Here is a 115,343-nt window from a genome sequence, read left to right as displayed (position 1 = left end):
GGGTGCAGGCAACCGTCGAGCCACGCCGGATCGAATCGGGCGGGGACATCGGCCTGTCGGTCGTAGCGGGACGGCTCGTCGTTCATCGCGCTGCCTCGCCCTTCGCGGCCGCGAGGTGCGACTGCGCGGCCTGTTCGAGGTGGACGACGTCGGATGCCACGGTGACGAAGCGGAAGCCCTCGCCGACCCGACGGTGGGCGACGGCGCCCGCGGCCGTGTGGATTCCGGGAATGAGATCGTTCGCCTCGCACGCGGCGAGGACGCGGCGAAGGGCCTCATCGAAGGCGGGCTGTACCGATGCATCGGCGGGGGATGTGCCGCCGAGCGCGATGGTGAGGTCTGACGGGCCGACGTACAGCCCATCGAGACCGGGGGTCGCCGCGATCGCCTCGACATTCGCGAGTCCGTCCGGTGTCTCGATCATCGCGAAGACCAGGATGCGCTCGTTCGCCTCCGCGGGGACCGGGCCCACCCGCAGCGCGGACCGCATCGGACCGTACGACCGGATGCCGAGAGGCGGATAGCGCGTCGCAGCGACAGCGGCCGCGGCGTCCTCCGCCGTGTTGACGAGGGGGACGATGACCGCCACCGCTCCCGCGTCGAGGGCGCGGCCGATGTGCGTCGCGTCGTTCGCGGCGACGCGCACGACGCCGGCGGCGCGCGAGGACGCGTCGATCGCGAGGAGGCCGTTGAGCATGCCCTGGTAGCCGAAGAGCCCGTGCTGTGCGTCGAGGGCGACGTAGTCGTACCCGGCGCGCGCGATGCGCTCGGTGCCGGCGGGATTGTCGAGCACGATCCAGTAGCCGAGGGCGGTCTCGCCCGCTCGCAGCTTCCGTGCCAGGTCGTGGGTGGTCATCGTCGTTCCTCCGGGGTCTGCTCAGCGGTTGTAAGCGGGCATGGGCCCGGCCAGGTGGGCACCGACGCGATCGCACGCGGCGATGACGGCTGCCGGCAGCGGGCCGCGAGCGGCGGCAGCGATGTTCGCGCGAAGGTGCGCGACCTTCGAGCCGCCCAGGAGAACAGTGTCGACGTCGGCGGAGCTCAGCAGCCAGCGCAGAGCGAGTTCGCTGAGCGGGATGCCGGCGTCGTCGGCGACGGCGGTGAGCTGACGCACGGCCTCCAGAAGATCGTCGTTCCAGTACCGCTGCGTGTACATCGCCGCGAGCCGGCTGTCACCGAAACGCCCGCTCTCCGGCTTGTGGTCGAGGGAGTGGGCGCCACTCAGCAGGCCACCGCCGAGCGGGTTGTAGACCATCGTGCGCAGTCCGGTCGAGCGGGCGAAATCGGTGTACTCCGCCTCGATCCGTCGGGCGACGAGATTGTAGAGCTGCTGCGCCACGACCGGACGCTGCATCCCGGTGGTATCCGCGATCTGGTGGATCTGCGCGATCTGCCACGCCGCGAAGTTCGAGACACCGTAGGAGGCGATCTTCCCCTCCGCCATGAGATCGGCGACAGTGCCGAGCGTGTCGTCGAGCGGTGAGAGACGGTCGGGCTGGTGCAGGTAGAACAGGTCCACCGCGTCACGACGCAGTCGGCGGAGACTCCCTTCGACGCTTCGACGCAGCGCCCGCGGGGACAGGGGGGAATCGTCGCCCGCGTCGGGATGCGGCATTCCGGCCTTCGTCGCCACGCGCAGCGTCGGCGCCAGGGAGGGAAGCAGCTCGCCGAGCATCACCTCGGTGGCCCCACCGGCGTAACCGTTGGCGGTGTCGATCATCCGGATGCCGGCGTCGGTCGCGACACGGATCATCTCCGCCGCCGTCGCGGCGTCGACCGTGTCGCCGAATGTCATCGACCCGAGGACGAGGCGTGCGGACTCGGTGGGGGTGGCGGTCATCGACGACCTCATCTCGTGCGGGGCGGACAGCGCGGGGGTGCGGATTCACCCTGACAGAAAAGCGCAGAACACGCAACAAGAGAGTTAAATTGCGTGATTTACGCACTCAAATGAGGGATCTCGCTGCCTGTCGCGTCCACCACGATGACGCGAACACCCCGTCTCTCGAACGAGGCGACCTGCGCGTCGGTCGCAGCCTCATCGGTCACGAGCGTCCAGGACGACGGCATCCGCACCCACGCATTGAACGGCGCCGAGCCGAGTTTTGCCGCGTGGGCGAGCACGTAGGTGACGACGGAGGAGCGCACCATCAGCTCCTTCAGCCGGGTCTGCGCGATACTGGCCTCGCAGATCCCCCGCTCCGCCGTCACGCCGTCGCATCCGAGGAAAACGGCATCGAAACTCAATTGCTCGAGCGCCATCTCCGTGATCGGCCCCTCGAACCCCTGTGAGATGTCGCGCAGATGACCCCCGAGGCACACGACCTCGACACCTGTCGCTCCCGAGATCGCCTCGAGAGGGGTCAGGCCGATCGTGGCGACGCGAAGGGGCGAGGTCTCCCGGAGGGCGTAGGCCAGCTCGGCGGTCGTGGTGCCCGCGTCGAGCAGCACACTCTGCCCCACCCGCACCTGCGCCGCCGCCCACAGCCCGATCGCACGCTTGGCGGAATGGGCGTCAGACCGACGGTCGCTGAGCGGCGCTTCCGCATGCGTGGGCAGTGCGATCGCCCCGCCGTACGTGCGGGCCAGCACGCCGCTCTCGGTCAGATGAGCCAGATCACGACGGATGGTCGAGGGCGTCACGCCGAAGGCCCGCGAGAGCTCCTCGACGCTCGCCAGGCCTCCGGACGAGGCCAAGCGACCGATCTCTTCCCGACGAACTACAGCCTTGGACATCCTCGTCCTTTCTCGAGCCCGGAGCCGACCCGCGCGGACCGGTGTCACCAGCATATCGAGCGCAGGAGCAACTTCACGCGCGAAATGCGCACTTGAGAACAGGTGTTGCGCGTAACACGCAGGAGCGAGTAGGTTGCTCCTGGCACTGAGTCGTGCCGCCACGTTCGAAGGAGAACAGATCTGTGAGTGGTCCGAAGCCCAGCGGTTACGAACCGCCGCCGGTGAAACCTCTGGCGCCCCCTCTCCGCGCCCCGCGCTACGAGGATGTGTTTCTGGCATCCGTCCCCCTCGACGACGGAAGCACGATGAACCTGCGGTTCGACGTGTATCAGAACCCCGCGCAGACCGAACCGGGGCCGTGTGTCGTCTACTTCTTCGGCGGCGGATGGATGGACGGCGACTACAAGCAGCGCACGAGCCAGAAGGCCGTGTACATGCGCGATCTCGCCGAGCTGACCGAGCGCGGGCTGACCGTCGTGTCGGCGTCCTACCGACTCGTGCAGCAGGCGGCCTTCCCCGCGTGCGTGCACGATGCGAAGGCACTCATCCGTCACCTCAAGGCGCACGGGCATGAGTACCTCATCGACCCGGCGCGCGTCGGCGTGCTCGGCAACTCGGCCGGCGCCCACCTGTCGGCGATGGTCGCCCTGACCCACGGCGACCCGGAGATCGACGGTCGGGTCGGCGACGACCTCGATCAGGATCCCTCGGTCGCCGCCGCCGTCCTTTACTACGGCCCCAGCGACCTCGTCTCGATGGCGCGTTCGACCGGTGCCCGAGACACCTCCGGCAGCGAGGTCGACGACATCTTCGCCTCCGACGATGTCGGGATGTTCGAGGTAGTGCTCGGCTACGACCGGTCCCGCCACGACGGACGGTCGCTCGAGCGCCTATGGACCGAGGGGGAGGGGCAGGACTACCTCGAGGTGCTCCGACGCTTCAGCCCGATCACACACGTCTCGGGCGCACACCCGCCGATCCTGATCCTTCACGGCGGGAAGGACGCCCTCGTCCCCCTCGCGCACAGCGAAAACCTCTATGACGCCCTGGTCGACGCCGGCGCGGATGCCACCTACCTCACGTACTCGCGCGGTGCCCACGGCCCCTCGCTCGGCCCCGAAGTCGACGCTTTCGCGTACGAGTTCCTGATCTCCCGCCTTTAGGAAGGCCCCTCATGGACGTCACCATCATCCTCATCGTGCTCGGTCTGATGATCGTCGCGATGATCTCCGGCAAGTTCGACCTGGGCTTCCCACCCATCGCGGCCGTGACAGTGCTCGCCGCGCTCAACATCGTCACGATCCCGCAGGCCTTCTCGGGGTTCACCAATCCCTATCTGATCATCACAGCGGCGTTCCTGGTCATCAGCAACGCCTTCTCGAAGACACCCGTCGTCTCCCATATCCAACGCGGCGTGCTGGCGCTACAGCGACGCACGAGCGGCGTCGTGCTGTTCGGCGCGCTGATCCTGGCTGTCATCGTTCTCGCCAACCTCATGCAGCCCGGGCCCGCGGTCCTCCTGACGATCGTGCTGCTGAGCACCCTGCCACCCGCCGGTCCCGTCACCGCGCGCCAAATGCTCCTCCCCCTCGGCGCCCTCTCGAACCTTGCCCAGGGCAAGCTCCCGATCGGGGTCGCGCTGCTGGGAGTGGTCTTCGTCAACGGCTTCCTCGAGACCGCGGGGCTGGACTCCACCGTCGGCATCGAGCACTTCCTGCTGATCGGCCTGGCGCCCATCATCATCGCCATCGTTTACATGCTGCTCACCTATCGGTTCCTCCCCCGCGGCCCGATCGCCGCCGGCGAGGGCGCGGCCGAGGACGAGACCGAGGGCGCACCCCTGTCGACGTTCCACCAGATCGTGATCTACATCGTCTTCCTCGGTGTCATCGCGGCGGTCTTCTTCGCCAGCGCTCTCGGCGACTATCTCGCGGTCATCCCCGTGATCGGCGTCCTCGTCCTGCTGGTCACCAAGGCCATGAGCTCGCAAGCCGTGCGCTCGACCCTGAGCATGAGCATCGTCTTCCTCCTGGCCGGCGTGTTCGGTCTCGCACAGATCATGTCCGACAAGGGCGTGGGCCAGGCGCTGGGAACCGGGCTTCAGGCGCTGATGGGAGATGCCGCGAACGGGTGGACTGTCGTGTTCGTCTTCGCGTTCGCGACGGTGCTCCTGGCCAACCTGACCGGCTCCAACTACGGAACGATGTTCATCATGGCCCCGATCGCCGTCACCACCGCGGCCGCCGTCGGACTCGACCCGCGCGGCATCGCGATCGCCGTGGTGTTCAGCGCCCTGTCGAGCATCATCCTGCCGCTCGACACGGCGATCGGCATCACCTTCGCCAGCGGTCGCTACAAGATGAGCACACTGCTGCTGTGGACCGTGCCGCTCACGGTCGTCTACATCGCCGCGGTGTGCGTGAGCGCGATGGTGGTGTTCCCCACCTGAACTGATCGCGTTCGACGCTATGAGGGCGCCAGCATGAGCTGGCGCCCTCATAGCGTCCATACGCGCGGTTGCGTGGGTGCGCGCCATGGAGGATGTCACCGCCGTTCTTGCTGAACGGCCATGAAGCGACCCGTCCTTAGTCCACTCACCATCATTCCCCGATCGGATCGTCCCACCGGGTGTCGCAGCTCACCCGTCGTAGCCCACCCGTCGTTGCTCGCCCGTCGTTGCTCAATCGCCACGGCTCACCCGTCTTAGTTCACTCGTCGCGAAAGCGGGGTGCCGGAGCCCCAGGACCCCGCTTTCGCGACGAAAGAACTGCCATCGGGGCACGGCTTCTCAGATCTCGTCGCCTGTGCCCGATCAGCGCCCCGCAGTGTCTGGGCCGAGTACGCCGAGATCGAAAGGGCATTCCGCTGGTCGGCGAGCGACAGCATCCGCTCGCTCAGTAGTAGTAGTACGCGCCGGACGTCAGAATCACTACGTAGACGATGGTGATGATCACGCCGAAGGCGAGCGACACGTAGGCGACCACGAGGCCGGCGATCGCGAGCCCGCGGCCGCTCTCGCCGGTGCGGCGGATCTGCCCCAGCGCCATGTGGCCGAACACCACGCCCAGCACGGCGAATACGAACGCGAAGACGAGCGCCAGGATCGCCATCACGTTCGTCGCGCCGGGGGCGACGAATGCGGGGTGCTCGGGCGTGGCCCGATGCGCCGCCGCCCGGTGGCGCTCAGAGATGCGCGACCATGCCAGTGCCAGCGCCACCACTCCGAGCCGGATGGCCACGGTGTCGATCAGCAGCACGACGATGCCGACGAGCGGCGCATCGTTCGTGTACACCCAGTACGCGACCCACCGGGTGCCCAGCGCGAAGATCGCCTGCGCCACGAAGAGAACACCGACGGCGGCGTACCCCGCGCCACGCAGAGGGCGTGCGACCGCCCACGCGAGGAACATCAGCACCACCATCACCACGTGGGGAAGCCCCAAGAGGAACAGCGGGAGCGCGAAGACGCTCGTGAGCAACGCAAGCACCGTCGCCCCGAGCCCTATGAAGATGCCGCCGACCCTGCGCCCCACCGTCGGCGCAGCGACACCCGCAGCGACCGTCACCGCCAGCGGTGGCACGAGAGCCGCCCACGCCCACCATCCGAAGCCCGAGTAGAAGCCGTACGGCACGAACGTCGTGATGACACCCGCCACCGTCGGCACGACCACGACGATGGCGAGCACGGTGAGCCACAGGGCGCGGAACCGCCCTGCCGACTCCGGAGCCTGCATCGGAATGCCGGGCGGGATGGGGCCGGGCGGGATGGGGCCGGGCCCCACCGGCGCGGGCTGCCGGGCCGCGGCGTACGCAGCCGGAAGCCGAGGCACGGGCGGGATCACCGGCGGCGCGGCGGCCACGGGTGCACTCTGCTGCGCCGCCCACGCGGCGAGCGCGGGATACACATTCGGATGCCGGGCGATCTGCGGCGCGAAGTCGGGCTGCGCTCGGGCGATCTGGGCGAGCGCCAGCGGCGGCGTCGACGGATCGTGCAGGTCACGCCACGCCGCTTCGCGACGCTGGTCGGCCGATGTCGGGTCGGTCATGAGAGCTTCCTTCGCTCGATCGTCCAGCCACCGAACGACCGGCGGCTTCGGTCGCGACGATGTGCGCTCCCCCCAAGGACGAGTCACACTATGCCGCACCGCGGCATCCGAGGGCCAGCGCGTCATGGGCGCGGCAACGCCCGGGCCGACGCGGTCACGCCTCTCTTCCGGCGGGCCGACAGGCTCCGCCACTCTGCCCTCCGCCCTACGTGGCGCTCCGGGCGCTCCGGGCGCGAGCGACCGCCGCTTCTTCGCTCACGTCCCTCGTGAGCGTGCCCACCCCCCGCTCACCCCCCCCGCTCACTCGTCACAAAAGCAGGGTTCTCACCCTGAACGACCCGGCGTTTGCGACGAGTGAGCGGGCATGGCGGACACCGCCTCCAGGAGCTGCGTCAGAATTCCGTCCCTGGTCGAAGACGCGCACGGCACGAGCGCGTCGAGAAGCGCCCGGTGTTCATTAGACCGGCCCGGCAACGCCCGGGGCCGACTCTGTCGCGCCTCTCTTCCGGCGGGCCGACAGCCAGGGGATGACGAAAGCCAGAACCAGGGCGACGAGGATGACCCGACACATCCACAGAAACACGGGCGATTGCACCTCGTATGTGCCGGGCAGACCGAGCAGCGCGAGAACGATCTGCGGGGCGGCGAAGCGGCCCGGTAGCGCACCGCTGAGATCGAGGGCGCCCGCGCCGAAGAGGATGAAGGCCGCGAGAGAGAGCAGCACCAACGGCATCATGAGGCGCACATGGGCGCCCTTCTCGCCGCGGATGAGACCGACGATGGCGCCGATGAGGGCCGACACGGGCCACACGATGAAGAACCACAGCAGCGGACCGAACAACACCCCCACCAGGATGAGCAGAGCGTGGATCCCCAGGGTCCCGAGCAGGTTCTCAACAGTGGCGGGGCCGAAGTAGCCCGGGTTCGACGTGATAGGCGGGATGGCGAGAACGAGGATGCCGACGGGAAGGGCGGCGAGGGGCCACCACAGCGATGCGAACCGCACGCGGCGGCCCGTGAGCGACGTGTGCGCGATGAGCTGGATGGTGAGGGCGACGACCACCATGGGAACACCGAACGCCGACACGAACGACGCCGCCCCGTCGTTCGCTGCGGGATCCAAGGCGAGCGACGACACCGCCGAGACGGTCAACCCCGCGACGACGAGCCCGATGACCGGACGCACGATGCTCACGATCGGACGTTCGACACGGGGCACCTCGCCCAGTCCACCGTTCTTCAGCCCACCCACTGTCACTCCTCGCTGAGCCTGTCGACGCGCCGGCTCGATCATCACGCCGGCGTCATCCCGCTTTCGGATGGCACCGACCGCATCCATATCTGTCACCGCGCCCGTTCGCGGCGCAGGCCGTCGAAGACTATCGCGGGCTCGGAGCCCCCGCATGCGCGCCGACCCGCTCCGCGCCCGCGGGGATCCGTGACGGATTCCCGTTCGGCCGGCGTCACCGTTTGCACACCCACCGGAAGAATCGGCTGATGGGACCGCGAGGCGCGTCCTCGCGCCGGTGCCTGTCGATGCGCACGTCGAGCTCCGTGATCTGCGCGTCCCACCTGTCGATGGCGTCGCAATCGCTGCGCTCGAGAATCGAGACCGCCGCGGCGGCGACCGACCCGCGCCACCGCCGCGGCGTGCTGAGCGCAAGGGCGACGAAGAGAACCCCGACCAGCAGAAACGCCAGTCCCCACCAGACCCATCCGGCATCCTGCGTGCGAGCCCAGCCCACGATCTGCACCGCCGTCATCGCGAGCCAGCCGGCCCCGGCGAACACGACGCCCGCCACGCGCACCAGCCAGCCGACCACGCCGCGCCCGAAGTAGCGCGCGCCCTGCACCAGGAAGACGCCGTACCAGCTGCTCGCCACCAGGACGACGACGAGCCAGACGGTCGTCCAGATCGAGTCGGCATCCGAGTTCAGCACGATCATGGCGACGGCAGCGCTTGCGGGCAGGCCCACGATGAGGGCCACCACCCAGGCGGCGAGCGCCCACCACGCCCTGCCGATCGTGACGGCGCGCGCACCGGATGCCGCGCCCACCCGCGCCGACGCTCGCTCCCGGGACGCCAGGATGCGCTCCCTCTGCACCGGCGCGTTGGGAGCCCACGACGCGCCCACCCAGAACGCGAAGTAGCACGTGAGCCCGACGACCGCCACGACGCCCACCGCCTCGCCCACCCGATCCACGCGCACCACCATGGCCGGCACGGCGATGGCCCCGAACGGCACCGCGATCAGCACGCAGAAGACCGCGCCCATCTCGAATCGCCTCTCGGCCGCGGCGTGCTCTATGACGTTCAGCTCACGCCGATCGACGACCGCGTAGGTGATCCGCAGCACCAGCACACTGCTCGCGACCACCGCGAGCAGTGTCGCGGACGCGGTGCGGAACCCGGCACTCACCTCCACGACGACCTGCCACGCCGACGTCGCACCCGCGATCTCGAGCACCACGACGAAGACGACGGCCAACGGCGCGACCGCGAACATCAGGCCGGCGCCCACCGTCGTGACGGCCTGCCTTCCTCGCGTCACGGGGATACCGGGGATGTGCGTGGCAGCGGGCTGAGGCGACATGCCGGCACGCTACCCGGCCTCGCACTCGAGCTGCGTGACATCCGGATGTAGCGCGGGGCGTGCTGGGCGTTGCATCGGGCGCGCGAACCGCGCTGGGCGGGCGCCGCGTCAGGCGTCGCGTCAGGCGTCGCGGCGTCAGGCGTCGCGGGCGGGCGTCGCGTGAAGCGTCGCGCCGCGTCAGGCGGGCGCCGCGTCAGGCGTCGCGGGCGGTGCTGCGGGTCGTTCGAGGCGTTCCGATCGGGAACAGCGGGAGCACAAGTCCCGCGATGCAGATCAACGGCCAGAAGCTGCTCGACGCGATCGCCACCACGATCCCGAGCAGGGCGATCCCGATGGCGAACGACCACACGACCCGCGTGAGCCACAGCGGAACAGCGGTCGCCGACGAGTCACTCATATGAAAAATCCTAACGATCGCCATCCGGAATCGGGCAGACGCACACCTCCTTGACAGGCGTGACGTGGGGCCGCGGAACACCCTGTGGCTTCGCGAGGCCGTGGCCAGCTCAGCCGCCGGAGGGATCCCTCCGATCCGACCCGCGAGGCGCGTGCTCGCGTCGGCGCATACTCCGGCGCACGTCGCGCGACGGGAGACGCCATCCGAGCCGACGATGTCGGAGGTCGATGCGAGACTTATGGCAGGTCGAAAGCAACCGCTCTCGATCCGTTCCATCGCCGAGTGCCCCGGCGAGCAGCGACAACGCACCCGCGTTGCCGCCGACTCAGTGAGGGTGCCATGCGCAGCGACGGGATCATCGGTTTCAGCGACGCCGACCAGGCCACGCTGAGCGAGATCGCGCACGCCGTCGAGCAGGCGGATGCGGCCGTCGCCGCCGCCAAGGCGCAGCTGACGCGTGCGCTCGCCCGCGCCGAGAAGCTCGCCCGCGAGCAGAGCGCGGGGTCACCGCGCCGGGTGCGCGATCACGACATGGCCCAGCGCGCGATCGCCCTCGAACTGGCCGCCCGCCTTCGCGTCTCCGACCGCACCATGCAGCGGCGCATGAACGCCGCCGCCGAACTGGCCGACGACTACCCGCTCACCCTCGATGCGCTCACCGAGGGCCGCATCCACGAGGGGCACGTGCGTCTCATCACCGACACCGGCGCGGTGCTCCCGCCCGAGGCGCGCGCGGCGTTCGAGGCCGAAGCGGTGCGGCGGTGCGAGGCCGACACCCCCGGCCGCGTGCGCGCCGGGCTCGAGATCCTCGCCCAGCGCCTGCATCCGCGCAGCCTCACCGAGCGTCATGCCGAGGCGCGGGAGGGTCGCCGGGTTTTCCTCACTCCTCTCGCCGACGGCATGAGCCAGCTCGGGCTGATCGTGCCCACCATCATCGGCGAGGGCATCTACGACCGCGCCACCCGCATGGCCCGCGCCCTGGCCGACCTCCGCACCCAGGCGGCCGAGCGACTGCGCGAGACCCGCGCCGCCGGCCTGCCCGACAACCCCGACGACATCGCCTACGCCACCGACACCCGCACGATCGACCAGGTGCGCGCCGACGTGCTCGCCGACATGGCCCTCACCGCCCAACCCGGCGCCGATCCCACCCGCAGCGACGACGGGCCCGGCACACTCGGTGCCATCCGCGCGCACGTGCAGGTGGTCGTTCCCGCCCTCACCCTGCTCGGCACCGACGACTCCCCCGCCGACCTCGCCGGCCGCGCACCCATCGACGCCGACACCGCCCGCCGCCTGGCCGGCGGCTCGGCCACCGGCTGGGATCGCCTGCTCACCGACCCCATCACCGGCCAGGTGCTCGCCACCGACCGCCGCGACATCCCTCCGGTCCTGCGCCGCCAGATCACCGCCCGCGACGGGCGGTGTCGCGCACCCGGGTGCCCGGCCCCCGCCATCCGGTGCGAGATCGACCACGTGCGCGACTGGGCCCACGGCGGCCCCACCCACGTCGACAACCTGCAGTGCCTCTGCCAACGGCACCACTCGATGAAGCAGTTCACCGCCTGGAGGGTGCGGATGCTCGAGGGCGGCCTCGTCGAATGGACCTCTCCCCTCGGCGCCACCTACACCGACCAACCCCCACCACCCGCGGTGCATTTCGTCCCCGACGACGAGCAGTCCCCTTACCGCGACGCGATGACCGACGCCCGGGGCGACCCCGACGGTCCGCCACCGTGGGAGAGCTCTGCCCGCACCCCGCTTCTCGCCCGGTAGCTCGCCCTCACCGCCGCGCTTCTTCCCTCGCTCACTCGTCGCCCCGTGCGCACTCGTCGCCCCCGTCGCACTCGTCGCCCCCGTGCTCGCTCGTCGCCCCCGTGCTCGCTCGTCGCCTTGGTCCTCACACGTCGCCTTCGTGCTCACTCATCGCCTTCGTGCTCACTCATCGCTCTCCTTTGCGCACTCATCGCCTTCTGACGCACTCGCCACCGCCCTTGCTCACTCGTGGCCTCCTTGCTCACTCGTCGCAAAAGCGGGGTGCGGAGCCAGAACACCCCGCCATTGCGACGAGCGAACAGAACATCGCGCCATGCATCGCCCCCTCGCGCAGCCATCCCCTGCCCGCTCGCGCCCCTCTGCCCTGCCCGCCTCCGTGCTCACTCGTCGCAAAAGCGGGGTGCGGAACCAGAACACCCCGCCATCGCGACGAATGAACAGAACATCGCGCCACGCAACGCCCCCTCGCGCAACCTGGCCTGCCTGCTCGCGCCCCTCGCGCAACTCTCCCCTGCGCGCTCGTCGCAAAGGCGGGATGCGGGACTGGAACACTCCGCCTTTGCGACGAGCGAACGGGATGACCCCCTGCACGCACCGCACCTGCACGGCACCGCATCCACCACGCGCGCCCACGTCACGCCGGTGCGCGAGGATGGGCGGGTGAGTTCCTATCGGCGTCCGGCGATTGATGCGCCGGTGTTCCGCGACGAGCACGGCGAGGTCATCGACTACGGACGCCGCTGGACCGGGTCGCCGCCGGAGCACACGTACTCGGTCGAGACCCATCCGCAGCGGTTCGCGCCTCTTCACACCGTTGCCGACGCGCTCATCGCGCACCTCCGCGACACCTACGATGTCCACATCGACGAGGGCGTCGAGGTCGCGACGGATCTGCTCCGCCCGCCCTTCAACGCCGTCCTTCGCGCCGTGCGAGTGCGACCGAACGACCCGGCGTGCGCACCGCTCACGTTCATCTTCACGGACTACCCGGGCCTCCATCTGCACGCCGGGCTCCTGACCGATTTCCTGTACCCCGTGTGCGGATGCGACGCGTGCGACTCGACGTGGGAAGCCGAGGCCGACGGCCTCGAGCGGCACGTGCTCGCCATCGTCGCGGGCGACTACCGCGAGAGCATCGAGCGCACGCCGGAGCCTTGGGTGACCTTCAGCCTCACCTACCCCGACGACATCGGGACCTCCCCCGCCGGCACCGGACACGGCGGACGATCTCGCGCGGACGACATTCCGGCGGCGCGGGTGAGCGAGGCGGAACCACGCCTCCGCAGCATCCCCGCCGGGTGGGCCCCATGGCCTCGCGCCGCATGCCCCGGCGCCGCGTCGCCCTCTGCCCCGCGCGACTGAGACCCTCGCCCGCCGCACACACGACCCAGCTCACTCGTCGCAAACGTGCGGTGCCGCGCGCGCCCACCGCGCCTTCGCGACGAATGAACAGCGCCCGCGCACAGCGCCGCGTACGGCGCCCGCGCGCCCACCGCCACCGCCCACTCGTCGCAAAAGCTGCAAGCCGGGAGCGGGGACCCTGCATAAGCGACGAGTGAACAGGGTGGGAGCCGCGGCCCGCTCGCGATGCCGTGTCCGGAGTTGTCCGGATGCGGCGGATGCGGCCCCGAACGGCGATGTCGCCGTGGCGCCGACTCCTAGCGTCGGATGTGTGAGCCATCTCGACCCGACCCCCGCCGCACCCGCCCGACGCGGCCGCCGCACCCTCATCCTGAGCATCGTCGCCGCGACCATCGTCGCCGCCGTCATCGTCGTCCTCGCGGTGGTGTGGATCGGCGGGCAACGCCCGGGGAACTCGTCCATTCCCGTCGGAGTATCTATCGACGGCGACGCCGTGGCGGTGAACACCGCACCCCTCGACGAGGCCCAGCTGGAGGCGCTCACCGACCTCTCCCCCGCCGGCTACGTGGCGATGCAGCCCTTCGTGGTCGCCAACCACGAGGTGCGCGACGGCGCCGTCAGCTTCGATCTGCTGCTGCCTCTCGACCTTCCCGACGGCGCCTTCGCGACGTTCGCGTACCTCGACACAACGATCGGGCAGTGGACCCCGGTCGCGACCCGCGTCGAGGCCGACCAGCGCACCCTGGTCGCCGCGCCGCCCGCATCGGCGAGCGCGGCGTTCTACCCCGCCGACCAGGTGTGGACCGTCGTCATCGGGGGCGTCGGCGACGCCGTCGACGCCGTGGTGGACGGCATCGACGAGGCCGGAGCTGCGATCACCGACATCGCGGATGCCGCCGGCGAGCACTGGGACCGCGTCATCGCCGACTGGGGCGAGGACTTCGCGCTCGGCTCGCAGTGGTTCATGCGCGTGCAGCGCGACCTGCTGGGCACCGGCGCCGACACCCCCGCCTGCGAGCCCGACGCCGACGGCGCCGTGCCGTGGGTCGCCGACACCTTCACCTCCGACAACGCCATGATCGAGGGCCTCGGTATCGAGGGCGGAAACGCCGCCGTCCTCATCTGCGTCGGCCCCGACCCGGTCGACCCCTCGCTCCTGCAGGTGCGGGCATCCGCCAACCGTTCCTACGGCTTCCCGGTGCGCGTCGCGGACGGCATCGTCCCCGCATCCGCCGGCATGGATGCCCTCGAGCCCTCCACCTCGACGCTCATCGGCGCCGCCTACAGCGCGATCGCCAGCGGCGTCGACCTGCTCCTGAACCCCGGTGCGTTCATCCTGCCCGGGCAGACCTACTCGCTGAGCGTCGACGAGGCCACCGTGCGCGCGTCGCACCAGCAGACCTCGACCGACCGCATCGTCGAGTATCCGCTGCCCGCCTTCCCCCAGGTGCTGCTCTCCGGCTTCCTCGGCGCGGCGCTCGAGGAGCTCGACCCCGAGGACTTCTTCGCTGGCGCGATGGGGGTCTTCTTCCTCGCACGCGACTGCGATGTCACGCAGTGGTCCGCCGGCACCGCGTGGTCCGAGCTCGCGGGCAGCATCTCGACCTGCCTCGAAGCGCTCGACTCCGACGCGTTGCAGAACGCCGCATCGGATGTGGCGCGCTCCGTCGCGGAAGACGCCGACGATGCCGCATCCGCCGACGCCGCAGCGGCCTTCGTCTCGGGCGGTGCCGAGAAGGCCCGCCGGCTGATCGGGAAGCTCACGTGGCTGGCGCTGTTCTCGGCCGCGCAGACCGTCTCCGACCACATCAACGACGTCGGCATCGAAGAGCTCACCGAGCGGCCCGCCTGGTTCGTCGACGCCACCGTCACCGCCGCGCCCGACGATCGCTGGGAGGATGCGGCCGGCACCTGGTGCGGTATCGTCGCCCCCTGCTTCGAGCTCGTGCTCGGCACCACGCAGACGGAGTGGGGCACCAGCACCGTCGCGTACGACCGCATGATGGGCGACTGCTTCGCCGGATCCTCGACCGAGGACCCCGGCTCGGGCGCCAGCATCGTGTACTGCCCGGCCGGAGCGGCGACGCCCAGCGACGTCCCCGGACTCGAGCCCGGCCTCCCGCCCGGCGACGACGACCCGGCGTTCGATCGCCTCTTCATCTACCAGGGCTACGGCGCGATCGCCTGGTTCCGCAGCACCGACCTCGACGCAGTGAAGGCCTCCTGATGCTCTCGTCCCCCGCCACCGCCCGCACCGCCCTGATCAGCGCCGCCCTGATCGCGACGCTCGCACTCGCCTCCTGCGCCGCGGGCCCCGCCGGCCCCGCCGCCGACACAGGTGCCGAAGCGCCCCACGCCATCGCCGCGACGCCCGCGCCGAGTTCCTCGCCGTCGCCGACCGCGGCCGCCGCGACGTGGCCGCTGCCCGCCAGCTGGACCACCGACATCCCGCCGCTCACCGGCCTCACGGTGCTCTGGACCTCGGTCGCGATCGGCGTCGACGGCATGCTGCGGGAGGTGACGTTCGTCGTCGAGGGCGTGCACGACGCCGAGGTCGATGGGTGGATCGCGACTCTGCCCGATGTCCCCGCCACGACCCACGCGGACTACTCGACGATCACCGGCGATACAGAGATCCGCCTCAGCTCCGGCTCCCCCGTGAGCCAGACAGCCGGCGATCTGCCGGCAGGATGGCGCGAGACGCTGCCGCTGGGTCCGGCCGACATGGTCTACGCGTTCGCCGGCGTCGAGTACGAGGTGCTGACCGACGGTTCCACGCCGAACCCTCCGAGCATCAATCTCACGCTGGATTCCCGCAACCGGGTGACGGCGTACCGCGCGTGGCTCGAGGCGCAGCCCTCGTGGACGGTGACGTTCGCCGACGACAACTGGTTCAACGCCGAGAACGCCGACTTCGCCGTGAGCGGCATGACCTCCACCGATGGCACCGACGAGCTGACCATCACCCCGCTCCGGTGGGATCTGCCCGGTCTCGACGCGCTGCGCCCGTAGCGTCAGACGTGCGCGGGATGCGGCGGGGCATCCCGCGGCACCTCGCGCGGCGGGCGACGGAAGAGCACGGGTCGCGACCGGCCGAGCGGCGCCCGGCGGTCGAGCCACGCGACGAGCGCGGGCGCGGCGGCCAGGGCGATGAACCCCGTGATGAGCTTGTCGAGCACGGAGGTGACGATGTTCGACGAGAACAGGGCCACCCCCAGTCCCCCGCCGACGGTGAGCAGCCGCTCGATCATCGACTCGCTGGCCGGATGCGTCGTGAGGCCGTGGTGGAAGATGAGCGTCATCGGCACCGAGACGGCCGTGCAGCTGACCGCGACGATCATGTTGAGCGCGAGGAAGCGCACCGGCGAGCGCCCGAGGCCCCACCGGCGCACGCCGTAGGCCCAGATGAGCGCTCCCACGACGTTAACGAGGGCGTACGGCATCCCCACGAAGGACTGCTCGATCAGCGCTCCGGCCGCGTGGGTGCCGACCGCGACGGCGACGCCGAACCACGGTCCGAGGGCGATCGCCGCAACAGCCGTGCCGATCATGTCGAGGTAGAGCGGCAGGCCGAGAAGCAGGATGGTGCGCCCGCCCACGAGGTTCACCGCGACGCACAGCAGCACGATCAGTGCGGCGAGCCCCATCCGCGCCGTCAGGGGGAGCGACGGTGCCGGCGCAGGCAGGATCAACGGCACGGGCTGTTCGGATGCGGGGGCCGCGACCGTCCGCGCCCGAAGGCAGCGCTGCCGCCACCGCTCGGTCTCGGCCTCATCCGCGCCGAGCGCGCGCACGATCTCGGCCACCAGCGCGGGATTGAGGCGCGTGCGCCCCGGCCGGAACGCGTCGTAGACGGTGGAGCGTGCGATGCGGGATGCGGCAGCCGTCGCCCCGCGGGCCTCGCGGTCACGCGCGATGCGGGCAGCGATCTCGCCGTACGACACGTCTCCCGCGTCGAGCCGCAGTCGCTGCAGGTCGCCGACGATGCTCTCGTCCCCCACCATCGCTTCGCCTCCTCAGATGCCCGCTCACATCATGCCGCACAATGCGCCCCGGTCGTCGGGGCCGACCGGGGCGCACGGCACGAGCCTTCGCGGGGATCTGTGCAGCCCCATCCTGAGCGGGCGCGGCAGCCGTCGAACGGCGAAGGGGCCGGATTTCACTCGCTATCTCACCCGCGCTCAGCGCAGGACGCGAGCGCGCGGGCTACCGCGTCAGCAACGCCGCGGCGACCACCGCGACGACGCCGAGCGCGAGCAACGAGACGCCCACATAGAGCGACCAGTGGGGACGCTGCGAGAGCTGGCGACGGATCTTCCGACGGTGACGTTCGCGGGCGCGCGCCTTGGCCCGATCCTCGGATGTGGTCGACTTTCGCGATTCGACGCTCGATCGGTACTGCGAACGGGTGGGACTCGTATCCATGGTGTCCCCCAAGGACAAAACGGGTGATTGGCGCAACGTAACGAGCCGGATGCCGAGCAGACTACCGACCCTTGATTGCGCGCCGGTTGCAGGCACGTAATGTTTCGCCGACGCGCAGGTCGACCGCACCATCGGGGCCAGGAGGAGCGTCCCACACACCGCGAGGACGCGAGGGGCATCGTAACCACTCAAATCAACGGTTGTCTGTCCCCACAACGGCGGACATCTGTGCTTACATTCATGAGGACGCCTGCTCCCCGCGAAGGCTCGGGCGTCTACCCGAGCGAGACGAGGCCCAGCCTCCACCGCTTCTGCCCCCTTCCTGCTGTGCTGCAGGAAGGGGGCACATCTCTGTCGCGACGCGACGCGATCGATTACGGCGTGCGGTAGTTCTGCAGTGCGTCGTCGCGCACCCAGGCGCCGTCCTCCACCCGCTCGGCCGAGCCGGTGAACTCGGCGTCGCTGATCAGCAGATAGCGGTTGCCCTCAGGGGTGTCGTTCCACGTCGTGTCGACCGCCCACCACGACCCGTCGATCAGCACCTTGTTCCACGCGTGGCGCCCGGCCGAGAACACGTCACCCGTCACGTAGACGGTCTCGACACCCGCCGCGTTCATCAGGGTCGCGTAGGCGAAGGAGTAGCCGGCGCACACCGCGGTGCCCTGCTCGAGGGCACCGTCGGCACGCCAGGCGTGCTCGAAGCCGTCGATCGAGCCGGTGGCGTCACGACTGGCGAGAGCCGTGTAGTCGTACTCCACGTTCGCCGTCACCCAGTCGTTGATCGCGACCGCCTTGTCGCGGGCGGACATGCCCTCGGTGACCACCGACGCGAGGATTCCGTCGACGGACGCCTTGATCGATTGCTGGATGCGGGTGCGTTCCGCCTCATCCATGTCGTACTCGAGCCAGAGCACCGTGCTGTCGGCCGACTCGCGCGTGCCGTAGGAGCCCACACCCACGACGTAGGCGTTCTGCGACTGCGCCTCCTCGAGCGCGTCGTAGAGCGACTGGGCGCCCGCCGCCCGCGCGAACGCGGTCACGTCGACGAAGCGGGTACCGGCGATCATGTGACCGGCGAGGAAGCGCACGTAGTCGTCCGACCCGTACACGGAGTAGGCGACATCCGCCGGCTCGGTCGCGGGGGTGCTGTCGATCGTCACCTCTTCGAGCGACTTGCTGATGACGGTCGAGCCGCCGGTGGTCGGCACAGCGGCCGCGGCCCGCGCGTTGTAGTCCGCCCGGAACGCCTCGGTGTCGAAGGCGGGATCGGCGCCGGACCACTCCACACGATGGGTCAGTTGCGTGCCGACACCCTGGAACGACACCGTCAGCAGACGGTTGCCGGTCCACTCGATCCCGCCCTCGGGGATGACCGCCTGCGTCTGGCGCGTCAGGCCGTCGAGGCTCGTGAAGGCGAATCGCGGGGGCACCGCGCGCAACTCCTGCTCGTCGAACACGAGCGTCTCACCGCCCATGGCGTACTCCGCGACCTCGTACGGCAGCGCCTGGGTGACCTCGTCGGCGTCGGCGGTCGCGACCCGTGAATACCGGTCGCCGTCGTTGGCGATGACGCCCCAGCGGTACGCGCTGGTCTCGTAGGACCAGCTGTCCTCCTGCGCACCCAGCGCGCTGATCTCATCCGCGCTCTCCCCGCTGAACGACACGAGGTTCACGTTCTGCTTGTCGCCGAGCGCGCTGGTCTCGAAATCGTCCTCGCTCGACCACGTGGTCTCGGAGGTCGTACCGAGCACGGAGTACAGCCGCCCCGACGAGTTGTCGCTCACCTGCGCGAAGCTGCCCACCACGATGTACTCGGTCGCGCCCTCCACCGGCGCCCAGCTGAGCTCCAGCGCCCCGGACTCGGCGTCCGCCGACACCTGGACGGAGGGCTCGGTGAACCCGGTGCCCTCGGTCGTGACCTTGGTCACGACCGGCGTCTCGAGCGGCTCGCCGTGCTCGTCGACGTGCCGCACGAAGTAGTACTCGGGCTCGAGGCCCCAGCTCTGCCAGTCGGCGCTCGGCGACATGAGGGCCACGGGCTCCGAGCGCCCCGGCACCGTCTCCTCGCGCGACTCGTTCGGGCGGATGCTGAGGTCGGCGCCGGGATCCGACTGGAACACCGACACACTGGCCCGCTCCGTCAGCGCCGGGTCGAGGAACAGCTCGAACGCCCAGTCGCTGCGCAGGCTCTTGCCGCTGCGGGCGTCGAAGTCGTACTTCGCCGGGAACGTGAGCGACGATCGCGTCGACACGTTCAGCAGCGGCTCGGTCATCGCGTAGCCCCGGTCCGCCACCGGCTCGGCGTCGGTGGGCAGCGCGAACTGCCGGTCGAGGCCGAGGAAGCCGCGGATCGCGACGACCGAGAACGTGAGCACCAGCGCCACGACCAGCGCGACCGCCACCCCGACGATGATGCCGATCTTCTTGCCGCGGCCCTTCTTCGGGGTCGCGATCTCCGGCTCCGCCGCCGGCGCCGTCGCCGGCTCCGCGGCCGGAACGGGCGCCGCAGCCGGCGAAGCCGCGTGCACGTGCTCGGTCCACTGCGCGCCATCCCACCAGCGCTGCCCCGGCGCTCCGGACGGATCGGGGTACCAGCCGGCTTCTGCCATGGGATCGCTCGCCTTCACTCACGGTGCAGGCAGATCGTCCACCGCCCCCACACGGATCGAACTTCGACCGTAACAGCGGGCTCCGGCTGCGAATCGGTTATGCACAGCTCGCCGGGCACGTAGAACTACCCATCCGACACCGCGACATCTCAGCAGATCCCTAGCCTTCCCTCGTGACCTCTCGCATGATCGCGGCCGTGACCGCCGCCTCCCTCATGGCTCTGGGCGCCGTCGCCCTGCCGACCGCCGCCCACGCCGCTCCGGCCGACACGAGCTGCCGCACCATCCCGGTCGACGCCGACCCCTTCCTGAAGTCCGATGCGGCGCGCGACGAGTTCGGCGTCGACGGCACGGGCGTGAAGGTCGGCATCATCTCCGACTCGTACAACGTCAACACCCCGGCCACCCCGAACAACCCCAAGAGTCTGGCCCTCACGAGCGCCGACGAGAACGTCGCCGACGGACTGCTGCCCGGTGCCGGGAACCCGTGCGGCTACACCCAGGAGGTCACCGTCCTGCGCGAGTTGGTCGCCGCGAAGGACGAGAAGGTGGCGATCGGCACCGACGAGGGCCGCGCCATGGCGCAGATGGTGCACGGCATCGCCCCGGGCGCCGAGCTGTACTTCGCCTCGGCGGGCGTCGGTGTGCTCGACACGTCGGGCGCCATCCAGCTGCTCATCGACGCCGGCGTCGACATCATCGTCGACGACGTGATCGGCTTCGACGAGCCGTGGTTCCAGCAGTCCGCCGCGGGCACCATGATCGAGCACGCCACCGCGCTCGGCATCACCTACTTCACCGCCGCCGGCAACAACAACGCGTACGCGCTACGCCCGACTGCCGGCCAGTCGTACTCCCCCGTGTCGGGATGGCGTACCTCGGCGTACCGCCCCACGGCGTGCGAGCCGACGGTCGAGGCCAGCATCCTGGCGGCCTACCCCGGACGCACGGTCGACTGCATGGACTTCGATCGCGACCCGTCCACCACCGACGCCGTCTCGACCTACGAGACCCTGCCGATCGAGATGGAAGCGATTCCCGGCACGGCCGACACGGTGCTGCCGCTGGCATTCCAGTGGGGTGAGCCGTGGGGCGGCGCCAAGGCCTCGTTCGGCATCACCACGACGACCAACCTGGGGACGACGGTGTTCACCTCCGAGAACAGCCCGACGGTTCCCGAGCCGGCTTCCGGCGTGCCGTACTTCGATGCATACGCCGAGTTCGACACGACCGGTCACGACACGTCGAACCTCGACACCGACCTCGTCGAGCTCGAGGTCAGCATCTTCCGCTTCACCGACGGCGCCCCCGAGACCCTCATCGAGCCGCCCATCGGCTTCATCTCGACCATCGACGGATTGCAGTGGGCCGTCTCGGCCGAGTACTGGCGCTCCGAGGGCCCGGATGTGGTCGGCGCCACGGTCTCGGGGCACAACGGCGCCCCGGCAGCCCTCACGGTCGCCGCCGCCGGCGTCGAACTCGACGGAGCGATCGAGGCCTTCAGCTCGGTCGGCCCGGTGACCTACTTCTTCACGCCGCAGAACGACACCTTCACGGCGGAACGCCTCGCCGAGCCCATCACGCACGCCAAGCCCAACATCCTCTCGATCGACGGCGCCCGCCAGAACGCGCTGGCGAGTGACGCCGAGACCGCCGTGGGGATCTACCGGTTCGAGGGCACCTCGGCGGCATCGCCCAACGCCGCCGGCGTCGCGGCGCTCGCGCTGCAGATGAACCCCGCGCTCACGCCGGCCGACGTGCGCCGGCTGATCACCGAGACCGCCACACCCGTCGCGTCGCCGTACCCGGTGATCCCGGCGGCGGATGTGGTCGGCGCCGGCCTCATCGACGCACGGGCCCTCGTCGCCGCGGTCGAAGCCGCCCTGCCCGTGCCGCCCACGCCCAGCGACCGCCCGGTGCTGGCCGCCACGGGTGGCACCGAGCCCACCGGTGTGCTCGCCCTCGGTGCGCTCACGCTGCTGCTGGGCGCCGGAGCCGTGGCGCTGCGCCGCCGCACCGTGCGACAGAGCTGAGGGAGCCCGCTCGGGCATCCCTCAGCCGCTCGCCGTACGCTGGGCGCACGCGCCACCGCGCGACACCCACTCGGAGGGCGAACGGATGCACGCACGCACCTCCGCGCGCCGGCGCCGGCCCCGCAGCCGGTCCCGGCGTCGGCCGCGCCGGGGGCCGCGCCGCTCGCTGCTCGCCGCGGTGATCATCGCGCCGATCCTGACGATCGTGGCCCTGGTGCTTCTCGGCGGCTACGCCCTCGCCGCCTTCAGCGACGCGTTCGACGAGGCCCTCACCCCGGCGCTCGTGCCGGATGCGGCGCACCCGCCCGCCGAGGCGGCGCCGAACATCGCCGGGTACGGCGCCGAGCAGTTGGGCAACGCCTGCACGATCCTCGCCGCCGGGCGCGACCTCGGCTTCGACGAGCGCGATCAGACGATCGCCGTCATGACGGCGATGGGCGAGTCTTCGCTGCGCAACATCGACTACGGCGACTGGGAGACGAGTGGCGTGACGAACCCGGACGGGTCGCGCACCACCTCGATCGGCCTCTTCCAGCAGCAGGACAGCTGGGGGTCGCGCGAAGCGCGCCTCGACCCGTACACCGCCGCATCCATCTTCTACGGGGCGATGGCGGACCGCGTGCCCGACCGGGCGTCGATGGAACCGACGATCGTCGCGCACGACACCCAGATCAACGCCGACCCGTACCACTACGCCCGGTACTGGGACCGGGCCGTGCGCGTCGTCGCCGCGCTCGCGGGCACTCCGATCGGCACCGACCGCACCGACGGCATCACGCTCTGCCCCGCGTCCTGATCCTCCGCCCGCGGGAGACGAGCGTCTGGACGATCAGCACCACGAGGAGCAGCACCGAGAACAGCGGCAGCGTGACCGCGCCGAGCGCCAGCAGCGTGCCGACCGGGTAGTCGACGTTGCCGCCCCGACCGAGTCCCACGGAGCCGGCGCCGAAGCTGTCGCCCGCCAGGAGGAACTGCCCCTCATAGGCGTCCATCGCCGACACGCACACGATCTCGACCTCACCCGGCGCCGCGGGGACCGCGCGCAGCACCTGCCGGAATCCGTCGCGCGGCGTCATCCACCAGAGCACGTCGTCCCAGTCGGGGGTCGCGCCCGCGAACAGGGGCACGTCGTGACCTGCCGCGTCCGTGCCGGTGCACTCGGCGAGGCCGAGGAGGGCTGCCGGCCCCGACGCCCACACGCCGACGCTCTCGCCCGCCGCGGCATCGACCACCGAGATCTCGCCGAGCGGCACCGGCGCGGCATCCGCCACCGAGGACGCCACGGGCAGCACCCACAGCATCCAGATCAGCGCTGCGCCTCCGACGCAGGCCCCGAGCAGCACCCACAGCATGATCCGACGGTCGCGCAGCGTCGGGCCCGTCGATGCGGCGGAAGGACGAGCGGCATCGGGCACGCGTCGAGCTTACGAGCCGGTCGGGCACCCTCGTACACTTCACGGGTGACGAGCCGCACCACCCGACGCCCGCCCTCCGACGGCCCGCGCGCCCCGCGTCTGCACCCGATCGCCGAGGTGACCCGCGAAGCGCTCGACCCCGCCGATGTGCTCACGCACACCAACCTCGAACTCGTCGAGCTGACGGGAGATCTGACCGGCGTCGACCTGACCGGCGTCGGGCTCGGCGAGTCGCGGCTCGTCGACATCACGGCGCGCGAGCTCACCCTCGGCGCGACGTCCTTCGTCGACACCGTGATCGAACGCCTGGACGTGCCCGCGCTGACCGGCCCCTCGGGCGCGCTTCGCGACGTCACCCTCACCGACTCGCGCATCGGCTCGGCCGACCTCTCCAACGCCACGTGGCGATCGGTGCATCTCGTGGGCTGCCGGCTCGGCTACGTCAACCTCCACGGGTCGCGCCTGACCGACGTGCTGTTCACCGACTGCACGATCGACGAGCTCGACCTCACCGCCGCCGTCGCCGAGCGCGTCGCCTTCGCCGGCACGAGCCTGCGGGCCCTCACCGTGCAGCAGGCGCGACTGACCGACGTCGATCTGCGCTCCCTCGACCCCGGCCGCATCGACGGCATCGAGGGCCTCCGCGGGGCGACGCTGAACAGCCGTCAGCTGGATGCCGTCGCCCCGGCCCTCGCGCGGGCCCTCGGCATCCACATCGTCGACGCGTGAACGATTCGTTCGCATGGATGTGACGTCCATGTGCTATCAATGACATCTGAGCGCGCGCTCCCCGCGAAGGCCCGTGCGCTCATCACCCGAGCTGGGGGGCGCTTCGCCTCGATCAGCCGCGAAGGCCCCTCCCCGGAGGGGCCTTCGTCATTCCTGCGGCGGGCCGGCGGCGACGAAGAAGCCCGAGGCTTCCAAACGGTCGAGCGCGTCCTGCTTGCCGGCCACGCCGATCTTCGCGTAGAGCCGACGCAGCTGCGTCTTCACGGTGTTCGTCGACACCGTGAAGGCTGTCGCGATCCCGGCGACCGTCGCGTGATCACGGAGCGCCCACGCCACCGCATGCTCGCGTCGGGTCAGCGGCGGCATGGCGGGCGCTGCCTCCGGCAGCTGCGGCAGACGCCTCCACCGGGAAGCGAGTGTACGCGCGGTGTCGGCGAGATGCGGCCGATCGTCGGCGCACCTCTCGAGCAGGTCGCAGAGCTCCTCCGAGGCGACGCCCACCGGCGCCAGCACCGTGCCCTCGCCGACCTGCTGGGCGATCGCCACCGCCTCGTCGACGGCGAGGGACGCGGCCTGCGCGTCGCCGAGGCGGGTGTGCGCCACGGCACGCACCAGGAGCATCCCGGGGAACGTCCTGCGGCTGTGCCGTGGCCCCGACCGCAGGCAGGCCTCGGTGGCGCGCAGCGCAGCGCGAGGTTCGCCGAGGCCCAGATGCGCCACCGCCCGCGCGCCCTCCACGCACACCACGTGGTGCGCCGTCGAGGACTCCCCCTGCCACAGCGCCAGCGCCCGCCACGACTCTCCGCGCACGATGTGCGCGGCCGAGACCCATTCGCCGGCCAGCTGTCGCAGCAGCACCGGGAGCGAGTCGGACTCGATGCCGTTCATAAGTGCGCCGTCACCGAGTGCCTGCTCCGGGGCACCGGACAGCACTCCCGCCGCGGACGCCGCGATCCCCGCCATGACCCGCGCCCACGGGATCGGAGTGCGAGCGAGCGTCGCCGTGTTCGCCCGCAGTCGCAGGACATCCGACCTGGCCACCGCCACCACCATCTCGGCGCACAACGCGGCGGGCGTCGGCAGCCCCGGTGCGTCGGCCACCGCCTGCCGCGCGATCCGGCCCGCCTCGCCATACCGGCCCTCCAGGGCCAGAACGACCGCCCGGAGGCCGGCCGCGCGCTCCTGCGCGCCGAGGTGCCCGGCTGCCGCATCCGAGGCGCGTCGAGACGCATCGACGGCGACTCCCAGATCGCCCCCGAGCACCGCCACCTCGGCGATCGCGGCCCAGAACGCCGACGCGTCCGCGGGTGTCACCCCGAACAGACCGTCGGCCACGCGCGACGTCTCGGCCGCCGCGAGCTCCGCCGCCGCACCGAAGGCACCCGCCCGCACCCGGGCCAGCACCATGCCCGTGGCGAGCACGGTCCGCGCACCGACATCGAGCCCGGTGAGCACCGACGCACCCGCCCCCGCCAGCGCGGCCAGCTGCGCGCCCACGTCGTGCCCCCGCGGCGATGCCACCTCCGCCACGACGACGAGCGCGGCCTCGATCAGTCGTTCTGTGGGCGCCCCCGCGCGCCCCGCACCCGCACCCGCACCCGCATCCTGCATCGCGTACACCCGTCCCCCGTTCCGCCGGGGTCGGACGACCTCGACACCACTGAGACGGGGCACGGCCCGAATCGTGACGCGGATCCCGGAGATTTCTTCCGCGCGCCGCGTCACGAAACCGCGCGGCGCTCATCTCCCAGGTATGCGTGTCACTCCTGCTCCCCGCGTCCCGCTCGCTTCCAGAGGCGTCGAACTCGACTTCCGATCGCGCCGCCGGGTCGTGCTGCGCCGACTGCGCCGCGGCCCTCACCGCGCGCTGCCGGCCACCCGCATCCTGATCCGGGGTGCGGACGTGACGATCCACGGCTCCACCGCTGCGACATCGTGGCGCCGCGGTGAGGTGCGATTCGCGGCGCCGCCGACCGCCGACTGGCCGTGGTGGGAGGGGCCGCGGCAGTGCCTCTTCGTGACCGTCGGCGACGACGCGACGCTCATCGTCGACTGCGACCGGTTCGCGCCCGACGTCTTCCGCGCCCTCGTGCGGCACCTCCGCAACTTCGAGGCCATCGGAGACGCTGCGCCCGCCGAGATGGCCGGCGCGACAGCCCGTCTCGTACACTGATGGCGCACGTCGATCCACCGCTCAGACCCGAACCGAGCACCCGCATGACCCTCACCACGTCCTCCGACGACGCCCTCGTGGAGCGCGTCCGCGAGACCGACGCGGCCGCCTACGGCGAGCTCTGGCTCCGCCACTCCGCTGCCGCGCACGCGGTGGCGCGCGCGTACTCGTCGCTCGACTCCGACGACCTCGTCGCGGAGGCGTTCGCACGCATCCTCGCCGCCATCGCCCGCGGCGCAGGTCCGCAGATGGGGTTCCGCCCCTACCTGCTCACATCCGTGCGCAATGTCGCCGCCGAATGGGGCGCGCGCGAGCAGCGCGCCGATGCCGCCGACCTCGAAGACGCCGAACACGCATCCGCCCCCGCCGCCGAACACGAGGCTCTGTCGGCGCTCGAGAACTCGGCGGCAGCAGTCGCGTTCCGCTCCCTGCCCACGCGCTGGCAGGAAGCCCTGTGGTTCAGCGAGGTCGATGGACTCAAGCCGCGCCAGTTCGCGCCTCTTCTCGGTCTCGCCCCCAACGCAGCCTCCGCTCTCGTCGTGCGCGCCCGACGGGGATTCCGCGACGCATGGATCGGCACCCAACTGCGCACCGCGGGCTCGGACGAGTGCCGCACGACGATCGGTCTCCTCGGCTCGCACACGCGCGGCGCCCTCTCACGACGCGACGCGCGCACCGTCGACGCGCATCTCGACACCTGCGACGGATGCGCGATCGCCTGGGCCGAGGCCCGCGATGTGGCATCGCGGCTCGCACTCGTCCTGCTGCCGATCGTGGTGGGCGTCCCCGCCACGGCGGCGTACGCGGCCTGGACGCAGTCGGCGGGCAGCCAGGCGGTGTCTGTGGCGATCGCCGCGGGTACGGAAGCGGCCCCCGCATCCTCGGCATCCCGGTTCACGCGTCTGCGATCCCGCCGCGTGACGACGGCCGCGGCCGTCGCCGCTGTGGTCGCCGTCGCCGGGATCATCGGCGTCGCGGCGGCGCAATCCGGCTCGGGCCCGCAGGAGGCGGCGGTCGAGTCGGTTCTCGCCGCCCCGCCGACGCTCGACGATCCGGCACCCTCCGCCGCCGAACCCGAGCTCGTGCCCGACATCACGATCGTCGCGGAGCCCGCGCCGACGCCCACTCCGAGACCGACGCCGACGCCGACGCAGACACCGACGCCGCCCGAGGCCGCCCCCGCGCTGGCGCCAGACCCCGCGCCGACCTCCTCGCCCCTGCCGACGTCCGCACCCTCGCCGACGCCAACACCCGAACCCACACCCGCTCCCGCGCGCCCGGCGGCGCCGACCATGACGGCCGACCTCAGCGCCGGCCCGACGGTGTACCCACTGCTCGCGGGGTCGGACGCCGTCCCCGCAGCCGCCATCGAGGTGCTCGACGGCGACGGCACCGTGTGGGGCCGCACCGCGGCCGACGACGCCGGCGCATGGCAGGTGTCCGACCTGTCGGGCGGGGCCTGCACGACGGATGCGGCCGCGTACCTGCCCGCCGGCGACCACACGCTCGCCGTGCGTCAGATCGTCGAGGGCGTCGCGTCGGAACTCGGAACACCCACGGCGGTCACGGTCGCCGCTCCCCCCTCGATCACCGCTCCCGCGGACGGCGCCGAGGTGGCCGGCACCGGCTTCATCCTCACCATCACGGGCGAGCCCGGCGCATCCGTGCAGCGCATCAAGCTGCCCGATGCGGCGCCGTGTCGACCGACTCCGATGCTGCTCGACGCGACCGGCGTCTTCTCGCAGGAGTTCACCGTCCCCGACCGGGGCGTGTTCGTTCTCGGTGCGCGCTACATCGACGCCGTCTCCGGCCGCCACGGGCCCGCGGTGTTCACGCGACTGACCGCGTACTGACCCGCGGCTTCCGCCGCCGCCGTCGCCGGCTCTCCCCCGCGCGGGGGATCCGCCGGCGGGAGCGGGGTGGTTACGGTCGAAGTATGGCCCTTCGAATCCGAGCCCTGCTCGCCGCCGCCGCGATCGGCGCCGCGACGCTGCTGACCGCGGCCGTCGTGCCCGCCGATGTCGACGACTTCACGTTCGACGAGTTCCACGCCGACATGGCGCTCAGCCGCGCCGACGATGGACACGCCGAACTGACGGTCACCGAGACGATCGTCGCCCGGTTCCCCGACGAGGACCAGAACCGCGGCATCGTGCGGGCGATCCCCGACGACTACGACCGCGTGCCGCTGCACACCGAGGTGACGAGCGTGACCGGGGCCGATGGCGCCGAGATCCCGCACGAGATCACCCGCGACGGCGATGTGATCGTCGTCGCCACCGGCGACGACTCGTACGTCCGCGGCCAGCAGACGTACGTCATCACGTACACGCAGCGCGACACGATCCGCGCGTTCGCCGACACCGGCGCCGACGAGTTCTACCGCGACATCAACGGCACCGAGTGGGAGCAGCCGTTCGGATCGGTGAGCGCGACCATCACCGTCGACCCCGCGCTGACGGACGCACTCACCGGCGACGCCGCCTGCTACCTGGGCGCGTACGGCTCGAGCGACACCTGCGAGATCCCGTCGCGCACCGACGCCCAGGGCGCCACGCAGTTCTTCCCCGAGGCCTACAACCTGGAGGCCGGCGAGAACGTCACCGCCGCGTTCGCGTTCGCGCCCGGCACCTTCGTGCCCGGCGAGGTCGTGCTCACCAGTGGCGAGACGTTCGCCATCGACGCGGCACCGCTGTTCCGGGCCGGGTCGATCGGCGCGCTCGTGCTCGCCGCCCTCGCCGGAGCCGGCGTGCTCCTCGGCCGCCGACAGGGCAGGGATGCCGCCGGGCGCGGCGTCATCGTCGCCCAGTACGACGCCCCCGCCGACCTCACCGTCATGGAGGCCGCGCACCTCGTGGGACGCGGGACGACCGCCGTGCCCGCCGCGATCATCGACCTCGCCGTCGCCGGGCACCTCCGCATCCTCGTCGGAGACGACGAGACCGATCTGACCCTCGAGTACGCCGCCCCCAGCGACGTCGCCGCCCGCCAGGAGGTGCTCGACGCGCTGTTCGGCGGCGCCGCCCGCACCGGGCGCCGCGTGGCGCTGAAGAAGCCCGATGCCGAGGTCGCCAAGCGCCTGGCCGCCGTGTCGGCGTCGGCGCGAGACGCCCTCGTCCGACGCGGCCTCACCGGCGCGCCCCGCCGGGGCCTGTCGGGCATCGCGATCGCCCTCGCCGTGGTCGCTTTCGTCGGCGCGCTCGTGAGCCTCGTCTTCACCGCCACAGCCAGCAATGCCGGCCGGCTGGTCGGGCTCGACATCCCGTTCGGACCGCTGGCCATCGTCGCGCTCGTCGTGTCGATCACCGTCGCCATCCTCTCGTTCGTGTTCTTCCGCTGGGGACACCGCGTGACGGATGCGGGAGCCGATGCCCGCGATCACCTCGAGGGGCTGAAGGTGTACCTGGATCTCGCCGAGACCGACCGCATCCGCATGCTGCAGAGCCCCGAGGGGGCCGAGCGGCGCGCCGGGGTCGATCCGAGCGACCCGCACCAGGTCATGCACCTCTACGAGAAGCTCCTGCCGTACGCCGTGATCTGGGGCGTGGAGAAGGACTGGGCGGATGTGCTCAGCACCAAGGTCGACGAGCTGGGCGTGCAGCCCGGCTGGTACGCCGGCGACCGCGGGTTCTCGGCCGTGTACCTGGGCGTCGCGCTGTCGACCCTGCGCACCAACACCAACCCGGTCACCGCGAGCTGGGCCGCCGCCGGCGCCGGCAGCAGCTCGACCGGCGGATCGTTCGGCGGCGGGTTCTCGGGCGGCGGCATGGGCGGTGGAGGAGGCGGCGGGCGCTGATCCCGCCCCGCGCATGGTGCGCGCACAGCCGCATCCGTAAGACTGGGGGCACCGCCCCTTTTCTCCGGAAGGCATCTTCATGACTGATCCGCGCTCCGACTCCCCCTTCGACGAACTGATCCAGTCCTCCTCCTCATCCGAGGGCGGTGCGTTCTCGGTGGCCTTCCGCGGGTACGACCGCGGCGAGGTCGACTCCGCGATCTCCGACCTGTCGAGCCGCCTGCAGCGCGCCGTCGACGACCTGGCCGCCGCCGAGCAGCGACAGCGCGAGACCTACGACCGGCTGCGCGCCGACCAGCAGGTCGAGCTCGAGCGCATCGTCGAGGGCAACAGCGAGACCATCGACCGCGAGCGCGCCGAGCACCGCGAGGCCACCGAGCGTCTCGAGACGGACCTCGCCGCGGCGACCGCCCGCATCAACGACGCCGAGCAGCGCATCGCCGCGCTCACCGCCGAGCTGGTGGACGCACCGGAGCGCCCCGAATCGGCCGCGGAGCCCTCCGACGACCCGTCCACGCGCGAGCAGTTCGAGGCGGTGCTGCGGGTGGCCGAGGAGCAGGCGAGCCTGATCATCCAGAACGCCGCAGCGCAGGCCGAGCGACTGCTCGAGGCGTCCCGCGAGGAGGCCGGCACGCAACGCGCCGAGCTGCAGGCGGACGTCGCCCGCATCACCGCGCAGGCCCAGCACGATGCCGACCAGGTGCGGCTGAAGATCGACACCGAGTACACGGCGCACGAGGCCCGCATCCAGCGCGAGGGCGCGCACGCCGCCGAGAAGCTCGCCCAGGCCGAGCGCGAGGCCGAGACCATCCGCTCCGAGGCCGAGAAGGGCGCCGCCGCGCTCCGCGCCATGGTCACGCGCGAGACGGCGCAGCTGCGCTCCGACACCGAGCGCGACGTGCGCGAGATGAACGCGCGCCTGCTCGAGTTCGAAGAGACCCTCACCCGGCGCCAGGATGACGCGCAGCAGGAGTTCCTCGTGCTGCACAACCAGGCCGTGGCGCACGCCGAGCGCATCACCTCGGACGCCAACGACCAGGTCACGTCGTCGCTCGAGCACGCGCAGCGGATCTCGGCGAAGGCCGACGACTACGAGAAGCTCATGCGCGCCCAGGCGCAGCAGATCGAGGCCGAGGCGCACCTGCGCGCCCAGGAGAACCTCGACCGCGCGCGCGCCAAGGCCCAGAAGATCGTGTCGACCGTCATCGAGCACTCCACGGGCGTGCTGCGGGACGCCGAGGACCGCACCCGTCAGCTGCGCTGGCAGCAGCAGCAGCTCACGAGCTTCATGAGCGAGGTGCGCGAGCTCATCCGCCCCGAGGGCGTCCGCAACCCCGCCTCCGACGGTTCCGAGGGTTCCGGTTCCGGTTCCGGGGCTGAGGGTTCCGAGGCTGAGGGTTCCGAGGGTTCCGGTTCCGCAGTGAGCGAGGCCGAAGGTTCCGCAGTGAGCGAGGCCAAGGGCTCCGACGGCCACGGCTCCGACGGCGAGCGCTCCGAGGGCTGACGCGCCCCATCCACCCCGCCGAGCGCACATCCCGTACGCGAGCGCACATCCCGGACCATGTCCGCTCGACGACAGGATGTGCGCTCGCGGGCTGAACGGCTCGCCCGACCTGTCTCGGCACCGTCCACGGGATCACGTCCCGGATGCGGCAGCAGACAACGCGTGCGCACCAACATGGCGCAGCTTCCGGGGGGGCGGCGGCCAACGGATGCGGCCACCACCCGCCGAGCGCACATCCCGCATACGAGCGCACATCCCGGACCATATGCGCTCGACGACAGGATGTGCGCTCGGCAAAGAACACGCGCCGCACCCCGATGCGGCGGCAACCGGCGCTGGCAGACAACGCGGGCGCACCAGATGTCCCGGCCACCGAGTCCGGCGGCCAACGGATGCGGCCACCCACCCGCCGAGCGCACATCCCGTACGCGAGCGCACATCTCGGACCATATGCGCTCGACGACCGGATGTGCGCTCGGCAAAGAACGCGAGCGCGCAGCGCTCAGCGCCAGCGCGCGCGAGCGCCCAGCGCGCGGGGGCTAGTGGCGGGGCTTGCGGTCGCGGTCGGCGCGACCGCCGGGGGCGCCCTGGTCGACGCGCATCTCGATGAGCTTGCCGCCGATGCGGGTGCCGCTCAGCTTGTTGAGCACGTCGCTCGGCATGTTCACCGGCAGCTCGACGAGCGAGAAGTCCGGGCGGATGTCGATCTGACCGAAGTCCTCGCGGCGCAGGCCCCCCTCGTTGGCGAGAGCGCCGACGATCTGGCGCGGCTCGACGCGGTGCCGGCGTCCGACGGCCAGGCGGTACTTGACGAACGACCCGTTGCTCGGCCGCGAACGCCGCTCGGGGCGGTCGCCGCCGCGGCGGTCGTCGCCCTGACCGCGGTCGCTGCGCTCGGGGCGATCGCGGTCGAAGCGCTGCTGAGCCCGCTCGTCCTCGGCCGACAGCAGCAGGGGCGTCTCGCCCTGCGCGACGACGGCGAGGGCGGCGGCCACATCCGTCTCGGGAACATCGTGGTGCTCGACGTAGTGCGCGATGATGTCGCGGAAACGGTCGACGCGCGCGGTCTGCTCGAGCGCCGCGGTGATCGCGTCGTCGAAGCGGGTGAGGCGCGTGGCGTTGACATCGTCGACGCTCGGCAGGTTCATCTGCGTGAGCGGCTGCCGCGTGGCGCGCTCGATCGAGGTCAGCATGCGGCGCTCGCGCGGCGTGACAAAGCTGATCGCGTCGCCGGTGCGGCCGGCACGGCCGGTGCGGCCGATGCGGTGCACGTACGACTCGGTGTCGATCGGCAGGTCGAAGTTCACGACGTGGCTGATGCGGTCGACATCCAGACCGCGCGCGGCCACATCCGTCGCCACGAGGATGTCGAGCTTGCCCGACTTCAGCTGGTTGACGGTGCGCTCGCGCTGCGCCTGCGCGACGTCACCGCTGATCGCGGCGGCCGTGTAGCCGCGGGCCCGCAGCTTCTCGGCGAGCGTCTCGGTCTCGTTCTTCGTGCGGACGAAGACGATCATGCCCTCGAAGTTCTCGACCTCGAGGATGCGGGTGAGCGCATCGACCTTCTGCGGGTACGACACGACGAGGTAGCGCTGCGTGATGTTGCTCGAGGTCGCGGTCTTGTTCTTGACCGTGATCTCTTCGGGCTCGCGCAGGTACTGCTGCGAGATGCGGCGGATCTGCGCGGGCATCGTCGCCGAGAAGAGGGCGACCTGCTTCTCGGCCGGGGTCGAGGCGAGGATCGTCTCGACATCCTCGGCGAAGCCCATCTTGAGCATCTCGTCGGCCTCGTCGAGCACGAGGAACTTCAGCTGCGACAGGTCGAGCGTGCCCTTGTCGAGGTGGTCCATGATGCGGCCGGGGGTGCCGACGACGACGTGCACGCCGCGGCGCAGCGCCGAGAGCTGCGTGCCGTAGCCCTGGCCGCCGTAGATCGGCAGCACGCGGACGCCCCGCAGGTGCGCCGCGTAGCGCTCGAAGGCCTCGCACACCTGCAGTGCCAGCTCGCGCGTGGGCGCCAGCACGAGCGCCTGCGGCGTGGTCGCGGCGACGTCGAGCTGCGACAGCACGGGCAGGGCGAAGGCCGCCGTCTTGCCGGTGCCGGTCTGGGCCATGCCGATCACGTCGCGGCCGGCGAGCAGCGGCGGGATGGTGGCGGCCTGGATCGCGGACGGCGTCTCGTAGCCGACGTCCTTCAGCGCTTTCAGGACGGCGGCATCGAGCCCCAGGTCGGCGAATGTCTGCGTCTCGACGGCCGATTCGGTCGTCGCCTCCGCGTCAGTGGGCTCAGCGGTCGCGTCGGACGCAGAAGTACTCATCTGACAACGGTAACGCCCCGGGGCGCTTCCCCGCGGGGGCTCGCGCAGACCCGGGGCGTTATCCGTCCCGTTCGGGGGCTAATTCTGGCGTCGGATGAAGCGCATCAGGGCCGCGATGAGCCCGATGACCAGGATGGCGATGCCGATGTAGAGCAGGAACTTCACCGCTTCCACGAACACTCCGAGCAGCAGCAGCACGATTCCGACGATGACGAGCACAACAGCGATTCCGACCATGCATCGATTCTCGTCGTCGGCCCGGTCCGCACCCCGACCCTTGACGCCGCTCCGATCGCGACGTACGGGGCGCACTCAGCTCCCGGCCCGGCTCAGCCCTCGCGGGATTCGGAGGTCGCGCGGGCGTGCTCGGACTTGCCCCGGGCGATCATCCGGTCGTCGCGGCGCAGCACGCCGACGAACTCGCGGATGCGGCCGACGACGCCGCGCACGGCCGTGGCCGGATCGCCGTAATGCGGCTCGCGGGTCTCTGCCACCTCATCCGGCATCAGGTTGAGGTCGCCGTCGGTGTCGCGGGGCGCGCGGGCGAACGCGACGCACAGGCGGGCGACGCCCTCGGCGTGCCCGTGCATGACCGAGTGCCCGGCGCCGCCGATCTCCCACGTCGAGCCGAACGGCACGGTGGCCGCCACCCGCTCGACCCACGCACGCGGCACGACGGCATCGTGCTCGCCGCGGATGACGAGCGTGTGCGCCCGGATGCGGGGCAGCCGATCCTCGATGCGGAACCGCACCATCTCGGGCAGCACCCGGAAGAACCATCGCGGACCGCACAGCAGGTACGCCCCGACCGCGAGCACCTTGATCTTCAACGGCTCGTGCCAGCTGGAGCGCAGGAACTTGGCCGCGAGCAGCGGGAGCCGCCGCGCGGCCGGGTCGACGACCGGGCCGATGAGCACCGCCGTGCTGATGTCGGGCCGGCGGGCGGCCACCTCGGCGACCATCTGCGTGCCCATCGAATGCCCGACGAGGATCGGATCCACGAGCCCCAGATCGTCGAGCACGGCCTCGACCAGGTCGGCGTACTCGTCGATCGTCATCGCGGTGCCCGGATGCGGCACGCCACCGAACCCCGGCAGGTCGAGGGCGTGCACGGGCCCGAACTCGTTCAGCTGCGGCGCGAGACGTTCGAAGTACGTCGCCGCCACCCCGATCCCCGCGACGAGGACGAAGGCGCGGTCGCCCTCGGATCCGATCGTCGAGACCCGGGCGTACACGTCGCCGCGGCGCACGCGCGAGACGCGGACGGTGACATCGGGGTCGGCGGCTGCGGGCATCTCCCCATCCTCCCCCGAACGACTACAGCCGCGACAACACGTCGGCAACGATCTCGTCGACCCGCCGGTGCGCGTCGACGCTGACCCCGGGTTCGTCGGCGCCGAGCGGCTCCCAGGTCGCGAACTGCGAGGCGACGAGCGCCGGCGGCATGAAATGCCCCTCGCGCGCGGTCGCACGCGCCATCACGACGTCGGGGTCGGCGGCGAGTTCCACGAACCGCGCGGTCGGAGCGCCGTCGCGCAGCAGAGCCCGATACCGGCGCGCGAGGGCGGAGCAGGCCAGCACCGCTCCCCCCGGAACCGCGGCGAGCGCGACGCCGCAGGCAGTGAGCCAGGGCAGGCGGTCGGCGTCGGTCAGGGCATCGCCGGCGGCCATCTTCTGCACGGCCTCGGCCGTGTGCAGGTCGTCGGCGTCGAGGAACCCCACCCCGAGCGCCGCCGCGAGCGCGCTCGCCACCGTCGACTTGCCGACGCCGGAGACCCCCATGACGATCAGGCGCGGCGCGGCCGGACGTGTCGCAGTCATGCCTCGATCGTACGGATGCCGGGCGCCCCGCCGGGTGTCAGCCGGCCATCGCGATCTGCAGGGCGGAGTACGCGGTCCACGCCACGAGCGCGAGGCCGGCGACGGCCACGAACACCATCGCTCCGATGCATCCGAGGATCGACAGCACCGCCGCACGGGCACGGTCGCGGGTGTCGGTGAGGCTCTGCGTGGTCATGCATCCAGCCTCTTCGCAGGCCCTCTTCGACACATCGGCCCGGGGGATGACGGAGCGTCCACCGGATGGATGATCTCGACGCCTGACCCGAGCGAGCCCGCCGTTAAGTTCTCGTTACCGCTCTGTTAAACGGCATAGGTGAGTCATCGGTGATTCATAGCCTCTCCATGGGACCGGTCTCAGGTCCCACCACCCCATCCCTGCGTCGCACCGGCGAGAGTCCCGCGCGCCCGCACGCTCTTCCACATCGGAGAACCGTGAGAAAACCCCTGTCCCCGCGCACTCGATGGCTCGCGCTCACCGCAGCCGTCGTCGCACCCGTGCTCGCTCTGAGCTGCGCTCCTGCCGCCGTCGCCGCCCCCGGCGACGGCACCGTCGCCTCCGGTGACGACTGGTCGGTCGTCAGCGCCCCCGGCGGCTACATCGTCACCTTCGAGCTCTCGGAGCCGCTGCCAATCGTGGCCGATGCGCCCACGCTCGTCGTCGACGGCGTGACCCTCGGCCTCGCCACCGAATCGGCCGACGGCCGGTCGCTGTCGGTGGTCACCGCCGACCCGAAGGTCGCCTCGGCCCGCGACGTCGAGAAGGGCTGGGCATCCGGCGACGAGGAGAAGGCCCCCGAGTCCTCGGGCGCCGAGATCGTCGACGACCCGGCCAACGACGAGCTGATGCGCCAGCTCAGCCGACTGGCCCCCGCCGCGGCGGTGGACGAGCCGAGCACGCCCGGCGCCTTCGCCGTGACCGAGGCGGAGTACGACTTCGGCGACCGCGCCGTCGAGCTCGCCGGCATCGGCGGCATCCGCGGTGAGATGACCGGGAAGATGTACCTCACCGACGCACCCGGGGAGCGCCCCACGGTGATCCTCCTCCACGGCCGCCACGGATCCTGCGCCACCGGCACCAGCAACCCGCTGCGCTGGCCCTGCGGCCCCAACCAGGTCAACGTCCGCTCCTACCAGGGGTATGAAGGCACCGGCCGCGCGCTCGCCTCGCACGGCTACAACGTGCTCTCGATCGCCGCGAACGCCGTCAACTCGAACGACAACCAGCTCGCGCTCGACTACGGCGCGAAGGCGCGCGGCCAGCTCGTGCTCGACACCCTCGCCATGCTCGAGAGCGCGAACGCGGGAGAGGCCGTCGCGTTCGACGACATCTCGTGGGCCGACGCCGAGGGGGCGACAACCACCGTCACCCGCTCGCTCGACGACGCCCTCCGCTACGCCACCACGCGCACCGACATGCCCGCCCCCGGCGCCGGCGTGACGGCCGCGTCGCTGCAGGGGCGGTTCGACCTCGACACCGTCGGCCTCATGGGCCACTCGCGCGGCGGCGAGGGCGTGGTCTCGGCCGCGACCCTCAACCAGGGCCTGGCCGATCCGTACGGGATCGTGTCGGTCCTGCCCCTCGCGCCGGTGGACTTCGGGCGCATGACGCTCCCGGACGTCCCGCTCGGCGTGTTCCTTCCCTACTGCGACGGCGACGTCTCGAACCAGCAGGGTCAGCACATGGTCGACGACTCGCGTCACGCGTTCGGCGACGACGTGCTGCGCTCCGCCGTCTGGGTCATGGGTGCCAACCACAACTTCTTCAACACGGTGTGGACCCCGGGCCTGTACCCGTACTCGACGGGCGACGACTGGAACCGCAACGACACCACGTCGAGCTGCTCGACCCGCGACTCCTCGCGTCTCACGGCGGCCCAGCAGTACCAGGTCGGCGTGTCGTACATGACCGGGTTCTTCCGCCTCACGATGGGCGGCGAGACGCAGTTCCAGCCGCTGTTCGACGGCTCGGCGACCCCGTCCACGGCCGCGACGACGTTCGCCGACGTGCGCATCATGGCGTCGCAGCCGCAGTCCGCGACCACGCTCGTCACCGACTTCGCGAGCGCCGGACCGCTGGTGCGCACCGCCGGCAGCGCCTCCGTCGCCGTCTGCGCGAACGCCGAGACCGCATCGTCGATCTCGCCCTCGGTCCCGTACTGCACCCCGCGCGAGGTCGGCACCTCCCGCGTCCCGCACTGGACCCCCGTGCGCTTCGGCCTCAACGTCCCCGCGTACCCGGTGTCGCAGTTCGTCTGGAACGGCTCGGCCTCGTCGCCGGCCGCACCCAGCACCGGTGAGCTGCGCGTCAGCATCCCCGCCGCTCAGCGCGACGTCTCGCAGCGTGCGCAGCTGACCGTCAAGGCCGCTCCGGTCCTGTCGGTGGCGACGGGAACCGACTTCACGATCACGGTCGTGGATGGGGCGGGCGCGACGTTCAGCGTTCCGGCGTCGAGCGTCAACCCGCTCGCGGTCAACCGGCTCCCGGGCGGCACGCACGCGACCTTGAACAAGATCGTGCTGCAGCAGCTGACCATCCCGACCTCGGAGATGACCGGCATCGACCTGACCGACGTCCGTGAGGTGCGCTTCACGGCCGGCGTCGGGGCCGACGGCACCGGGGCGGGCGGCGTGTTCCTCTCGGATCTCGCCTTCGACACCCCGTCGCTGGGCACCACGGTGGTCCAGACCCGGACCACCGTCAACATCGCGACCACGCGCATCGAGGAGGGCGACGCTCCGGGAACGGCGGCGATCGCCGCCTACCTGGACGCCCCCGCGGCCGAGGCGGTCACCGGGTACGTCAGCCTCGTCGCGGCCGGCGCCGTCTCGGCCGCGGTCCAGGCGGTCACCTTCGCGCCGGGCGAGACGTGCCGCGTGGTCAGCGTGCCCACGGTCGGCGACGACGCGCCCTCCGCGGTCGGCGCCACCGGCTACACGGTGAGCGTCACCAACACGCAGAACGCGGTCATGGGCGCGGCGGCGTTCGGGCAGCTCGTCGTCCGCGAGGACGACGGCGTGACGAGCCCGGGCGTGGAGCTTCCTCCCGTCGGCGTGCAGGGCGACGCGTGCGCCGAACTGGCGGCATCCTTCGAGCCGACGGAGCTGGCGGCATCCACCCTCGAGGCCGCTCCCGGCGACGAGGTCACCTTCACCGGCTCGGGCTTCCGGGCGGGCGAGGCGGTCGACTTCGCGCTCGGCGACGCGACGCTCGACACGGTGATCGCCGATCGCGACGGTGTCGCGATCTTCACGCTGGCCGTGGCAGACGACGCCGCCCTCGGCGCGCAGGTGGTGAGCGCGACGGGTGCGGGTTCGGCTCGCGTCCAGACGACGACGCTCGCGATCCTCGCGCCGACCTCGACCACGCTCGCCCTCGCATCGGGCAGCGCGCTGGTCGCGGGCGGTCCGCTCACCTTCGTGGCGACGGTGAGCGGCGCCGAGACCGATGGCACCGTCACCTTCACCGACGGCACCGTGCTGGGCACGGCGGACGTGGTGGACGGGGTCGCGACGCTGACGCTGCGTGAGGGCCTCGCGGCCGGCACGTACGCGGTGGCCGCCGAGTTCGCTCGGACGGATGTGGCCTCGGCCTCGCGTTCGGACGAGCTCGAGGTGACCATCGCCGCGGCACCCGTCGCCGGCGGCCCCGGTGCCGAGGGGACGGGCTCCGGAGCCACCGGCGGCACCACGCCGGACTGGCTGGCCGTCACCGGCGCCGAGGGCTTCGGCTGGATGCTGCTGGCCGCGGCCGGCCTGCTCGGAACGGGTGGAGCGCTGCTCTACGTCCGTCGACGTCGCGCCCGCGCCGACGCCTGACCCGCGCACACGGAGCGCCGTCCTCTTCGGGGGGCGGCGCTCCGTCGTCGGGCGGCTGAACTGGTCAGTACAAGATTCACACGGCGGAAACACGGGGCTGCCGGGACCGGTAACACGACACCGCCAAGCTGCGAGGGCACCACCACCCCCGAACCCGATGCGCACCATCCCACCCGGAAGGACCCTGCTCCCGCATGCCTGAACGCACTCTCCGCCGTGCCCGCGGCAGCCGACGCTGGACGGCGCTGCTCGCCGTCACCGGCGCGCTGCTCGGCGCCGCGCTCGTCGCGGCGCCCGCCGCGTACGCCGCCCCCGCGACGACCGGCGCACTCACGATCGGCACCGACGCGACGGCGACGGCCGGCGACACCCTCACGGTCACGATCGCCGCCGAGACGACCGCCGACCTGTTCGCCTACGACCTCGTCGTCTCGTTCGACCCGGCCCTGCTCGCGTTCGACGCCGGCAGCCTGATCACCCCCGACGGCGGCTTCGCCGCGGCGAGCACGGAGGCCGGCACGGTGTCGCTTACCCACACCCGCCTGGGCACCTCGCCCGGGCTGGCCGGACAGCAGGTGCTCGCCAGCGTCACGTTCACGACGCTCGCCGCGGGCGACGCCCGCATCGCGGTGACCGGCGGAACCCTCATCGGCACCGAGGGAGAGTCGACGCCGATCGACACGACCGGCCTCGAGGCGATCACCACGATCGCCGCCGCCCCCGTCGTCCCCGGCCCCACCGAGCCCTCGCCCGGCACCGGCACCGACCCGGGAGCCGCCCTGCCGGTCACCGACACCACCCCCACCGATCCCCTCGCCGTCACCGGCGCCGACGCGACCGGATGGCTCGTCACCGGCGCCGTCGCCGCCGCGCTCGTCGCCCTCGGCGTCGTCCTGGTGATCCGTCGACGGGCGGCCACGCGATGACCTGGAACGCCCGCTCCCCCTTCCCCGCCCTCGGCAGCAGCGCTGCCCCGTCCGTCAGGAGGGCCGTCATGGCCACCCCCGCACGCCGCACGATCGCGGTGGCTGCGATCGCCGGAACCGCGCTGGCGGTGACGGCCGTCGCCCCCGCGTTCGCCGCCCCCGCGCCCGCCGCACCGGCGGCAGCGATACTCGCGCCGTACTACACCGAGCTCGACGTCACCGGCGACGACCAGGTCACCGAGGCCGACCTCGCGGTCGCCGCAGCCGCCCTGGGCACCACCAGCGCCGATGCCGGCTGGGCCGAGATCGCGGTGCTCGACACCGACGACGACGGCGCACTCACGGTCGCCGACCTCGCCGCGTTGTCGCAGCGCATGATCTACGACGACGGCCCGTTCACCCTCGTCGAGGCGAGCGTGATCGACATGCAGGCCGCGATGAACGCCGGTGTCACCACATCCGTCGAGATCACGCAGGACTACATCGACCGCATCGCCGCCTACGACCGCACCGTGGTGCCCGGCGCCACGCGCGCGTTGAACTCGATCATCACGGTCAGCTCCGTCGCCCTCGCGGCTGCGGCGGACGCCGACGCGACGCGGGCCGAGAGCGGCATGACCAGCATGCTGCTCGGTGTTCCGATCGCGCTGAAGGACAACTACAACACCGTCGACATGGTCACCACGGCCGGATGCGGCTGCTGGAACGACAACCAGACCTCGACCGACGCGCACATGGTCGAGGGCCTCCGGGCGGACGGCGCGGTGATCCTCGCCAAGGCCAGCCTCGACGAGTTCGCCTACGGCTTCGCATCCGAGTTCACCTCCTTCCAGCAGCCCGGGGCGAGCACGCTCGTCGCGAGCGCCTACGACACCTCGAAGACGGCCGGCGGCTCGAGCGGCGGAACGGGTGCGGCGATCGCCGCGAACCTCGCCGGCATCGGCTTCGGCTCCGACACGGGCGGATCGATCCGCGTGCCGTCCTCGTACAACCAGCTCGTCGGCATCCGCCCGACGGTCGGTCTCGCGAGCCGCGACGGCATCGTGCCGCTCGCCCTGTCGCAGGACACCGGCGGCCCCATGGCCCGCTCGGTGCTCGACGCCGCGGTCGCCCTCGACGCGGTCGTCGGCGTGGATGAGGCGGACGCGGTCACCGCGCGCCAGACCGGGCTCGTGCCGGCCTCATACACATCGTCGCTCGATGGAGAATCCCTGAACGGCGCCCGCATCGGCTACATCCCCAGCATGCTCGGCAACGCCGCGATGGTGGAGCGGTTCGCCGCGACGCGCGCCGTGCTCGAGTCCCGCGGAGCGACCGTCGTCGAGGTCACCCCTCCCGCCGGCTTCGCCGCGGTCCTCGCAGAGCCCTCCGGATCGACGAACGAGTTCAAGAAGGACCTGGACGACTACATCAGGGTGCACCTCGACCCGGACGTGCAGACGCGGAGCATCGACGCGATCCTCGCGGGCGGCAACTACGTCACGTCCCGTAAGGGCGTGTACGAGCAGCGCAACGCCGTCACCCCGGAGAAGTACCTGGAGTGGGCGGGGCCGACCGGCACCCACACCACCCAGCTGGCCGCGGGCAAGACGCTCGTCACGCAGCTGATGGACGACCTCGACCTGGACGCCATCGTCTACCCGTCGACGGCCGCCTACGGCACGATCGGCACCAACATGCGCCTCAGCCCCAACACGGGGATGCCGGCGGTCACCGTGCCGATGAGCGCAGCGGGTGCGGGCCAGGCCGGCTCCGTCGTGGCGACCAACCTCGAGTTCCTCGGCCGCGACTTCGCCGAGGGGACGCTCCTCGGCCTCGCGTACGACTTCGAGCAGACGACGAAGGCGCGCACGTCGCCGCCGTTGTTCCCCGCCCTGCCGTAATCCGGCATGTGCGACACGACGCCCCCGCTCGCCCCCGCAGCGGGGGCGTCGTGCACGTCAGGCGTGAGCCACCGCATCCAGCTCGGCGGTCGTCGTCACGACGACGGCATCGATCTCAACCTCGGGCACGTACAGCTCGCGCAGCAGATCCGATGCGCGGGCGAAGCGGGTGCGCACCTCCTCGACCACGAGATCGCGCGACCAGGGGACGTCGACGATCACGATGCGCGCGGGGGCGATGACCCCGACGATCGCATCCGGCGCACTGTCGCGGCAGGCCGTCAGCAGCGCCAGCTCCGCCTCATCCACATAGTCCTGCCCGAAGGACTCGCGCATGAGCGACACCTCGGCCACCGACACCGCCCGCCAGGCGACCGCGCCGTGCTCGGCGAGCATCTGCGCGGCGTGGGCGACGAGGTTCTCGCGCACGGAGCGGCGCTGCACGTCGCGGGTGACCCGGTCGTCCTGTGCGGCGCGGAGCACTCCGAACGCGAGCAGGATGATCGTGACCACACCGCCGACCGTCGTCGGGCCGGTGGAGAAGTACGCCGAGTAGACCTCGCCGTCGAGCCCGCCCGCGGTGAGCGACACGATGCGCCCGATGCAGAACACGGCGTAGGCGACGAGGGTGACCGTGACCACCGGCATGCCGCGGCGGGTGCGCGCCGCCCCGATCCGCGCCTCGAGGGCGCCGAGCAGGCACCCGATGAGCAGCAGCGCGATCTTGGTCGCCGAGGAGACGACCTCGTTCGTCGTGAGCGACACGACGAACATGCCGACGCCCGCCAGCAGCACGACCCACAACCGCCACCGTCGACGCCCGTTCATGGACCCGATCGCCACCCACAGCAGCGCCGGCGCGAGCACCATCGCTGTGTCGCCGACGGCGAGCGTCAGCGGGGCGGCGGTGGCCGCGAAGTAGACCACGTAGAACAGACTCGAGAACGTCGCGGCGACCGCCGCCAGCATCGCGAACACGAGGAACGCACCCGGGGACCGCGCCGCACCGCGCACCCACGCGAAGGCGGCGAGCACCACGAACATCGCGATGACGCTCACCACGACCAACGCGACGCCGCTCGCCGTCGTCTCCACGTTCCTCCTGCACTCCGTCGTCATGGTACGTGAGAGCCACCGCACATAGAATCGTCGCGATGGTGTCTGTGGTCACGATCACAGAGCACTCGCCGAGGGAAGGCAAGGGCAGACCATGGGCGTGCTCGAGCGCACACGTTTCACCGCTCTCTCCGGGATGCAGGTGACGCTGCTCATCGCCACGCTCGCCGTCTACGCCGCGCTCGGCGCGCTCGACGTCGCCGTCACGCACGCCGTGTGGCTCACCGCTGCGATCGTCCTGCTCCTGGCCGGCCTCGTCGCCTCCTTCACACGGCCGTCCGACGGGCGTCGGGCCGCGTGGACCCTCGGTGTCCTCCTCGCCGACATCGCCGCGATCACGATGATGCGCACGGGGATGCTGGATTCCATCTCCACCATCTCGCTCTTCGCCGTGCTGCCCATCGTGTGGCTCGCCGGTGGCTTCCCCCGCTGGGGCGCGCTTCTCGGCATCGGCTCGGCGGTGCTGCTGGGCGTCGTGCCGCGCGCGATCACCGGCGAGTGGGTCACGGGCCGGGTCGAGCTCCTGCAGGAGTCCCTTCCGACGGTGGCCCTCGTGATCCTCGCGATCGCCACCAACGTGGGGGCGCAGGCGTTCCAGCGTCAGCGCGACCTGCTCGATGCCACCCTGGCCGCGAAGGCGACCGCCGCCGACGACGCCGCCGACCGGTCGGCGCTGTCGCGCAGCATCATCGACAGCCTGGATCTGGGGATCGCGGTCTTCGCGCCCGACGGCACGCTGCGCACCGCGAACGCCGCCGCGCACCGCTTCGCCGAGCTCGAGGGCATCCGCCTGGCCACCCCGCGCATCCGCGCCGAGACCGTGCCCGTGTTCCAGAGCGATCGCCACACACTCCTGCCCGACGACGAGCGCGTGATCCTGGCGGCGGCCGCGGGTGTGGAGCGCACGACGCGCACCGTCTGGGTCGGCGGCCCGGGCAACCAGGTCGCCCTGTCCAAGTCCTCCCGCCACGTCGTGCGTTCCGACGGAGAGATGATGGGCACGATGCTCGTCACGCGCGAGGTGACCGAGGAGGAACGCAGTCGCCAGATGCGCCACGACTTCCTCGCCGCCGTCTCGCACGAGCTGCGCACCCCGCTCACCCCGCTCCTCGGGCACCTCGACCTGCTGGCCGACGATCTCGCGGGCGACCCGCGGTCGCGCCGGCTCGACGTCCTGCACCGCAACCTGGAGCGCCTGTCGGATCGGATGGACGAGATCGCCGCCGCGAGCGAGGTCGAGCCGCAGCCCGTGCTGCAGCCCGCCGACCTCGCCGCGCTCGTGACGGTCGCGGTCGCGAGGCGCAGCGCGGCGGCCTCCCGGCGCCGCATCGCGATCGCGGTGGACGGCCCGACCTCGCTCACCCTGCGCGCCGACGGCGCCCGCCTCACCCGCGCCGTGGACGCGCTGATCGGCAACGCGATCAAGTTCTCCCCGGACGGATCGACCGTCGTCGTCACGCTCCGCGGCGACGCGGATGCGGTGGAGTTGCGCGTCTCCGACACCGGCCCCGGCATCCCCGCCGACGAGGAGCACCTGCTCTTCGAACCGTTCATGCGCGGGCGCTACGCGCACGAGAACGCGATCGGCGGTTTCGGACTCGGCCTCACGCAGGCCATGGGCACGGTGCGCAGCCACCACGGCGAGCTGCGCGTGCACAGCCCCGACGACACCGGCACCGTCGCCGTCCTCCGCCTCCCCCGCTAGCGGGACCGGGTCAGCCCTCCTGACGGCGGCGGAGGACGCCCGCCACACCGAAGGCGATGGCGCCGACGCCCGCCATCACGAGGAGGAGCAGGACCCCGACCGACAGGCCGGTGACCGCGAGCGCGCCCTCGGCGGGCGATGCGGAGTCGACCGGTGCGGCGCCGCCGTCCGTGCCGCCGCCGACCGGGTCGCCGCCCGTGCCGCCGTCGACCGGCGCGGTGATGGTCACCGCATCCCAGCCGATCAGGTCGCCGTCGGCCGTGTACAGCGCCAGGCGGTGCGCGCCGGTCGGGAGGCTCGTCGGCGTCACCAGGCGTGCCGTGCCCGCCTCGGCGGTGGCCGCCCCGAGCGCGGTCGGCTCCGAGAACAGGAACGCGTGCACGCGCTCGCCGTCGTGCCCGGCCGGCAGCGAGATCGTGATGGCTTGCCCGGCGACGAACGTCTCGGGCGTCACCTGGATGAGGCCGTCCGTCTCGGGCGTGAGGTCGGTGTCGACCGGTGACCAGGGGCCGCGTGCACCGATGGTCAGCACCGCCTGGAACGCGCGGCCGTCGCGCTCACCGAGCGACTGCACCACCTCGAACGCGTGCGAACCGGTGCCGGCGAACGGCTCGTCCAGCGGCACGGTCCACGATCCGTCGGCGGCGACCGTCGCCGTGCCGACCACGCGGTCCGCGCGCTCGACGCGCACCTGGGCGCCCGCGAAGCCGGTGCCGGAGAGCTCGGCCACGACGGCGTCGTGATCGCGCGCGGTGGCCGTGTCGGTCGTGAGCGAGAAGTTCTCGCCGTCGGCGTCGATGTCGGCGCGCGCGGTGAGGAACTCGCCACTGGTGAGCGCCCGATCGACGATGCGGGTCTCGCCGATGCAGCCGTGCCACCCGTGGTCGGGCTCGGTGTTCCACGTGGACGCACCCAGCACCCACGGCATGTAGTCGGCCGCCTTCATGCCGGCGACGCCCGAGGCGTTGCGCAGCACCGGCACGCCGTCGACGTACATGATCGCCGTGCGCGCGGCCGGGTCGTTCACGATGGCGACGTGGTGCCAGGCGCTGGGCATGATCTCGCCCGACCACAGCGTGTACGAGGCGCCGGTGCGCGCGTCGCCCGCCGAGTACTGGTACTCGCGGAGGTTCGAGATGCCGATCCACGCCGCGCCCGCGCCCGGGTCCGACGCGTCGGGGATGCCGATCCACTGGCGCGCACCGCCCCGGGTGAGGGCGCTGCTCCAGCGGTTCGCCCCCTCCGTCCAGTCGGCGTCGAGCTGCAGGAACGTCTCGATCGTGTAGCCGGATTCGGCGTCGAGGTCGGCGAAGGTCGCCGGGGCGCCGTACTCGGTCTGCAGGAACGACATGCGGTCGGGTCCGGTGGCGTTGCGCCCCACATCCGAGAAGCAGACGGCGCCGAAGTCCGACGAGTAGAAGGGTCGGTTGGTGTGCGACACCGTGACGTCCTCGGGCTCTTCGGGGGCATCGGTCTGGTCGATCGCGTTGCGGTGCATCGGGCTCGCGCCCGCCACATCCGGGATCACGGTGTTCTCATCGACCACGCCCTCGGCCAGGTCGCCGAACCGCCAGTGCGCCACCGTGCCGTCGACCTCGACGTAGTCCGCGGCGTTGCCGGCCGGTGCCTGCGCGCCGCCGTTGCCGCTGTCGTCCCAGCCCTCGGAGACGATCTCCTTGGCGCGCTCCGACAGATCGGGCTTCGTCTCGTCCGCCGGGTCCACGGTCCACCCGAAGCGGGCGCCGAAGTCGAAGTCGATGCTGAACGACTGCCAGGTGCCGTCGAGCACGGGGGTGTCGGACGACCCGATCGAGTCGGCGTGCTTGCGCGTGACCCAGGGCGAGACGGTCTCCACGTCGATGCGGTCGTTCGAGAGGTCGAACTCGAGCAGCGTCATGATGCCGTTGCCGCCGTCGGCGGCCATCTGGTAGTCCGTCAGCAGCTGGTACACCGGGTGGCCCGCGTCGTTCGTGCGGGTCTGCATGGTCGAGCCGTGGAAGTGGCCGTTCACCGTCGCGATGATCTGGTCGTTGCCGCGGATGAGGCGGTCCCACAGCAGGTCGCCGAACCACCACGGGGCGGGCGACTGCTGGTCCTCCGCGATGTTGATGATCGCGTGGGAGGACAGCACCACCGGCACTCCGGGGTGCGCATCGAGGATGCCCTGCGCCCACGCGAACGTGTCGTCCGACGCGTTCCAGGCGACGGCGAGCGACATCCACTGGTGCCCCTCCGCCTCGAACAGGTACGCCGTCGACAGGCCGTTCTGGAACGAACCGATGAGGGCGTCGCCGGCCTGCGCGCGCATCGCGTTCGTGTTGAAGCGCGACAGGTAGTTGCCCGAGATGCCCTCGGAGGAGCGGGCGCCCTGGTTCGACACGTCGTGGTTGCCCGGCAGGATCGAGTAGTCGACCCCGCCGTCCGACAGGATCTTCATCGCCTTCTGAGCGGCATCCCACTCACCGGTGACCCATTCCTGGTCGACGACGTCGCCCACGTGCACCGCGAACGGGATGTTGAGCTCGTCCTGGTTGTCGACGATCCACTGCGTCTGCACCTCGAACGGGTTCGTGCCGTACTGCGGCATGAACTGCGAGGCGCTGTAGCGCGAGTAGAACTGCGTGTCGGGGATGATCGGCAGCACGAAGCTCGACCGGTCGCCCTCGGGCGCGTCGGGCACGGCGGCGGTCGCTGCGGGAGCGGCGGCCAGGGTGAGGGTAGATCCCGCGACTGCGGCGAGCGCGAGCATCGCGACGGCACGGAAGGCGGGGCGGCGACGGGAGGTCGATCGCATGACAGGACTCGCTTCTTCGGATGAAGGGACGTTCTCTTCTGTGGGGGCCGGGGCGGGTTCTGCGCCCCGGGATGCACGGCGGATCATCGCGCGACCGCCGGCCCGTAGACCTCGACCTCGGACAGCGACATCCAGGTGGCGTCCGACTTGTGCGTGATGATCACGCGCACGCCGGTCGCGACGACGGCCTCGCCGGTGACCTCGAGGCGCAGCTGCGGGGTCGTGTTGACGTACGGCCAGGCCTGGGAGCCCGCGGGGAGGTCCACCCATCCGCCGGTGAGCGTGCGGTACTGCACCGTCACGCCGCCGACGTTGTCGCGCCCGCCGATGTCGAACACCGAGGCGCCGGTCACCTGACGGGGCTCGTCGAAGAAGAACGACACCGTGTTGGGGTTGACGCGGTTGACCGCTCCGCCGGCACGCCAGTCGTCGAAGCCCTGGACGTTGCGGTTGCCGTCGATGAGGCCGAACGAGCCGCCGTTCATGTGCGTGTAGTCGTAGTGCACGCCGCCCTGCCGCAGCAGGTTGACCGTGGTCGCGGGCTGCACGGTGATCGTGAGGGTGGCCGAGAAGCCGAGACCGGCGATGCCGGGCACGATGACGGTGCCGGCCGCGGCGAAGTCGGCATCCGACACCCGCGCCCAGTCCCAGGTCACGGGGGCGGTGACGCTCTGGTCGCTGCCCGACACGGCGCGCGAGACGGTGCGCGGCGCACGCATCTGCAGTTCCTTGATCGTGACACCCGCCGGTGCCGAGAGGGCGGCGGCCACCTCCGACTGCAGGGAGCCCACGGTGTAGACGGCCTCGACGGCGACGGTCTCGCCGAAGTAGCCGGCAGCGCTGCCCGGCACGGTGACGGTGCCCTCGGCATCCCACGCGGATGCGGCGGGCACCTCCCACACGATCGGCGACAGCGTCGCGCGGCGACCCCACGGGTAGGTCGCGGTGAGGGTGCGCGGGAGGCTCGGCGCCAGGCCCCGCTCGGTCACCCCGGTGACGGGGGGCACCGCGGCGGTGAGCGGGTGGACGCGCCACTGCTGCACCGCGGCCGTGCCGGCGTCGTACGTCTGCACCTCGGAGCCGTCCGCGGTCTTCCAGTTGTAGAGGTCGAGACCGGCGACGCGTCCTCCGCTGTCGCGCTGCACGTTGTGGAAGTAGCTGACACCGTTGGCGCCGGCGACGACGGTCCACTGCGCGTAGGGGTCGACGGCGGCCTGGTCGATCGTGACGTCACGGAGGGCCAGGTAACGCTCGTTCGGGTCGCCGTTGGTACGGCGGGCGAGCACGCGGCCGTCGGGAGCGACGATCACGAAGGTGTTCGCGGCGCCCGTGACCGGGTAGAACGTCACGGCCTGCGCCTGCAGCGGCCCGGGGGTCGTGGCCAGCGTGAAGACGGCGGCTTCGGCGGTCCAGGTGGCACCGGCGGGCCCGGTCTGCTGCGCCGCCTCGTTGCCGAGCTCGATGACCTTGCCCGGCGCGTGGACGCTCTCGATGAGCGTGAGCTGCGGCTCGCCGACCAGATCGGATGCGGCGGCCTCGGCCACCCGCGCGGCGGGGGCGGCGCTCGCGCGCTCGGTGAGGCCTGTGGTCACCGCGGTGATCACGCCGTGCGCGGGAACGCTCAGCGAGACGACCCCCGCCGCGCCGACGGCGACCGGCGCGGCGGCGACCAGGGCACCCGCCGCGTCCGCGGCGTGGACGGTCGTCACGGCGCCGGCCGGCTCGGCGAAGGAGCGCAGGTCGATGTCGACGGAGGCCGGGCTCGTGGTGGGGTTGGCGTACACGACGCTCGCCGTGCCGGCGCTGTACGCGACGAGGGCGCGGTCGGTGCTGCCGGCCGCGGCGAGCACCGTCGATCCGGCGGGCACCAGGTCGGCGAAGTGGGAGCGCACGAGCGCTGCCGAGGCGGGCAGGCTGTCGGCCGCGAAGGCCGCGGAGCCGCCGGTGCGCGCCTCGGCGATGACCTGCTGGGCGAGGGCGGCTGTGAGCGCCGGGTCGGTGGCGGCCGCATCCACGGCTGCGGGGGCGAACTCCGCCCAGGACGGGATCGTGCCGACCGCGGCGGACGGGTCGACGATCGCGACGTCCGTCTCGGGGGTGGCGAGGGAGGGGGCGGCGACGGCCACCGTGATCGCGAGGGCGGCCGCGGTCGCGACGGCGCCTCTGATCACACGACGGGAGGGGAGCTTCATGGCGGGGCGGGGTCCTTTCGAGCGGGCCTCGGACGGCCTCGGGCAGGCCGCCGAGAAAGCTAACGCGGTCGGATGTCGCCCGGGGACGCCGCGGTGAACGCCCGGAGAACGATTGCCCACGCGGCGGTGTTCACGTCAACACGCGCGAGGTGTGCGACGCTGTTCCCATGCGGATCGCACTGACGGGATCATCGGGAAAGCTCGGACGAGTGGTGGCGCGCGAACTGCGCGACGCCGGACACCGGGTCATCGGGCTGGACGTCGTGGGCGAACGGGGCCCCGACTTCGTCCAGGTCGACCTCACCGACTACGGGCAGGTGGTCGACGCGCTCGGCAGCGTCGGCGATCGGCACGACGGTGTCGACGCCGTGGTGCACCTGGGCGCGATCCCGGCCCCCGGCATCCGCGCGGATGTGGCCGTGTTCCACAACAACATGGCGGCGACGTTCAACGTGTTCCACGCGGCGACGCGGCTCGGCATCGACCGGATCGTCGCCGCATCCAGCGAGACCGTGCAGGGTCTGCCGTTCGACGTCCCGCCGCCCTACCTGCCGGTCGACGAGGAGTACCCCGCGCGACCCGAATCGGTCTACTCGCTCGTGAAGACCCTCGAGGAGCAGCTGGCGATCGAGCTCGTGCGGTGGCACCCGCAGCTCTCGATCACGGCGCTGCGCTTCTCGAACGTCATGGTCCCCGAGGACTACGCCGAGTTCCCCTCGTTCGACGCGGATGTCCGCGCGCGCAAGTGGAACCTCTGGAGCTACATCGACGCGCGCGACGGCGCGCACGCCGTGCTGCGCGCCCTCGAGGTGGCCCCGGCCGGCTTCGACCGCTTCCTCATCGCCTCCCCCGACACGGTCATGAGCCGCCCCAACGCCGAGCTGGTGGCCGAGGTCTTCCCGGGCGTCGAGATCCGCGGGGAGCTGGGCGTGAACGACAGCCTGTTCTCGACGGCGAAGGCGCAGCGCCTGCTCGGCTACCGCCCGCAGCACTCCTGGCGCGACGAGGTCTGACAGAGCGACTGACAGGGCCCCGCGCCCGGCATCCGCTCGTTTCTCGGAGAATCGCGCGTTTCTCGGAGGATCCCGCCCGAATCCTCCGAGAACGGCGGCATTCTCCGAGAGATCCGCGGCGCGCAGGCGCCCGCACGGGGGCACCGGAAGCCCGTAAAGGGTTTCGCGGCTTTCGTGAGCCGCCGCTCAGCGGCGGGCGATGGTGGAACCGCGGATGATGAGGCGCACCAGGGTGTGATGGGTGCCCGCGCCGATGTCGACGCCGTCGATGGCGTCGAAGACGCGCTGCGCCGCGTGGCGGCCCAGCTGCTGCAGGTTGGCGTCGATGCTCGTGATCTCGGGGCGCGACCCCGTCGCGAGCAGCTCCCAGTTGTCGTAGCCGATGACGGCGAGGTCGTCGGGCACCCGCCGCCCCAGGTCCCGCGCCGTGTCGAGCACGCCGCGGGCGATCTGGTCGGATCCGCAGAAGATCGCGTCGACGTCCGGATGCTGCGCCAACAGCATGGCGGCGGCGTCGCGCCCCCAGTGCTCGCTCCATCCCGAGAACATCGGTTCGCCGACCAGCGCGAGCCCCGCCGCCTCCAGCGCCGCCCTGGCCCCGGCGAGGCGGTCCTGCGCCGCCGCGTACAGCGGGTCGCCCGTGATGTGGGCGATCCGGCGGCGTCCGGTGGCGAGCAGGTGCTCGATCGCCAGCCGTCCGCCCGCGTAGTTGTCGGGCGTCAGTGAGAGATCGCGCGGGTCGTCGGAGGGCGAGTAGGCGTAGACGACGGGGACGGGGATGTCGGGACCCAGCGACGGCCGCGGATCGGTCTGCCGCCCGACGACGATGATCCCGTCGACCCGTCGGCTCAGCAGCGCCCGCAGGTGGTGCTGCTCGCGGATCGCGTCGCCGCGCGCGTCGCACAGGAAGACGTTGACCTGACCCGCACCGAAGGCGTCCTCGGCACCCGACAGGATCGGGATCATGAAGCGGCCCTCGAGGTCGCTCGTGAGCAGCCCGACGGTGCCGGTGCGCCCCGCCAGCAGCCCGCGCGCCATCGCGTTGGGCGTGAAGGTGAGCTCCTCCGCCGCCTCGGTGACCCGCTTGCGGGTGGCGGGGGCCACATCCCCCCGGCCGTTGAGCGCCTTGGACGCGGTGGCGATCGACACGCCCGCACGCCGCGCGACGTCGCTCAGCGTGGACGCGCGTGCGCCGCCTTCGCTCGGTGCCATCGAAATCTCCGTTATCCAACTGTGACCGACGATGCATCTTGACCACCGCCTCGAGTCAGGATAGCTTCCCGAAAGGGATTTCGCTCGTTTCGATAATCCCGACCCGAACCACAGCGGTACGAGTCCGGCTACGCCGCCGGACCCGCTCGACGAAGAGCAAGAGGAGAACGCAATGACTCAACCCCGACGCCGCACTGTGCTGCGGACGATGACGTCGATCGTCGCCGCCGGAGTGCTGGTGGGCAGCCTCGCCGGATGCGCCGCCGGAAGCGGCGGCACCACCGCGCCCGAGGACATCCCCGCCGAGGGCATCGACGACGGCTCGACGCTCACGCTCTGGACCCGCGCCCCGATGGAGCGCCAGGCGAAGCTCCTCGTCGAGGCCTACAACGCCAGCCACGAGAACCAGGTCGAGCTCACGGTCGTCCCCAACGACGACTACGTCGCCAAGGTGGGCGCCGCCGCCGGCTCGGGCGGCCTGCCCGACCTGTTCGCCGCCGACATCGTGTACGTGCCCAACTGGGTGGAGCAGGGCCTGTTCCAGGACATCACCGCGCAGATCGACCAGCTCGACTACAAGGCCGACATCAACCAGGGCCACCTCTCGGCCGGCACCTACGAGGGCGGCGAGTACGTCCTGCCCTTCGTCCTCGACCTGTCGATGCTGATGTGGAACAAGGAGCTGTTCACCGAGGCGGGCCTCGACCCCGAGAAGGCACCGGCCACGCTCGAGGAGTTCGCCGAGGCGGCCAAGGCCGTCCAGGCGCTCGGCAAGGACGGCGTCTCGGGCACCTCCACCGGACTCAACTGCGGCGGCTGCCTGCTGTTCACCTGGTTCCCGACGATCTGGGCCTCGGGCGCCGAGGTGCTGAACCCCGAGGGCACCGAGTCGCTGCTGGCCAGCGACACCGCCAAGGACGTCTACAGCATCTGGCAGGACCTCTACGAGGCCGGCGCGATCGCGCCCGGCTCGGAGGAGGAGACCGGCGCGACGTGGGTCGCCCAGTTCCAGGAGGGCAACGTCGGCATCATGCCGTACCCCGCGACCCTCCTCTCGGGTCTCGAGTTCGACGCGGGCGTCGCGGGCCTGCCCGGCCTCGAGGGCGGCGCGTCGACCTTCGCGGGCGGCGACGGCATCGGCATCTCGAAGGACTCGAAGCTCTCGGCGCAGGCCTGGAACTTCCTGCAGTGGATGATGTCCGAGGACGCCCAGGTCGAGGTTCTCGCCAAGGACGGCAACGCCGTGTCCCGCGTCGATCTCGCGAACAACGAGTACGCCGCCGCCGACCCGCGTCTGGTCACGATCAACGAGGTCGCCGGCGAGGGCTCGACCCCCGTCGCGATCAACTTCCAGCAGGCGTTCAACGCTCCCGGCAGCCCCTGGCTCGCGCTCGTGCGCGGCGCCGTGATGGGTGACGGCGCGGAGATCGACAGCGACAACGACGAGATCACCGCGATCCTCGGCCAGTAATCCCTCTCCCGGCGGGGCGCGTCGTCCGGCGCGCCCCGCCGGCCCTTCTCCCTAGGAGCGACGTGGCCCTCTCCCCTCCCCTCCGGCGTCTGCGGGTACGCCCCGCGCGCTCCGCGCTCGGCGGCCCTCTGCAGGGCTGGCTGTACGCGGCCCCCACCGCCCTGTTCGTCATCGCCCTCTTCCTCATCCCGCTCGTGCTCGTGCTGCAGATGTCGGGGTCGGACTGGCCGCTGCTGCGCGGCAACATGGGTCCGAACTTCCCCGAGAACTACGTGGATGCGGTCAACCTCCGCCTGTTCTGGGACGCCATCGGCTTCACGCTGCTGTACACCGCGATCACGACCGTGCTGCTGCTGGGCCTCGGGCTCGGCCTCGCGCTGCTCGTGCAGGAGTCCACGGCGTGGAAGGGGTTCCTCCGCACCGCGTTCCTGCTACCGAGCGCGCTCGGTCTCGCCTCGGCATCCCTGCTGTTCTACGTGCTGTACTCGCCCTTCGCGGGTCCGTTCGCCGACCTGATGGCGTCGTGGGGCATCACGTTCCTCGGCACCCCCGAGGGGGCGCTGTGGTCCACGGTCTTCCTCGTGGTGTGGCGCTACGCCGGCTTCTACATGCTGCTCATGCTCGTGGGCCTGCAGGGCATCCCCGACGACGTCTTCGAGGCCGCGCGCATCGACGGCGCCTCCCGCTGGCAGACCTTCCGGCACATCACCATGCCGCTGCTGCGCCCGACGTTCGCGCTCACCACCGTCATGTGCGTCACCGGCTCGCTGCTGGCGTTCGACCAGTTCTACATCCTCACCAAGGGCGGGCCCGACAACAGCACGATGACGATCGTGCAGCTCATCTACAACGTCGCCTTCCAGGGGCAGAACAGCCTCGGGATCGCCGGCGCCCTGTCGGTCATCGTCCTGGCGGCCCTCATCGTCATCAACGTCGTCCAGCTGCGGGCGTTCCGCAAGCCCGAGGAGGCCTGAGCCATGGTCACGACCGAATCGACGTCGACCCGCGTCATCACCGCACCGCATCTGCGGGGCACCCCGCCCAGGCGCAGCCCGCAGGCGCAGCGCCTGCTCTGGGGCATCCCGTCGGTGGTGTTCACGGGTGCGCTGGCGATCATCTTCCTCTACCCGCTCGTGTGGACGACCGTCGCGTCGTTCAGCCCGCAGGCGGGCACCAGCCAGACCGACGGATGGGGCCTGGGCAACTACGCGTCGTTGGCGAACTTCCAGGCCGGCATCTGGACGTACCTCGGCAACTCGCTGTTCGTGTCGCTGCTGACGGTGACGCTGACGCTGCTGACCTCCTTCCTGGGCGGCTACGCGTTCGCGCGCTTCCAGTTCCCGGGCAAGAACCTGCTGTTCCTGCTCGTGCTGGCGATCCTGATGGTCCCGTACGCGACGCTCCTCATCCCGCTCTACGTGATCCTCAACGCGATCGGGCTGCAGAACTCGCTCGTCGGCGTCGCCCTGGTGCTGACCATGTTCCAGCTCCCGTTCTCGATGTTCATGATGCGCATCTCGTTCGAGTCGATCCCGCGCGAGATGGATGAGGCCGCCCTCGTGGACGGCTGCAACAGCCTCAGCGCCCTGTGGCGCGTGCTGCTTCCCGCCGTCAAGCCTGGACTCATCACCGTCGGCCTCTTCGCGTTCCTGACCGCGTGGAACGACTTCATCGCCCCGCTCATCCTCATCAACGACACCAACCGGATGACGCTGCCCCTGGCGGTCGCCAACCTCCGCGGTCAGGTGATGGGCGTCGTCGACTACGGAGCCACAGAGGCGGGGGTCGTCGTGCTGGCGCTGCCCTGCGTCCTGCTCTTCCTGATCCTCCAGCGTCACTACGTCCGCGGCTTCATGTCCGGCGCTTTCAAGGGATGACCATGACCCTCACCACATCCGCACCCGCCACCACCCCCGCCCCGGTCGCCGCCCCCGCCGTGCCTTCGCGCGGGCGGCTGCGCCCGCTCGGGCTCGGCGAGGCGCGCATCATCGGCGGCTTCTGGGGCGAGCGCCAGCGCGTGAACGCCGCGAACACCCTGGCCCACATCCGCGGCCGGCTCGAGTCGGAGGGCTGGCTCGGGAACTTCGACCTCGCCGCGGCGGGCACCCTGCCCGACGGGCGCCGCGGTCGGGAGTTCGCCGACTCCGAGGTCTACAAGTACCTCGAGGCGCTCTCGTGGGAGATCGGCCGTTCGGGCAGCGCCGCGCTCGAGGAGGACCTCCGCGCGGTGACCGCCCGGATCGCCGCCGCGCAAGAGCCGGACGGCTACCTCAACACCCGCTTCGGCCGCCCGGGCCAGGAGCCCCGCTGGTCGGATCTCGAATGGGGCCACGAGCTGTACTGCCTGGGCCACCTGTTCCAGGCGGCCGTCGCGCGGGTGCGCACGCACCCCGAGGCGACCGACGGGCTCGTCGACGTCGCCCGCCGGGCGGCGGATCTGGTCTGCACGGTGTTCGGCGCCGACGGCAACCAGGGCGTCTGCGGCCACCCCGAGATCGAGGTGGGGCTCGCCGAGCTCGGCCGTGCCCTCGGCGAGCAGCGGTATCTGACCCAGGCGCAGCTCTTCGTCGATCGCCGCGGCCGGGCCACGCTGGCCGACATCGAGTGGGGACGCGTGTACTTCCAGGACGACGTGCCGGTGCGCGACGCCGAGGCGCTACGCGGCCACGCGGTGCGCGCCAACTACCTCGCGGCCGGAGCGGTCGACGTGGCCGTCGAGAACGACGACGACGCCCTCCTCGATGCCCTCCGCGAGCAGTGGGCGCGCACGCGCGGACGCCGGACCTACATCACCGGCGGCCAGGGCTCGCATCACCAGGACGAGGCCTTCGGCGACGACTGGGAGCTGCCGCCGGACCGGGCCTACTCCGAGACGTGCGCCGGCATCGGCTCGATCATGTTCTCGTGGCGGATGCTGCTCGCCGAGGGCGACGCCGGCTACGCCGACCTGATCGAGCGCACGCTGTTCAACGTCGTGGCGACCTCGCCGAGCGCGGACGGACGGGCGTTCTTCTACGCCAACACGCTGCATCAGCGGGTGCCCGGGCTGCCCGCCGACCCGGAGGGCACGTCGCCCCGGGCGTCGTCATCGCTGCGCGCACCCTGGTTCGACGTCTCGTGCTGCCCGCCCAACGTGGCGCGCACGCTCGCCAGCCTCGATGCGTACGTCGCCACCCGCGACACCGATGGCGTGCAGGTGCATCAGTTCGCGCCCGCCGAGATCCGCACGACGCTCGACGACGGCCGGAGGATCGCGGTCGACATCGAGACGGACTACCCGTCCTCCGGGACGGTGCGGTTCGTCGTGCGCGAGAGCGCAGACGACCCGTGGACGTTGACGCTGCGCGTGCCGGCGTGGGCGGCGGGCGCGACCGTGCGGATCGGCGACGGTCCGAGCGAGGAGTCGCAGCCCGGCGCGGTCTCCGTCCGCCGGGCGTTCGCGGCGGGGGACGTCGTGGAGCTGACCCTCCCCCTCGCCCCGCGATTCAGCCACCCCGCGGCCGAGATCGACGCCGTGCGGGGGACCGTGGCCGTGGAACGCGGGCCGGAGGTGCTCGCCGTGGAGTCGGTGGACCTCCCCGCCGAGGGCGATGTGGCCGGCGTCGTGATCGACGCCCGGACGGCCCCCGTCGAGCGTGACGGCCGCGTCTGGGTGCGGGCCGGGGTGCGCCCCGAGCCCACCCCGCGCTGGCCCTACGGAGAGCACCGCAGCGAGCCGGCCGCGATGGTCGAGGTGCCCCTCGTGGCGTACCACGACTGGGCGAACCGCGGACCGTCGACGATGCGGGTGTGGCTCCCGACGGCCTAGATCCCCCGCACGGACATCGGAGAATCGCGCCGTTCTCGGAGGATCTCGCCGGATTCCTCCGAGAACGGGCGATATCTCCGAGAAGAGTGCGCGCGTCCCGCCTCCCGCGTCAGGGGGTGGGACGACCTCCGCGCCAGGGGCGGAAGCTCGGGATGGGGATGGGTTTGCTGATCGGATGCGTGGCGCCCGCCTCGATGTGGGGCGCGTTGCCGGGCGCGGAGCCCGACCGGCCGAAGCGACGCTCGAACTCGATCCGCGACTCGTCCTCGAAGTAGTCCGCGTCGTCGCGCAGATCGAAGGCGTCTGCGTCTCCTCGCGGGACGTCGCCGTCGGCGCTGGGCCTCGGGCCGTCCATCGTGTTGCTGCCGTTCACGGCTCGTCCTTTCCCGAGCACGCGCCGGGGGGACGCACGCTCTACCGAATGAGGCGTCGTGCGCCGGCGTGCTGCGAGTACCGCTGATGCCGGACGACCGCCTGCGGTGTCCTCACGGTAGGTCGGCCCGCCCCATCCGCAAGGGGGCTTGCCATCTCGCGACGGGTGGTCTACTCGCGCCCGGGCGCCCGTCAGCGCCGGCGCACCATCGAGACGATCACGGCGGCGAGCATGCCGAGCGCCGTTCCGATGGTGTTGGCCACCACATCCATGATGCTCGCCGTGCGCTCGGCGAGCAGCTCGCCCTGGATGAGCTCGATCGTGAGGGTGACGGCGATGCCGATCGGCAGCACGAGCAGCCGGGCGCGGTCGAGCACGACCGTCAGCAGCCAACCGAACGGCACGAAGTACACGATGTTGGCACTGAACTCGATGCGCCCGTACGTCGCCCAGGGGAACATCGTCTCGATGCGGTGCAGCAGGCCGACGGCGCCGCGGTCGACCGGCTCGGGCCAGAAGGCGATGAGCGCGGCGACGACCAGGTAGAGCGCCAGCAGCACCATGGCGATGCGGCGCTCGCGCCCCGAGACCGCGGGACGCGCCGCGGGCACCGTGGGCGACGAGGTCATCCTCCGACCGTAACCGCCCCGTGTGTCAGCGCTGTGACGCGGCGGCGAGCGCCGCGGCCTCCTCCCACGTGCTCGCGCCGGTCGCGAAGGCGCCGCGGTACCGCGCGGCCGGATGACGCTCGTTCAACCGCGGGGCGCCGAACAGCTTCTGCCGCAGCGGACCCGGTGCGTACTCCGACTGCGCGAGGCCGCGCTCGCGCAGCACGGGCAGGACCTTCTCGGCGAACTCCTCGAACGAGCCGGGCAGCACCCAGTTGATGACGTTGATGCCGTCGACCCCCGCGGCCTGCCACTCCTGGAGGCGGTCGGCGATCTGCTCGGGGGTGCCGACCACGCGGGCGCGGCCCCGCCCGATCGTGGCGATGTCGCGGACGGTCGGCTCGCGATCGGTGACCGCCTGCGAGACCCAGCTGAGGAAGCCGCGCGCCGTGTTGGTGTCGATGTCCTTCACGGGCGTGTCGGGCGGGTAGACCCGGCCGGTCTTGTCGACCAGAGCCGAGTGCGCGAGGTAGCCCTCGTCGCTCGTGTACCGCGCGTACTCGTCGGCCTTGCGGTGCGCCTCCTCCTCGGTGTCGCCGATGATGAAGCTCAGCCCCTGGAAGAACTTGATGTCGTCGGCCCGGCGCCCCGCGGCCACGGCCAGCGCCCGCGTCTCCTCGATCTGCCGGCGCGCGATCTCGGGGGTCGGGGCGATGATGAACGTCGCCTCGGCGTGGGCGGCGGCGAAGGCCCGGCCCGATGCCGACGAGCCGGCCTGGAAGAGCAGGGGCGTGCGCTGCGGCGACGGGGCGGGGAGGTGCGGGCCCTCCACGCGGTAGCGCTCGCCCTCGTGGTAGATCTTGTGGATCTTCGTCGGGTCGGCGTACACGCCGCGCTCGCGGTCCTTGGGCAGGGCGTCCTCATCCCACGAGCCCTCCCAGAGCTTGTACGCCACGTCCACGTACTCCTCGGCCCACCGGTAGCGCTCGGCGTGATCGGTGAGCTGGGGCAGCCCGAAGTTGCGGGCGCCGTTGTCCTGCGTGCCGGTGACGATGTTCCAGGCGATCCGGCCCCGCGAGATGTGGTCGAGGGTCGAGACCTGGCGGGCGAAGTTGAACGGATGGTTCTGGGCCACGTTCGAGGTGAGCGCCAGACCGATCTCGCGCGTCGAGACGGCGAGCGCCCCCAGCAGCACGGTCGGGTCGTTGCTCGGGATCTGCAGGCCGTGCCGCGCGTAGACGTCGAAGTCCGCGTCGGCGTCGCCGTAGAGGCCGGTGACGTCGGCGAAGAACATGGCGTCGAACCGCGCCTCCTCGAGCAGCTGCGCGAGCGAGATCCACAGATCGACGTTCTCGAAGTCGACCTGCCCGGCATCCGGACGACGCCAGTGCCCGTGCTGGATGTGGGAGTTCGTGTTCATCACGAACGCGTTGAAGTGCAGGGGGCGGACGGGTTCGGTCATCGGTTCTCTCCGGGGGCGTCGGGGGCGGGCGTGTCGAGTGCGGGCAGCGCTCGCACCAGTTCCTGCGTGTAGGGCTCGGCGGGACGCGTGAAGATCTGCTCCGACGTGCCCTGTTCCACGACCACGCCGTCCTTCATCACCAGCACGTGATCGCTCATGTGGTGGATGACGCCGAGGTCGTGCGAGATGAAGAGGTAGCTGAGGCCGTAGTCGTCCTGCAGGCTCACCAACAGGTCGAGGATCTGCGCCTGCACCGACACATCCAACGCCGACACCGCCTCGTCGAGCACGATGATCTCCGGCGACGACGCGAGGGCGCGCGCGATCGCGATGCGCTGACGCTGCCCGCCCGACAGCCGCAGCGGCGAGCGCCGGCGCACCTCGGGCGGCAGCGCCACCTGGGCCAGCAGGTCGCCCACGCGGGCCCGGCGCTCGGGGGCGGTGAGCCCCGCATCCGCCGGGATCGCATCGAGCAGGATCCGCTCCGTGCTCCACCGCGGGTCGAAGGAGCTCAGCGGGTCCTGGTAGACCACCGCGATCCGCGACCGGGCGGGGCGACGGCGGCGTTCGGGCAGCGCGGACCAGGGCCGCCCGAGCAGTCGCACCTCGCCCGCATCCGCCTCGTCGAGCGCGAGGGCGAGGCGTGCCGTGGTGCTCTTGCCCGAGCCCGACTCCCCCACGATGCCGAGGGTCTCGCCGCGTCGCAGCACGAAGGACACGTCGTCGACGGCGCGGGTGCGCGACCCGTCGGGCGCGGTGAAGTGCTTGACGAGGTGCGTCGCCTCGAGCACGGGCGCGGCGCCGTCCTCGTGCGGCGCCTGGTCCGGCGTCTCCTCCGCGCGCTCGCGCGGCAGATGCAGGTTCGGCGGGGCGGGCACCTGCGGCGCCAGCCGCTCCCCCCGGGTGTGACCGCCGGGGACGGCGGCGATGAGGCTGCGCGTGTACGGGTGCGCCGGATGCGTCAGCACCTGCGCTGCGGGACCCTGCTCGACGACCTCGCCGCCGCTCATGACCAGGATCTGGTCGGCGAGCTGAGCGACCACCGACAGGTCGTGGCTGATGAGAACGAGCGCCGACCCGCGGGCCTTCATGTCGGCCAGGAGCGACAGCACCTGCGCCTGCACCGTGACATCGAGCGCCGTGGTGGGCTCGTCCGCGATGACCAGCTCGGGATCGAGTGCGATCGCCGAGGCGATGAGGGCGCGCTGGCGGAGACCGCCCGACAACGCACCGGGACGCTGCCGGGCGCGACGCTCGGGCGCGGGCACGTCGACGCTCGCGAGCAGATCCACGGCCTTCCGTCGCCGGGCCGAGCGGTCGCGCCAGCCGTGCAGCCGCAGGGCCTCCTCGATCTCGCGCCCGACGGGGCGGAGCGGATCGAGCGAGACGAGGGCGTCCTGCTGGATGAAGCCGATCCGCCGTCCGCGGATGCGGCGCCATCCCGCCGCGCTCTGCCGACGCAGGTCGACGTCGCCGAGGCGGATGTCGCCGCGCTCGACCACGGCACCGGCACCGGTGAGGCCGACGAGGGTCCGGGCGGTCACGCTCTTGCCCGAGCCCGATTCGCCGACGATCGCCACGCACTCGCCGGCCCGGAGGTCGAACGACACGTCCTGCACGACCGTCCGCACCTCGCCCTGACGGCCGAAGCCGACCCGCAGGCCCGAGACGGCGAGGCGGACCTCGCGCTCGGCGGCGGCCACGGCATCCACACGTTCCTGGGTCAACGACATGTCACTCCCCGTTCTCGAGGCGGTTCTGCACGTGCTGCCCGACCGTGGTGGCGGTGAGGGCGAGCACGAGGATGACCAGTCCCGGGATGAAGGTCAGCCACGGCGCCTGCAGCAGGTACGCGCGCCCGGCGTCGAGCAGGGCGCCCCACTCGGACGAGGGCGGGGCGACGCCGAGCCCGAGGAACGACAGCCCCGACGCCCAGACGATCGACTGCCCGACCGACATCGTGAAGATGGCGATGAGCGGGCGCATGGCGTTAGGCAGGATGTGCTGGCGGACGATCCGCCCCCGCCCGTGTCCGAGTGCTCGCGCGGCCTCGACGTAGCCGGCGTTCTTGGCCGAGAGGATCTGCCCGCGCACCATGCGGGCGTAGCCGGGCGCGGTGCTGAGGCCGACGGCCAGGATCGCGGTGCCCGCCGACGGGCCGAGGATCGCCACGAGCAACAGCGCGAACAACAGGATGGGGAAGGCGAACGCCACCTCGATGATGCGTCCGACCACGGCCGACACCACGCGTCCGCCGAGCGCCGCGGCCGCGCCGAAGACGATCGCGAGGACGAGCGCGAGCCCGGCCGCTCCCACACCGATCGACAGCGACTCCCGGGTGCCGTACACGACCCGGCTGTAGAGGTCGCGGCCGGCCTCGTCGGTGCCGAACCAGAACTGCCACGACGGCGGCCGGAGGGCGTTCGCAAAATCCTGCCCGGTCGGCGAGTGCGTCGCGAGGGCGGCGGGCGCGAACGCCGCCACCAGGAACAGCGCGAGCACCACGAGCGAGAGCACGAGCCCCCACGGGAGGGTGCGCAGGCGCCGCCGACCGGCGGCCCCTCGCGCACCGACGACGGTCTCGGCGGTCATGTCGTGATCCTCGGGTCGATGAGCGAGTAGGCGATGTCGACGAGCACGTTGGCGACGACGTAGATGAGCGCCACGAGCACCACGATCCCCGTGACGACGGGCAGGTCCTGCGTGCTCACGGCGGTCACGAGCGTGTCGCCGATGCCGGGGCGGGAGAAGATCGACTCCACGATCACCGCGCCCGAGATCGTGGCGCCCAGCGCCCATCCGGTGAGCGTGATCGCCGGGATGGAGGCGTGCCGCAGCACGTGGCGCAGCCGGATCGCGAGGTCGCCCATCCCCCTCATCCGCGCGCTCAGGACGAAGGGCTGCTCGAGGGCCCGCTCGAACTCGGTGCGGGTGGCCTGCCCCATGAACCCCGCGAGCGGGATCGCCAGGGTCAGCGCCGGCAGGACGAGGCCCGCGATGCCGGTGCCGCCCATCACCGGGAACCACCGCAGCTGCAGCGCGAACACGAGCAGCAGCAGGATCCCCAGCCAGTAGGGAGGCATTCCCGCCACCGCGGTGTCGACGGCGGAGCCCAGGGCCCGGATGCGGGGCGCCCGCCCCGCGGTCAGCACCACCCAGACCGTCATGAGCACCCAGGCGAGCGCGATGCCGCTGAGGGTGAGCACGAGGGTGGCGCCCAGCTGCTCCGAGATGATGTTCCACACCGGCCGGAACTGCTGGTACGAGGTGCCGAGGTCTCCCCGCAGCAGCCCGCCGAGGTACCCCAGGTACTGCACGATCACGGGATCGTGCAGACCGTACTGCTGGATGATCGGGGCGAGCTCCTCGGCCGTGCGCTGCTGCGCCTGGCCGGTGCGGATGTTGAGGATGGCGGTCGCCCGGTCTCCCGGCAGCGCGAGCTGCGCGAGGAACGCGGCGGTCGCCGCACCCCACAGCACCACGACGGCGCTGACGAGACTTCCGAGGATGCGGGTGGCCCGCCGACGGGTGCGGGTGCCGCGGGCGCGGGACTCGTCCGCGCGCGCGTCGTCCGCGATCGTCTCACTGAACGAGGTAAGCGTCATAGAACGTCGGTCCCCCCTGTGCGTTCTCCTGCCAGAGGTCCTTGAGCGACGGGCTGACCGCCAGCGTGCTCAGCCGGTCGTAGAGACCGACCGACGTCGCGTGCTCGGCGATGTAGTCCTGCGCCTCGCGGTACAGCGCGTCCTGCGCCGCCGGGTCGGCCTCGCCGTTGGCCGCGAGGATGAGACGTTCCAGCTCGGGGTCGTTGTAGAAGGCGCTGTTGGAGAAGTTGGGGCTCTCCTCGGTGCTCGGACGCCAGTTGATGTACAGGATGCCGGCGTTGATCGCGGTCCAGTACCCGACCGAGAGGTCGTAGCTGTCGGGGGTGCTGTACCCGCCGCCCCAGAGCTCGGCCTGGCTGAGCGGCAGCAGGTCGACCTTGAACCCGGCGGCCTTGGCCTGCTCCTGCACGCCCTGGAGGATCGATGCCCCGTCGGTGTTGATGATGGATCCGGCGCCGTACGGCAGCAGCACCTCGAGGATCTCGCCGTCCTTGCGGCGGTACCCGTCGTCACCGACCTCGTCCCAACCGGCGGCGTCCAGCAGCTCCGCCGACTGGTCGGGGTCGTAGTCGTACCGGTTCGCCGCGTCCTCGCTGTAGGCGGGGGTCGTGCGGCTGACCGCGCCGTTGCCCTCGTAGGGGATGACGCCCTGCCCGATCGTGTCGACGATGCTCTCGCGATCGAGCGCGTACACGAACGCCTTCCGCACGTTCTCGTCCACGAACGGACCCTCGACCGTGTTGAACGAGATCTGCTGCGGCCGGCCGGCCGTGACGTACTTCTCGAGCGTGTAGCCCTCGTCATCCAGCGTCTGCCAGGAGGTCGCGGGCACGTCGTAGATCGCGTTCGCCTCGCCCGACTGCAGGGCGGCGACCCGGGTCGTCGGATCGGAGACGAAGCGCCAGTCGACCTTCTCGACATAGGCGGGGCCGGTGTGCCGGGCGTTGGCGGGCCACGAGGTGTAGTCGTCGTTGCGGGCGAGGATGACGTTCTGGCCGCGGTTCCACTCCTCGACGGTGAACGCACCCGATCCGATCGGCGCCTCGCAGTTCTCCTCGTCGGTGCGGGTGGCGAGGGCCTCGGCGGATTGGATGCCGAAGTAGCCCTGCGTGAGGTTCTCGACGAACCGCGCGTAGGGGCGCGACAGGTGCACCGCGAGGGTGACGTCGTCGACCGCCTCGGCGGACTCGTAGTACCCGCCGAGCCAGACCGCCGCGGTGCTGTTGCCGCCGTTCACCCAGTACTCGAAGTTGTCGGCCACCGCCTGCGCGTCGACCGGCGTCCCGTCGGTGAAGCTCACCCCGCTCTTGAGGGTGATCGTGTAGGTGAGGCCGTCGTCCGACACCGCCCAGTCCTCGGCGAGCCACGGCACGACCTCGCCGTTCTCGTCGAGCGAGAAGAGGCTGTCGAGCACCTGGTACGAGATGTAGGCCTGCTCGATCCAGCCGCCGAAGATGCACGACGGCTCCTGCTGGTGGGCGTACACGATCGTGCCGCCGTCGACCCGTTCGGCGTCGGCGGCGGGCTGCGCGGCGCCGGAGGCGCACCCGGTGAGGGCGACGAGCAGCGCCGCCGTGGCGGCGGTGGCCGGCAGCAGGGCGCGGCGGACGGAGGTGGGCCGGAGCCGAGTGGGGGACGTCATGCCAGCGAGCGTCGCAGCGTGCGGCCGGGCGCGCGCGGGCCCGCGTCGCCTGCCGTCACCCGGTGTCGCGTGCCGTCACCCGAGGTCACGCGCGGACACACGCGGGCGCGCCAGCGCGGGCGCCCGCTACCGTCAGCGCCCGCGGACCGCCCGCGCGATCGCGTCGACCGCCTCGACCAGCAGCGGCCGAGGGAGCGCCAGCACCATGCGCACGTGGCCCGCCGCGCCTGCGCCGCAGAGCGCGCCGTCGGTCAGGACGACGCCCGCCCGCTCGCGCAGGAACGCGGCCGGCGACGGATCGAGATCGAGCGCGGTGAGATCGATCCAGCCGAGGTACGTGCCCTCGGGCGGGGTGTACCCCGCCTCGGGCAGCCGATCGGCGAGCAGCTCGGCGAGCAGCCGCCGGTTGCCGTCGATGTAGTCGAGCGTGTCGTCCAGCCAGCCGGCGCCGTCGTCGTAGGCCGCCGTCGAGGCCACGACGCCCAGCGTCGACGCCCCGTGCACGACCGAGAAGCCGAACCGGCGGTAGAGGTCCTCGTCGGCGTCGTTCGAGGTGATGAGCTGCGCGGCTTTCAACCCGGGGATGTTCCAAGCCTTCGACGCGCTCGTGCCCGTGATCGTGTGCGCCGCCGTCGCGGCCGAGATCGACGCGTAGGGGATGTGGGCGCGCCCGTCGAACCGCACCGGCGCGTGGATCTCGTCGGCGAACACGCGCCCGCCGTGCCGTTCGACGACCGCGGCGATCGCCTCGAGCTCGGCGCGGTCGAGGACGGCGCCGGTGGGGTTCTGCGGGTTGCAGAGCACGAGGGTCCGCGCGCCCGCCGCGAACGCCCGGTCGATGCCCTCGAGGTCGTGCTGCCACCGCCCCTCCACGATGACGCCGGGCACCTCGATGACGGGATGACCGATCGCCGGCAGGTAGGTGAGGAACGGCATGTACGCCGGCGTCGGGACGATCACGGCGGACCCCTCGGGCGCGTAGTGGTCGACGGCCACGCCGAGCGCCGCGATCACATCGGCTACCGGGTGCACGCGCGCCGGGTCGACGTCCCATCCGTAGGAGCGCTGCATCCAGCCGGCGGTGGCACGTCCGAGCCGGTCGGCCAGGGCCGGCGACAGGTAGCCCAGGGTCTCCTCCGCCACCGCCCGCTGCAGGGCGGCGGTCACCGCGGGCGCGGTGCCGAAGTCCATCTCGGCGACCCACGCGCCGATGCTTCCCGGGTGCAGGCTCCACTTGCGGCTCTCGGGGCGATCGAGCTGGGCCCGGGTGCGCAGATCGTAGGGATGCGACATACGAAGAACGTAACCGCGATGCGGTCCTCGGCGCCTTCCAGATGCCGTAGTCTGTCATCCAGCAAGGGGAGTACTCCCGTCTGCGGTCGGCTCGTCAGTACGGATTCAACGTCGGATCCCGGGCCGCCGGTCCCGACCTCGTGTCGGGGCGGAGGAGACCTTGGCGTCATCTGCTGTACGCCGACACCCTTTGGAGCACTCCTATGCAGGTCACACCCCTGGTCTGGATCATCACGATCGCCGTGACGGTCATCTTCTTCGTGTTCGAGTTCTTCGTGCACGTACGAAAGCCACACGCGCCCACGATCCGCGAATCCGCCCTCTGGTCGGCGTTCTACATCGGCCTCGCGCTGGTGTTCGGCGTCGTGATCGGCCTCATCCCCGGCTGGGGCTGGGTCTTCAGCGGCGAGTACTTCGCCGGATACCTCACCGAGAAGGCGTTGTCGATCGACAACCTCTTCGTCTTCCTGATCGTCATGACCGGCTTCGCGGTGCCCAAGGTGTACCAGCAGAAGGTGCTGATGATCGGCATCGTCATCGCGCTCATCATGCGCGGTATCTTCATCGCCGTCGGCGCGACGCTCATCGAGAACTTCTCGTGGGTCTTCTACATCTTCGGCGCCCTGCTCTTCTTCCTCGCCTGGCAGCAGGTGCGCGGCGATCACGGCAGCGACCCGGCCAACAACGCCTTCATGCGGTTCGTGCGCCGCATCCTGCCCGTCAGCGACGAGTACAACGGCGACAAGCTCACCGTGAAGAAGAGCGGCAAGCGCTTCGTGACCCCGATGCTGCTGTGCATCGTGGCCATCGGCTTCATCGACCTGGTCTTCGCGCTCGACTCGATCCCCGCGATCTACGGCCTCACGAGCGAGCCGTACATCGTGCTGACGGCGAACGTGTTCGCCCTCATGGGTCTGCGCCAGCTGTTCTTCCTCATCGGCGGGCTCCTCGAGCGCCTGGTCTACCTCGCGCAGGGTCTGGCCGTCATCCTCGCCTTCATCGGTGTGAAGCTCGTCTTCCACGCCCTGCACGTCAACGAGCTGCCGTTCATCAACGGCGGTGAGCACGTCGAGTGGGTGCCCGAGATCCCGATCTGGTTCTCGCTGCTCTTCATCGGCGCGACGATCGCGGTCGCCACGATCGCGAGCCTCGTGAAGACGCGCGGCGACGCCGCCAAGAAGGACCGCGAGACGGTTCAGGGCGAGCCCATCGCCGCCGCCGAGAACGACGCCGACACCCACTGACCCGAGGAGGAGAGGACATGAGCGCGCTCAACCGACTCCTGGGACTCGCCGCCAAGGCACTGGGAGACAAGACCGCAGACCGTCCGCATCCGGGCGCCGGCGTCCCCGCGACGCCGCCTCCCGCGCGGCCCGCGAACGATCGGTACGTCCCCGGTCAGGGAGCATACGAACGGGGGCGCGGCGGCTCGTCCGTCACGCCGCCCGCCAGCGCTGCGAACGCCGCCGACCGGCAGGCCATCGCCCGCTACGACTATCTGCTGCAGACGGCCGACCCGCACCAGGTCGAGCTCGTCCACCGCGAGGCGTTCGCCCGCCTGACGCCCGCGCAGCGGGCGCAGGTGCAGGCGCGGATGCAGAGCGAGCTGCCCGCGCACGAGCAGCCGAGGTCGGCCGACCCGGCTGACCTCGCCCGTGCCGGAGCCCGCGCCGAGGCGCAGCGCCCCGGCGTGCTCCGCGGGCTCCTCGCCCGGGCGGGCGGGGGCCGCGGCGGACGCGGCGCCCTGGCCGGAGCGGGCATCGGAGCCGCGGGTGCGGTGGGCGGCGTCCTCGCCGCCGTCGCGGGCGGCGCCGTCATGAGCGCCGTCGCCGCGCCTCTGCTCGAGCAGGCGATGGGCATGGGCATCGACTTCGATCAGATCGCGTCGGGCATCGACCTGGATCAGATCGCGGGCGGGGTCGAGGGCTTCGCCGGCGGCGTCGAGGGGCTCGCCGGCGGTGCGGGCGAATACGCATCGGGGCTGGGCGAGCAGGTGTCGGGCATCGGCGAGCAGCTGTCGAACGGGTTCGAGCTGCCCGGGCTCGGCGACCTGTTCGGGCGCTGACCCGCGCGGGTCAGCAGAGCTCGAACGCGTACGCCGGGTCGCCGGGCGTGGTGAGGTCGCGGTCGCGCAGCACGAGCGACGCCGGCGAGGCCTCGTCCGCGCAGAGGTCGGCGAACGGTCGCGGCAGCGCATCCGTGTACTCGATCGAGATCACGTTCTTTCCGTAGACGTCGGCGTACGCACCGCACTCGTCGAACACGGCGCACTCCTCGACCACCGCGAAGTCGAAGCCGGCCTCGGCCCGCAGGCGCGCGGCATCCTCGGCCGCGTTCTTCTGCGCGGCGGCGAGCCCGACGGCGTGGGCGGCGTCGACGAGCGTGGCGGCCAGCGCCAGGTTGTCGTCGGCGTCGAGCATGCCGCTCGATCGCGTGTCGGTGTCGAGGTTGTCGAACTCGACGGCGTCGAACCCGGCCGCGGCGCAGTCCTCGATGAAGCCGGTGATCCGCTCGGCGATGGCGGCGCGGTTCTGTGCGCCGCGCGTGTCGAGCAGCGCCTCGTCGGGCCAGTCCGGGTCGATCACGTCCTCGCCGTCGACGCGCAGCACGAGGTCGTCGGGCCAGTCCCCGCGCTCGCCCGGCTGGGTCTGGAAGCCGTTGAGGTAGCAGATGGAGTAGACGTCCGGCGCGGGCTCGGCGGTGCGATCCCGGGCGACGATCCCCACGCGGGGGTCCGGGTCGTACGCCCCGCCGAGCTGGTAGTCGGGCGCCGCCCCCGCGGGCGGCAACGAGATCGACGCGGTCGCCTGGTCGCCGGGCGCGCTGCATCCGGTCAGCAGGATCGCCGCCGCGACGAGCATGGCGGCCGCGGCGGGCAGGAGGCGACGCGTCATGGCTCCATGATGCCGGGGATGAACCGACGCCGCGTCACGCCGTCGCGAGCACCGTGTCGGCGAGCGGCACCCGGGCCTCGAGCACGACGTCGCCGCCGCGCTGGACGACGCGCGCGTCACGCCCCAGGTGCGCGATCCCGCGACCGGCGTCGAGCGTCAGCGTGCGGGCGAGCACACCCCGCGAGCACACCTCGACCCGCAGGTCGTCGCCGCCGGGGTCGCGGCTGACATCCAACGTCGCCTGGCGCGCGCCCGAGTGCTTGACGGCGTTCACGAACCCCTCGGCGGCGACATCCGCCACCCGACGCGCCACGTCGCCGCAGGTGAGGGCGTCGCGCGCATCCCGCGTGATCCGCGTCGAGATCTCGAGGACGTGCGCCCAGGTAGCGAGCAGTTCGTCGAGCTCCGCCGCGCGGGCGAGCGCCGGCGGCGGAGCGAGCTCGATGTCATCGAGGGCCTGGCCCACCGCATCCGCGAACGCGTGCGCCTGGTCGGATGTCGCGGGTGCGTCCTCGATCGAGGCGGCGAACACGACGCACCGCCCCTGGACAGCGCCGTGCAGGCCGTCCGCCGCCGCGCGCAGGGCGCTCCGCGACCGCGCCGCACGGCGGGCGACGGCGTCGGTCTGCTCGGCGAGCGCGTGGGTGAGCTTTCGCGCCTGCACGATCGAGCGTCGGATCGCATCGGTCGACATCGCGGCGATGACGGCCGCACCCGGAATGGCGACGAGCGGGACGAGCGACACCGGCCAGGACGCGGGCAGGAGTGCCGTCGCCGCCGCCGAGAACAGGGCACCCGCGATGATCCAGGTCACCACGAGCACGGCTCCGCGCACCTCGGGCCGACGGCGGGCGGCGATGCGGCGGGTCGCCAGGTCGCCGGCCAGCCCCAGCGCAAGCATGAGCAGCACCGCGACGACCACCAGATACAGGGGAGCGGATTGCAGGGTGTAGGGCAGGCTCCCGACGATGTAGATGAACGCCACGGTGAACGGCGGCGGCGGGCGCAGCCGCGAGAGGAACGGCCGGGCGGCGCCGCCGGTGGGCACCGGATCGGTTCCGGCGCCGATCTCCGCCAACGGCACGGCGGCGGCATCCTCGAGCTCGTGGCTGGCGGTGCGCACGGCCGCCGAGAACCGGCGGACGTCGTCGAAGGTCGGCGCGCCGGTCGTCGTCTCGACCAGGAGCACCCGCAGGCGCGCGACGGCGAGCGCGATCGCGGAGCGCGAGCGGCGGGCGAAGTTCTCGGCCCGCCGGTCGGCCTCGCCGAGATTGGCCAGGGCGACGCGCAGGTGCCCGGCCGCATCCTGCGTCGCGGAGTAGCCGACGGTCGCCATGGCGACCAGCGAGAGCACGAGCACCCAGGTGAAGACGTTCGTCAGGATGCGGGAGAGCCAGCCCCCGACCGTCGGGTCGGGCAGGAGCAGCACGCTCAGGCCGTCGTTGATGAGGGGCCGCGCGATGCCCGCCACCACCAGGGCGGTGAGCACGAGCGCACCCCGCGCTGCCGGACGCCGCAACCGCCGCTCGCCCCAGGCGACGGGGAGGATCGCGAGGAGGAGCACGACCCATCCGAGCGCCGAGACCGCGATGGCCGGAAGGTACTCCCGCGGTGCGTCGATGCCGACGTACGCGCCCAGCAGCGTGGTGGCGATGACGAACGAGATGAGCGCCGTCCAGCCGGTGAAGAACCGGCCGCTCGACAGCGTGCTCCACCACACCCGCCGCACCATCCGCAGCACCTGTCGCGGCCGGCTGCCGCGCAGCTCCGCATAGGCCCTCGCCGGCGTCACGAGACCACCCCGCCGCGCACACCGAGCAGCGCCCGCGCGGTCAGCGACGCGGGCCGTTCGCGTGCACTGCACAGCATCGGCTCCCCAGCCGGTCGTTTCGGGACGACCAATCAGCGCACCAACTGTACCGATTCCGTACGAGTTCGTCTCCCCCGATCCAGCCGATTCACGCGGAACTGCTCACCTTCGCTCATCCCGCGCGGTGCTCCTGCTCCTGCTCCACGCCCCGCTCCCTTCCGCGCCGTGCTCCTGCTTCACGCCCCGCTCCTTTCCACGCCGCCGAGCGGAGGAGATCCAGCCAGCGGAGGACCGGATCACGGGTTCGGGTCCTCCGCCCGGCAGATCTCCTCCGCTCGATCGCGGATGAGGCGTGCGGGATGCGGGCGCGCGGCGCAGGGCGCGGGGCGCGCGGGTGCGGGGCGCGCGGCGGCGTGCGGATGCGGGGCGCGCGGCGGCGTGCGGATGCGGGGCGCGCGGCGGCGTGCGGATGCGGGGGGCGGGGCGGGTGCACGACATACGCCGAACGAGCGGAGGAGATCGAGCGAGCGAAGGACCGGATCAGGGAATCGGGTCCTCCGCCCGGCAGATCTCCTCCGCTCGATCGCGGATGAGGCGGACGCGCGTGTCAGATGGCGGCGAGCGCGGCGTCGAGGTCGGCGATCAGGTCGGCGCTGTCCTCGATGCCGACGGAGAGCCGCACGAGCTCGACCGGAACGGCGAGTTCGGTGCCGCGCACCGAGGCATGGGTCATCGCGTCCGGGTAGTTGACGAGCGACTCGACCCCGCCGAGCGACTCGGCGAGCGTGAACAGGCGCGTCGACTCGGCGAAGCGGCGGGCCGCGGCGCCGTCGGCGAGGTCGAGCGAGACGATGCCGCCGAACCCGCGCATCTGCGACGCCGCGAGCGCGTGACCGGGGTGGGATTCGAGGCCCGGGTAGTAGACGCGGGCCACCTTCTCGTGGCCGTCGAGGAAGCGGGCGACCGCCTCGCCGTTCTCGCTGTGACGCTGCATCCGGATGCCGAGGGTCTTGATGCCGCGCGTCGTCAGCCACGCGTCGAGCGGCCCCGAGACCGCTCCCCCGGCGAACTGCAGGAAGCGCACCTGCTCGGCCAGCGCGTCGTCGCTCGTGACGATCGCTCCGCCCACGACGTCCGAGTGGCCGCCGAGGTACTTGGTCGTGGAGTGGACGACCACATCCGCGCCGAGCGCGAGCGGCTGCTGCAGAGCGGGCGAGGCGAACGTGTTGTCGACCACGACGAGCGCGCCGGACTCGTGTCCGAGCCGCGCGAGGCCCGCGATGTCGCTGATCTTGAGCTGCGGGTTGGACGGCGTCTCGACCCAGAGGATCCGTGCCGGGCGCTCGGCGAGAGCGGCGGCGACGGCATCCAGATCGCTCATGTCGACGACCCGCAGGGTGACGCCCCAGGGTCCGAGGAGGCGGGCGATGAGCCGGTACGTGCCGCCGTAGACGTCGCTGCCGAGCAGCACCTCGTCGCCCGGCACCAGCACCGCGCGCAGCAGCGCGTCCTCGGCGGCCAGGCCCGAGGCGAACGAGATGCCGTGGGCGGCCCCCTCGAGCGCGGCGAGCTGCGTCTCGAGCGCGGTGCGCGTGGGGTTGCCGCTGCGGCCGTACTCGTACCCGCCGCGCAGGTTGCCGATGCCGTCCTGCGCGTAGGTCGACGAGAGGTGGATCGGGGGGATGACGGCACCGGTGGTGGGGTCGAACTCCTGCCCCGCGTGGATGGCGAGGGTGTCGAAGCCGCGGCTGGAATCGGTCATCGGTCTGCTCCTGCGGTGTCGGTGAGGTCTGCGGTGTCGTTCGGGTGGGCGGATGCGGGGGCGTCGAGGTCGTAGCCGCGCTCGCGCATCCAGTCGTCGTCGAAGATCTTGGCGAGGTAGCCGCGACCGGAGTCGGGGAGGACGACCACGACGGTCGCGTCCGCGGGGAGGTCTTTGGCCACCCGGAGGGCGGCGACCACGGCCATGCCGCTCGATCCGCCGACCAGCAGGCCCTCCTCGCGGGCGAGGCGCCGCGTCATCGCGAACGACTCGGCGTCGGAGACCCGCTCGTAGGCGTCGACCACGCTCGCGTCGAAGGTGTCGGGGTAGAAGTCCTCGCCCACGCCCTCGACGTCGTAGCCGTGCAGCGGACCGCCGGCGTAGATCGAGCCGATCGGGTCGGCGCCGGTGATGCGCACGGCGCCCTCCGAGACCTGCTTGAGGTAGCGGCCGGTTCCGCTGATGGTGCCGCCCGTGCCGATCCCGGCGACGAAGTGGGTGACGGTGCCGTCGGTGTCGCGCCAGATCTCGGGGCCCGTGGTCTCGAAGTGTCCGCGCGGGCCGTTCAGGTTGGCGAACTGGTTCGGCTTGAACGCGCCGGGGATCTCGCGGGCGAGGCGGTCGGACACGCTGTAGTAGGAGTCCGGGTGCTCGGGCGGGACCGAGGTCGGGGTCACGACGACCTCGGCGCCGTAGGCCTTCAGCACCGCCACCTTCTCGCCGGCGAACTTGTCGGGCACGACGAACACCATGCGGTAGCCGCGCTGCAGGGCGACCAGGGCGAGGCCGACGCCCGTGTTGCCGCTCGTGGGCTCCACGATCGTGCCGCCGGGACCGATCAGGCCGTCGCGCTCGGCGGCGTCGATGATGTTGCGGGCGATGCGGTCCTTGGCGGAGCCGCCGGGGTTGAGGTATTCGACCTTCGCCAGCACGGTGGCGGCGATCCCCTCCGTGACGGAGTGGAGGCGGACGAGGGGGGTGTTGCCGACGAGGTCGGCGACGCTCTGGGCGTAACGCATGGATGTGTCCTGTGTCAGGTGCCGCGCGGTCTACCCGTCGCAGCGATCGTCGGTCGGTCGGTGAGGGTGCGCGAGAGGGCGCACGGAATCACTCAGCGACAACAACGACAGGTCAGCACGCGACGAGAGTATCAGACCCCCGCGCCGCACACATCCGAGGCACATGACCCCGCGTGACGGACGACGACGTCTCATGACGGATGCGGTCGCCGCCGACTGCGGCGCCGTGGCGCAATGGGGCACCGCGGTCGTCCCGGCCTCCGCCGGCACATCCCGCACCACCCTGCATCCCGCATCCCGCACACGAGAAAGCGAGTCACGCCATGTCCGAGAAGGACCCCGCCGCCCCGAGCGACCTGCGCTCATCGGTCGACGCCTCCCGCAAGCGCAAGCGCAACATCTTCATCGGGGTCGGCGCCGTCGTCGCCGCAGCCCTCGTGGTGGGCGTCGTCGCGATCGTCGGCACCCTCACCCAGAGCGCGCCCAGCGAGGCCGCGGCCGGCGACGAGCGCCTGGCCCTACGGATCGCCACGAGCGAGGACAGCGACTTCCAGACCGCGGTCGGCGAGATCGCCGCCGACAAGGGCCTCGACGTGACCTGGGTCAACGTCGACGACTGGGTGCTGCCGAACACCGAGCTCGTCGCGGGCACCGTCGACGGCAACGCGTTCCAGCACATCCTGTACCTCTCGAACTTCAACGCGCAGAACGGCGAAGACCTGACGCCGGTGTTCTCCACCGTCATCACGCAGTGGGGCATCTTCTCGGCGACCCTCGGTGACGCCGCCGACATCCCCGACGGCGGGCGCATCGCCATCCCGGACGACCCCTCCAACGGCGGACGCGCGCTGTTCATCCTCGAGGCCGCGGGCCTGATCGAGATCGCGGATGACGCGGGCGACTTCCCGACGGTCGACGACGTCACCGACAACCCGCAGAACCTCGAGTTCGTGCCGATCGCGGCGACCACGATCCCGCAGCAGTTCGACGACCCGAGCCTCTCGGCCGTCGTGGTGGGCCTGTCGTACTTCGACCCGTCGCAGGGCATCACGGCCGACGACGCGCTGTACCTCGACGACTCGCTCGATGCGAAGAACCTGCCCTACGTCAACGTCGTCGCCAGCCGCGCCGACAACGCGGACGACCCGGCCTGGGCGATCCTCGAATCCGCCTACGCCGACGCGCGGGCGGCCGAGGCCCTCGAGAAGGAGGACAAGGGCGCGACGGTGCTCGTACAGGTCCCGGTGGAGGAGCTCCGCTCAAAGCTGGCCGACCTCGAGAAGGCCGCCGCCGCCAACGGCTGACCTCCGTCCGTCTCGCACCCGCTCGACGACCGGCACCCCGCGTGCCGGTCGTCGAGCCGCGCACGTGGATCCCGAGGAGGACCATGAGCACCGCCATCCGCTTCGAGAACGTCTCGAAGACCTTCGCCACCACCCGCGGCCGCACCCTCACCGCGCTCGACGATGTGTCGCTCACCGTCGACGCCGGCGACATCTACGGCATCGTCGGCTACTCGGGAGCAGGCAAGTCGACCCTGCTGCGCACCGTCAACGCGTTGGAGCGTCCCACGAGCGGACGCGTCTTCGTGGGAGACCAGGAGGTCTCGACCCTGGGCGGGGCGGCGCTCAGCCGGGCCCGCCAGCGCATCGGCATGATCTTCCAGCAGTTCAACCTGCTGCGCTCGCGCACCGTCTACAAGAACATCGCCTACCCGCTGCGCCTCGCCGGCCTGTCGGAGTCGGCGACCCTCGACCGCGTCGAGGAGCTGCTGGCCTTCGTGGGGCTGAGCGAGAAGGCACTGCACTACCCGTCGCAGCTCTCGGGCGGGCAGAAGCAGCGCGTCGGCATCGCCCGCGCGCTCGCCAACCGCCCGGACGTGCTCATCAGCGACGAGGCCACCAGCGCGCTCGACCCGCAGACGACGGCCGAGGTGCTGGAGCTCCTCGGCCGCATCCACGCCGAGTACGGCATCACGATCCTCGTCGTCACGCACGAGATGGATGTGATCCGCGAGGTGTGCAACAAGGTCGCCGTCATGCAGGACGGCCGGGTGGTCGAGCACGGGACGGTGTACGACCTGTTCGCGCACCCGCAGCATCCGACATCCCAGCGCTTCGTCGCCTCGGTGCTGCACCACCTGCCCTCGGCCGACACGATCCGCCGCATCCGCGCCGTGCACACGGGCCGGCTGGTGCAGCTGCACGTGGAGAACCGGGAGTCGAACGACCCGTTCCTCTCGCGGATCTCCCGCGCGCACGACGTGGACGTCAACGTCGTCTACGGCGGCGTCGACGAGCTGCAGGCACGTCTCTTCGGGAGCCTCACGGTGGAGCTGCTGGGGACGGACGAGAACGTCGACCGTGCGATCGCCGACCTCCGCGCCGCCGCGGTCGTGGCCGAATGGGAAGGGGCACGCTGATGGACGCCGACTACCTCGACGCCCTGCTGCCCCGCATCGGGCGGGCGCTGTTCGAGACGCTGCTCATGGTGAGCGTGTCGTTCGTGCTGGCGACCATCCTCGGTCTGGGACTCGGACTGCTCCTGTACGCGACCCGGCCCGGCAACCTGCTGGCCAATCGTGCCGTGTTCGGCGTGCTCAACATCGTGATCAACATCGTCCGGCCCGTGCCGTTCATCATCCTGGCGGTGTCGATCATCCCGCTCACGCGCCTGCTCATCGGCACGAGCATCGGTCCCCTCGCCGCCACCGTTCCCATCACGATCGTCGCGTCGATGGCGATCGCGCGCATCGTCGAATCGAACCTCGTGGCGGTGGACCCGGGCGCGATCGAGGCCGCCGTCGCCATGGGCGCACGGCCCGCCCGCGTGCTCTTCACGGTCGTGATCCCGGAGTCGCTGGGTCCCCTGGTGCTCGGGCTCACCTACATCGTCGTCGCGCTCGTCGACACGACGGCGGTCGCGGGGGCCATCGGCGGCGGCGGCCTGGGCGACCTGGCCATGAAGTACGGCTACCAGCGCTTCGACTGGTTCGTGATCCTCGTGATCGTCGTGATCCTCATCCTCCTGGTGCAGGCGGCGCAGCTGCTGGGCAACTGGGTCTCGCGAAAGGTGATGCACTGATGTCGGACGACTGGAACGACCTGCTGACGACCTGGGGCGCGCAGGCGGTGTCGCGCGAACGCGACCGCGACCTGCTCTTCGACGCCGTCGACGTCCTGCGCGGACGGCGCTTCGGCGCGCTGCGGCTGCCCGTCGAGTCCGGGGGCGCGGGCGCCGACCTCGCGACCGTGTTCGCCCGCCTGATCGAGCTCGCCGCGGCGGACGCCAGCCTGGCGCACCTCTGGCGCGGGCACCTCGCCTTCGTCGAGGGGCTTCGCTGGGACGGACTCGGCACGGACACCGCCCGCCGGTGGATCCCCCGGATCGCCGCCGGGGATGTCGTGGGCAACGCCTTCTCGGAGCGGCACGAGACCGCGGAGCTCACGACGCGCGTCGTGGCGCGCGGCGGTGCCCTGCGCGTCAGCGGCGTCAAGCACTACACGACAGGCTCGCTCTACGCCGACTGGGTGCACGTCGCCGCTCTCGACGACACCGACACCCGGGTGGCACTGACCGTGCCCGCCACCGCCCGCGGCGTGCGGATCGTCGACGACTGGGACGGCTTCGGGCAGCAGCTCACCGGCTCCGGCACGACGATCCTCGACGAGGTGGAGGTCGACCCCGCCGACATCCGAGCGCTCGGCCCGGACGACGAGGACCGGCACCGCTACATCGGCGGCCTCTACCAGCTGACGCTGCTGGCCGTCGTCGCCGGCATCGCCCGCCGGGCGGTCGAGGACACCGCCGCCTTCGTGCGCCCGCGCCGGCGCACGTTCGGCTTCTCGGGCGAGCATCGCCCGGCCGACGACCCGCTCGTGCAGCTCGTGCTCGGCGAGGTGAGCGCCGCCGCCGCGGCGGCACGCCGGCTCGTCCTCAGCCTCGCGGCCGACCTGGATGCCGCGGGCGCAGGCCACGACGCCGACGCCCTGGCGGCGCTCGAGCTCGAGGTATACCGCGCACAGCATACGATCACCGACTCGGTGCTGGCGGCGACCACCCGCCTGTTCGAGGTGGGAGGCGCGAGCGCGACCGGGCGCTCCCTCGCGCTCGACCGTCACTGGCGCAACGTCCGCACCATCGCCTCGCACAACCCGACCCTGCAGCGCGTCCGGGCGGTCGGACGCTTCGAGCTCGACGGCACCCCGCCCGAGTGGTCGGCGCCCGCCGCGTCGCCCGCGGACGAGGTGCGCGCATGACCGCGCCGGCGACGGTCGCCGCGTTCGCCGACGTGTTCGATGAGATCGGCGCCGGCACGGTCGAGCGCGAGCGCGAGCGTCGGCTGCCCTATGCCGAGGTCGAGCTGCTGCGCCGCGCGGGCTTCACCCGCGTCACGCTGCCCGTCTCGCACGGCGGGCGGGCCGCATCCCCGTCCGAGCTGTTCGAGCTGCTCGCCGAGCTCGCGCGGCGCGACCCGAACCTCGCCCAGCTGCTGCGCTCGCACTTCTCGTTCGTCGACCGGGCGCTGCACGCCGCCCCGGGCGCCCGCCGGGACCGGCAGCTCGCGCTCGTCGCCGACGGCTCCATCCACGGCAACGCGACCTTCGAGCGCGGACCCGCGGCGGTCGGCAGCGTCTCGACCGCGGTCACCCGGGATGCCGCGGGGCTCCGCCTCGACGGACGCAAGTTCTACTCCACCGGCACGCTCTTCGCCGACCTCGTCTCGGTGCTCGCCGAGCACGACGGCGCGCAGGTCGGCGTGATGCTCCGCACGGATGCCGAGGGCGTCGAGCGGATCGACGACTGGCGCGGGTTCGGCCAGCGTCTGACCGGGAGCGGATCGACGGTGTTCCGCAACGTCCGCGTCGACCCCGACGACATCCTGCCGCGGGATCCCGCCCGGGTCAGCCACGCGGGGGCGTTCGTGCAGCTCGTGCTGCTGGCAGCCGCCGCGGGCATCGGGCGCGCGGTGCTCGACGACGCCACGGCGTTCGTCCGCTCGCGCACGCGCGGCTTCAGCCACGGGTCGGCCCGCGCACCGCAGGACGACCCGATCGTGCAGGAGGTGGTGGGGGATGTCGCGGCGGCCTCCTTCGCCGCCGATGCCGCGTTGGCCGCCGCATCCCACGCCCTCGACCGGCACTGGCGCAACGCCCGCACCCTCGCCTCGCACAACCCCGCGCGCTACAAGGCGCGGGCGCTCGGCGAGCATCTGCTCGCGGGCACACCGCTCGCCGCCTGGTGGAGCGTCGGCGAGGTCTGAGCCGCGGGCGCGCAGCGTGAACAATGAACACAGACGCTCCGCATCCCCCGAACACGACGGATACCCATGACCGAACCGAAGAAGCTGATCCTCAACCTGTTCGAGATGAACACGGTGAGCCACATCACGCACGGCCTGTGGCGCCTGCCCGAGAACAACCGCCATCGCTACGGCGAGATCCGATACTGGCAGGAGCTCGCGCAGATCGTCGAGGACGGCGGGTTCGACGGGGTGTTCCTGGCCGACGTGGTGGGGGCGTACGACGTGTTCCGGGGCGGCCCCGAGACGGCCGTCCGCGAGGGCCTGCAGATCCCCTCGAACGACCCGCTGCTGGTCATCCCGGCGATGGCGGCCGTCACCGACCGCATCGGGTTCGGCGTCACGTTCTCCACGAGCTACGAGCCGCCGTTCGCGTTCGCGCGGCGCATGTCGACCCTCGACCAGCTCACCGCGGGTCGTGTCGGCTGGAACATCGTCACGTCGTACCTGCCGAACGCCGCGCGCAACTTCGGCCTGGCCGACCAGATCCCGCACGACACCCGGTACGAGATCGCCGACGAGTTCCTCGACGTCGTCTACAAGCTGTGGGAGGGCTCGTGGGACGACGACGCGCTCGTCTACGACCGCGACGGCGGCGTCGTGACCGACCCTGCCGGGGTGCGGTACATCGACCACGTGGGCGAGCACTTCCGAGTGGCCGGTCCGCACCTCAGCGCCCCGAGCCCGCAGCGCACCCCGGTGCTGTTCCAGGCCACCGGCTCCCCCGCCGGCATCGCGTTCGCCGGCCGCCACGCCGAGGTGGTCTTCACGGGCGGCACCTCGGCCGCGGACTTCCGCCGCAACGCGCAGGGGATGCGGGATGCCGCGACCCGCAACGGGCGCGACGGGCGCGACGGGCGCGACCTCCGCTTCCTCGTGCAGGCGGGCATCGTCGTGGGCCGCACCCAGGCCGAGGCCGACGCCAAATGGGAGCTGTACCGCGCGCGCACGAGCCTCGACGGCATCCTCGCGCACGCCAGCATGCCGCTCGATCTCACCGCCTTCCCCGGACACCTGAGCGTCGCCGAGGCGGCACGGCTCGCGGGCATGGATGCGGTGCCGCCCGGCCTCGTCGCCGAGCGCACCGTCGCCGAGACGCTCGAGGGCTTCCGGCGCGGCCGCGAGGACCGGTACTTCGTCGTGGGGACGCCCTCGGTCGTGGCCGACGAGATCGAGCGCTGGCTCGACGAGGACGGCATCGACGGCATCAATCTGCGCCAGTACCACTCGTTCGACACGGCTCGGGATGTGGCTGAACTGGTGGTGCCCGAACTGCGGCGGCGCGGCCGCATCCGCGACGGCGAGCCGGCGACCCTGCGCGAGCGCCTGTTCGGCGCCGGCCCGCACCTGCCCGATACGCACATCGCCCGGCGCTACCGCGGCGGCGCGAACCTCGACGTCCCGATCCCGCCGCTCCGCTTCGGCTGAGCCCGCGGGGGGGGCGGGGCGGGGCGGGGTGCGGCGTTGCGGGGGCGGCGGGGCGGGTTCGGCGTTCTCGGAGAATCGGCCCGTTCTCGGAGGATTCTCGCGCTCGTCTCCGAGAAACGCAGGAATCCCCGAGAACCGCGGTGACGCTGCCGGGCTGCGGCCAGTCGGCGGCGGCGCGGGCAGCGGCGCGGTCAGCGGGCGAAGACCTCGCCCCACGGCGTCGGCCCGACCGCGACCGGGCGCCCGCGACTGCGCGACCAGCGGCTCCACGAGCCCGGGAACACCCGCGCGTCGATGTCCGCGCGGCTGAGCGCGAGGGCGGTGTGGGCGGCGGCGATGCCCGAGCTGCAGTAGACGACGACCGAGCCGGATGCCGGGGCTCCTGCATCCGCCAGCGTCCGCCGCACGTCGTCCGCGGCGCGCAGTCGGCCGTCGGGGGCCACGTGGGCGAGCGTCGGCACGTTGAGGGCTCCGGGGATGTGGCCGGCCGAGGGATCGGGCGTGGGCGCGGTCCCTCGGTAGTGCTGGGGGGCGCGGGCGTCGATGAGCACACCGTCGCGCGGGGCGCGGGCGACGTCGTCGATGCTGGCCTCGCCCGGGTCGGCGTCCTCCAGCTCGACGTCACCGGGCGCGGGCTGCACGTCGCCGCCGTCGAGCAGCTGACCCGCCTCGATCCAGGCGCGCAGGCCGCCGTCGAGCACGCGGATGTCGACGCCGCGGCGGCGCAGCAACCACCACGCGCGTGCGGCGGCCACGCCGTCGTTGTCGTCGTAGGCGATCACCGTGTCACCCTGGCGGATCCCCCAGCGTCGCGCGGACTGCTCGAGGTCGGCGATGGTCGGAAGCGGATGGCGCCCCTCTTCGGGGTGACCAGGGCGGGTGAGCTCGCGCTCCAGATCGACGTAGACCGCACCGGGCAAGTGGCCCGCGAGGTACGCCGGGCGCCCCTCCGGCAGGTCGAGCCGCCACCGCACATCGAGCAGGCGGATGGGCAGCGCTCCCTCCGCCAGCGCGGCGGCGAGGGCCGCGGCGCTGACGACGGGACCGCCCGAACCTGCGTGCGTCATTCTGCGAGGATGCCCGTCCCGGCCGCCGACCGCGACGGCGGCCCGCAACATCCCGTCACCCGACGTCACGGGCGGTCACAGTCCGTACCGGCTCGGGCTCACACCCCCCATCCGCCCCTATCCGCCCGCACAACGGCGGACCGACCACCCCGACACGCCGCACGGATGCCGCCGCCACCGGAGTGTCGCCCGCCACATCCGCCGTTGTGCACGGCGACGCGAGCGCGACGCGCGCCGGGCCCGACTCACACACCCCGGGCCCGCCACCCCATCCCCGCCTCATCTCCCCGCACAACGGCGGACCGACCACCCCGACACCCCGCACGGATGCCGCCGCCACCGGGGCGTCGCCCGCCACATCCGCCGTTGTGCTCGGCGAGGCGGGCGCGACGCGCGACGCACGCCGAGCCCGACTCACCCGCCCCGGGGCCCGCCACCCCGTCCACCCCCATCCCCGCCCCCATCCGCCCCGTCCGCCTGCACAACGGCGGACCGACCACCCCGACACCCCGCACGGATGCCGCCGCCACCGGGGTGTCGCCCGCCACATCCGCCGTTGTGCACGGCACACGGGCAGGCGAGCGCGACGGGCGGGCGAGCGAGACGGGCGAGCGATGGGTTGTGCACAATTAGATTGCGTGCAATGCTTTTGGCATGACCGCGGACGACAGCAGCGAGCGCCGGGTGCTCGACGAGATGTTGTGCTTCTCGATGTATGCGGCGAGCAGGGCGACCACGCAGGCGTATCGCCGGCTGCTGCAGCCGTGGGGCCTGACGTACCCGCAGTACCTCGTGCTCGTGGAGCTGTGGTCGCGCGGCCCGCTCTCGGTGCGCGAGCTCGGTGACGACCTGGCCCTCGACTCCGGCACGCTGTCTCCGCTGCTTCGCCGCATGGATGCCGCCGGCATCCTCACCCGCCGGCGCGAGCAGAACGACGGTCGGGTGGTGACGGTTGCGCTCACCGCGCGCGGCCTCGCGCTGCGCAACGAGATGTCATCGGTTCCCGCCGAGCTCGGCCGCTGCATGGGCGTCGACCTGCCCGCCGCGCGGGCGATGGTCGAGGACCTCCGCCGGCTCACCGACACCGTGAACCGCGCGAACCTCGCCGCCGCATCCTGACCGCGCCCGCAGACCGCGCACCCGCGGACCGCGGAGCCCCGCGATCCCCAGATCCCCCACGAAAGGTGAATCCCATGGAAGCTCTCTACACCGCTGAGGCTCTCGCGACCGGCGACGGCCGCAACGGACACGTCGCCACGACCGACGGCATCCTGAACGCCGACGTCCGCGTGCCGAAGGAGATGGGCGGTGCCGGCAACGCGCTGAACCCGGAGCTCCTCTTCGCCGCCGGCTACTCGGCCTGTTTCCACAGCGCGCTGCAGTCGGTCGCGCGTGCGCAGAAGGTGGCCATCGCCGACACGAGCGTCGGTGCACGGGTACAGATCGGCCCGAACGGCGAGGGCGGGTTCCAGCTGGCCGTCGAGCTCGAGGTCGTCATCCCCGAGCTGCCGCACGACCAGGCGCAGGCCCTCGCCGACGCCGCCCACCAGGTGTGCCCGTACTCGAACGCCACCCGCGGCAACATCGAGGTCACCATCCGCGTCACCGAGGACTGACCCCTCGGCCGGGTGGGCGGCGCCCCGTCCGCCCGGCCAGCTCCGTCCGCCCGGCCAGCCCCGTCACCCCAGGACCAGCCGATACCCCATCCCGGGCTCGGTGAGCAGGTGCACGGGGTGCGCCGGATCCCGCTCGAGCTTCTTGCGCAGCTGCGACATGTAGAGCCGCAGGTATCCCGAGTCCGACACCTGCTCGCTCGCCCAGATCTCCTTCAGCAGACTCTGCCGCGTGACCAGGGCCCCCGGATGCCGGGCGAGGAACTCCAGCATGCGCCACTCGGTGGGCGTGAGGTGCACGCGCTCGCCGTCGCGGCGCACCGTCTTGGCCGCGAGGTCGAGCTCCACATCGGCGAAGCGCACGACGGGCGCATCGGGCGTGCTGGCCGTCCGCCGGCCGAGCGCGCGCAACCGCGCCAGCAGCTCGTCGATCTGGAAGGGCTTCGTGACGTAGTCGTCGGCGCCGGCATCCAGGGCGTCCACCTTGTCGGCCGACCCGGTGCGGCCCGACACGACGATGATCGGCGCTGTGGTCCAGCCGCGGAGCGCCTCGATCACCTGCACCCCGTCGAGGTGCGGCATCCCGAGATCGAGCAGGACGAGATCCGGATGGGTCTGCGCCGCGAGCGTGACCGCCGCCGCGCCGTCGGCCGCGGCCACCACGTCGTAGCCGTGCGCGGCCAGCGTGATGCGCAGCGCCCGCACCAGCTGCGGATCGTCATCGGCCACGAGGATCTTCACTCCCCCATCCTCCCGCCCGCCAGCGGCAACGCGACGACCATCGTCAGCCCGCCGCCCGGGGTGTCCTCGGCGGCGATCGAGCCGCCCATCCCCTCGGCGAACCCGCGCGACAGCGCCAGCCCCAGCCCGAGACCCGCGGTGTTGTCGGTGTCGCCCATGCGCTGGAACGGCGCGAACATGTCGCCGCGCCGCTCGGCCGGAACACCCTCGCCGCGATCCACGATCCGGATCTCGGCCAGCGCGCCCAGACTGCTCGTCGACACGAGCACCCGCCGTCCCGACGGGCTGTGGCGCACCGCGTTGGCGAGCACGTTCACCACGACGCGCTGCAGCAGCACCGGGTCGGCGGCGAGCGCGGGGAGCTCGGGATCCAGCGACAGCTCGACGGAGGCTGGCCCCAGTCCGAGCTCGTCGATCGCGGCCAGGATGACGTCGGCCGCGTCGACCGGCGCGAGCGACACCGCCAGCACGCCCGCCTGCACCCGGCTGACATCGAGCAGGTCGGTGACGAGGGCCGTGAGGGTGGCGAGGCTCTCGTCGGCCGTCGCCAGGAGCTCCGCGCGGTCGTCGGCGCTCAGCTGGCCCCCGGCCGCCCGCAGCCCGCCGAGCGCGGCGACCGCAGCCGCGAGCGGGCGTCGCAGATCGTGGCTGACCGCCGAGAGGAGGGCGGTGCGCACCTGGTCGGTCTCGGCCAGCGCGTCCGCCTCCCGCGCGGTGGCCGACAGGTCGGTGTGCTCGATGGCGGCCGCCAGCTGGGCGACGATGACATCGAGCAGTCGCCGCGCGGCCGCGTCCGGGATGCTGCCGTGCAGCTCGAGCGTGGCGCGGGGCGGTTCGCCGACGGGCAGCGACGTGAACCGGCCGCCGCGCAGCGGCTCGCCGTCCGACCACAGCACGTCGCCGTCGACGCCCACCAGACGCACCCCCGACAGCCCGAACGCCTCGCGGGTGCGACCCACGAGCGCCGGCACCGCCCCTTCTCCGCGCAGCACCGATCCCGCGATCGTCGCGAGCAGCTCGGACTCCGCCGCCGCGCGTTCGGCCCGGCGGGTGCGCCGCGCCGCCTGGTCGACGATGTAGCTCACGAGGATCGCGATGACGACGTACAGCGCGAGGGCCAGGGCGTGCAGCGGATGCGCGATCGACAGCGTGAACTCGGGCGCGACGAACAGCACGTTCAGCGTGAGCCCCGACAGCACGGCCGCGAACAGCGCCGGCCAGATGCCGCCCACGAGCGCCACGACGACCACCAGCAGCTGATAGGCGAGCACGTCGGAGGTGATCGAGTCGTCGCTGCGGAACGTGAACAGCAGCACCGACAGGAGCGGGCCGAACACGAGCGCGACGGCGAAGCCCAGGATGCGGCGCTTGAGGCTCAGTGCGCCGCGCTGCAGCCGCGGCAGCCGCAGCCGCCCGCCCGCCGCGGCGTGCGTGACCATGTGGACGTCGATGTCACCCGACTCGCGGATGACGGTGGCCCCGATCCCCGGACCCGTCAGCGCCGCGGTGAGGCGCCCGCGCCTGCTCACCCCGATGACGAGCTGCGTGGCGTTGACCGAGCGGGCGAACTCGACCAGCGCCCGCGGCACGTCGTCGCCCACCACCTGGTGGTAGGTGCCGCCGAGCGACTCGACGAGCGCGCGCTGGCGCACGAGGGCGTCGGGGCTGCCCTGGCGCAGCCCGTCCTGCGCCGACACGTGCACGGCGAGCAGTTCACCGCCCGCCGACCGCGCCGCGATGCGCGCGCCCCGCCGCAGCAGGGTCTCGCCCTCGGGGCCGCCGGTGAGCGCGACCACCACGCGCTCGCGCGCCTGCCAGGTGCCGCTGATGCCCTGTTCCGCACGGTAGGTCTGGAGCGCGCTGTCGACCTCGTCGGCGAGCCAGAGCAGGGCGAGCTCGCGGAGCGCGGTGAGGTTGCCGAGCCGGAAGTAGTTGGACAGCGCCGCATCCACCCGCTCGGCCGGGTAGACCAGACCCGCCGAGAGCCGGTCGCGCAGCGACTGCGGGGCGAGGTCGACGACCTCGATCTGCTCGGCGCGACGGATGACCGCGTCGGGGACGGTCTCGCGCTGCACGGCGCCGGTGATCCGCTCGACGACGTCGCCGAGGGACTCGATGTGCTGCACGTTGACGGTCGTGATGACGTCGATGCCGGCCGCCAGCAGCTCGTCGACGTCCTGCCAGCGCTTGGCGTTGCGCGCACCGGGCGCGTTGGTGTGGGCGAGCTCGTCGACCAGGGCGAGATCGGGATGCCGGGCGAGCACCGCATCCAGGTCCATCTCCTCGAGCACGACGCCGCGGTGCCGGTATGCGCGCCGCGGCACCTCCGCGAGCCCCGCGGTCTGGGCCGCGGTGGCCGCCCGACCGTGGGTCTCGACGACCGCGATCACGACGTCGCGCCCGTCGGCGGCCAGCCGCGCCCCCTCCTGCAGCATCTCGTAGGTCTTGCCGACCCCCGGCGCCGCCCCCAGCAGCACCCGCAGCATGCCCCGCTTCACGCGTCGCCTCGGCGATCGCGGGGCGTGCGCATCCGGCCTGCGTAGGTCACCTCAGCAGTATGCTCCCCCGCGCGGTTCACGGCGCGAGCGCGTCGAGCGCGAGGTTCAGCGCGAGCACGTTCACCCGCTCCTCACCGAGGTAGCCGAGCTCTCGCGGCGCCGTGTTCTCGGCGACGAGGGCGCGCACCTCGGATGCCGCCAGCCCCCGCTCCGCGGCGATTCGCGGCACCTGCAGCGCGGCGTAGGCGGGACTGATGTGCGGATCGAGCCCGGACGCGGATGCGGTGACCGCGTCGACGGGGACCTCGTCCGCGTCGACGCCCTCGAGAGCGGCGACGGCGGCCCGGCGCTCCTCGATGGCCGCGACCAGGTCGACGTTCTCCGGGCCGAGGTTCGAGCCGGACGACGCGCCGCCGTCGTAGCCGTCGCCCGCGGCGGAGGGGCGGGACTGGAAGTACTGCCGCAGCGGTGCGCCGTCGGCATCCGTGAAGGACTGCCCGATCAACGCGCTGCCCACGACGGCGCCCGACGACGACCGGACGAGCGAGCCGCCGGCCTGCGCGGGGGCGATGAGCTGACCGAGCCCGGTCAGCAGGGCTGTGTAGCCGATCCCCAGCACGAGGGTCGCGACGAGCATCGCGCGGACGGCGACGCCGGCCTGACGGAGGGTGGTGCGAGCGGTGGACATGTTCTCTCCTGAGTCCCGGTCAGAATCCGGGGATGAGGCTGACGACGAGGTCGATGAGCTTGATGCCGATGAAGGGCAGCGCCACACCGCCCAGGCCGTAGACGAGCAGGTTGCGGCCGAGGATCTGCGACGCGCTCGCGGCGCGGTAGCGCACCCCGCGCAGCGCCAGCGGGATCAGCACGACGATGATGACCGCGTTGAAGATGATCGCGCTCATGACCGCCGAGGCGGGCGAGCTCAGCTGCATGACGTTGAGCACGGCGAGGCCGGGGAAGACGCCCATGAACATCGCGGGGATGATCGCGAAGTACTTGGCGATGTCGTTGGCCAGCGAGAACGTCGTGAGGGCGCCGCGGGTGATCAGCAGCTGCTTGCCGATGCGCACGATGTCGATGAGCTTGGTCGGGTCGGAGTCGAGATCGACCATGTTGCCGGCCTCTTTCGCGGCCGACGTGCCCGTGTTCATCGCGACGCCCACGTCGGCCTGCGCGAGGGCGGGTGCGTCGTTGGTGCCGTCGCCCGTCATCGCGACCAGGTTGCCGCCGGCCTGCTCGCGGGTGATGAGGGCGAGCTTGTCCTCCGGCGTCGCCTCGGCCAGGTAGTCGTCGACGCCCGCCTCGGCGGCGATGGCCCGCGCGGTGAGCGGGTTGTCGCCGGTGATCATGACGGTGCGGATGCCCATCGACCGCAGCTCCTCGAATCGCTCGCGCAGCCCCTCCTTCACGATGTCCTTGAGGTGGATGACGCCGAGCACGGCGGCGGTGCCGGCGGCATCCATCGTCGCGACGACGAGCGGCGTGCCGCCGCCCTGCGAGATCAGATCGGTCTCGCTCAGCAGGGCCGCGCGGGTGACGCCCGCCAGGGGCGCCCCCGACTCCTCCGCCCAGGCGATGACCGCGCCGCTCGCGCCCTTGCGGATGCGGGTGCCGTCGGCGAGGTCCAGCCCGCTCATGCGCGTCTGCGCGGTGAAGGGCACGACGACGGCGCCGCCCGGCTCGGTGACGGCGATGTCGCGCGCGGCGGCGAGGTCGACGACCGACATGCCCTCGGGGGTCGGGTCGGCGAGCGAGGAGAGCGCCGCGGCGCGCGCGAGCTCGTCCTCCCCGACGCCGGGGAGCGCCACGAACGCCGCGGCGCGGCGGTTGCCGTAGGTGATGGTGCCGGTCTTGTCGAGCAGGAGCGTCGTGACGTCCCCCGCCGCCTCGACCGCGCGCCCCGACATCGCCAGGACGTTGCGCTGCACCAGACGATCCATGCCGGCGATGCCGATGGCCGACAGCAGCGCGCCGATCGTCGTCGGGATGAGGCACACGAGCAGCGCGATGAGCACCGGGATGCCGACGGGGGCGGCAGCGTAGGAGGCGAGGGGGTTGAGCACGAGCACGACGACCACGAAGACGATCGACAGGCTCGCCAGCAGGATGTTGAGGGCGATCTCGTTCGGGGTCTTCTGACGGCTCGCCCCCTCGACGAGCGCGATCATGCGGTCGACGAAGGTCTCCCCCGGCCGCGAGGTGATGCGCACCACGATCCGGTCGCTGAGAACGCGCGTGCCCCCGGTCACAGCGCTGCGATCGCCGCCGGACTCCCGGACGACCGGGGCGGATTCGCCCGTGATCGCGGACTCGTCGACCGTCGCGATGCCCGCCACGATGTCGCCGTCGCCCGGGATCAGCTCGCCCGCCGCGACGACGACCACATCGCCCAGCACGAGGTCGCTCGAGGGCACGGCCGTCCCGGCGGTGCGCTCGCCCGTCGGGTCGCCGACCGGGTCGTAGGCGAGCAGTCGCCGGGCCGTCGTGCTGGTGCGGGTGCTGCGCAGCGACGCCGCCTGCGCCTTGCCGCGGCCCTCCGCCACCGACTCGGCGAGGTTCGCGAACAGCACGGTCGCCCACAGCCACACGGCGATCCCCCATGTGAAGCCGGACGGCACCGCGGCGCCGCCGGAGTCCTCGGCGCCGCCCAGGAACGGCTCGACGAGCGCGATGAGCGTCGTGAGCACGGCACCCACCCACACGAGGAACATGACGGGGTTGCGCCACAGAGCCGCGGGATTGAGCTTGCGGAGCGCGCCCGGCAGAGCGGCGACGAGCGCCGCCCAGCCGAAGGGACGGGGGCGCCCCGCCGGTGAGGCGACGGGCGCCGCATCGGGGACGGGGTGCACGGTGCGAGATGACACGTCGGACATGGTCAGATCAGCCCTTCCGCCAGGGGACCCAGCGTGAGAACGGGAAAGTAGGTGAGAGCGGTGATGACCACCGCGACGACCGTGAGCAGCCCGATGAAGGACGCTCCGGTGGTCGGCAGGGTGCCGCCGGTCGACGGCACGCGCTCCTGCGCGGCGAGCGCGCCGGCCAGCGCCAGCACGAACACGATCGGCAGGAAGCGGCCGAGCAGCATCGCGATGCCGAGGGTCGTGTTGAACCAGGGCGTGTTCGCCGTGAGCCCGGCGAACGCGGAGCCGTTGTTGTTGGCCGCCGAGGTGAAGGCGTACAGCACCTCGCTGAAACCGTGCACGCCGGGATTCCAGATGGAGGTGGCCTCCACATCCGCGCGGACGACGGGGATGCCGAAGCTCAGCGCCGTGAAGCCCAGCACGAGCGTCGGTGTCACGAGGATGTAGAGGCTCGCGAGGGTGATCTCGCGCGGACCGATCTTCTTGCCGAGGTACTCGGGCGTGCGTCCCACGAGCAGGCCGCCGATGAACACGGCGATCACCGCGAGCACCAGCATCCCGTACAGCCCCGAGCCCACCCCGCCGGGTGCGACCTCGCCGAGCATCATGTTGACCATCGGGATCATGCCGCCGAGGGCGGTGTACGAGTCGTGCATCGAGTTGACGGCGCCGGTGGAGGTGAGAGTCGAGACGCCGCCGAACAGGGTGGATCCGAGGATGCCGAAGCGCTGCTCCTTGCCCTCCATCGCGCCGCCGGCCAGCCCGGGCGCGGCGCCGAGCCCCAGGGATTCGACCCAGGACAGCAGCGCGATCGAGGCGACGAAGAGGGCGCCCATGACGGCGAGGATCGCGTAGCCCTGCCGGTGGTCGCCGACCATCCGCCCGAAGGTGCGCGGCAGCGCGAAGGGGATCAGGAGCATCAGCAGCACTTCGAGGACGTTGGTGCCCGGGGTGGGGTTCTCGAAGGGGTGCGCGGAGTTGGCATTGAAGAACCCGCCGCCGTTCGTGCCGAGCAGCTTGATGGCCTCCTGCGAGGCGACGGGACCGCCGGGGATCGTCTGGGGCGCGCCGCCGAGGGTGGCGACCTCGGTGAACCCCTGGACGTTCTGCACGACGCCGGCAACGACGAGCGCGATCGCCGCGACGATCGACAACGGCAGGAGGATCCGCACGGTCGCGCGGACGAGGTCGACCCACACGTTGCCGATCGTGCGCGCGCCGCGACGGGCGAACCCCCGCACGAGGGCGATCGCGACGACCAGGCCCACGGCGGCCGAGACGAAGTTCTGCACCACGAGCCCCGCCGCCTGGACGGTGTATCCGAGCGTGACCTCGGGCGAGTACGACTGCCAGTTCGTGTTGGACACGAACGAGATCGCGGTGTTGAAGGCGAGGTGCTCGCTGGGGGCCGGCAGACCGAGCGCGAACGGGAGGAACTCCTGCCCCCGCTGCAGGAGGTAGACGAAGACCACCCCGACGAACGAGATCAGCAGGACGCCCCGCAGGTACACCTGCCAGGTCTGCTCCGCGTCGGGGTCGACGCCGATCACGCGGTACACGCCGCGCTCGACACGGCCGTTCCGGGGGGTGGTGAACACGTGCGCCATGGCATCGCCGAGCGGTCGATAGGCCAGCACGAGGATGAGGACGACGGTCGCGATCTGGAGCGCGCCGAAGAGGACGGCGAGATCCATCAGAACTTCTCCGGCTTCACGAGGGCCACGACGAGGTAGACGATGGCGGCGACGCCGACGACCGCGCAGACGAGCGAGACGATGATCATCGGTGCTCGCCCCCGCTCACCGCGTCGCGCCGCGCGGAGCCGTCCTCCGCGGGTCCGAGCTTCTCGACCCCCCGGGCGACGAGGGCGACCAGGGCGAAGAGCGCCGCTGTCGCGAGGATGTAGATCAGATCGAGCACGGAGGACTCCCTGGGACCGAGCCGCGTGTGCTGCCACGCGGGCGCCCACGTCGGGCGCACTTCTCGATCGAAGCCCTCGCGCGGGCTCCGTCTGCGCGTCCTTACGGAATCCCTACGCCCCCGGTCCGGATCCTCACGACCTCCCGACGCGCCGCGTAGATATGCACTATCGCATTGTTAGTGCAATACTGCACTTTGTGATTGATAGTGCAGATACTCCGCGGGAGCGACGTCGCCTCGAGACCGAGCGTCTGCTCGTCGCCGAGGCCCGCACCCTCGCCGCCGCGCACGGGCTCCCCGGCTTCACCGTCGAGCAGCTGTGCGAGCGCGGCGAGATCTCGCGTCGCACCTTCTTCAACTACTTCGCCTCCAAGGAGGACGCCGTCCTCGGCTTCCCCCTGCACCGGCGCGACGTCGACGCCGAACGCGCCTTCGTCGCGGGGGGGACCACCCCGCCGGGCCGCCTGTCCCCCGACCTGCTCGACGCCCTCGCGGTCCTGGTGTCGACCCGCTGGGCGACGATGGACATCGATCCGGCCAGCGCCGCCGCACTCTTCGCCGCCGTCGAACGCGAGCCCCGCCTCATCCCGCGCATGCTCGAGCACGCCGCGCACATGGAGCGCACCGACGCCCGGCTGATCGAGGAACGCGAGGGACTCGACGAGGGCGATCTGCGCGCCCGGGTCACCGCCCACATGATGGGCGCCATCGCGCGCGACACGGCCGGCGCCTTCCTCGGCCCCGACCGCGAGCACGGCCGCTCGTACGCCGACCTCTACGCCGAGCGGCTCGCCGCCGCCCGCAGCCTCTTCTCCACCCAGGACATCTCTTTGGAAGGCCCGCCCGCATGACCACCGCGCCCACCCGCGTCGCTCGCGCCGACGCTCCCCTGCTGCTCACCAAGCGGCGGATCTGGATCATCTTCTCCGCGCTCATCGCCGGGATGCTCCTGTCGAGTCTCGACCAGACGATCGTGTCGACCGCGATGCCCACCATCGTCGGGCAGCTCGGCGGTGTCGAGCACCAGGTGTGGATCACGACCGCGTACATCCTGGCCACCACGATCGTCATGCCCATCTACGGCAAATTCGGCGACGTGCTGGGCCGGCGGCGGCTGTTCCTCGTGGCGATCGCCATCTTCACGCTCGCCTCCATCGGCTGCGCCTTCGCGACCGACTTCTGGATGTTCGTGATCTTCCGCGCGATCCAGGGCCTGGGCGGCGGCGGTCTGATGATCCTGTCGCAGGCGATCATCGCCGACATCGTGCCCGCCAACGAGCGCGGCAAGTACCTCGGCCCGCTCGGCGCCGTGTTCGGCCTCTCCGCGGTCGCCGGCCCCCTGCTGGGCGGCTTCTTCGTCGATCACATGACCTGGCAGTGGGCGTTCTACATCAACATCCCGGTGGGCATCGCCGCGTTCCTCATCGCCCTGCTAGCGCTGCGCCTGCCCAACAAGCGCCGCACCAAGCCGATCGACTGGCTGGGCGTCGTCTTCCTGTCGGCGGCGACGACCTGCCTCATCATGTTCACCGACTTCGGCGGCGACCGCGAGGTCGGCTGGGGTTCGTGGATCACCTGGACGTGGGGGCTCGGCACGGCCGCCGCCGCGGGCCTGTTCATCCTCACCGAGTCGCGCGCCGCCGACCCGATCATGCCGCTGCACCTGTTCCGCAACCGCATCTTCGTCAACGCCACCGCGATCGGGCTGGCGCTCGGCATCGGCATGTTCGCCGCCATCGGCTTCGTGCCCACGTTCCTGCAGATGTCGTCGGGCACCTCCGCCGCCGCCTCGGGTCTGCTCATGCTGCCGATGATGGTCGGACTCATGGGCACCTCGATCGGCTCCGGCATCGCCATCAGCAAGACGGGCAAGTACAAGGCCTATCCGATCCTCGGCACGCTCATCACCGGGATCGCGATGGTCGCCATGACCACTCTCGCCGCCGCCACCCCGATCTGGCTCATCTGCGTCTACCTGTTCGTGTTCGGCGCCGGCCTCGGCCTGATCATGCAGGTCGTCGTCCTGGTGGTGCAGAACGCCGTGCCGCCGGCCGAGATCGGCACCGCCACCAGCGCCAACAACTACTTCCGCGAGGTGGGTGCCGCCCTCGGCACCGCCGTGTTCGGCGCGCTCTTCACCAGCCGGTTGACCGAGAACCTCACCGGTGTCTTCACGGGGGCGGGCGCGTCGGCATCCGATGCGGCCAACGCCACCTCGACGATCGATCCGGCCACCCTCAGCCAGCTGCCCGACGAGGTGCGCGAGGGCGTCGTCACCGCCTACGCCGATGCCCTCGCACCGGTGTTCTGGTACCTCGTGCCGTTCATCGCGATCGCCTTCGTCCTCGCGCTGTTCCTCAAGCAGATCCCGCTGTCGGATGTCGCCGGGCTCGTGGCCCGGGGCGAGGCCGTCGGCGGCGCGGAGGCCGAGCGCCTCGAGGCGGAACAGCTGGCCGGTGCGCGCGCGAGCGCATCCGAGTCCGCGGCCCCGACCGCGTCGGACCCCGTGCGGCAGGATGAGGGAGATGAGCGCACGCACTGACCCGGATCCCGCCGAACGCGAGGTACGCGCCGAGCGCCTCAAGGAGCGCATCTACCTGACGTTCGCGGCGCTGGCCGTCGTACTCGCCCTCGCCGCGCACGGACCGGTGGATGCGGTCTCGGCCCTGCAGACGCTGGCGGTGACCGTGTTCGGCACCCTGCTGGCGATCTTCACGGCCGACATCGTGTCGCACCTCGTCGTGCACGAGCGGATGGTGACGCGCACCGAGCTGGGGCACGCGTTCCAGACGAGCTTCGGCGCGCTGGGCGCCGTGGTCCTGCCGTTCGCGTTCCTGGCCCTCGCGGCGTTCGACGTCTGGGATCCGACGGCCGCCCTGCGCGCGTCCACGATCGCGCTGGTGCTCGCACTCGTGGTCATCGGGTTCGCGGCCGTGCGCCGGGTGCGCCTCCACTGGTGGCAGCGCCTCATCGCGCTCGGCGCGGAAGCGGTGCTGGGTCTCGCGGTCATCGGACTGCAGGTGCTCGCGCACGGCTGACGGACGCGGCGCGGGGCCGGAAGGGCGTCAGAGAGCGGGCGCGGCAGCGATCGCCGTCGGGACGGCCACGCCGCCAGCCACCTCTTCGAGAGCCGTCTTGGCGTCGGTGAGGCTCACGAACGTGCCGCGGCGGGCTCCGACGCCGTCCATCGCCTCGTACCCGTAGGGTGTCGCGGTGACGGTGCCGACGAAGCCGGCGCCCGTGTTCGCCACGTGCAGTCCCGCCTCGACCTGCACCCACAACGGGCGGCCGACCGACGGTGCGGCGACGGGGTCGAGCTGCGGGTTCACATCCTGGATTCTGCCCGCAACCGCCGACATCGGCCCGCCCTGGTCACACGCGAGCGAATCTGCTAGGCAGAATGATCTTTCGGAGGCGATTTAGTTAACCCGGTTAAGTAGCATAGTTCACCTGATCCGCCGGATACCCTGTTCTCATGGGTCAATTACTTTACGACGGCGGATCTCAGACGTTCGACGTCGATGACCGCACGTTGGCTCATCTGCGCGTGGTTTTCATGAACAAGCTGCGGCGATCCGAGCCGTTCCTGTTCCACCTGCCCGACCCCAGCAGCGTGGGCACCCGGAGCCTCTGGATCCACCCCGGCATCTCGATGGTCTTCTCGTTCTACGGCAGCCGTCAGCCCGCCATGAACCGGCAGTGGATCGACGCGATGATGACCGAGGCCAACGGCCCGCACGGTCTCTCACTGGGGCCAGAGCCCGAGGCACGCACGGAGCAGCCGGTCAGCGGCACTCTTCGTCGACCGACCGGGTGATCCGCTCGACGAAGTCGGCGACGGCCGCCGCGACGTCCGGGTCGAGCTCCTTCGAGGCTTCGCGGATGCGGGCGGTCAGCGGATCGATGTCCTCGAGGTCGGTCGACCTGTCGAAGGCGCGCACGAGCTTGCTCCGCCGATCGTCGGGATTCTCCCGCAGGGTGATCATCCCGCCGGAGTGAAGGCGATCGAGGATGCCCGTCACGGCCGCCGCGGAGATCCCGAGGTGCGACGCGATGGCGCGCGGCGTGACGGACTCCCCCTCATCGGATCGCTCGAGGATGTAGCGCATGGCGGCGCGGGCGTTCTCGCTCGGGCCGCAGTCGGTCTGACGTCGCCTCGCGAGGCTCGCCTCCGCGAGCCGCAATCGCTCGACGGCGGATGCCGCACGCTCGTGCGACTCGGTCGTGATGTCCTGCGTGTCGGTCATGACCTGCTCCCTTCGAGCGTCCGGTGTTCGGGTCCGGTCGCCACGGGCGAGACCACCCTAGAGGCTCGGGCCATGGGCGACGCTCAGGCGGCCACCACGTCCGCGCGGCGCACGTGCTCGAGAGTGAGCGCCATGCCACCCGACGAGCTCGCGGCGTGGGCGAGTTCCGTCAGGAGCTCCGGGTCGAGGGTCTCGGACTCCGCGGACTCGAAGACGAAGCGCAGCGGGATGGCCGGCTGCAGCCAGATCGTGGTGCGCCCGGGCTGTTCGTCGCCGTGCCGCCAGGACAGAGTGAAGCTCTCGTTGCGACGGAGCTTGGTCGCCGTGACGACCTTGACGTGGGCCAGAAGACGATCCGGCAGCGAGATGGGAGTTCCGCCATCGCCGTAGAACAGTGCTCCCACAAAGACCCCCCGATGTCGTCGGTTTATTACTAGCTTGTCTAGCAAGAAGTCTGTCGGCTCTTTCCTTCGCGCGCAAGTGGAGGCTGGCTGCGAGGCGACCAGGGACGCGAGGGGAAGAAGTCGTCGACGCGCAACCCCTTCGGGGCAGATTCCGTGCGGGCGTTACGATCGCCGGATGTATGTGCTCGAGGGTGGCCCGCGTTCGGGCCAGTGGGTCGATGACCTGCCCGACGGCTACACCCTGGCATCCGACGCCGCGGCGAACGGCGAACCGCTCGGGCTCGCCGACATCCCGGCCACGCTGGCCGTGTGGCGCGAGCGCCGCCCGCGACTTCGCGCACTCGGTCCGCCCTCGGGCTGACCGCCGCCCGCCCCGCGTCATCCGACGTCGATGACGATCTCGTCGCCGTGCCACCGCACGCGCCGCAGGTCGTCGACGTGGGCGTCCACGACCTCTCCCTCGAGGTGGTCGCCGACGCCGACAACGAACGCCGCGCCCGCGGCCCGCGCGGCCCGCACACCGGCCGGGGCGTCCTCGAAGACGACGCAGCGGCCCGGTGCCACACCCAGCGCCTCGGCGCCGCGGAGGTAGGGGTCGGGGTGAGGCTTGCCGCGGACGACGTCCTCCGCCGCGACGAAGGCCGGCGGCCGTCGATGGCCCGCCGCGGCGAGGCGACGCCGCGCGAGCTCGCCGATCGCAGAGGTGACCACGGCCCATCGCTCGGGCGGGATCGTGGCGGTGAGGGCCACGGCTCCGGGGATGGCGTCGGTCGCCTCGGCGCTGTCGAGCTCCGCGGCGTTGAGGGCGGTCACGGCTTCGGCCAGGCGCTCGGGCGGCACGAGCGCGGCCACGGTATCCGCGGCGCGCACTCCGTGGCTCACCTGACGCCGGAAGTCGTATCCGGGGGCGAAGTCCGCCGCCCACGCATCCCAGGCCACGGCCGCCGTCTCGAGGGAGTCGACGAGCACGCCGTCGCAATCGAACAGCACGGCATCGACGGCGAATCTGATCTCGGTCATACGTTGCTCCTCTGCAGCGCGGGGCCGGCCTTCTCGACGAGAAGACCGGCCCCGCGGGATGGTGGACGTCAGTCGGCTCGGCGGCCCTCTTCGACGGCGAGGTCGGCCTTGGCCTCGGCCTCGCGTGCCTCGGGGGTCGCCGCCTTGGCGGCCGCGGCCTTGTCACGCGAGCGCAGCACGATGGTGAGTCCGTAGAGCACCACGAGCGACAGCACGATCGTGACGATCACGGCCACCTGCGCACCGGCCAGCGAGACGCCGCCGAGGATCAGGCCGAACACGCCGTAATCCGCATCCGAGAACGTCGAGTTCGCGAACCCGATGTCACCCAGGACCGGCAGCAGCAGGAGCGGGAGGAACGTGATGGCGATACCGTTCGCGAACGCTCCCAGCACGGCGCCGCGTCGTCCGCCGACCGCGTTGCCGATCACGCCGGACGCCGCTCCGGTCATGAAGTGCGCCACGACGCCCGGGATGATGACGGTCGTTCCCATGGCGATCATCGCGAGCATGCCGACGATGCCGCCGACGAAGCTCGAGAGGAAGCCGATGAGCACGGCGTTCGGGGCGAACGGGAAGACGATCGGCACGTCGAGGGCGGGCTTGGCGTTCTTGACGAGCTTCTCCGAGATGCCCTTGAACGCCGGCACGATCTCGGCCAGCACCACGCGCACACCGGCCAGGATGATGAAGACACCCGCCGAGAAGGTGGCCGCCTGCAGCACGAGGAACACGATGAAGTTCTGGCCGCCCGACAGCTCGGACTCGATGTACGGCGCACCGGCGAACAGACCGACGATGACGTAGATCACCGCCATCGACAGCGCGACGATGACCGTCGTGTCGCGGAGGAATCCGAGCCCCTTGGGGAAGTTGATCTTCTCGGTGGATGCCGACGAGCCCTTGCCGCGCGTGGCGAGGGCGACGACACCGCTCAACGCGATGCCCAGGCCGCCGGTGTGCCCCAGGGCGACGTCGTCGGTGCCGGTGACCTTGCGCATGAACGGCTGGACGAGCGCCGGCGACACCACCATGTAGACGCCCTGCGCGATCGAGCCCCAGAGCACGACGGCCCACGGCTCGAAGCCCGCGACGGCGAGGATGACCGCGAACATCGCGGCGATGTAGAACGCCACGTGACCGGAGAGGTAGATGTACTTGAACCGCGTGGTGGCGGCCAGCACGATGTTGACGATCATGCCGAAGAAGAAGATGAGCGCCGCGGCCGAGCCGTAGTCGAGCAGCACCTGCGCGACGATGGCCTCGTTGTTGGGCACCACGCCCTGCACGTTGAACGCGTGCTGGAACATGTCGCCGAACGGGTTCAGCGCCCCGACGACGACGCCGGCACCGGCGGCCAGCACGAGGAATCCGACGAGCGTCTTGACCGTGCCCTTGAGCACGTCGCTGAAGCCCTTGCCCTGCACGGCGAGGCCGATGAGAGCGATCAGCGCGACGATGACCGCCGGCTGGGTGAAGATGTCCAGCAGGACATCGAGTACAGCATCCATCGTGGATACCGTCCTTCCCTATGACTGTGTCGGGCCGCTCAGCCGGCCGACGGAACGTTGTGACGGCGGGCGGCTTCGCCCACCTTCGTGCGGAGCTCGTTGAGGTCGATGATGCTGTCGAGGACGACCACGTCACCGAGACCCTCGGCGGCCTCGGCGATGTCGCGGCCCACGAAGATCGCGTCGGCGTCGCCGTTGGCGACCGACCCGAGGTCGGTGTGGTCCACGGTCACTCCCGTGATCTGGAGCTCCTTGAGGACCTTCTCGATGTTCATGTGGACCATGAAGCTGCTTCCGAGGCCGGTGCTGCACACGGCGAGGAACTTCGTCATTCGTCATCTCCTGTGGTGAGGACGGCCAGGGCGGCCGCGGGGGTGGTGGCCGCGAGCAGTCGCTCACGGGCGTCGTCGTCGGTGAGGAGCCCGGCCAGCGTCGACATGGTCGCGAGGTGACTCGTGTCGTCGGCGGCGGCGAGGCAGAAGAAGAGCGAGATCGGGTGCGCCTCTTCGTCGTTGAGGAGCACGGAGGGGCGCACCCAGAGGGCGGAGAGCCCGGTGCGCACGACGCCGCTCTCGGGCCGGGCATGGGCGAGCGCGATCCCGTAGCCGAGATCGATGTAGGTGCCGCCGGCGGCGATCGAGTCGAGCATCGCGTCGACGTAGGAGCGGGTGATCGCGCCGTCGGTCAGCAGCGGCTCCGACACCAGCTCGATGGCGTCACGCCATCCGGAGAGGTCGTTCGCGAAGCGCACGGTGTCGGCGGTGAGGTACGAGGTGAGCACGGGGTCTCCGTTCAGGCGTGGCGCTCGGAGCGCAGGTTGAGCGAGATCTCGCCGTTCTCGGGCGCGTGGCGCGCCGTGCCGAAGGCGATCGGGATGTCGGCGGTGTCGGCGACGGTCGAGTCGATGGTGAGGAGCCTCAGACCGGGCTCGACGGCGAGGTTCAGCGCCACTTCGGGGCTGGCCTCCTCGACGCGCACCATGAGGTCGTTGCGCGCGAACTCGACGCCGTACCGGTCGTGCAGGAACCCGAACAGCGACCCGCCCGACAGGTCGGCGGTGTAGACGTCGGGGAAGCGCGCGTGGGGCAGGTAGGTGACGACGTGCTGGTGCAGCTGGCCGTTCACGAACCGCAGTCGGATCAGCTCGACGACGCCCTCGCCCGCGCCGATGCCGAGCTGTGCGGCGATCGCGTCGGTGGCCGGCACGAGCTCTTGGCGCAGCACCCGCGTCGTGACGTCGCGCCCCATCGCGGTCTGCTGGCGGTGGAAGCCCGTGACGATGTCGGTGAAGTGCTCGGGATAGTGCACGCCCGAGCGGGGCTCGGTGACGAAGGTGCCGCGGCCGTGCTCGCGTGCCAGGCGCCCGTCCTGCACGAGGCCGTCGACCGCGTGACGCAGGGTGATGCGGCTGACCTCGAACTCGCGGCACAGTTCCGCCTCGGACGGCAGTCGTTCGCCGACGGTCATCGCCGTCACGCGCTCGAGCAGCTTGGCCCGCACGGCACGGTACTTGCTCGTCCCGTTACTCGCGTCCACTGTCGCCTCCTTGCTCGCCCTCGGCCGTCGAGGAGTGGTTATGACGTCATGATTACACGACACCCCGCAGCGGCGCAACCGAGAGATCCGTCACACAGCTGAGCTGTATTTCCGCGGATCGGTCTCGTATATTCATCATGACGTCATAACGAGTTGGAGCATTCCCCATGACTATTGCCGCATCCGAGACCACGCCCGTCGCCCCTGGTTCGCCCCTCGGCGACGACCTCGTCACGACCGCGCGCCTGCTCGCCGCCGACGCGGTGGAGCGCGCGAAGTCGGGGCACCCCGGAGCGGCGATCGCGCTCGCCCCCGTCGCGACGCTGCTGTTCCAGCGGCACCTCCGCCACGACCCGTCGCAGCCCGAGTGGGCCGGACGCGACCGCTTCGTCCTCTCGTGCGGACACGCGAGCATCCTGCTCTACACGCAGCTGTTCCTCTCCGGGTACGACGTCACGCTCGACGACCTCAAGGCCTTCCGCACGCTCGACTCCCGCACGCCCGGGCACCCGGAGTTCGGTCACACCGCGGGCGTCGAGACGACCACCGGCCCGCTGGGCCAGGGATTGGCCACCGCCGTCGGCATGGCGATGGGCTTCGCCCACGAGCGCGCCGTCTTCGACCCCGACGCCGCCCCGGGCACCTCGGTCTTCGACCGGCGCGTATGGGTCCTCGCCTCCGACGGCGACCTTCAGGAGGGCATCTCGTACGAGGCCGGAGCCCTCGCGGGACGACTGGGCCTGGACAACCTCACGGTGGTCTACGACGACAACGACATCCAGATCGAGGGCGGCACCGCGCTCACGAGCGCCGAAGACACCGCCGCCCGCTTCCGCGCCCAGGGTTGGCATGTCGAGCGGGTCGCGCTCGGCGCCGACGGCGACGTGGATGTGGCGGCGCTCGACGCCGCTCTCGCCGCCGATGCTCCGGCCGGCCGGCCGCGGCTCGTGATCCTCAAGACGCAGATCGCCTTCCCCTCGCCCGGCGCGGTCGGCACGGCCGGCTCGCACGGCGCACCCCTGGGCGCCGCCGAGGTGGCGGCGCTGCGCGGGGTGCTCGGCGTCGACTCGGCGCCGTTCGACATCGACCCCGACGTCCTCACCGTCGCCCGCGGCGTCACCACGCGGGGCCGGGCCGCACGCACAGCCTGGGAGGAGCGCTTCGCCACGTGGCAGGGCGCCGACGCCGACCGCGCCGAGGCGCATCGCCGCTTCCTCGCCCGCGACCTGCCCTCGGGCTGGGCCACGGCGCTGCCCGCCTACGAGGCCGGCACGTCCGTCTCGACGCGCGACGCCTCGGGCGCCGCCATCCAGGCCATCGCCGCCGCCGTCCCCGGGCTCTGGGGCGGCTCCGCCGACCTCGCCGAGCCCAACCGCACCGCGATCACCGGCGGCGGCTCGTTCCTGCCCGCCCACACCGGGCACGGCGATCACGCCGGCCGCAACATCCACTGGGGCGTGCGCGAACACGCCATGGCCGCCGCGATGAACGGCATCGCGTTGGCGGGCGGGTGGCGGATCTTCGCCGGGACCTTCCTCGTCTTCAGCGACTACCAGCGTCCGTCGATCCGGCTCGCGGCGCTGATGCAGCTCCCCGTCACCTACGTCTGGTCGCACGACTCGGTGGCGCTGGGTCAGGACGGCCCCACCCACCAGCCCATCGAGCACCTGGCGAGCCTGCGGGCGATCCCGGGCTTCAGCGTCGTGCGTCCCGCCGACGCCAACGAGACGGTCGCCGCCTGGGAGGCGGTGCTCGAGGCGCAGCGACCCGCGGGGCTCGTCCTCGGCCGCCAGGGCGTGCCGGTGCTCGACATTCCCGCCGAGGTCCTGCGCGAGGGCGTCCGCCGCGGCGCCTACGTCGTCTCAGACACCGAGGACGCACGCGCGGTGATCATCGCGACCGGGAGCGAGGTCGCGCTGGCGCTCGAGACGGCGCGCGTCGCCGCATCCGAGGGAATCGCCGTGCGGGTCGTCTCGATGCCCAGCCGCGAGTGGTTCCTGCGACAGGACGCCGCCTACCGCGAGAGCGTGCTGCCCGCGGCGCTGCGCGCCCGGGTGGCGGTGGAAGCGGCGTCCTCGTTCGGCTGGCACGAACTGATCGGCGACGGCGGCGCGGTCGTCGGCATCGACGAGTTCGGTCTCTCGGCCCCCGCCGATGAAGCCCTCGCCGCCCGTGGCATGACGGTCGACCGCGTGCTGGACGCCCTCCGCCGGGTGACCGCCGGCGCCTGAGCGCTAGGGCGCCTCCGGGCGCCCGGCGCCGGGCGCCGCGAGATCGTCGAGCACGCGCCCCATCAGCGCGGGCATGTCGATCGACCGGTCGTACAGCCACAGCACGCGGAGACCTTCGACGAGCGCCCAGATGAGGGTCGCCGTCTCCTGGGCGGGCAGATCGGCGCGCACCTGGCCGTCGCGCTGAGCCGCCTCGACCGCCCGGGCGGTCGCGTCGACCGATCCGCGCAGGCGGTCGCGCACGATCTCGTGCGCGAGGTGGTCGGGGTCGGCGGCCTCCGCGCCCACGCGGGTGGAGAGGTGGATGAAACCCGGTCGCGAGGCATCCGACCGGATGCCGGCGAGGACGGCCGTCCGGAGGTCGGTGTCGGGAGGCGTCGTGTCGAACTCCTCCTGCAGCTCCGCGTCGCGACGCTCGAGGACCGCGGCGAACAGGGCGTCCTTCGAGCCGAAGTAGTGGAGCAGCGCCGTCTGGCTCATGCCCACGGCATCCGCGATCTCCTTCACCGTGGTCCGGCGATACCCCTGCGTCGCCACGAGATCGAGCGCGGCCCGCAGGACCTCTTCGCGCTTGGCGCGACCTTTCGCGTACGGACCCCGGGTTGCCATGCTCCGATGCTATGCACCCGAACGGCCCCGCAGCACACACTGCGGGGCCGTTCGTTGCCGCGACCGGAGCTCCGGTGGCGGCGGTGCATCGGCGGGTGCCGAGCCCGGCCGATGATTCTCCGGCGTCTACGACGACACGGTGACGACGCTCCTGCGCTGCACGATGAGCCGGCGGGTGACCAGGAAGAGCGTTCCCGCCACGAGGAGGCCGAGGACGACATCCACCGCGATCAGACCCCACTGCCACAGCGGGACCACGCTCTGGATCTCGGCGCCCGCGGACAGTCCGTTCATCGCGTTGCTGTGCGCCACCGCGTAGGCGACGTTGTGCGCCGCCCGGACGATGTTCTGCTGCACGGTCGGCGTCAGCTCGTCGGCCGACAACGCCCACAGCTCGGCGTCGGTGTTGAGCCACAGGTCGGTTCCCGCCTCGAGCCCCTCGCGCAGGTCCTCGTAGGCGAAGACGCTGAACGAGGCCTGGTCGGTGACCACCACTCCGTTGAAGCCCCACTCGTCGCGGAGCGTGTCGGTCATGAGACCGGCGTGGCCGCCGCTCCAGCGGGCGCCGACGCGGTTCATGCTCGCCATGACACCTCGCGCATCCGCCTCGCGCACACTCGTCTCGAACGGGGCGAGGTACAGCTCGCGCGTCGACTGCTCGTCGGCGAAGACGGCGCCGCCCACGCGGTTCGCCTCCTGGTCGTTGAGCGCGAAGTGCTTGATGAACACCAGCGTGCCCTTGGCCTGGGCACCGGCGACGACCTCGGCCGACATCTGCCCCGACAGCACCGGGTCCTCCGAGAAGTACTCGAAGTTGCGACCGCTGTACGGCGAGCGGTGGATGTTCATCGACGGCGCGTACCAGCCGGCGTAACCGAGCGCCAGGCTGTCCTCGCCGATCGCATCGCCCATCTCGCGCGCCAGCTCGTCGTTCCACGAGGACGCCAGCACGATCGCGGGCGGGTAGCCCATGCCGTTCTCGCCGCCGGTGAGGGTGGCGGAGAATCCGGCGGGGCCGTCCTTGTCGACCGTGCCGGGCAGCTGGATCGACTCGACCGTGCGCGTGGCGTAGCCACCGATGCGCACGAGCTGCTCGAGCTCCTCGAGGCTGGCCTGGCCGAGCAGGGCGTCCCACAGCTCGTTGTCGTACTCCTGCCCCACGAGCATCGCGGTCGACAGCTCGCCGTACTGGTCGTCGACCGTGTCGAACGTCGGCGCCTCCGCATCCGGGTCCTCGGTGTACGAGATCTCGAGATCAGCGAGCAGCTGCTCGGGTGCCGTCCACTCGCCGTCGGCGTAGGTGGTCGGCCAGGTGCCCGACCAGTCGCTGCGGCTCAGGTAGGTGAACTCGGGGTCGTAGTGACGGATGTCGACGTCGTCGAACCGGTTCTCGATCGGGTTCCCGGTCGCCGCCGACACCGCGTAGGTCGTGGCATCGAGCGTGTCGACCGTGATCGTCTCGACGAAGGCCGCGTCGCCGTCGGCGGTCATCCCGTCGGTCGTGTCGTAGCCCTTCGCGGTGAGGATGTTGTTGAGTGCCGCATGGGCGTCCTCGCCGGCCGCGAGGCGGTACTCGCCGGCATCCACGATGTAGGTGCCGTAGCCGTCGGCGTCGTACACCTTCATGAGCTCCTTCGGCACCGTGACGGTGACGGTCTCGGAGGCGCCCGCCTCGAGCAGGCCGGTCTTGGCGTACCCGGCGAGCTCGACGGCCGGCTTCTCGATGCCGTTCTCGCGGTCGTAGTCGGTGTAGGGCGACTGCAGGTAGACCTGCACGATGTCCTTGCCGGCGGTCTCGCCGGTGTTCGCGACGGTGACCGAGACCTCGTAGGCCGCGTCCTGCTCGGTGACCGTGTAGTCCGACCACGCGAAGTCCGTGTAGGTCTCGCCGTGCCCGAAGGGGTACTGCACCTCGGCGGCGTAGTCGAACGCGTCGGCCGGCTCGGTGCCGAGCACCACGTCCTCGTAACGGGTCTCGTAGTAGGCGTAGCCGACGTAGATGCCCTCGGCGTACACGACGTACTTGTCGCCGCGGTCGACCGTGCTGTTGGTGATCGTGTAGTCGCCGAAGTTGGCGATGCTCGGCGCCGACAGCGAGTCGTAGGCGTAGGTGTCGACGAGCGCACCCGACGGCGCGACGGCGCCGGTGAGGATCTCGCCCACCGCGGTGGCGCCGGTCTGACCGAAGGTGCCGACCCAGACGGTGGCGCTGACGTCGAACTCGTCGAGGGCACCGAGCTCGACCGGGTTCTGCGTGTTGAGCAGGACGACGACCTCGTCGAAGTTCTCGTCGGCGAGCGAGAGCATGTCGCGTTCGTCGGCGTTCAGCTGGAGGTAGGTGTATCCGTCGGCGCCCGGCGTGTGCGCCAGGTCGGAGCTCTCGCCGCCGGAGCGGCCGATCACGACGACGGCGGCGTCGGCGTAGTCGCCGAAGCTCGCGATGACGTCGTCGGTGTACACCGCACGCGGCACCTCGTTGACGGCGAAGGATCCCTCGCCGTAGACGTCCGGCGTGGTCTTGCGGTAGGTCGATCCGGCACCGTCGGCGTAGAAGTCCCAGAGCACGGGGTTGACCTCGAGGCCGGCCGCGGCGAACGACTCGCCGAGGGTCGTGGCCTGCGAGGTGTCGATCGAGCCGGCGCCGCCGCCGCTGTACACGGGGTCGACCGCATCCTGCCCAAAGACGCTCACGCGGGCGTCGGCGGCCAGCGGGAGCCCGCCGTCGTTCTGCAGCAGGGTGATGCCCTCGCGCGAGATGTCGGTGGCGACGCGCGTCAGGTACTCCTGGCGGTCGGCCTCGGAGTCGAAGTCGCTCGTGAAGTAGTCGGCGTCCTCACCGTCGCCCGCGACCACGCGCTGGGTCTCCTGTCCGAGGTACACCGAGACGAGGTCGGCGTATCGGAACGCGAACAGGTTGCCGATCACGAGCGCGACGATCACGGCCGCGCTGAGGACGTAGGCGACGATCGCCCACACGAGAGGGAGACGACGAGGATTCTTCCCCGACCGGCTCGGTGGTTCCGACACGACTGTCGACATACCGGGTGCTCCTTTGCAGAGGGGCCTGCGCGCACATCGCGCCGACCGGTGCCATTCGGCTCCGCATCGAGCAAACCTGAACGTCAGTCTAATTTCAGATGTCCCGCACAAGCTGTCGTTTCGGACGGACGATTTGTCGTCCGCCGCAAGAGTCTTGTGCCCGACCTCGGCCCCGCCCTATGGTCGGGCGGCATGAAACGCTTCCGAATCACCGTCGCCAGCGCTCTCGCCGCGATCGCCCTCGTCGTCGTCCCCGCCATGTCCGCGTCCGCGGCCACTCCCCGTCACACGTGGGAGTTCCCGGAGCAGCGGGCGTGCCTCACGAAGCAGAACCAGCTGCGCAGCCTGGGATACGTGATCTTCTCGCCCTGCGAGCAGGTGTGGCGCGTTCCCTCGAACACCTACTACTACAAGATGGTCGCGTCGCTGCGTCCGGTCTGACCCTCCCCCATCCCCCCGAACGGAACGACGCCGGGAGCCCCTGTCGGGCACCCGGCGTCGTCGTCTGCGGCGTCTGCGGCGTCTGCCCCCTCAGAGTGTGGCGACGTCGATCACGAAGCGGTAGCGCACGTCCGAGCGCAGCACCCGCTCGTACGCGTCGTTGATCTGGTCGGCGCCGATCAGCTCGGTCGCCGGCGCGACACCGTGCTCGGCGCAGAAGTCGAGCATCTCCTGCGTCTCGGCGATCGACCCGATGCTCGACCCGGCGAACGAGCGGCGGTTGCCGAACAGGGTGAACACCGACACAGGAAGCGGCTGCGGCGGCGCGCCCACGTTGACCAGCGTGCCATCCAGCCGCAGGAGCTTCAGGTACGCGTTCAGATCGAGGTCCGCGCTCGAGACCGTGTTGATGATGAGGTCGAACGTGTTCGCGAGCTCGTCGAAGGTCGCCGGGTCGCTCGTGGCGAAGTAGTGCTCGGCGCCGAAGGCCAGACCGTCCTCCTGCTTCGACAGCGACTGCGACAGCACCGTGACCTCGGCCCCCTTCGCGGCGGCGATCTTGACCGCGAGATGCCCGAGCCCGCCCATCCCCACGACGGCGACCCGGGTCCCCGGACCCGCGTTCCAGTGGGTGAGCGGCGAGTAGGTCGTGATGCCGGCGCACAGCAGCGGTGCCGCCGCCTCGTACGGGATGGCCTCGGGGATCCGCAGCACGAAGTCCTTGTCGACGACGACGTGCGTCGAGTATCCGCCCTGTGTGACGGTGCCGTCGCGGTCGACCGATCCGTACGTCTGCGTGTTGCCCTTGAGGCAGTAGTTCTCCATGCCGGCCAGGCAGTTCTCGCACTCGCGGCACGAGTTCACCATGCAGCCGACGCCGACGCGGTCGCCCACGGCGAAGGTGGACACGGCGGAGCCCACCTCGACCACCTCGCCCGCGATCTCGTGCCCGACGACCTGCGGATACGACACCGGCCCCCAGTCCCCGCGGACGAGGTGGATGTCGGAGTGGCAGATGCCGGCGTAGCGGATGGCGATGAGCACGTCGTCGGGGCCGACGTCGCGGCGCTCGATCGTGGTGGGGATGAGGGGTTCGGTGGCGGAGGGGGCGGCGTACGCCTTCACGGTGAGCATGGATTCCAGGCTAGGCGCGCTCCCTGAGCGCAAGGAGTCCCTGTCAGTACACGTCTCGAGGGTCCCGTGCCCTCACTCCGCCTCATCCCGTTCATCCCGTTCGAGGATGTCGCGCAGGCGCGCGAGGTCGCCGCGGATGAGTGCGGCGTCGCGCGCCAGGTCGTCGTCGGTGACCCCGGGCAGGCGGTAGAGGGTGAAGACCACCTCGGTGCCGCCGTCGTTGCGGAGCACGCGGAGCGGATTGTGGACGACCGCCCCGTCGGGCAGCAGCACGTCGTGATCGAGGATGCCGGCCTCGACGGGTCCGACGAAGCGCACCTCGACCGTCCCCATCGGGGAGTCCGTCACCCATCGCCCGCCGTCCTCACGGATGCCGGCGCTCAGCCCCGCGGCCCACTGCGGCAGGTGGACGGGGTCGCCTGCGAACCGGGCGACGTCGGCGGGCGACCGGTCGATGTACTGCGAGATGTGCTGCGCGGGAAAGGCCATGCCCGCCATCATCCTCACCCCGCCGCCCTCCCACCACCCCACCCCCGCGCCCCGCGCCCACCCCCGCCCCTGCTCTGCGCCCCGCGCCTCGTGCTCTGGCCCCCGCCGTGTCCCTCCTCTGGCCCCCGCCGTGGCCCTGCGCCCTGGCCCTGGCCCGCCCGCGCCCCTCCCTGTCCATTCGTCGCAAAAGCAGGGTGCCGCCGCCCCGCATCCCGCTTTTGCGACGAGTAGATGCGGATGCGCTGACGCATCCCGGCTCACTCGCCGCAAAAGCAGCGTCCCCGCGCGCGGCACCCCACGTTCGTGACGAGCGAACCGGGTGACGACGCGCGACCCGGTGACGTGACAACGCGGGAGACGGTGATGTGAGTAGGCGCCGGAAGGGTGGCGTAGCGGGGCGGGAAGAGTGGCGTAGCGGGGCGGGAAGAGTGGCGTAGCGGGGCGGGAAGAGTGGCGTAGCGGGGCGGGAAGAGTGGCGTAGCGGGGCGGGATGAGGCGGGGCGGGGTCGCAGCTCGGTTCACTCGTCGCAAATGCGGGGTTTCGGCGCGCGGCACCCTGCACTCGTGACGAGTGGGCAGCGTGGAGCGGCGGGGCCCAGCCGCAGCACGATTCACTCGTCGCAAAAGCAGGGTCCCGGCGCGGGGCACCCCGCATTTGTGGCGAGCGAACATGGCAACGAGGCTCGGGGCAGCGAGGCGCGGGGCAGAGGGAGGGGCCACCAAACACGGTTCGCTCGTCGCAAATGCGGCGTATCGACGCGCGGCACCCTGCATCCGCGACGAGTGAGCCGAGTGGGGGCTCGGGGGAAACGAGAGCGAGCCGGGTGGCGGCTCGGGGGGGGGAAGCGAGAGTGACCCGAGCGGGGAGCGGGAGCGGGGAGCGGGGGGCGGGGAGCGGCCATACTGGACCGGCGGAGGCGCGTGGGCGATCCGCCGTATCGAACCGACGTCGGAGGAACCCGATGGCAGCACTCCCCTTCGCGCAGGGCATGGGCGAGTCGCGGCGTCCCACGGGCATCGTGCTCGGCACACTGGTGGTGGTCGCGATCACTGCGTGCCTGTTCCCCGCCGGCGCCCTGTGGCGCCACCTGCTGCCGGCCCCGTTCTTCGAAGCGGCCGGCGTCGCCGCCGTGACGCCGGTGTTCCTGATCGCGTGGCTGCTGCTGTGGCTCTGGCTGCGCGGCAAGGAGCAGCGCCCGTTCGCGAGCCTCGGATTCCGCCAGCCCTCGCTCGCGGCACCGCGCATCGCGCGCGGCGCCGCCATCGCGCTCGCGCAGCTCGGCGTCTACCTGGCGATCGGCGTCGCCACCGGCAACCTGGTCTTCGCGACGGCGCCGACCGGCGGGCTCGTGCACTGGTCGGCGTGGGGACTCGCCGCCATCGCGCTCGTCGCCTTCGCCGCCCAGTCGGGAGCCGAGGAGATCCTCGCCCGCGGCTACCTCGTGCAGGTCTGGTACCCGCGCACCGGCGTCATCGGGGCCGTCGTCGTCTCGGCCGCGTACTTCACGCTCGCGCACACCCCGGCGGACTCGTTCACCGTGCTGCCGATGATCGACATGACGCTCTATTCGGTGCTCGCCGTGCTGTGGGTGCTGGGCGAGCGCGGGCTCTGGGGCATCATCGGGTATCACGCCATGTGGAACTGGGCGCAGAACAGCCTGTTCGGCATCGCCGTCTCGGGCGAGCCCGCACCCTCGTCGCTCTTCGTGGTGACCCCCACCGCCGCGGCCGACACGACCGTGATCGGCGCGGACTACGGCGCCGAGGGCAGCCTGATCGATATCGGGATGCTGCTGGTGCTCATCGCGGGCGCCGTCGTCATCCTGTTGCGGCGCCGGGCCCGCGCGCGCCGCGCAGCGGAGGAGCGCTCACGCGCCTGACGATCGGCGGATGCCGGTGGCGTCAGCTCGCGGCGCTCACGCCGCCCGCACGCTGCACGAGCTCGAACGATCGGTCGAAGCAGTCGCCGAGATCGGCGTCGGCGTCCTCGGCCCAGAGCGTCCAGGCGAGCTCGGTCGCCGTGAGGGCGACGAGCGCGACGGAGAGCGCGACGGCCCGGTCGGCGATGCCCCGATCGGCGATGGCCTGAGCGAGGTCGTTGCGATGGGCCGCGCGATCGGCGGCCAGGCGGCCGCGGAGGGCGGGGATGACCCCCACCATGCGCAGCCGCGCTCGCAACCGGGCCGGTGCGACGCGGGAGGCCACGACCGTGGGCTCGAGCAGGCCACGGATCAGGTCGAGGAGCGACGTCCCCGGAGCCGGGGTGGACGCGCGGACCACGGCGGGAAGATCCTGCCGACCGACGCGCACCGCGGTGACGATGGCGTCCTCCTTGGACCCGAAGTAGCGGAAGAAGGTCGCGCGGGAGACGCCGATGCCGTGGGCGATCTCGTCGACCGTGACCTCGTCGAACCCGTTCTCGGCGCAGAAGTCCGCGGCCGCGTCGGCGAGCTCGGCGCGCAGGATCTCGCGGCTCCGCTCTCGTACGTCGTGGGACACCAGACGATCGTATCTCTGCGACGCCGTATGATTCATGAGACTTAGTCTCAGCAAAGGAGAATCGTGCCCACCGTCACGAAGCCCGCTCCTGGCCTGATCGTCGCCGTCCTGGCCCTCGCGGGCCTGGGAGCGTCGTTCATGCAGACCATCCTCATCCCCATCCAGCCCGAGCTGCCGCGCCTGCTGAGTGCGTCCAGCGACGACACTCCCTGGGTGATCACGGCGACGCTCGTGGCGGCCGCCGTCGCCACCCCCATCGCCGGACGCCTGGGCGACATGTACGGCAAACGCCGCGTCGCGATGGCCCTGCTGCTGCTCCAGGCGGTGGGCGCGATCCTGGCCGCGCTGTCGTCGACCCTCGTGCCGATGATCATCGCGCGCGTGCTGCAGGGGATGGCCGCCGGCGTCATCCCGCTCGGCATCTCGATCCTGCGCGACGTGCTACCGCCGCGGAAGCTCGGCTCGTCGATCGCCCTGGTGAGCGCGACCCTCGGCGTGGGAGGTGCGCTGGGTCTGCCGCTGAGCGCCGTGGTCGCCGAGAACCTCGACTGGCACGTCCTGTTCTGGGTCGCCGCAGGCATCGCGCTGCTCGCGTTCGCGCTCTACGCGGTCATCGTGCCGGCCAGCACGGTGCGCAATCCCGGGCGCCTCGACGTCGTCGGGATCATCGGCCTCGCCCTCGGACTCGTCGGCGTCCTCATCGCCGTCTCGCGCGGCGGGCAGTGGGGATGGGGAGACGCCCGCACCCTGGCGTTCCTCATCTCGGGCGTCGTGATCCTCCTCGCCTGGGGCGTGTATGAACTCCGCGTCGCCGAACCGCTGGTCGATCTGCGGGTCAGCGCCCGGGGCACGGTGCTGCTGACGAACCTCGCGTCGGTCGCGATGGGCTTCGCCCTGTTCGCCTCGAACGTCGTGTTCCCGCAGCTGCTGCAGCTGCCCTCCGTGACCGGGATCGGATTGGGGCTGTCGCTCACGGTCGCCGCCCTGGTGCTCGCCCCGTCGGGACTCGCGATGATGGCGATGTCGCCGGTGGCGGGGCGCCTCGAGCGTCTGCGCGGCCCCAAGCCGCTGCTCGTCGGCGGCGCCGCGGTCATCGCCGTCAGCTACGGGGCGGCGCTGGTCTTCCACACCGAGTTCTGGCAGATCCTCATCGTCAACATCCTGCTGGGCGTCGGGATCGGCCTCGGCTACGCGGCCATGCCCGCGCTCATCATGAGCGCCGTCCCGGCCACCGAGACGGGTGCGGCGAACGGGCTCAACGCCCTCATGCGCTCGCTCGGCACGAGTGTCGCGGCCGCCGTGGTGGGCGCCGTCCTCGCGCAGTCGATGACCGAGGTCGGCGGCGTCGTGGGCCCGAGCGAGGGAGGCTTCATGATCACGCTCGCGCTGGGCCTGGGCGCGGCCGTGCTCTGCCTCGTGCTGGCCGTCTTCATCCCCCGCCCGCGGAACATCGCGGATGCGGCCCTGCCCGCCGACGAGCTCGAGGACCCCCGCCCCGCACCGACGCACTGAGGCGCCAGCTCAGGCGCGGGCACGCGCTGAGGCGCCGACTCGGGCTCAGGCCCCGGAGGCGAGCCCCTCCGCGGCGGCGACACCGGAGGCGGGCGCCGCGGCGCTCTCGCGAATGACGAGCGTCGGGCGCTCCGACGAGTAGCGGGTGGTGGCGGTGCCGTCGATCTCGGCGAGGAGGAGCCCCATCCCCCGCCGGCCCATGCCGGCGAAGTCCTGGTCGACCGTGGTGAGCGGCGGCGACCAGAGCGACGCGAGGGGGTGGTCGTCGAACCCGACCACCGACACGTCGGCCGGAACCGTGCGACCGGCATCGGTCAGTCCGCGCATGACGCCCATCGCGATCTCGTCGTTACCGCAGAACACCGCCGTGACGCCGGGATCCCGCGCGAGGTCCCGGCCCACGCCCACCGCGATCCGCGGATCCCAGCCGGCGTCGTGGACGGTGGGGATGGCACGCCCGGCCTTGCGGAGCGCCCGCCGCCAGCCGGTCGTACGACCGTCCTCCTTGCGCGAGGGCGGCACGCGCACGTGGTGCACGGTGGTGTGGCCGAGCTCCAGCAGATGGTTCGTCAGCTCTTCGGCGGCGCGGGTCTCGTCGAGCACGGCCTGCGGCACCCCTGCCTCGCGCACCCCGGAGAGCGCGACCACCGGCATCCCCGCGGGCAGCCGATGGAGGGCGGCGACACCGGGCGGGTCGAACTTCAGCACGACGATGCCGGCGAGCGGCTGCCCGAGCGTGGCCGAGATCGCCTGGTCGATCTCGGCGTCCTCGGCGCTCTCGACGACCGTGATCATGACGGTGTAGCCGCTGGCGCGCGCGGCCTCTTCGACACCGCGGATCGTCTCGGCATAGCCGTACCGCGAGGTGTCGCCCGCGATGATCGCGATGACCTGCGGCTTGCGCGAGGCCAGCACGCGCGCCGCGGCGCTCGGGCGGAACTGCAGCTCGGCGATGGCCCGCTCGACGGCCTCGCGCCGGGCGTCGCTGACCTTGGCCGCCCCGGTGAGCACGCGCGAGACGGTCGGCACCGACACCCCGGCGCGCGCCGCGACATCCGCGATGGTGGCATGACGCCCCGTCCCGTCGCGTCTGTCGTCGGGAGGGAGGGTCACTTGACGGCTCCGCTGGTGATGCCGGAGATGATCTTGCGCTGCGCCACGATGAACGTGATGAGCAGCGGCAGGCTCATGAGGATGATGTAGGCGAAGATCAGATGCCAGTTCTGCAGGTACAGCCCCGAGCTCGCCACCTGGTAGAGGTTCAGCGGCAGTGTGTCCACGCGGCCCCCGATCACGAACAATGCGTAGAACACATCGTTCCAGATATAGAGGCAGATGAGGATGGTCGCCGTCGCGAGCACCGGCATGAGCAGCGGCAGGATGATCTTCACGTAGACCCGGAACGGCGACGCCCCGTCGACGCGAGCCGCTTCTTCGAGCTCCGGCGGGATGGTGCGGACGAACCCGGTGACGAAGAAGATGACGGTCGAGAGGTACATGCCCATGTACACCCCGATCATGCCCACCGCCGTTCCGGCGAGCCCGAGCTGACGCAGCAGCAGCACGATGGTCACGACGGCCGGCGGCAGGACGATGCCGCTGATGCCGAGCGCGTACACGAAGGCCAGCAGGCGCGACGAGCGGCGTCCGAGGATCCAGGCCGCCATGGAACCCAGGATGAGGACGCCCAGGACCGAGGGCACCATGACCAGCACGCTGCCGCCGAAGGCGGCGAGCATCTTGCCGTCGGTGAAGACGGTCGCGAAGTTGTCGAACAGCTGGAAGTCGCTCGGCAGCGACATGTCGGGGCGGAGCGCCTCGCCCTGGCTCTTGGACGCCGTGACGACGACGAGCCAGAACGGGATGCCGAGCAGCAGTACCGCCATGATGATCGCGACGGTCGGCTGCACGAAGCGGGCGACGCCGCGGCGCGGACGGTGCCGCGGGCGGGGCTTGCCGGTGACGATGGTGGTCGTGTCGTCGGGGGCGCCCGAGGGCGTTCCCGACGCGATGGTCGTGGTGATGCTCACAGCACGTCCTCCCGCTTGCGAAGGAACCGGATGACGGGGAAGGCCAGCACGGAGACCATGAGGAAGAGCACGAGGCTCATCGTCGTCGCCTGCGCGAACAGGCCCTGCCCGAACGTCCGGAAGATGAAGATGTTGAGGAGCTCGGTCGTGCCGCCCGGCCCGCCGGCGGTCGTCGCCTGAACGATGTCGAAGCCGTTCATCGATCCGAGGAGCGCCGTTGCGACGTTGAACGTGACGGCCGGGGCGAGCAGCGGGAACCGGATCGTGCGCAGCGTCGTCCAGAAGCCGGCACCGTCCAGCCGCGCCGCCTCCAGCACGTCGGCGCTGATGGTCTTGAGACCGGCGAGGTAGATGAGCATCGAGAGCCCCATCCACTTCCAGGCGTGGATGAGGGCGACCACCACGATGGTCCAGGTCGTGCTGCCGAGCCAGGCGATCTCGACGTCGCGGCCGAAGAAGAACCCGATGATGCCGTTGACCGCCCCATCCGGCTTGAGGATGGCCTGGAAGATGTAGCCGACGGCGAGCGCCGACATGATGACCGGCACGAAGAAGGCCACGCGGACGGCCCGGTTGATGCGGGTGTCGCGTTCGAGCAGGAGTGCGAGCCCCAAGCCGAAGACGTTCTGGAAGATCGCGACCAGCACGGCGTAGATCAGCGTCACGACGAGCGCGTTGACCAGGCTGCCGTTGGAGAAGAGGGCGACGAAGTTGTCCCACCCGACGAAGTCGATCGAGCTCTTGAAGCTGGACCAGTTCGTGAAGGCGTACACGAAGTTGTAGAGGGTCGGCACGACGAAGAACACCGTCAGCACGACCAGCGCCGGGATCAGGAACCACATCGGGTGGTCCTGCTTGGCGCGGCGCGACGGCCGGTACTCCGTGATGCCCCGCGTCTTCGCCGCTCCGCGGGAGAGGCCGAGATTCGTCGTCATGTCATCCTCACTCGGGTGGGGGCGGGCGCCGGTCCCCCGAGATCGGAAGAGCGTCGAGGAGGGAAAGAGTGTCGTTAACATTGTGTAAATCACGCTGGTAGCCCGATACTTAAA

Annotated in this window: 99 protein-coding genes (1 of these 99 running past the window's edge); 41 read left to right on the top strand and 58 right to left on the bottom strand. The window is 71.5% G+C overall.

Annotated elements, in window-relative coordinates:
- The 4 genes from AB0N73_RS05975 to AB0N73_RS05960 form a co-directional block, all read right to left on the bottom strand.
- Positions 1–86: the 5' end (the start) of an exo-alpha-sialidase gene (locus AB0N73_RS05975; RefSeq protein ID WP_363561384.1), read on the bottom strand. It extends 1,171 nt beyond the left edge of the window; 86 of the gene's 1,257 nt are visible here — the first part of the coding sequence; its start codon is at positions 84–86; the stop codon falls past the left edge of the window.
- A complete protein-coding gene (locus AB0N73_RS05970) occupies positions 83–856 on the bottom strand; it encodes an aldolase/citrate lyase family protein (RefSeq protein WP_363561382.1) in 774 nt (257 codons plus the stop codon). The genes AB0N73_RS05975 and AB0N73_RS05970 overlap by 4 nt, the downstream gene beginning before the upstream one ends.
- A gap of 21 nt (positions 857–877) precedes the next feature.
- Entirely contained in the window at positions 878–1,840 is a 963-nt protein-coding gene (locus AB0N73_RS05965; RefSeq protein ID WP_363561380.1) for an aldo/keto reductase, read from the bottom strand.
- Positions 1,841–1,938: 98 nt separating this feature from the next.
- On the bottom strand, positions 1,939–2,736 hold the full coding sequence (locus AB0N73_RS05960; protein ID WP_363561378.1) for a DeoR/GlpR family DNA-binding transcription regulator: 798 nt from the start codon (positions 2,734–2,736) through the stop codon (positions 1,939–1,941).
- 305 nt (positions 2,737–3,041) lie between these two features.
- On the opposite strand from AB0N73_RS05960, the gene AB0N73_RS05955 reads away from it, so the two are divergent.
- The gene (locus AB0N73_RS05955) at positions 3,042–3,899 is read left to right on the top strand and encodes an alpha/beta hydrolase (protein ID WP_363561376.1); all 858 of its coding nucleotides are present in this window, start codon (positions 3,042–3,044) and stop codon (positions 3,897–3,899) included.
- Between the two features lie 11 nt (positions 3,900–3,910).
- Entirely contained in the window at positions 3,911–5,185 is a 1,275-nt protein-coding gene (locus tag AB0N73_RS05950) for an SLC13 family permease (RefSeq protein WP_363561374.1), read from the top strand.
- Between the two features lie 445 nt (positions 5,186–5,630).
- Here AB0N73_RS05950 and AB0N73_RS05945 read toward each other — a convergent pair whose 3' ends face one another.
- The 4 genes from AB0N73_RS05945 to AB0N73_RS05930 form a co-directional block, all read right to left on the bottom strand.
- Positions 5,631–6,782, bottom strand: coding sequence for a DUF4190 domain-containing protein (locus tag AB0N73_RS05945; RefSeq protein WP_363561372.1), 1,152 nt, complete (start codon positions 6,780–6,782; stop codon positions 5,631–5,633).
- Positions 6,783–7,239: 457 nt separating this feature from the next.
- On the bottom strand, positions 7,240–7,977 hold the full coding sequence (locus tag AB0N73_RS05940; RefSeq protein WP_363561370.1) for a hypothetical protein: 738 nt from the start codon (positions 7,975–7,977) through the stop codon (positions 7,240–7,242).
- Between the two features lie 268 nt (positions 7,978–8,245).
- Positions 8,246–9,376 carry a hypothetical protein gene (locus AB0N73_RS05935; RefSeq protein ID WP_363561368.1) on the bottom strand — a complete coding sequence of 377 codons (1,131 nt, stop codon included), beginning with the start codon at positions 9,374–9,376 and terminating at the stop codon, positions 8,246–8,248.
- A 193-nt stretch (positions 9,377–9,569) separates the two neighbouring features.
- The gene (locus tag AB0N73_RS05930) at positions 9,570–9,773 is read right to left on the bottom strand and encodes a hypothetical protein (RefSeq protein WP_363561366.1); all 204 of its coding nucleotides are present in this window, start codon (positions 9,771–9,773) and stop codon (positions 9,570–9,572) included.
- Between the two features lie 339 nt (positions 9,774–10,112).
- Between AB0N73_RS05930 and AB0N73_RS05925 the strand changes: the two genes are divergently transcribed.
- The 4 genes from AB0N73_RS05925 (at position 10,113) to AB0N73_RS05910 (ending at position 15,923) form a co-directional block, all read left to right on the top strand.
- Positions 10,113–11,549 (top strand): DUF222 domain-containing protein, encoded by a 1,437-nt coding sequence (locus tag AB0N73_RS05925; protein WP_363561364.1) that lies wholly within the window; start codon positions 10,113–10,115, stop codon positions 11,547–11,549.
- A 660-nt stretch (positions 11,550–12,209) separates the two neighbouring features.
- On the top strand, positions 12,210–12,911 hold the full coding sequence (locus tag AB0N73_RS05920; RefSeq protein WP_363561362.1) for a DUF6226 family protein: 702 nt from the start codon (positions 12,210–12,212) through the stop codon (positions 12,909–12,911).
- Positions 12,912–13,221: 310 nt separating this feature from the next.
- Positions 13,222–15,138 (top strand): hypothetical protein, encoded by a 1,917-nt coding sequence (locus AB0N73_RS05915; RefSeq protein ID WP_363561360.1) that lies wholly within the window; start codon positions 13,222–13,224, stop codon positions 15,136–15,138.
- Positions 15,138–15,923, top strand: a complete 786-nt coding sequence (locus AB0N73_RS05910; RefSeq protein WP_363561358.1) for a hypothetical protein — start codon at positions 15,138–15,140, stop codon at positions 15,921–15,923. The genes AB0N73_RS05915 and AB0N73_RS05910 overlap by 1 nt, the downstream gene beginning before the upstream one ends.
- Before the next feature lie 2 nt (positions 15,924–15,925).
- On the opposite strand, the gene AB0N73_RS05905 is transcribed toward AB0N73_RS05910, so the two are convergent.
- From AB0N73_RS05905 to AB0N73_RS05895, 3 genes are all read right to left on the bottom strand, one after another.
- On the bottom strand, positions 15,926–16,915 hold the full coding sequence (locus AB0N73_RS05905) for a helix-turn-helix transcriptional regulator (RefSeq protein ID WP_363561356.1): 990 nt from the start codon (positions 16,913–16,915) through the stop codon (positions 15,926–15,928).
- Positions 16,916–17,117: 202 nt separating this feature from the next.
- Positions 17,118–17,336 (bottom strand): hypothetical protein, encoded by a 219-nt coding sequence (locus AB0N73_RS05900; protein ID WP_363561354.1) that lies wholly within the window; start codon positions 17,334–17,336, stop codon positions 17,118–17,120.
- Between the two features lie 374 nt (positions 17,337–17,710).
- Positions 17,711–19,945: a DUF2510 domain-containing protein gene (locus tag AB0N73_RS05895; RefSeq protein WP_363561352.1), complete on the bottom strand. Its 2,235-nt coding sequence runs from the start codon at positions 19,943–19,945 to the stop codon at positions 17,711–17,713.
- Between the two features lie 173 nt (positions 19,946–20,118).
- Here AB0N73_RS05895 and AB0N73_RS05890 point away from each other — a divergent pair, with 173 nt between their 5' ends.
- Positions 20,119–21,978 (top strand): S8 family serine peptidase, encoded by a 1,860-nt coding sequence (locus AB0N73_RS05890; RefSeq protein ID WP_363561350.1) that lies wholly within the window; start codon positions 20,119–20,121, stop codon positions 21,976–21,978.
- A gap of 85 nt (positions 21,979–22,063) precedes the next feature.
- A complete protein-coding gene (locus AB0N73_RS05885) occupies positions 22,064–22,774 on the top strand; it encodes a peptidase M23 (protein WP_363561348.1) in 711 nt (236 codons plus the stop codon).
- Here AB0N73_RS05885 and AB0N73_RS05880 read toward each other — a convergent pair.
- On the bottom strand, positions 22,752–23,393 hold the full coding sequence (locus tag AB0N73_RS05880) for a hypothetical protein (RefSeq protein WP_363561346.1): 642 nt from the start codon (positions 23,391–23,393) through the stop codon (positions 22,752–22,754). The two genes, AB0N73_RS05885 and AB0N73_RS05880, sit on opposite strands and share 23 nt — an antisense overlap.
- Before the next feature lie 45 nt (positions 23,394–23,438).
- Between AB0N73_RS05880 and AB0N73_RS05875 the strand changes: the two genes are divergently transcribed.
- Positions 23,439–24,122 carry a pentapeptide repeat-containing protein gene (locus AB0N73_RS05875; protein WP_363561344.1) on the top strand — a complete coding sequence of 228 codons (684 nt, stop codon included), beginning with the start codon at positions 23,439–23,441 and terminating at the stop codon, positions 24,120–24,122.
- A gap of 147 nt (positions 24,123–24,269) precedes the next feature.
- Here AB0N73_RS05875 and AB0N73_RS05870 read toward each other — a convergent pair whose 3' ends face one another.
- Positions 24,270–25,796, bottom strand: a complete 1,527-nt coding sequence (locus AB0N73_RS05870) for a LuxR C-terminal-related transcriptional regulator (RefSeq protein ID WP_363561342.1) — start codon at positions 25,794–25,796, stop codon at positions 24,270–24,272.
- Between the two features lie 79 nt (positions 25,797–25,875).
- On the opposite strand from AB0N73_RS05870, the gene AB0N73_RS05865 reads away from it, so the two are divergent.
- The 4 genes from AB0N73_RS05865 to AB0N73_RS05850 all read left to right on the top strand — a co-directional run bounded on the left by AB0N73_RS05865 (position 25,876) and on the right by AB0N73_RS05850 (position 31,595).
- Positions 25,876–26,295, top strand: a complete 420-nt coding sequence (locus tag AB0N73_RS05865) for a hypothetical protein (protein WP_363561340.1) — start codon at positions 25,876–25,878, stop codon at positions 26,293–26,295.
- Positions 26,296–26,339: 44 nt separating this feature from the next.
- Positions 26,340–28,148 (top strand): sigma-70 family RNA polymerase sigma factor, encoded by a 1,809-nt coding sequence (locus AB0N73_RS05860; RefSeq protein WP_363561338.1) that lies wholly within the window; start codon positions 26,340–26,342, stop codon positions 28,146–28,148.
- An 83-nt stretch (positions 28,149–28,231) separates the two neighbouring features.
- Positions 28,232–30,091, top strand: a complete 1,860-nt coding sequence (locus tag AB0N73_RS05855) for a DUF2207 domain-containing protein (RefSeq protein WP_363561336.1) — start codon at positions 28,232–28,234, stop codon at positions 30,089–30,091.
- Between the two features lie 79 nt (positions 30,092–30,170).
- Positions 30,171–31,595 (top strand): cell division initiation protein, encoded by a 1,425-nt coding sequence (locus AB0N73_RS05850; protein WP_363561334.1) that lies wholly within the window; start codon positions 30,171–30,173, stop codon positions 31,593–31,595.
- Positions 31,596–32,134: 539 nt separating this feature from the next.
- Here the strand turns inward: AB0N73_RS05850 and AB0N73_RS05845 are convergent.
- The 5 genes from AB0N73_RS05845 to AB0N73_RS05825 form a co-directional block, all read right to left on the bottom strand.
- Entirely contained in the window at positions 32,135–33,913 is a 1,779-nt protein-coding gene (locus AB0N73_RS05845) for a DEAD/DEAH box helicase (RefSeq protein WP_363561332.1), read from the bottom strand.
- A 78-nt stretch (positions 33,914–33,991) separates the two neighbouring features.
- Complete coding sequence (locus tag AB0N73_RS05840; RefSeq protein ID WP_363561330.1) at positions 33,992–34,150, bottom strand: hypothetical protein; 159 nt, start codon at positions 34,148–34,150, stop codon at positions 33,992–33,994.
- A gap of 92 nt (positions 34,151–34,242) precedes the next feature.
- A complete protein-coding gene (locus AB0N73_RS05835; RefSeq protein WP_363561328.1) occupies positions 34,243–35,208 on the bottom strand; it encodes an alpha/beta hydrolase in 966 nt (321 codons plus the stop codon).
- A gap of 22 nt (positions 35,209–35,230) precedes the next feature.
- A complete protein-coding gene (locus tag AB0N73_RS05830; RefSeq protein WP_363561326.1) occupies positions 35,231–35,734 on the bottom strand; it encodes a gluconokinase in 504 nt (167 codons plus the stop codon).
- A 37-nt stretch (positions 35,735–35,771) separates the two neighbouring features.
- On the bottom strand, positions 35,772–35,930 hold the full coding sequence (locus AB0N73_RS05825; protein ID WP_363561324.1) for a hypothetical protein: 159 nt from the start codon (positions 35,928–35,930) through the stop codon (positions 35,772–35,774).
- Between the two features lie 257 nt (positions 35,931–36,187).
- On the opposite strand from AB0N73_RS05825, the gene AB0N73_RS05820 reads away from it, so the two are divergent.
- From AB0N73_RS05820 to AB0N73_RS05810, 3 genes are all read left to right on the top strand, one after another.
- The gene (locus tag AB0N73_RS05820) at positions 36,188–39,571 is read left to right on the top strand and encodes an Ig-like domain-containing protein (RefSeq protein WP_363561322.1); all 3,384 of its coding nucleotides are present in this window, start codon (positions 36,188–36,190) and stop codon (positions 39,569–39,571) included.
- A gap of 194 nt (positions 39,572–39,765) precedes the next feature.
- Entirely contained in the window at positions 39,766–40,497 is a 732-nt protein-coding gene (locus AB0N73_RS05815) for a cohesin domain-containing protein (protein ID WP_363561320.1), read from the top strand.
- A gap of 68 nt (positions 40,498–40,565) precedes the next feature.
- Positions 40,566–42,380, top strand: coding sequence for an amidase family protein (locus AB0N73_RS05810; RefSeq protein ID WP_363561318.1), 1,815 nt, complete (start codon positions 40,566–40,568; stop codon positions 42,378–42,380).
- A gap of 57 nt (positions 42,381–42,437) precedes the next feature.
- Here the strand turns inward: AB0N73_RS05810 and AB0N73_RS05805 are convergent, their stop codons facing one another.
- On the bottom strand, positions 42,438–43,475 hold the full coding sequence (locus AB0N73_RS05805; protein ID WP_363561316.1) for a hypothetical protein: 1,038 nt from the start codon (positions 43,473–43,475) through the stop codon (positions 42,438–42,440).
- Between the two features lie 115 nt (positions 43,476–43,590).
- Between AB0N73_RS05805 and AB0N73_RS05800 the strand changes: the two genes are divergently transcribed.
- A complete protein-coding gene (locus AB0N73_RS05800; RefSeq protein WP_363561314.1) occupies positions 43,591–45,201 on the top strand; it encodes an ATP-binding protein in 1,611 nt (536 codons plus the stop codon).
- Between the two features lie 10 nt (positions 45,202–45,211).
- Here the strand turns inward: AB0N73_RS05800 and AB0N73_RS05795 are convergent, their stop codons facing one another.
- Entirely contained in the window at positions 45,212–47,995 is a 2,784-nt protein-coding gene (locus AB0N73_RS05795; RefSeq protein WP_363561312.1) for a LamG-like jellyroll fold domain-containing protein, read from the bottom strand.
- 83 nt (positions 47,996–48,078) lie between these two features.
- Entirely contained in the window at positions 48,079–50,187 is a 2,109-nt protein-coding gene (locus AB0N73_RS05790) for an Ig-like domain-containing protein (protein WP_363561310.1), read from the bottom strand.
- Positions 50,188–50,354: 167 nt separating this feature from the next.
- Here AB0N73_RS05790 and AB0N73_RS05785 point away from each other — a divergent pair, with 167 nt between their 5' ends.
- A complete protein-coding gene (locus AB0N73_RS05785) occupies positions 50,355–51,200 on the top strand; it encodes an NAD(P)-dependent oxidoreductase (RefSeq protein ID WP_363561308.1) in 846 nt (281 codons plus the stop codon).
- Between the two features lie 186 nt (positions 51,201–51,386).
- On the opposite strand, the gene AB0N73_RS05780 is transcribed toward AB0N73_RS05785, so the two are convergent.
- Positions 51,387–52,412 carry a LacI family DNA-binding transcriptional regulator gene (locus AB0N73_RS05780; protein WP_363561306.1) on the bottom strand — a complete coding sequence of 342 codons (1,026 nt, stop codon included), beginning with the start codon at positions 52,410–52,412 and terminating at the stop codon, positions 51,387–51,389.
- Positions 52,413–52,584: 172 nt separating this feature from the next.
- Here AB0N73_RS05780 and AB0N73_RS05775 point away from each other — a divergent pair, with 172 nt between their 5' ends.
- The 4 genes from AB0N73_RS05775 (at position 52,585) to AB0N73_RS05760 (ending at position 57,691) form a co-directional block, all read left to right on the top strand.
- On the top strand, positions 52,585–53,883 hold the full coding sequence (locus AB0N73_RS05775) for a sugar ABC transporter substrate-binding protein (protein ID WP_363561304.1): 1,299 nt from the start codon (positions 52,585–52,587) through the stop codon (positions 53,881–53,883).
- Between the two features lie 62 nt (positions 53,884–53,945).
- Positions 53,946–54,857 carry a sugar ABC transporter permease gene (locus AB0N73_RS05770; RefSeq protein WP_363561302.1) on the top strand — a complete coding sequence of 304 codons (912 nt, stop codon included), beginning with the start codon at positions 53,946–53,948 and terminating at the stop codon, positions 54,855–54,857.
- Between the two features lie 3 nt (positions 54,858–54,860).
- On the top strand, positions 54,861–55,760 hold the full coding sequence (locus AB0N73_RS05765) for a carbohydrate ABC transporter permease (protein WP_363561300.1): 900 nt from the start codon (positions 54,861–54,863) through the stop codon (positions 55,758–55,760).
- 2 nt (positions 55,761–55,762) lie between these two features.
- Complete coding sequence (locus AB0N73_RS05760) at positions 55,763–57,691, top strand: beta-L-arabinofuranosidase domain-containing protein (protein ID WP_363561298.1); 1,929 nt, start codon at positions 55,763–55,765, stop codon at positions 57,689–57,691.
- A gap of 109 nt (positions 57,692–57,800) precedes the next feature.
- Here the strand turns inward: AB0N73_RS05760 and AB0N73_RS05755 are convergent, their stop codons facing one another.
- The 8 genes from AB0N73_RS05755 to AB0N73_RS05720 all read right to left on the bottom strand — a co-directional run bounded on the left by AB0N73_RS05755 (position 57,801) and on the right by AB0N73_RS05720 (position 66,674).
- A complete protein-coding gene (locus AB0N73_RS05755) occupies positions 57,801–58,064 on the bottom strand; it encodes a hypothetical protein (RefSeq protein ID WP_363561296.1) in 264 nt (87 codons plus the stop codon).
- Positions 58,065–58,255: 191 nt separating this feature from the next.
- Positions 58,256–58,693, bottom strand: a complete 438-nt coding sequence (locus AB0N73_RS05750) for a VanZ family protein (RefSeq protein ID WP_363561294.1) — start codon at positions 58,691–58,693, stop codon at positions 58,256–58,258.
- 25 nt (positions 58,694–58,718) lie between these two features.
- A complete protein-coding gene (locus AB0N73_RS05745) occupies positions 58,719–60,134 on the bottom strand; it encodes an NtaA/DmoA family FMN-dependent monooxygenase (RefSeq protein ID WP_363561292.1) in 1,416 nt (471 codons plus the stop codon).
- Positions 60,131–61,867, bottom strand: a complete 1,737-nt coding sequence (locus AB0N73_RS05740) for an ABC transporter ATP-binding protein (RefSeq protein WP_363561290.1) — start codon at positions 61,865–61,867, stop codon at positions 60,131–60,133. Before AB0N73_RS05740 ends, AB0N73_RS05745 begins: the two co-directional genes overlap by 4 nt.
- Position 61,868: 1 nt before the next feature.
- Complete coding sequence (locus AB0N73_RS05735) at positions 61,869–62,726, bottom strand: ABC transporter permease (protein ID WP_363561288.1); 858 nt, start codon at positions 62,724–62,726, stop codon at positions 61,869–61,871.
- The gene (locus AB0N73_RS05730) at positions 62,723–63,739 is read right to left on the bottom strand and encodes an ABC transporter permease (protein WP_363561286.1); all 1,017 of its coding nucleotides are present in this window, start codon (positions 63,737–63,739) and stop codon (positions 62,723–62,725) included. The genes AB0N73_RS05735 and AB0N73_RS05730 overlap by 4 nt, the downstream gene beginning before the upstream one ends.
- Complete coding sequence (locus AB0N73_RS05725) at positions 63,717–65,381, bottom strand: ABC transporter substrate-binding protein (RefSeq protein ID WP_363561284.1); 1,665 nt, start codon at positions 65,379–65,381, stop codon at positions 63,717–63,719. The genes AB0N73_RS05730 and AB0N73_RS05725 overlap by 23 nt, the downstream gene beginning before the upstream one ends.
- A 132-nt stretch (positions 65,382–65,513) precedes the next feature.
- Complete coding sequence (locus tag AB0N73_RS05720; protein ID WP_363561282.1) at positions 65,514–66,674, bottom strand: aminotransferase class I/II-fold pyridoxal phosphate-dependent enzyme; 1,161 nt, start codon at positions 66,672–66,674, stop codon at positions 65,514–65,516.
- A 203-nt stretch (positions 66,675–66,877) separates the two neighbouring features.
- Here AB0N73_RS05720 and AB0N73_RS05715 point away from each other — a divergent pair, with 203 nt between their 5' ends.
- Both AB0N73_RS05715 and AB0N73_RS05710 read left to right on the top strand, forming a co-directional pair.
- On the top strand, positions 66,878–67,918 hold the full coding sequence (locus AB0N73_RS05715; protein WP_363561280.1) for a TerC family protein: 1,041 nt from the start codon (positions 66,878–66,880) through the stop codon (positions 67,916–67,918).
- Between the two features lie 17 nt (positions 67,919–67,935).
- A complete protein-coding gene (locus AB0N73_RS05710) occupies positions 67,936–68,739 on the top strand; it encodes a cation-transporting ATPase (RefSeq protein WP_363561278.1) in 804 nt (267 codons plus the stop codon).
- 10 nt (positions 68,740–68,749) lie between these two features.
- Here AB0N73_RS05710 and AB0N73_RS05705 read toward each other — a convergent pair whose 3' ends face one another.
- From AB0N73_RS05705 to AB0N73_RS05690, 4 genes are all read right to left on the bottom strand, one after another.
- Positions 68,750–69,568 carry an endo alpha-1,4 polygalactosaminidase gene (locus tag AB0N73_RS05705; protein WP_363561276.1) on the bottom strand — a complete coding sequence of 273 codons (819 nt, stop codon included), beginning with the start codon at positions 69,566–69,568 and terminating at the stop codon, positions 68,750–68,752.
- Between the two features lie 34 nt (positions 69,569–69,602).
- Positions 69,603–71,360, bottom strand: a complete 1,758-nt coding sequence (locus AB0N73_RS05700; RefSeq protein WP_363561274.1) for a hypothetical protein — start codon at positions 71,358–71,360, stop codon at positions 69,603–69,605.
- Between the two features lie 625 nt (positions 71,361–71,985).
- Positions 71,986–73,140: a cystathionine gamma-synthase gene (locus tag AB0N73_RS05695; protein WP_363561272.1), complete on the bottom strand. Its 1,155-nt coding sequence runs from the start codon at positions 73,138–73,140 to the stop codon at positions 71,986–71,988.
- Positions 73,137–74,159, bottom strand: a complete 1,023-nt coding sequence (locus tag AB0N73_RS05690; protein WP_363561270.1) for a pyridoxal-phosphate dependent enzyme — start codon at positions 74,157–74,159, stop codon at positions 73,137–73,139. The genes AB0N73_RS05695 and AB0N73_RS05690 overlap by 4 nt, the downstream gene beginning before the upstream one ends.
- Before the next feature lie 323 nt (positions 74,160–74,482).
- Between AB0N73_RS05690 and AB0N73_RS05685 the strand changes: the two genes are divergently transcribed.
- The 6 genes from AB0N73_RS05685 to AB0N73_RS05660 all read left to right on the top strand — a co-directional run bounded on the left by AB0N73_RS05685 (position 74,483) and on the right by AB0N73_RS05660 (position 80,889).
- Positions 74,483–75,463 carry a MetQ/NlpA family ABC transporter substrate-binding protein gene (locus AB0N73_RS05685; protein WP_363561268.1) on the top strand — a complete coding sequence of 327 codons (981 nt, stop codon included), beginning with the start codon at positions 74,483–74,485 and terminating at the stop codon, positions 75,461–75,463.
- A gap of 83 nt (positions 75,464–75,546) precedes the next feature.
- Positions 75,547–76,581 carry a methionine ABC transporter ATP-binding protein gene (locus AB0N73_RS05680; RefSeq protein WP_363561266.1) on the top strand — a complete coding sequence of 345 codons (1,035 nt, stop codon included), beginning with the start codon at positions 75,547–75,549 and terminating at the stop codon, positions 76,579–76,581.
- Complete coding sequence (locus AB0N73_RS05675; RefSeq protein WP_363561264.1) at positions 76,581–77,243, top strand: ABC transporter permease subunit; 663 nt, start codon at positions 76,581–76,583, stop codon at positions 77,241–77,243. Before AB0N73_RS05680 ends, AB0N73_RS05675 begins: the two co-directional genes overlap by 1 nt.
- On the top strand, positions 77,243–78,418 hold the full coding sequence (locus AB0N73_RS05670) for an acyl-CoA dehydrogenase family protein (RefSeq protein WP_363561262.1): 1,176 nt from the start codon (positions 77,243–77,245) through the stop codon (positions 78,416–78,418). The genes AB0N73_RS05675 and AB0N73_RS05670 overlap by 1 nt, the downstream gene beginning before the upstream one ends.
- Complete coding sequence (locus AB0N73_RS05665) at positions 78,415–79,422, top strand: hypothetical protein (protein WP_363561260.1); 1,008 nt, start codon at positions 78,415–78,417, stop codon at positions 79,420–79,422. Before AB0N73_RS05670 ends, AB0N73_RS05665 begins: the two co-directional genes overlap by 4 nt.
- A gap of 66 nt (positions 79,423–79,488) precedes the next feature.
- On the top strand, positions 79,489–80,889 hold the full coding sequence (locus AB0N73_RS05660) for an NtaA/DmoA family FMN-dependent monooxygenase (RefSeq protein WP_363561258.1): 1,401 nt from the start codon (positions 79,489–79,491) through the stop codon (positions 80,887–80,889).
- Positions 80,890–81,080: 191 nt separating this feature from the next.
- Here the strand turns inward: AB0N73_RS05660 and AB0N73_RS05655 are convergent, their stop codons facing one another.
- Positions 81,081–81,956, bottom strand: coding sequence for a sulfurtransferase (locus tag AB0N73_RS05655; protein WP_363561256.1), 876 nt, complete (start codon positions 81,954–81,956; stop codon positions 81,081–81,083).
- Between the two features lie 654 nt (positions 81,957–82,610).
- Here AB0N73_RS05655 and AB0N73_RS05650 point away from each other — a divergent pair.
- Positions 82,611–83,075, top strand: a complete 465-nt coding sequence (locus tag AB0N73_RS05650; protein ID WP_363561254.1) for a MarR family transcriptional regulator — start codon at positions 82,611–82,613, stop codon at positions 83,073–83,075.
- A 74-nt stretch (positions 83,076–83,149) separates the two neighbouring features.
- Positions 83,150–83,572 carry an organic hydroperoxide resistance protein gene (locus AB0N73_RS05645; RefSeq protein WP_363561252.1) on the top strand — a complete coding sequence of 141 codons (423 nt, stop codon included), beginning with the start codon at positions 83,150–83,152 and terminating at the stop codon, positions 83,570–83,572.
- A gap of 63 nt (positions 83,573–83,635) precedes the next feature.
- Here the strand turns inward: AB0N73_RS05645 and AB0N73_RS05640 are convergent, their stop codons facing one another.
- The 7 genes from AB0N73_RS05640 to AB0N73_RS05610 form a co-directional block, all read right to left on the bottom strand.
- Positions 83,636–84,310, bottom strand: coding sequence for a response regulator (locus AB0N73_RS05640; protein ID WP_363561250.1), 675 nt, complete (start codon positions 84,308–84,310; stop codon positions 83,636–83,638).
- Positions 84,307–86,808: a DUF4118 domain-containing protein gene (locus AB0N73_RS05635; RefSeq protein WP_363561248.1), complete on the bottom strand. Its 2,502-nt coding sequence runs from the start codon at positions 86,806–86,808 to the stop codon at positions 84,307–84,309. The genes AB0N73_RS05640 and AB0N73_RS05635 overlap by 4 nt, the downstream gene beginning before the upstream one ends.
- A 76-nt stretch (positions 86,809–86,884) precedes the next feature.
- On the bottom strand, positions 86,885–87,496 hold the full coding sequence (gene kdpC / locus AB0N73_RS05630; protein WP_363561246.1) for a potassium-transporting ATPase subunit KdpC: 612 nt from the start codon (positions 87,494–87,496) through the stop codon (positions 86,885–86,887).
- A 19-nt stretch (positions 87,497–87,515) separates the two neighbouring features.
- A complete protein-coding gene (kdpB, locus tag AB0N73_RS05625) occupies positions 87,516–89,675 on the bottom strand; it encodes a potassium-transporting ATPase subunit KdpB (protein ID WP_363561244.1) in 2,160 nt (719 codons plus the stop codon).
- Positions 89,676–89,686: 11 nt separating this feature from the next.
- A complete protein-coding gene (gene kdpA, locus AB0N73_RS05620) occupies positions 89,687–91,366 on the bottom strand; it encodes a potassium-transporting ATPase subunit KdpA (RefSeq protein ID WP_363561242.1) in 1,680 nt (559 codons plus the stop codon).
- On the bottom strand, positions 91,366–91,455 hold the full coding sequence (locus tag AB0N73_RS05615) for a potassium-transporting ATPase subunit F (protein WP_363561240.1): 90 nt from the start codon (positions 91,453–91,455) through the stop codon (positions 91,366–91,368). The genes kdpA and AB0N73_RS05615 overlap by 1 nt, the downstream gene beginning before the upstream one ends.
- Positions 91,452–91,592 (bottom strand): hypothetical protein, encoded by a 141-nt coding sequence (locus tag AB0N73_RS05610; RefSeq protein ID WP_363561238.1) that lies wholly within the window; start codon positions 91,590–91,592, stop codon positions 91,452–91,454. Before AB0N73_RS05610 ends, AB0N73_RS05615 begins: the two co-directional genes overlap by 4 nt.
- Positions 91,593–91,789: 197 nt before the next feature.
- Between AB0N73_RS05610 and AB0N73_RS05605 the strand changes: the two genes are divergently transcribed.
- Genes AB0N73_RS05605 through AB0N73_RS05595 form a run of 3 tightly spaced genes read left to right on the top strand, consistent with a single transcriptional unit; the run spans position 91,790 to position 94,630 of the window.
- Positions 91,790–92,443: a helix-turn-helix domain-containing protein gene (locus tag AB0N73_RS05605; protein WP_363561236.1), complete on the top strand. Its 654-nt coding sequence runs from the start codon at positions 91,790–91,792 to the stop codon at positions 92,441–92,443.
- Positions 92,440–94,134: an MDR family MFS transporter gene (locus AB0N73_RS05600; RefSeq protein WP_363561234.1), complete on the top strand. Its 1,695-nt coding sequence runs from the start codon at positions 92,440–92,442 to the stop codon at positions 94,132–94,134. Before AB0N73_RS05605 ends, AB0N73_RS05600 begins: the two co-directional genes overlap by 4 nt.
- The gene (locus AB0N73_RS05595) at positions 94,118–94,630 is read left to right on the top strand and encodes a hypothetical protein (RefSeq protein WP_363561232.1); all 513 of its coding nucleotides are present in this window, start codon (positions 94,118–94,120) and stop codon (positions 94,628–94,630) included. The genes AB0N73_RS05600 and AB0N73_RS05595 overlap by 17 nt, the downstream gene beginning before the upstream one ends.
- 27 nt (positions 94,631–94,657) lie before the next feature.
- Here AB0N73_RS05595 and AB0N73_RS05590 read toward each other — a convergent pair whose 3' ends face one another.
- Positions 94,658–94,921, bottom strand: coding sequence for a hypothetical protein (locus AB0N73_RS05590; RefSeq protein WP_363561230.1), 264 nt, complete (start codon positions 94,919–94,921; stop codon positions 94,658–94,660).
- 146 nt (positions 94,922–95,067) lie between these two features.
- Between AB0N73_RS05590 and AB0N73_RS05585 the strand changes: the two genes are divergently transcribed.
- Positions 95,068–95,409 carry an ATP-dependent DNA ligase gene (locus tag AB0N73_RS05585; RefSeq protein WP_363561228.1) on the top strand — a complete coding sequence of 114 codons (342 nt, stop codon included), beginning with the start codon at positions 95,068–95,070 and terminating at the stop codon, positions 95,407–95,409.
- Here the strand turns inward: AB0N73_RS05585 and AB0N73_RS05580 are convergent.
- Both AB0N73_RS05580 and AB0N73_RS05575 read right to left on the bottom strand, forming a co-directional pair.
- On the bottom strand, positions 95,378–95,839 hold the full coding sequence (locus tag AB0N73_RS05580; RefSeq protein WP_363561226.1) for a MarR family transcriptional regulator: 462 nt from the start codon (positions 95,837–95,839) through the stop codon (positions 95,378–95,380). The two genes, AB0N73_RS05585 and AB0N73_RS05580, sit on opposite strands and share 32 nt — an antisense overlap.
- An 83-nt stretch (positions 95,840–95,922) precedes the next feature.
- Positions 95,923–96,243: a hypothetical protein gene (locus tag AB0N73_RS05575; RefSeq protein WP_363561224.1), complete on the bottom strand. Its 321-nt coding sequence runs from the start codon at positions 96,241–96,243 to the stop codon at positions 95,923–95,925.
- A gap of 175 nt (positions 96,244–96,418) precedes the next feature.
- Between AB0N73_RS05575 and AB0N73_RS05570 the strand changes: the two genes are divergently transcribed.
- On the top strand, positions 96,419–96,604 hold the full coding sequence (locus AB0N73_RS05570; RefSeq protein ID WP_363561222.1) for a hypothetical protein: 186 nt from the start codon (positions 96,419–96,421) through the stop codon (positions 96,602–96,604).
- 17 nt (positions 96,605–96,621) lie between these two features.
- Here AB0N73_RS05570 and AB0N73_RS05565 read toward each other — a convergent pair whose 3' ends face one another.
- The 5 genes from AB0N73_RS05565 to AB0N73_RS05545 all read right to left on the bottom strand — a co-directional run bounded on the left by AB0N73_RS05565 (position 96,622) and on the right by AB0N73_RS05545 (position 100,310).
- Positions 96,622–97,263 carry an HAD-IA family hydrolase gene (locus AB0N73_RS05565; RefSeq protein ID WP_363561221.1) on the bottom strand — a complete coding sequence of 214 codons (642 nt, stop codon included), beginning with the start codon at positions 97,261–97,263 and terminating at the stop codon, positions 96,622–96,624.
- 68 nt (positions 97,264–97,331) lie between these two features.
- Positions 97,332–98,774, bottom strand: a complete 1,443-nt coding sequence (locus tag AB0N73_RS05560; RefSeq protein ID WP_363561219.1) for a PTS ascorbate transporter subunit IIC — start codon at positions 98,772–98,774, stop codon at positions 97,332–97,334.
- Between the two features lie 38 nt (positions 98,775–98,812).
- Positions 98,813–99,106, bottom strand: coding sequence for a PTS sugar transporter subunit IIB (locus AB0N73_RS05555; protein WP_363561217.1), 294 nt, complete (start codon positions 99,104–99,106; stop codon positions 98,813–98,815).
- A complete protein-coding gene (locus tag AB0N73_RS05550; protein WP_363561215.1) occupies positions 99,103–99,555 on the bottom strand; it encodes a PTS sugar transporter subunit IIA in 453 nt (150 codons plus the stop codon). The genes AB0N73_RS05555 and AB0N73_RS05550 overlap by 4 nt, the downstream gene beginning before the upstream one ends.
- Before the next feature lie 11 nt (positions 99,556–99,566).
- Positions 99,567–100,310 (bottom strand): GntR family transcriptional regulator, encoded by a 744-nt coding sequence (locus AB0N73_RS05545; protein WP_363561213.1) that lies wholly within the window; start codon positions 100,308–100,310, stop codon positions 99,567–99,569.
- Between the two features lie 167 nt (positions 100,311–100,477).
- Here AB0N73_RS05545 and tkt point away from each other — a divergent pair, with 167 nt between their 5' ends.
- Positions 100,478–102,541, top strand: a complete 2,064-nt coding sequence (tkt, locus tag AB0N73_RS05540; protein WP_363561211.1) for a transketolase — start codon at positions 100,478–100,480, stop codon at positions 102,539–102,541.
- A gap of 3 nt (positions 102,542–102,544) precedes the next feature.
- Here the strand turns inward: tkt and AB0N73_RS05535 are convergent, their stop codons facing one another.
- Together AB0N73_RS05535 and AB0N73_RS05530 are read right to left on the bottom strand one after the other, a co-directional pair.
- Positions 102,545–103,150 carry a TetR/AcrR family transcriptional regulator gene (locus tag AB0N73_RS05535; RefSeq protein ID WP_363561209.1) on the bottom strand — a complete coding sequence of 202 codons (606 nt, stop codon included), beginning with the start codon at positions 103,148–103,150 and terminating at the stop codon, positions 102,545–102,547.
- Between the two features lie 126 nt (positions 103,151–103,276).
- Entirely contained in the window at positions 103,277–106,126 is a 2,850-nt protein-coding gene (locus tag AB0N73_RS05530; protein ID WP_363561207.1) for a glycoside hydrolase family 3 N-terminal domain-containing protein, read from the bottom strand.
- A 255-nt stretch (positions 106,127–106,381) separates the two neighbouring features.
- Between AB0N73_RS05530 and AB0N73_RS05525 the strand changes: the two genes are divergently transcribed.
- The gene (locus AB0N73_RS05525; RefSeq protein ID WP_363561205.1) at positions 106,382–106,630 is read left to right on the top strand and encodes a hypothetical protein; all 249 of its coding nucleotides are present in this window, start codon (positions 106,382–106,384) and stop codon (positions 106,628–106,630) included.
- Positions 106,631–106,720: 90 nt separating this feature from the next.
- Here AB0N73_RS05525 and AB0N73_RS05520 read toward each other — a convergent pair whose 3' ends face one another.
- Positions 106,721–107,764, bottom strand: coding sequence for an NAD(P)-dependent alcohol dehydrogenase (locus AB0N73_RS05520; RefSeq protein WP_363561203.1), 1,044 nt, complete (start codon positions 107,762–107,764; stop codon positions 106,721–106,723).
- Between the two features lie 72 nt (positions 107,765–107,836).
- Positions 107,837–108,253: an SRPBCC family protein gene (locus AB0N73_RS05515; protein ID WP_363561201.1), complete on the bottom strand. Its 417-nt coding sequence runs from the start codon at positions 108,251–108,253 to the stop codon at positions 107,837–107,839.
- 962 nt (positions 108,254–109,215) lie between these two features.
- On the opposite strand from AB0N73_RS05515, the gene AB0N73_RS05510 reads away from it, so the two are divergent.
- Positions 109,216–110,133, top strand: a complete 918-nt coding sequence (locus AB0N73_RS05510) for a type II CAAX endopeptidase family protein (protein WP_363561199.1) — start codon at positions 109,216–109,218, stop codon at positions 110,131–110,133.
- Between the two features lie 22 nt (positions 110,134–110,155).
- Here the strand turns inward: AB0N73_RS05510 and AB0N73_RS05505 are convergent, their stop codons facing one another.
- Complete coding sequence (locus tag AB0N73_RS05505) at positions 110,156–110,752, bottom strand: TetR family transcriptional regulator (protein ID WP_363561197.1); 597 nt, start codon at positions 110,750–110,752, stop codon at positions 110,156–110,158.
- Between the two features lie 138 nt (positions 110,753–110,890).
- Here AB0N73_RS05505 and AB0N73_RS05500 point away from each other — a divergent pair, with 138 nt between their 5' ends.
- Complete coding sequence (locus tag AB0N73_RS05500) at positions 110,891–112,264, top strand: MFS transporter (protein ID WP_363561431.1); 1,374 nt, start codon at positions 110,891–110,893, stop codon at positions 112,262–112,264.
- 45 nt (positions 112,265–112,309) lie between these two features.
- Here AB0N73_RS05500 and AB0N73_RS05495 read toward each other — a convergent pair whose 3' ends face one another.
- Genes AB0N73_RS05495 through AB0N73_RS05485 form a run of 3 tightly spaced genes read right to left on the bottom strand, consistent with a single transcriptional unit; the run spans position 112,310 to position 115,229 of the window.
- Positions 112,310–113,377, bottom strand: a complete 1,068-nt coding sequence (locus tag AB0N73_RS05495; protein ID WP_363561195.1) for a LacI family DNA-binding transcriptional regulator — start codon at positions 113,375–113,377, stop codon at positions 112,310–112,312.
- Entirely contained in the window at positions 113,374–114,294 is a 921-nt protein-coding gene (locus AB0N73_RS05490) for a carbohydrate ABC transporter permease (RefSeq protein WP_363561194.1), read from the bottom strand. The genes AB0N73_RS05495 and AB0N73_RS05490 overlap by 4 nt, the downstream gene beginning before the upstream one ends.
- Positions 114,291–115,229: a sugar ABC transporter permease gene (locus AB0N73_RS05485; protein WP_363561192.1), complete on the bottom strand. Its 939-nt coding sequence runs from the start codon at positions 115,227–115,229 to the stop codon at positions 114,291–114,293. Before AB0N73_RS05485 ends, AB0N73_RS05490 begins: the two co-directional genes overlap by 4 nt.
- Positions 115,230–115,343 lie beyond the last annotated feature (114 nt).

The organism is Microbacterium sp. NPDC089189, from assembly GCF_040685095.1.
In the GTDB taxonomy this organism is placed as follows: domain Bacteria; phylum Actinomycetota; class Actinomycetes; order Actinomycetales; family Microbacteriaceae; genus Microbacterium.
Note: the sequence above shows the minus strand (reverse complement) of the source record. Positions and strands in the feature narration are given on the sequence as shown.

Excerpts from the sequence above, each read along its gene's own strand:
- AB0N73_RS05970 (WP_363561382.1), bottom strand. The coding sequence starts at position 856 with ATGACCACCCACGACCTGGCACGGAAGCTGCGAGCGGGCGAGACCGCC.
- AB0N73_RS05965 (WP_363561380.1), bottom strand. The coding sequence starts at position 1,840 with ATGACCGCCACCCCCACCGAGTCCGCACGCCTCGTCCTCGGGTCGATG.
- AB0N73_RS05960 (WP_363561378.1), bottom strand. The coding sequence starts at position 2,736 with ATGTCCAAGGCTGTAGTTCGTCGGGAAGAGATCGGTCGCTTGGCCTCG.
- AB0N73_RS05955 (WP_363561376.1), top strand. The coding sequence starts at position 3,042 with ATGAACCTGCGGTTCGACGTGTATCAGAACCCCGCGCAGACCGAACCG.
- AB0N73_RS05950 (WP_363561374.1), top strand. The coding sequence starts at position 3,911 with ATGGACGTCACCATCATCCTCATCGTGCTCGGTCTGATGATCGTCGCG.
- AB0N73_RS05945 (WP_363561372.1), bottom strand. The coding sequence starts at position 6,782 with ATGACCGACCCGACATCGGCCGACCAGCGTCGCGAAGCGGCGTGGCGT.
- AB0N73_RS05935 (WP_363561368.1), bottom strand. The coding sequence starts at position 9,376 with ATGTCGCCTCAGCCCGCTGCCACGCACATCCCCGGTATCCCCGTGACG.
- AB0N73_RS05930 (WP_363561366.1), bottom strand. The coding sequence starts at position 9,773 with ATGAGTGACTCGTCGGCGACCGCTGTTCCGCTGTGGCTCACGCGGGTC.
- AB0N73_RS05925 (WP_363561364.1), top strand. The coding sequence starts at position 10,113 with ATGCGCAGCGACGGGATCATCGGTTTCAGCGACGCCGACCAGGCCACG.
- AB0N73_RS05910 (WP_363561358.1), top strand. The coding sequence starts at position 15,138 with ATGCTCTCGTCCCCCGCCACCGCCCGCACCGCCCTGATCAGCGCCGCC.
- AB0N73_RS05905 (WP_363561356.1), bottom strand. The coding sequence starts at position 16,915 with ATGGTGGGGGACGAGAGCATCGTCGGCGACCTGCAGCGACTGCGGCTC.
- AB0N73_RS05900 (WP_363561354.1), bottom strand. The coding sequence starts at position 17,336 with ATGGATACGAGTCCCACCCGTTCGCAGTACCGATCGAGCGTCGAATCG.
- AB0N73_RS05895 (WP_363561352.1), bottom strand. The coding sequence starts at position 19,945 with ATGGCAGAAGCCGGCTGGTACCCCGATCCGTCCGGAGCGCCGGGGCAG.
- AB0N73_RS05885 (WP_363561348.1), top strand. The coding sequence starts at position 22,064 with ATGCACGCACGCACCTCCGCGCGCCGGCGCCGGCCCCGCAGCCGGTCC.
- AB0N73_RS05865 (WP_363561340.1), top strand. The coding sequence starts at position 25,876 with ATGCGTGTCACTCCTGCTCCCCGCGTCCCGCTCGCTTCCAGAGGCGTC.
- AB0N73_RS05860 (WP_363561338.1), top strand. The coding sequence starts at position 26,340 with ATGACCCTCACCACGTCCTCCGACGACGCCCTCGTGGAGCGCGTCCGC.
- AB0N73_RS05855 (WP_363561336.1), top strand. The coding sequence starts at position 28,232 with ATGGCCCTTCGAATCCGAGCCCTGCTCGCCGCCGCCGCGATCGGCGCC.
- AB0N73_RS05850 (WP_363561334.1), top strand. The coding sequence starts at position 30,171 with ATGACTGATCCGCGCTCCGACTCCCCCTTCGACGAACTGATCCAGTCC.
- AB0N73_RS05845 (WP_363561332.1), bottom strand. The coding sequence starts at position 33,913 with ATGAGTACTTCTGCGTCCGACGCGACCGCTGAGCCCACTGACGCGGAG.
- AB0N73_RS05840 (WP_363561330.1), bottom strand. The coding sequence starts at position 34,150 with ATGGTCGGAATCGCTGTTGTGCTCGTCATCGTCGGAATCGTGCTGCTG.
- AB0N73_RS05835 (WP_363561328.1), bottom strand. The coding sequence starts at position 35,208 with ATGCCCGCAGCCGCCGACCCCGATGTCACCGTCCGCGTCTCGCGCGTG.
- AB0N73_RS05830 (WP_363561326.1), bottom strand. The coding sequence starts at position 35,734 with ATGACTGCGACACGTCCGGCCGCGCCGCGCCTGATCGTCATGGGGGTC.
- AB0N73_RS05825 (WP_363561324.1), bottom strand. The coding sequence starts at position 35,930 with ATGACCACGCAGAGCCTCACCGACACCCGCGACCGTGCCCGTGCGGCG.
- AB0N73_RS05815 (WP_363561320.1), top strand. The coding sequence starts at position 39,766 with ATGCCTGAACGCACTCTCCGCCGTGCCCGCGGCAGCCGACGCTGGACG.
- AB0N73_RS05810 (WP_363561318.1), top strand. The coding sequence starts at position 40,566 with ATGGCCACCCCCGCACGCCGCACGATCGCGGTGGCTGCGATCGCCGGA.
- AB0N73_RS05800 (WP_363561314.1), top strand. The coding sequence starts at position 43,591 with ATGGGCGTGCTCGAGCGCACACGTTTCACCGCTCTCTCCGGGATGCAG.
- AB0N73_RS05795 (WP_363561312.1), bottom strand. The coding sequence starts at position 47,995 with ATGCGATCGACCTCCCGTCGCCGCCCCGCCTTCCGTGCCGTCGCGATG.
- AB0N73_RS05790 (WP_363561310.1), bottom strand. The coding sequence starts at position 50,187 with ATGAAGCTCCCCTCCCGTCGTGTGATCAGAGGCGCCGTCGCGACCGCG.
- AB0N73_RS05785 (WP_363561308.1), top strand. The coding sequence starts at position 50,355 with ATGCGGATCGCACTGACGGGATCATCGGGAAAGCTCGGACGAGTGGTG.
- AB0N73_RS05780 (WP_363561306.1), bottom strand. The coding sequence starts at position 52,412 with ATGGCACCGAGCGAAGGCGGCGCACGCGCGTCCACGCTGAGCGACGTC.
- AB0N73_RS05775 (WP_363561304.1), top strand. The coding sequence starts at position 52,585 with ATGACTCAACCCCGACGCCGCACTGTGCTGCGGACGATGACGTCGATC.
- AB0N73_RS05765 (WP_363561300.1), top strand. The coding sequence starts at position 54,861 with ATGGTCACGACCGAATCGACGTCGACCCGCGTCATCACCGCACCGCAT.
- AB0N73_RS05760 (WP_363561298.1), top strand. The coding sequence starts at position 55,763 with ATGACCCTCACCACATCCGCACCCGCCACCACCCCCGCCCCGGTCGCC.
- AB0N73_RS05750 (WP_363561294.1), bottom strand. The coding sequence starts at position 58,693 with ATGACCTCGTCGCCCACGGTGCCCGCGGCGCGTCCCGCGGTCTCGGGG.
- AB0N73_RS05745 (WP_363561292.1), bottom strand. The coding sequence starts at position 60,134 with ATGACCGAACCCGTCCGCCCCCTGCACTTCAACGCGTTCGTGATGAAC.
- AB0N73_RS05740 (WP_363561290.1), bottom strand. The coding sequence starts at position 61,867 with ATGTCGTTGACCCAGGAACGTGTGGATGCCGTGGCCGCCGCCGAGCGC.
- AB0N73_RS05735 (WP_363561288.1), bottom strand. The coding sequence starts at position 62,726 with ATGACCGCCGAGACCGTCGTCGGTGCGCGAGGGGCCGCCGGTCGGCGG.
- AB0N73_RS05730 (WP_363561286.1), bottom strand. The coding sequence starts at position 63,739 with ATGACGCTTACCTCGTTCAGTGAGACGATCGCGGACGACGCGCGCGCG.
- AB0N73_RS05725 (WP_363561284.1), bottom strand. The coding sequence starts at position 65,381 with ATGACGTCCCCCACTCGGCTCCGGCCCACCTCCGTCCGCCGCGCCCTG.
- AB0N73_RS05720 (WP_363561282.1), bottom strand. The coding sequence starts at position 66,674 with ATGTCGCATCCCTACGATCTGCGCACCCGGGCCCAGCTCGATCGCCCC.
- AB0N73_RS05715 (WP_363561280.1), top strand. The coding sequence starts at position 66,878 with ATGCAGGTCACACCCCTGGTCTGGATCATCACGATCGCCGTGACGGTC.
- AB0N73_RS05710 (WP_363561278.1), top strand. The coding sequence starts at position 67,936 with ATGAGCGCGCTCAACCGACTCCTGGGACTCGCCGCCAAGGCACTGGGA.
- AB0N73_RS05705 (WP_363561276.1), bottom strand. The coding sequence starts at position 69,568 with ATGACGCGTCGCCTCCTGCCCGCCGCGGCCGCCATGCTCGTCGCGGCG.
- AB0N73_RS05695 (WP_363561272.1), bottom strand. The coding sequence starts at position 73,140 with ATGACCGATTCCAGCCGCGGCTTCGACACCCTCGCCATCCACGCGGGG.
- AB0N73_RS05690 (WP_363561270.1), bottom strand. The coding sequence starts at position 74,159 with ATGCGTTACGCCCAGAGCGTCGCCGACCTCGTCGGCAACACCCCCCTC.
- AB0N73_RS05685 (WP_363561268.1), top strand. The coding sequence starts at position 74,483 with ATGTCCGAGAAGGACCCCGCCGCCCCGAGCGACCTGCGCTCATCGGTC.
- AB0N73_RS05680 (WP_363561266.1), top strand. The coding sequence starts at position 75,547 with ATGAGCACCGCCATCCGCTTCGAGAACGTCTCGAAGACCTTCGCCACC.
- AB0N73_RS05675 (WP_363561264.1), top strand. The coding sequence starts at position 76,581 with ATGGACGCCGACTACCTCGACGCCCTGCTGCCCCGCATCGGGCGGGCG.
- AB0N73_RS05670 (WP_363561262.1), top strand. The coding sequence starts at position 77,243 with ATGTCGGACGACTGGAACGACCTGCTGACGACCTGGGGCGCGCAGGCG.
- AB0N73_RS05665 (WP_363561260.1), top strand. The coding sequence starts at position 78,415 with ATGACCGCGCCGGCGACGGTCGCCGCGTTCGCCGACGTGTTCGATGAG.
- AB0N73_RS05660 (WP_363561258.1), top strand. The coding sequence starts at position 79,489 with ATGACCGAACCGAAGAAGCTGATCCTCAACCTGTTCGAGATGAACACG.
- AB0N73_RS05655 (WP_363561256.1), bottom strand. The coding sequence starts at position 81,956 with ATGACGCACGCAGGTTCGGGCGGTCCCGTCGTCAGCGCCGCGGCCCTC.
- AB0N73_RS05650 (WP_363561254.1), top strand. The coding sequence starts at position 82,611 with ATGACCGCGGACGACAGCAGCGAGCGCCGGGTGCTCGACGAGATGTTG.
- AB0N73_RS05645 (WP_363561252.1), top strand. The coding sequence starts at position 83,150 with ATGGAAGCTCTCTACACCGCTGAGGCTCTCGCGACCGGCGACGGCCGC.
- kdpC (WP_363561246.1), bottom strand. The coding sequence starts at position 87,496 with ATGTCCACCGCTCGCACCACCCTCCGTCAGGCCGGCGTCGCCGTCCGC.
- kdpA (WP_363561242.1), bottom strand. The coding sequence starts at position 91,366 with ATGGATCTCGCCGTCCTCTTCGGCGCGCTCCAGATCGCGACCGTCGTC.
- AB0N73_RS05615 (WP_363561240.1), bottom strand. The coding sequence starts at position 91,455 with ATGATCATCGTCTCGCTCGTCTGCGCGGTCGTCGGCGTCGCCGCCATC.
- AB0N73_RS05600 (WP_363561234.1), top strand. The coding sequence starts at position 92,440 with ATGACCACCGCGCCCACCCGCGTCGCTCGCGCCGACGCTCCCCTGCTG.
- AB0N73_RS05595 (WP_363561232.1), top strand. The coding sequence starts at position 94,118 with ATGAGCGCACGCACTGACCCGGATCCCGCCGAACGCGAGGTACGCGCC.
- AB0N73_RS05585 (WP_363561228.1), top strand. The coding sequence starts at position 95,068 with ATGGGTCAATTACTTTACGACGGCGGATCTCAGACGTTCGACGTCGAT.
- AB0N73_RS05580 (WP_363561226.1), bottom strand. The coding sequence starts at position 95,839 with ATGACCGACACGCAGGACATCACGACCGAGTCGCACGAGCGTGCGGCA.
- AB0N73_RS05570 (WP_363561222.1), top strand. The coding sequence starts at position 96,419 with ATGTATGTGCTCGAGGGTGGCCCGCGTTCGGGCCAGTGGGTCGATGAC.
- AB0N73_RS05565 (WP_363561221.1), bottom strand. The coding sequence starts at position 97,263 with ATGACCGAGATCAGATTCGCCGTCGATGCCGTGCTGTTCGATTGCGAC.
- AB0N73_RS05560 (WP_363561219.1), bottom strand. The coding sequence starts at position 98,774 with ATGGATGCTGTACTCGATGTCCTGCTGGACATCTTCACCCAGCCGGCG.
- AB0N73_RS05555 (WP_363561217.1), bottom strand. The coding sequence starts at position 99,106 with ATGACGAAGTTCCTCGCCGTGTGCAGCACCGGCCTCGGAAGCAGCTTC.
- tkt (WP_363561211.1), top strand. The coding sequence starts at position 100,478 with ATGACTATTGCCGCATCCGAGACCACGCCCGTCGCCCCTGGTTCGCCC.
- AB0N73_RS05535 (WP_363561209.1), bottom strand. The coding sequence starts at position 103,150 with ATGGCAACCCGGGGTCCGTACGCGAAAGGTCGCGCCAAGCGCGAAGAG.
- AB0N73_RS05525 (WP_363561205.1), top strand. The coding sequence starts at position 106,382 with ATGAAACGCTTCCGAATCACCGTCGCCAGCGCTCTCGCCGCGATCGCC.
- AB0N73_RS05520 (WP_363561203.1), bottom strand. The coding sequence starts at position 107,764 with ATGCTCACCGTGAAGGCGTACGCCGCCCCCTCCGCCACCGAACCCCTC.
- AB0N73_RS05515 (WP_363561201.1), bottom strand. The coding sequence starts at position 108,253 with ATGGCCTTTCCCGCGCAGCACATCTCGCAGTACATCGACCGGTCGCCC.
- AB0N73_RS05510 (WP_363561199.1), top strand. The coding sequence starts at position 109,216 with ATGGCAGCACTCCCCTTCGCGCAGGGCATGGGCGAGTCGCGGCGTCCC.
- AB0N73_RS05500 (WP_363561431.1), top strand. The coding sequence starts at position 110,891 with ATGCAGACCATCCTCATCCCCATCCAGCCCGAGCTGCCGCGCCTGCTG.
- AB0N73_RS05485 (WP_363561192.1), bottom strand. The coding sequence starts at position 115,229 with ATGACGACGAATCTCGGCCTCTCCCGCGGAGCGGCGAAGACGCGGGGC.